The following is an 81,271-nucleotide window of genomic DNA, read 5'->3' as shown; positions in this document are numbered from 1 at the left end:
TCGTGTACGAACCACACGAGTCCGCCGGGGGCGTAGGGCGTATTGGGAGAGCGATGGGAGCGCCTCCTTCTACGGGGGGGGGGTGGGGGGGGGGAGGGGGGGGGCGGCACCCCCCCCCCCCCCCCCCCCCCCCGCGCCGGGGTGCCGCCTTGCCCACCCTGCCGCCCCCGGCGGCAGATCGCCCAAGGCGGCGGGGGTCAGACCCCGGCCCGCTCCGACTCCGGGGAGGAAGACGGAGAAGGTACCCCGAGCTTCTTCTCCCGCTTCGCCGCGCGCTTGACGCTCCGCCGCTCCTTGCGGAGCTCCAGCATCGCGTAGAGCGTCGGCACCAGCAGCAGCGTGAGCAGCGTCGACGTGATCAGACCGCCGATCACGACCACCGCGAGCGGCTGCGCGATGAAGCCGCCCTCGCCGGTGACGCCGAGCGCCATCGGGAGCAGGGCGAAGATCGTCGCCAGGGCCGTCATGAGGATCGGGCGCAGCCGGTGACGGCCGCCCTCGACCACGGCCTCGACCACGCCGAACCCTTGTGCGCGGTACTGGTTGATCAGGTCGATCAGGACGATCGCGTTCGTCACGACGATGCCGATGAGCATCAGCATGCCGATCATCGCCGGGACGCCCATCGCGGTGCCCGTCAGGACGAGCAGGCCGATCGCGCCGGTCGCCGCGAAGGGGATGGAGACCAGCAGGATCAGCGGCTGGGCCAGCGAGCGGAACGTCGCCACCAGGAGCATGAAGACGATCGCGATGGCCGCGAGCATCGCCAGGGCCAGGTTCTTGAACGCGTCGTCCTGGTCGGAGGTGACACCGCCGATGGTGGCCGTGGCGCCCTCCGGCAGATCCAGCTTGTCGATCTTCGACTGGAGGTCGGTGCTGACCGCCCCCGTGTTGTCACCGGTCGGCTTGGCCGTGATGGTGGCCGCGCGGGCGCCGTCGATCCGGGTCATCGAGACCGGGCCGTCGACCAGCCGCACCGTGGCGATGTCGCCGAGGGTCAGCCCGCGCGGGCCCATCGGCAGCTTCTTCAGCTCGTCCATGGTGGTGGCCGGCTTCGCCGATTTCACGACGACGTCGCGCTCGGTGTCGTCGAGGATCGCCTTGCCGCTGGTGGTGCCGCGCACCGCCTGGGCGACGGCGGCGCCGAGCGTCGTGTCGTTGAACCCGGCCGCCGCCGCCTTGTCGTTGGCGCGCACCGAGATCCGCGGCACCGACTGCGACAGGTCGCTGGTGACGTCCGTGACGTCGTCGAGCGAGGCGACCGCCTTCCGGACCTGTTCCGCGGCCCGGTCGAGGACGGAGCCGTCGGCGGCCTTCACGACCACGCTGAGGTCCTGGCTGCCGAAGCCGTCACCGGCCGAGATCGTCGTCGTACCGGTGCCGGACAGCGTGCCCAGCTCGCGTTCGATGCGGTCCTGGGTGTCCTTGTAGGACGCCTTGTCCTCCAGCGTCACCTGGTACGAGGCCTGGTTGGTGTCGGTGCCGCCGCCGAAGGCCGCCATGAAGCCGGAGCTGCCGATGGTGACCTGGTAGTCCTTGATCTCGTCGATGCCCTGGAGCACCTTCTCGACCTTCTTCGCCGAGGCGTCGGTCGCGGCGAGGCTGGTGCCGGGCTTCAACTCCTGCTTGATGGAGAGCACTTCCTGCTCGCCCTGGTCGAAGAAGTTGGTCTTGAGCAGCGGCGCCATGCCGAACGTGCCGACGAGGACGACCACCGCGATGGCCAGGCTCGTGAGGCGGCGGCGCGTCGCGAAGCGCAGGACGGGCACGTAGACCCGCTGCAGCCAGGAGCGGGCCTCCTTCTCCTCGGCCTTGCGGCGGGCCTCCTCCGGGTCGATGCCCTGGATCGACTTGGGCGCGCGCAGGAACCAGAAGGAGAGGACCGGCACGACCGTGAGCGACACGAGGAGGGAGGCGAGCAGCGCGGCCGTCACCGTGATCGAGAACGAGCCGAACAGCTCGCCCACCATGCCGCCGACCAGGCCGATGGGGAGGAACACCGCCACCGTGGTGAGGGTGGAGGAGGTGACCGCACCGGCGACCTCGCGGACCGCCTTGAGGATGGCCTCCTGGCGTTCCTCGCCGTAGCCGAGATGGCGCTTGATGTTCTCCAGGACGACGATCGAGTCGTCCACGACGCGGCCGATCGCGATGGTCAGCGCGCCGAGGGTGAGCATGTTGAGGGAGAGGTCCCGGGTCCACAGGACGATCAGCGCGAGGACCACGGACAGCGGGATCGAGACCGCGGTGACGAGGGTCGAGCGCAGCGACGCCAGGAAGACCAGGATGACGATGACCGCGAAGAGCAGGCCGAGCGCGCCCTCGGTGGTCAGGCCCGAGATGGACTTCGAGACGGCCGGGCCCTGGTCGCTGACGACGGTCAGCTTCGCGCCGGAGCCGAGGTCGGCCCGCAGGCCGGGCAGCTTGTCCTGGACCGCGTCGGAGATGGAGACCGCGGAGCCGTCGTGGTCCATGGTGACCATGACCGCGAGGCTGGGGCGGCCGTCGGTGCGGGTGATGGAGTCGGCCGTCGAAGGCCGCTGCTCCACCGCGGCGATGTCCCCGAGGCGTACGGGCTTCTTGACGCCCTGCCCGGTGACCATCAGGTCCTCGATCTGCTTCAGCGAGGTGAAGCCGCCGCCGACCTGGACCGTACGGTTCTTGCCGTTCTCGGCGAAGGAGCCCGCGGGCAGTGTGGCGCCGCCGGCCTGCAGGGACTGGCTCAGCGTCTGGACGCCGACGCCGGCCGCGGCCATCTTCCGGTCGTCCGGCGTGACGTCGACCTGGAGGTCGCGGACGCCGTCGACGCTGACCTGGCCGACGCCGTCGATGTCCTTGAGGGACGGCACGACGGTCTTGTCGAGCTGGTCGGCGAGTGCCTGCTGGTCCTTGTCGGACGTGACGGCGAGCACGACGGTGGGGATGTCGTCGGTGGAGCCCGCGACGACCTGCGGGTCGACGTCGTCGGGCAGCTGGGCGCGGGCCCGGTTGACGGCCTGCTGGACGTCGGCGACGAGCTGCTTGGAGTCGCTGCCGTTGCCGTAGTCGAACTGAGCCATCACCACCGCGTTGCCCTCGGAGGCCGTGGAGGTGACGCCGGTGATCCCGTCGACGGCGTCGATGGAGTTCTCCAGCGGCTCGACGACCTGTTTCTCCACCACGTCGGGGGACGCGCCCTGGTACGGGGCCAGGACGGAGACCATGGGCAGTTCGATGGTGGGCAGCAGCTGCTGCTTGAGCTGGGGGATCGCGAGGGCGCCGAAGGCGATCGCGATGACCGAAACCAGCCCGATCAGGGCGCGTTGAGCGAGGCTGAATCTCGACAGCCAGGACATGGGGCGGGGTACTCCAGAGGCGTGAGCGGGAAGTGACGGCCTCTGACGCGGACATGCGCAAGGGCCCGCTTACACCCTGAGCCACGAGAACGACCGGATTCGTCGCTCCCAGGTCCCGTTCTCACCCGGCGCCTACTGCGGCCGTAGTACGTGCGAGGCCGTGCTCACTCCACCCGTGGACGGACCAGGCCCGATTCGTAGGCTATTACGACGAGTTGGGCGCGGTCGCGGGCGCCGAGCTTGGCCATGGCACGGTTGACGTGGGTCTTCACGGTGAGCGGGCTGACTTCCAGGCGTTCGGCGATCTCGTCGTTCGAGTGGCCGCCCGCGACCTGGACCAGGACCTCGCGCTCGCGCCCGGTGAGCGCGGCGAGCCGCTCCGCGTGGCCGCCACCGGCGCGCGCGTCGTCCGAACCGTCGCCCTGCGCGAGGAACTTGGCGATCAGGCCCTTGGTCGCGACGGGCGAGAGCAGGGCGTCCCCGGCGGCGGCGATCCGCACGGCGCCGAGCAGCTCCTCGGGTTCGGCGCCCTTGCCGAGGAAGCCGGAGGCACCGGCCCGCAGCGACTGCACCACGTACTCGTCGACCTCGAACGTCGTGAGCATCACGACGCGTACGTGGGCGAGTTCGGGGTCGGTGCTGATCTCCCGGGTCGCGGCGAGGCCGTCGGTGCCGGGCATCCGGATGTCCATGAGGACGACGTCGGGCCGCTCGGCGCGGGCGAGGCGGACCGCCTCGGCGCCGTCGGACGCCTCCCCCACCACCAGCATGTCGGGCTCGGAGTCCACGAGCACGCGGAACGCGCTGCGCAGCAGGGCCTGGTCGTCGGCGAGCAAGACCCTGATGGTGCCGCTCGTGCCGCTGGTCATCGCGTGGCATCCCCTGAAGTGGTGGTACGGGCATCGACCGGAAGGATCGCATGGACGCGGAAGCCGCCGCCGTAGCGCGGCCCCGCGGTGAGGGTGCCGCCCAGCGCGGTGACGCGTTCGCGCATGCCGAGCAGGCCGTGTCCGCCGTTCTCGGCCGGGCGGTCGGGTGGTCCCGGGTCGGCGCCGGGCCCGTTGTCGAGGACGGAGACCTCCACGTCCCGCCCTACGCGCACGACGCTGACCTCGGCTCTCGCGTCGGGCCCCGCATGTTTCTGCACATTGGTGAGGGCCTCCTGCACGACGCGGAAGGCGGCCAGGTCGACGGCGGCGGGCAGCGCCGGGGCCGACTCGGTGCGGGCCACCTCGACGGGCAGGCCCGCGTGCCGGAACGTGGCGACGAGGTCGTCGAGCCGGTCGAGGCCCGGCGCCGGTTCGGTCGGTGCCTCCGGGTCGCCGCTCTGCCGCAACAGGCCGACGGTGGCGCGGAGTTCGTTGAGCGCGGAGCGGCTGGCCTCGCGGACGTGGCTGAGGGCTTCCTTCGCCTGGTCGGGCCGCTTGTCCATGACGTGGGCCGCGACGCCGGCCTGCACGTTGACGAGCGCGATGTGATGGGCGACCACGTCGTGCAGATCGCGGGCGATGCGCAGCCGCTCCTCGGCGACGCGCCGCCGGGCCTCCTCCTCCCGGGTGCGCTCGGCCCGCTCGGCGCGCTCCCGTATGGCGTCGACGAAGGCGCGCCGGGAGCGGACCGCGTCACCGGCCGCCGCGGCCATGCCGGTCCACGCGAAGATGCCGAGGTTCTCCTGGGCGTACCAGGGCAGCGGGCCGACGAACATGGCGATGCCCGTGAGCACGGCCATGGTGGCCAGGCCCACGCGCCAGGTGGTGGGGCGGTCGGTGGTGGCGGCGACCGTGTAGAGCGCGATGACGGCGGACATCACGACGGGGGTGCGGGGCTCCCCGGTGATCAGTTCGACGAGCGAGACCATGGACGTCGCCGCGAGGACGCACATGGGCGCCTTGCGCCGCAGGACCAGCGCGGCGGCGCCGAGCACCATGAGCAGGAAGCTGAGACCGCCGGGGGTACGGGCGCCCCAGATGTACGCGCCGTCGGGGCCGTGCGGGTCGACGAAGGAACCGGCGACCATGGCGACGAGGACACCGAGGGCGACGAGCGCGTCCAGGGCCAGGGGATGTGTCCTGGCCCACCGTACGAGGGGGGTCACCGGCGTCACGGTAGCCGCCCTCTGTGCCGTCGCCCGGGTCAGCCCGGGATCAGGCCGTCGTCGCCGAGCATGGAGCGGACCTCGTCCAGCGTCGCGTCGGGCCCGGGGAGGATCAGCTCCGAGGGCTCCAGCGCGTCGTCCGGGAGGGGCTCGCCGAGGCGGCGCACGGCTTCGAGGAGCGCGGCCAGCGTGCGCCGGAAACCCGCCTCGTCGCCGCTCCGCGTCTCCCGGAGCAGTTCATCGTCGAGCTTGTCGAGCTCGGCGAGGTGGCCGTCGGCCAGCCTCAGCTGGCCCTCCCCCATGATCCGTACGATCATGACGCCCTCCTGTGCGCTACTGCTTGTCGAAGCGGGGAGTGTCCTGGGGCTGCTGCGCCTGCTGCCCCTGTCCGGGGCCGCCCTCGATCGCCGACTGCGACGAGGAGGGGCCACCGGCCAGCTCGGCCTTCATGCGCTGGAGCTCCAGCTCAACATCCGTACCACCGGAGAGGCGGTCCAGCTCGCTCTGGATGTCGTCCTTGGCGAGCCCGGAGGAGTCGTCGAGGGCGCCGGAGGCGAGCAGCTCGTCGATGGCGCCGGCCCGCGCCTGGAGCTGGGCCGTCTTGTCCTCGGCGCGCTGGATCGCCATGCCGACGTCGCCCATCTCCTCGGAGATGCCGGAGAACGCCTCGCCGATCCGGGTCTGTGCCTGCGCGGCGGTGTAGGTGGCCTTGATGGTCTCCTTCTTGGTGCGGAAGGCGTCGACCTTGGCCTGCAGACGCTGCGCCGCGAGGGTGAGCTTCTCCTCCTCGCCCTGGAGCGTCTGGTGCTGCGTCTCCAGGTCCGTGACCTGCTGCTGGAGCGCGGCGCGGCGGGAGAGCGCCTCACGGGCCAGGTCCTCACGGCCGAGCGCGAGCGCCTTGCGGCCCTGGTCCTCCAGCTTGGAGGACTGGCCCTGGAGCTGGTTCAGCTGAAGTTCCAGGCGCTTGCGGCTGGTCGCCACGTCGGCGACGCCACGGCGCACCTTCTGCAACAGCTCCAGCTGCTTCTGGTACGAGTAATCGAGGGTCTCGCGCGGGTCCTCGGCCCGGTCAAGGGCCTTGTTCGCCTTCGCGCGGAAGATCATCCCCATACGCTTCATGACACCGCTCATGGGCTTCGCGCGCCCCCTTCTGAAGATCCGACCGGCCGTTCCAGCTCCAGCACTGCGACAGAATCCACAGTACGGGTCCTGCATCTATTACCGCACTGTTCAGGTGCGGATGCGCTCATCCCCAAGGACGACTGCGTGCTGTCACGCTCCGGCGTAGGGAGTAGGTGTGCCCCTATGTGCCTCTATGGACGCGCGGCGTTGCCGGATCGTTCCCCACGGGCCTGTGGTCCGCGCACGGCCACCGCGTACCCTTGGCTTTTGTGTTCCGTAGCCGATCCAAGGATGACAAGGCCCCCGCCGCCAAGGCCCCGGTGACCTCCTCGTCCACGCAGACCCGAGACCCGCAGGCGCCCAAGGGCCGCCCCACGCCCAAGCGCAGCGCGGCCCAGTCGCAGCGCCGCAGCGTGGCCAACACCAAGATGTCGCCGAAGGAGGCGCGCTCCCGTCAGCGCGACGAGCGGCGCACCGCGATGGAGCGTCAGCGCTCCGCACTGGCCAACGGTGACGAGCGCTATCTGCCGGCGCGCGACAAGGGGCCCGTGCGCAAGTACGCGCGCGACTTCGTCGACTCGCGGTTCTGCATCGCCGAGTACTTCCTGCCGATGGCGGTGATCATCCTCGTCCTGAGCATGGTCCGGGTCGGCTCGCTGCAGAACATCGCGCTGCTGCTCTGGCTCTTCGTGATCGTCGCGATCGTGATCGACTCGGCCGTCACGGGCCTGCGCCTGAAGAAGAAGCTGGCGGAGAAGTTCCCGGACGAGCGCCGCAAGGGGGCCGTCGCGTACGCCCTGATGCGCACGCTCCAGATGAAGCGCCTTCGCCTTCCCAAGCCGCAGGTCAAGCGCGGGGAGCGACCCTGAGCACGGAGGCTTTCGCCGGCGACGCGCCGGGCGCCTGGCTGACCGGCCTCGGCGGCCTGCGCAATGTCGTACGGCAGGAGTTGGTGGCCCGGCAGCTCGACGAGCAGATAGCCGGCCGGTTCCCCGTCGGGCAGCGGCTGCGGGTGCTCGACGTGGGGATGGGCCAGGGCACGCAGGCGCTGCGGCTGGCCCGGGCCGGGCACAAGGTGACCGGCGTCGAGCAGGACGCCGCGATGATCGCCGCCGCGCAGAAGGCGCTGGCCGCGGAGCCCGAGGGGGTCCGCGAGCGGGTGCGGGTCGTCGAGGGCGACGGCCGGGACACCGGGGTGCACTTCCTGCCCGGCAGCTTCGACGTCGTGCTCTGCCACGGCGTCCTGATGTACGTCGAGGACCCGGACCCGCTGCTCGCGGGCCTGGCGCGGATGCTGGCCCCCGGCGGCCTGCTCTCGCTGCTCGTACGGAACGCGGACGCGCTCGCCATGCGGCCGGGGCTCGCCGGTGACTGGGTCACCGCGCTCGGCGCCTTCGACTCGACGAGCTACCACAACCGCCTCGGGCTCGACGTCCGGGCGGACCGGCTCTCCACCCTGACGGCGACGCTCGCCGGGATCGGGGCCCCGCTGCACGCCTGGTACGGGGTGCGGGTCTTCACCGACCAGACGGCGGACGGGGCGCCGCCTCCGGAGCGCGAGGAGCTGCGGACGCTGCTCGCCGCGGAGGAGCGGGCCGGGCGCAGCGAGCCGTACCGGCGGGTGGCGGCGCTGCTGCATCTGTGCGGGGTCCGCGGCTGACGCCTGTTCGGCGGCGCAGAGCGGGCGGGGCCGTAGGGCGAACGTGACAATCCGGGCATGGATGTCTCCCGCGCGCGTGCTCGCCGTACCCCCCGTCTCCGCCGTGCCGCTCTGCCGCTGACCGCCGTCCTGTGCGTCGCGGCGCTCGGCTCCGGCTGCTCCGCCTCCGGTTCGTCCGGCCCGTCCGGGTCCACCACCCAGGCCGCGCCCGCCGCGGCCGACAGCCTCCAGGACGACTACCAGAAGGTGATCAAGGACGTCCTGCCCTCGGTCGTCCAGATCCAGGCGTCGTCCGATCTCGGCTCCGGTGTCGTCTACGACCGCCAGGGGCACATCGTGACCAACGCGCACGTGGTCGGCGACGAGAAGACGTTCAAGGTCACGACGTCCAACAGCACGGACGAACTCACCGCGCGGCTGGTCTACGCGTATCCGGACCAGGACCTCGCCGTCATCAAGCTGGAGAAGCTGCCGGACGGGCTGAGGGCCGCGCGGTTCGGGGACTCCGCGAAGGTGGCGGTCGGGCAGATCACGCTGGCGATGGGGTCACCGCTCGGGCTCTCCTCCAGCGTCACCCAGGGCATCGTCTCGGCGACCGGCCGGACGGTGAGCGAGGGCCGGTCGGGCGGTGGCACCGGGGCGACCATCGCCAACATGGTGCAGACGTCCGCCGCGATCAACCCGGGAAACAGCGGCGGCGCCCTGGTGAACCTGGACGGCGAGGTCATCGGCATCCCGACGCTCGCAGCGACCGACCCGGGCCTGGGCAACAGCTCGGCGCCGGGCATCGGCTTCGCGATCCCCGCGTCCATGGTCACGACCGTCGCCGACCAGGTCATCAAGAACGGCGAGGTGACCGACTCGGGGCGGGCGGCGCTCGGCATCACCGGGCGCACGGTGCTCGGCGACGGCTACCGGCCGGCCGGGGTCGCCGTGGTGACCGTGGCGGACGGCGGCGGCGCGGCGAAGGCCGGGATCGAGGCCGGGGACATCGTCACCCGGTTCGAGGGGACCGACGTGACGACGATGCAGTCGCTGTCGGAGGCGCTGGCCGGGAAGAGGCCCGGCGACAAGATCACGGTGGCGTACAGCCGGGACGGCTCGCAGAAGAAGGCGGACGTCACGCTCGGCGAGATCTGAGCCCGGCGGGGGCGGGGAGGCCCGTCCGGCCCCCTCGCCCCCGCCGCCGCCCGTCAGTTCTGCGCTGCCGCGTCCTCCGCGTGCAGGCTCATCGGGCCGTAGACGACCGTGCTGTCCTCGGAGAGCGTGACCTGGTCCGCCCCGCCTTCCACCAGCGCCTTCCACTGCTCGCCGATCCAGGACTCGGCGTCGCCCTGCGTCGTGAACTCCTCCGGCTGCACCGCAGGGGCCACCTCTGTCCCGTCGGACTTCTCGAACCGCCACGTCCATGCCGCCATGTCAGCCTCCCGGTACCGGATGTCCGTCGTGGATGTCCCTGGAAGCGTAGCCGGGCGCGCGGCCCGGGCGGGGGCGCGGGAGGATCTTCCCGTGGAACTGACTCTGCTCGGCACCGGCGCCCCCGAGGGGCTGCCCCGCCCCGACTGCCCCTGCGCCGCCTGCGCGACCGCGCTCGGCCCCGGCGCCCGCGCCGCGACGGCCCTGCTGGTCGACGGCACGCTGCTGCTCGATCTGACCCCGGGCGCCGCGTTCGCCGCGGCCCGCGCGGGGCACAGCCTCGGCGGCGTACGGCAGGTGCTGCTCTCGCATCCGCACGACGGGCCCGCGGTGGAGGTGCCGGCGGGGCTGCCGCAGCCGGGGCGGGTGCCGGACGGGCGGGAGCTGGCGCTGCTCACCGGGCACCGGGTGCGGGCGCTGGCCCTGGACGCGCCCGGCACCGGGTACGAGGTGGCGGGGCCCGAGGGCGGGCGGCTGCTGTATCTGCCGCCGGGCGCCGCCGCGGCGGGGCTGGAGGGGGCGCTGGCGCCGTACGAGATGGTGGTCCTGGACGTGGTTGGGCGGCCCGACGCGCTGGCGCGGCTGCGGTCCGTGGGCGCGGTCGGGCCGACCACCGATGTCATCGCCGTGCACCTGGACCATGACGTGCCGCCGGGCCCCGAGCTGGACCGGCGGCTCGCGGCGGCGGGCGCGCGGGCCGTGCCGGACGGGACGACCCTGGACGTGGGGTCGTACGAGAGCGTGCCCGACGTGCCGCGCAGGACGCTGGTGCTCGGCGGGGCGCGCTCCGGCAAGTCGCTGGAGGCGGAGCGGCGCCTCGCGGCCTTCCCCGACGTGCTGTACGTGGCGACCGGCGGGACGCGGGGCGGGGACTCGGAGTGGGCGCGGCGGGTCGCCGTGCACCGGGAGCGGCGGCCGGGGTCGTGGCGGACCGCCGAGACCTGTGACCTGCTGCCGCTGCTGACCGACGGGGCGGACGCGGCGCCGCTGCTCGTGGACTGTCTGTCCTTGTGGCTGACGTACGCGATGGACGAGGTGGGGGCCTGGGACGACGCCGAGTGGGCGGGCGGCGGCGAGAAGGCGCTGCGCGCGAGGGTGGCGGAGCTCGTCGACGGCGTCCGGCGGGCCCGGCGCACCGTCGTCGCCGTGTCGAACGAGGTCGGTTCCGGGATCGTGCCCGCGACCGCTTCCGGGCGCCGCTACCGCGACGAACTCGGCCGGCTGAACGCCGCGTTCGCCGGCGAGTGCGAGCAGGTGCTGCTGGTCGTCGCGGGTCAGGCGCTCGCGCTGCGCGGCTGACGGGGGCCGGCGGGCGGGTCAGAAGCTGCCCGGATTGCGGCGGGCGATGATCCGGTACGCGTTGGAGAAGCGGGTCCGGCTGACCAGCGGGGCCAGCAGCCGGTCGGCGGCGGAGCAGGCGACGAAGGCGGGGGCCGCCGCGTACGTCAGGGACTGCCGCAGCCCGCGCCGCAGGGCGCCGGGGGTCCTGGCGCGCCAGGGTTCGTCGGCGCGGGGCAGGCAGTGGCCGAGGAGGAGGGCGCAAGCGGCCGACAGGTCGAGCGGGACGTGGGGCTCGCGGCGGTCGGCGGCGACGACGGTGTAGCCGAGCGCCACCAGTTCGGTGCGCAGGTTGGCGAACGGGATGAAGTGCAGGTGCTGCGGCTGGAAGTACGGGACCCACCACTTGCGGAGCAGCTTGGCGTAGCGGCTCTCCGGGTCGGGGACCTCGATCATCAGGTGGCCGCCGGGGCGCAGGACGCGGTGGGCCGCCTTGAGTTCCTCGCGGGGGTCGAGGGCGTGCTCCAGGTAGTGGAACATGCTCATCGCGTCGTAGCGGCCCGCGAGCTCAGGGGCCAGGTCCGTCAGGAAGCCGCGGTGGGCCTCCTCGACGCGGCCCCGCCTGCGGGCCTCCTCGACTCCGGGTCCGATGTCGAGGCCGTCGAACGCCGTGTACGGCAGGACCCCCTTGGCGACGGCGGGGAAGTGGCCGCGCCCGGTGCCGACGTCCAGCCAGCTCTCCGGCTCGATGAACCGGGCCAGCGCGCGGGCGGCCCGCCGGTGCCGCTCGGTGGAGCTCTGCGCGCCGAAGATCTTCTCGGCCTGGCCGGCGTGGAGGCCGTCGTAGAAGTCGCGGTAGTAGAAGTCGAGGCCCTCGGGGGTGAGGCGCGGGTTCTGGAACGAGTGGGAGCAGGCCCGGCACTGGTCGACGACGAAGGTGCCGGGCTTGTGCTGGAGCAGGTCGGTGGTGCGCAGCCGGGTGCGCAGCCTCGTGGAGCCGCACCAGGGGCAGTCGTGGCGGGGCGGTTCGTGGAACCGCTCGGTGCCCCGGGCGAGTTCGATGAGGTAGGCGGGGCGGCGATCGGCCACGGCCTGGACTGTGCGGGACATATCTCCGTCAACTCCTGATGCCGCCGTGGTACGACAAATATGACAATAGGTACAAAGGTGAACGTAAACGATCACCAGCCACCGCGCAATGACGCTACGAAGCCGGTGCGTCGCACCACGTGACGAACCGTCAGGGGCCCGCCGGGACCGGCGCCCGCGGGGCCCTCGCGGCCGAGGGGACGGCAGGGGCCCGGCGCGGGCACGGCCGGTACTGTTCGGCGAATGAGCTCGCTGAATCTCGACGACTTCACCGACCTGATCGAGCGCCCCGACGGCGGGACCCGCCGCGACGCCGAGGAGCACAGGGCCCGGCTCGCCGTGCCGCCCGGCGCGCTCGGCCGCCTCGACGAACTGGGCGAGTGGCTCTCCGCCGCCCAGGGGTCCGTGCCCGTACGGCCCCTCGCCAGGCCGCGCGTGATCCTCTTCGCCGGCGACCACGGCGTCGCCGGGCTCGGGGTGTCGAAGCGGGCCGCGGGCACCGCCGCGTCGCTGGTCCGCGAGGCCGTCGAGGGCGCGAGCACCGGCGCGGTGCTCGCCCGGCGGCTCGGCGTCGGCGTGCGGATCGTCGACATGGCGCTCGACTGCGACCCCGGCGAGCTGCCCGCGGACATCGCGCGCCACCGGGTGCGGCGCGGCTCCGGGCGCATCGACATCGAGGACGCGCTCACCGCCGAGGAGGCGGAGGCGGCGTTCCGCGCGGGCATGGCGATCGCCGACGAGGAGGCCGACTCGGGTACGGACCTGATGGTGCTCGGCGACCTCAGCGTGGGCGGCACCACGGCGGCGGCCACGCTCGTCGCGGCGCTCTGCGGCACCGACGCCTCCGTCGTCACCGGCCGCGGCGGCGACCCCATCGACGATCTGGCGTGGATGCGCAAGTGCGCGGCGGTGCGGGACGCGCTGCGCCGGGCCCGGCCGGTCCTGGGCGACCAGTTGCAGCTCCTCGCCACGGTCGGCGGCGCCGATCTCGCGGCCGCCACCGGGTTCCTGCTCCAGTCGGCGGTGCGCCGGGTGCCGGTGATCCTGGACGGTGTCGTGTCGGCGGCCTGTGCGCTGGTCGGGCAGCGGGTCGCGTTCCGCGCGCCGGACTGGTGGCTGGCCGGGCACACCAGCGGCGAACCCGCCCAGGCCAAGGCGCTGGACCGGATGGCCATGGAGCCGCTGCTCGACCAGGACGTGCGGGTGGGCGGTGGCGCGGGCGGGCTGCTGGCGCTCCCGCTGGTGCAGGCGGCCGCCTCGCTGGCGGCGGAGCTCCCGGAGGCGGCACGGCCCGAGACCACCGAGGCACCCGAGGACGGCGAGACCACTGAGGGCGGCGAGGGCGAGGCGGCCGCGGTGGCCGAGGCGGGCGCGGTGGCCGAGGCGGGCGGCGTCGAGGCGGGCGGCGTCGAGGCGTAGCGGCCGCCGGACCGGGTCGGTGGCGCTCCGCACGGCGATGCCGACCCACTATCACCCTAAATCGCCCATATGCTCCCCTTTATGGGCGTCATGGGAGAGCCACCGACCAGCACACCGATGTCACGGCGCGCGGCGGGCTGCACGGTCTGGTACCTCCGGACCGTCACGTTCATCAATCTGCTGAGCGCCGTGTGGGTCTCCTTCGGTCAGGACCTGCGCCGCCACAACGCGGCGGACTACTTCACCCCGTACCTGCTCGCGGCGGGCTTCTCCGCCGCCGTCGTCACCTGGTTCCTGGCGGTCACGATGGGGCGCCGCAAACGCGCGGCCTGGCTCCTCAACCTCGTCCTGAGCGGCCTGTTCCTGCTGCTGTTCGCCTTCGTGATGTGCTTCCCGGAGGTGCGGCGGTACCCGCAGAACTGGCTCTCGCTCCTGCTGACCGCCGCGTTCGTGGCCGCCCTGCTCCTCGGCCGCCGCGAGTTCTACGCCAAGGGCGACCGCTCGAACCCCAGACTGGCGGCGGCGGTCGCGGCCGGCGGCCTGCTGGTCACCTCGCTCGTCGCGACGCTCCTGGTCACGCTCGTCAACCAGGCCCACGACGAGCACCGTTCGACCTTCCTCGACCGCTGGCGCTACGGCACCCTGCGCCTCGTCTCGGTCGCCACGGACACCACCCGCTCCCCGGGCATCACCACCCCGCACTGGGTCGACGTCGCCATCAACATCCTCTCCACGGCCCTGCTGATCGCCGTCGTGCACGCCGCGTTCCGCTCCCGCAGGGCCGTCGACCCGCTCGCCCCCGAGGACGAGTCGAGGCTGCGCGCCCTGCTCGACAAGGGGGGCGAACGCGACTCGCTCGGCTACTTCGCGCTGCGCCGCGAGAAGAGCGTCGTGTGGTCCCCGACGGGCAAGGCCGCGGTGACGTACCGGGTGCTCGGCGGGGTCTCGCTGGCCTCCGGCGACCCGATCGGCGACCCGGAGGCCTGGCCCGGCGCCATCGAACCCTGGCTCGCCGAGGCACGGGTGCACGGCTGGCTGCCCGCCGTGATGGGCGCGAGCGAGGAGGCGGGCACCATCTACGCCCGGCACGGCCTCGACGCCCTCGAACTCGGCGACGAGGCCATCGTGGAGACGGGCGAGTTCACCCTGGAGGGACGGGCCATGCGCACGGTCCGCCAGGCCTACAACCGCGTCCGGCGCGCCGGGTACACGGTCCGGGTCCGCCGCCACGAGTCCATCCCCGGGGACGAGATGGCGCACCTCCTCCAGCGGGCCGACGACTGGCGCGACGGGGCCACCGAGCGCGGCTTCTCGATGGCGCTCGGCCGCCTCGGCGACCCGGCCGACGGCAAGTGCGTGATGCTCGAATGCACCGACGGGGAAGGCCGGTTGAGAGCGGTGCTCTCCTTCGTTCCCTGGGGCCCGCGCGGCCTCTCCCTCGATCTGATGCGGCGCGACCGGAACGCCGAGAACGGGCTGATGGAGTTCCTGGTCATCGAACTCCTGCGGCACGCCCCCGAGATCGGCGTCACCCAGGTCTCGCTCAACTTCGCGATGTTCCGCTCCGTCTTCGAACGCGGGTCGCGGCTCGGCGCGGGCCCGGTGCTGCGCCTGTGGCGCTCCCTGCTCAGCTTCTTCTCCCGGTGGTGGCAGATCGAGTCCCTGTACCGGGCCAACGCGAAGTACCGGCCCGCCTGGGAGCCCCGCTTCCTGCTCTTCGAGAAGAGCGCCGACCTTCCGCGCATCGGCATCGCGTCGGCCCGCGCCGAGGGCTTCCTCGACGTACCGGGCCTGCCGAAGTGGCTGCGCCGCGGGCGCCTGGAACAGCGCTGATGAGCACCACGCGCGCGTGGGCGCCTTCCGGGTGGGCGCGCGCGGAGTGGGGGCCGCTGTACGCCGTCGCCGCCGGGCGGCTCCGCGCGCGCGGGTGGCGGGCGATCCCGATGACGCTGACCGCGGTGGGCCTGACGGCGGCCTTCCAGTACGCGCAGAACCAGCCCTGGGGCTACCGGTCCGTGCAGGGCATCGGCTCGGTCCGCGCCGACGACCCGCTGTGGGCCGCCTTGTCACGCACCCCGCTCTCCCTGTTCGTCCCGGCGCTCGACCTGCCCGTCTGGGGCGCGCTCGCCCAGCTCCTGCTGGTGTTCGGCGTGGCCGAGCTCTGCCTCGGCCGGCGGCGCACCCTCGTCATCGCCTACGCGGCCACGCTCGCGGGCACGCTGTACGCGCGGCTCGGCATCGCGCTCGGCCCCGAAGGACCCCTCGGCCTGCCCGCGTCGGACGCGCGGGTCGTCGACACCGGCCCCTCTGCGGCGGTCGTCGGGCTCGCGGTGTACGTGTGCTGGCGCCACCGGGCCCGGTTCACCGGCACGCTGGTCGTCGCCGCGATGGCCGCCGAGTGCGTGCTCGAACCGAACCTGGCGGGCAAGGAGCACCTGGCCGCGATCGGCGCGGCGCTCGCCCTGTGCGCACTGACCTCGGTGCGTCACCGCCCCCGCGTCCGCCCGCGCGCCGCGGGTTAACCTCCCCCGGTGTCCGCAACAAGCTCCCGCGCCGCCCTGGCCAACGGCATACGTTTCGCCTTCGGCACCCTCACCGTCCTGCCCGTCACCGTCACCCGCTGGGACCGCGACGCGGCCCGCGCCGGCATGCTGTGCGCCCCGCTGGCCGGCCTGGTCGTCGGGCTCGCCGCGGCCGTGCTCGGCGGGGCGCTGACCTTCCTCGGGGCGGGCGCCCTCCTCGCGGCGGTCGCCTCCGTCGCCGTGCCTGCCGTGCTCACCAGAGGGCTGCATCTGGACGGGCTCGCGGACGTCGCGGACGGTCTGGGCAGCGGCAAGCCCGCGGCGGACGCCCTGACGATCATGAAGCAGTCGGACATCGGCCCGTTCGGGGTCGTCACCCTGCTCCTCACCCTGCTCGCCCAGATCGCCGTCCTGGCCCAGCTGTACGCGGACTCCTGGGCGCACGGCGCCGTCGCGGCGGCCGTCTCCGCGGTGACGGCCCGCCTCGCCCTCACTCTCGCCTCCCGCGCCGGGGTGCCCGCCGCCCGCCCGGAGGGGCTCGGCGCGGCCGTCGCGGGAACGGTCCCGACACGGGCGGCGCTGCTCACGGGCGCGGTGACCGTGGCGGCCGCCGCAGCGCTCTCGCTACCGGGCGCGCTCGCCGTCGTACTGGGCTGCTGCGCGGCCGAGTTGCTGCTGCGGCACTGCGTGCGCAGGTTCGGCGGGGTGACGGGGGACGTGTTCGGAGCGCTGGCGGAAACGGCGGCGACAGCGGCACTGGTGACCCTCGCAGTCTTCTGAGTCGACTCGAGCTCCGCCCCGTCAAGCCCCTCCGGCGCTTGAGGAGCGAGGTCCGGGGCATAGCCCCGCGACAGCACCTCGACGGGCCCGACGACAACACACGGGCGTAGGCTCGCCCCGGGCCACCCAGACCCCGAATCACGAAAGAGGGACCTCACCACCGTGACTGCTCTGACTCTCAGCACCGCCGCGGCCAGCGGCCTGCGCGCCGACGCCATCGTCGTCGGTGTCGCCAAGGGCGACAAGGGCCTGGTCGTCGCGCCCGGCGCGGAGGCCGTGGACAAGGCGTACGACGGCAAGCTCGCCTCCGTCCTGGAGACCCTCGGCGCCGCGGGCGGCGAGGGCGAGGTGACCAAGCTCCCCGCGCCCTCCGGCTTCAAGGCGCCGGTCGTGCTGGCGGTCGGTCTCGGTGCGCTCCCCGACAAGGCCGCCGAGGGTGCGACGTTCGACGCCGAGTCGCTGCGCCGCGCCGCGGGCGTCGCCGCCCGTGCCCTCAACGGCGCGAAGAAGGCCGCGTTCGCGCTGCCGATCGAGGACGCCGAGGACGCCGGTGTGATCGCCGAGGGCGCGCTGCTCGGCGCGTACTCCTTCGACGCGTACAAGGAGTCCGCCAAGGACCCGAAGAACGCCAAGGCGCCCCTCGCCGAGGTGGCCCTGCTCGGCACCAAGCCGCGCGACAAGGCGTACAAGGCGGAGATCGACCGCGCGACCGCGCTGGGCGAGGAGCTCAACCGCGCCCGCGACCTGATCAACACCCCGCCGAACGACCTCAACCCCGAGGCCTTCGCCGCCGTCGCCCAGGCCGCCGGCAAGGAACACGGCATCAAGGTGCAGATCCTCGACGAGAAGGCTCTCGTCAAGGGCGGCTACGGCGGCATCCTCGGCGTCGGCGCCGGTTCCGCCTCGGCCCCGCGCCTGGTGAAGCTCTCGTACACGAGCTCCAAGGCCAAGAAGCACCTCGCCTTCGTCGGCAAGGGCATCACCTACGACTCGGGCGGCATCTCGCTGAAGCCCGCCGGTCACAACGAGACGATGAAGTGCGACATGGCCGGCGCCGCCGCCGTCTTCGCCGCCGTCGTCACCGCGGCCCGCCTCAAGCTCGACGTGAACGTCACCGGCTGGTTGGCGCTCGCCGAGAACATGCCGTCCGGTTCCGCCACCCGCCCCGGTGACGTGCTGCGCATGTACTCCGGCAAGACGGTCGAGGTGCTCAACACGGACGCCGAGGGCCGCCTGGTCCTGGCCGACGCCCTCGCCAGGGCCTCCGAGGAGAACCCGGACGCGATCGTCGACGTGGCGACCCTGACCGGCGCCATGGTGCTGGCGCTCGGCAGCCGCACGTACGGGATCATGGCCAACGACGACGCCTTCCGCACGTCGATCCACGAGATCGCCGAGGAGGTCGGCGAGCCGTCCTGGCCGATGCCGCTCCCGGCCGACCTGCGCAAGGGCATGGACTCGCCCACCGCGGACATCGCCAACATGGGTGAGCGGATGGGCGGCGGCCTGGTCGCCGGTCTGTTCCTCCAGGAGTTCGTCGGCGAGGGCATCACGTGGGCCCACCTCGACGTCGCCGGTCCGGCGTTCAACGAGGGCGGCCCGTTCGGCTACACGCCCAAGGGCGGCACCGGTTCGGCCGTCCGTACGCTGGTCCGCCTCGCGGAGCGCACGGCCGCGGGCGACCTCGGCTGACCCGGCTCGACCTGGACGAACGGCCCCGGTGCACGGCATCAGGGGCCGTTCGCTTTCGACTGAATCCCCGGGTTATGTCACCCCTGCCGCACCCGACCGTGGTGTAACGGCGGTCTCAGACCCCGGCCCGACGTCCCGCATGCCTTCGACAAGTGCGAGGATGGGGGGCGGCAGGACAGGGCCCCCACCACAGGGCCGAAGAACGAGCGGCCGAACACCAGCCGCCGCGCGGTCGCAGGAGACCGGCGTACGGCGCACATGCATGGAGGACGTGACGTGGCGAACGACGCCAGCACCGTTTTCGACCTAGTGATCCTCGGCGGTGGCAGCGGCGGTTACGCCGCGGCTCTGCGTGCCTCGCAGCTGGGACTCGACGTCGCCCTGATCGAGAAGGGCAAGGTCGGCGGCACCTGCCTGCACAACGGCTGCATCCCGACGAAGGCCCTGCTGCACGCGGGCGAGATCGCCGACCAGGCCCGCGAGAGCGAGCAGTTCGGCGTCAAGGCGACCTTCGAGGGCATCGACATCGAGGCCGTCCACAAGTACAAGGACGACGTCATCTCCGGCCTGTACAAGGGGCTTCAGGGGCTGATCGCCTCCCGCAAGGTGACGTACATCGAGGGTGAGGGCAAGCTCTCCTCCCCGACCTCCGTCGACGTGAACGGCCGCCGTGTCCAGGGCCGCCACGTCCTCCTCGCGACCGGCTCCGTGCCGAAGTCGCTGCCGGGCCTGGAGATCGACGGCAACCGCGTCATCTCCTCGGACCACGCGCTGAAGCTGGACCGCGTCCCGCAGTCCGCGATCATCCTGGGCGGCGGCGTCATCGGCGTCGAGTTCGCCTCCGCGTGGAAGTCCTTCGGCACCGACGTCACCGTCATCGAGGGCCTCAAGCACCTCGTGCCGGTCGAGGACGAGAACAGCTCCAAGCTTCTTGAGCGCGCGTTCCGCAAGCGCGGCATCAAGTTCAACCTCGGCACGTTCTTCGAGAAGGCCGAGTACACGCAGGACGGCGTCCGCGTCACCCTCGCCGACGGCAAGACCTTCGACGCCGAGGTGCTGCTCGTCGCCATCGGCCGCGGCCCGGTCTCCCAGGGCCTCGGCTACGAGGAGCAGGGCGTCGCGATGGACCGCGGCTACGTCCTGGTCGACGAGTACATGCGCACCAACGTGGAGACGATCTCGGCCGTCGGCGACCTCGTCCCGACGCTCCAGCTCGCGCACGTCGGCTTCGCCGAGGGCATCCTGGTGGCGGAGCGTCTGGCCGGTCTCAAGACCGTCCCGATCGACTACGACGGCGTGCCGAAGGTGACGTACTGCCACCCCGAGGTCGCCTCCGTGGGCATCACCGAGGCCAAGGCCAAGGAGATCTACGGTGCGGACAAGGTCGTCGCTCTGAAGTACAACCTCGCGGGCAACGGCAAGTCCAAGATCCTGAAGACCGCGGGTGAGATCAAGCTCGTCCAGGTCAAGGACGGTGCCGTGGTCGGCGTCCACATGGTCGGCGACCGTATGGGCGAGCAGGTCGGCGAAGCCCAGCTGATCTACAACTGGGAAGCGCTGCCCGCCGAGGTCGCTCAGCTCATCCACGCCCACCCGACGCAGAACGAGGCCATGGGCGAGGCCCACCTGGCCCTCGCGGGCAAGCCGCTGCACTCGCACGACTGAGCAGCGTCCCACCGCGCCACTGCGTCGCAACTGGGCGCGACGACCGTCCGACCACAGACTTCCGCAACTCGGTACCCCCTAGTTGCGCATCGTTAAGGAGCAACAGAAACCATGGCGGTTTCCGTATCCCTTCCGGCGCTCGGTGAGAGCGTCACCGAGGGCACTGTCACCCGCTGGCTGAAGGCCGAGGGCGAGCGCGTCGAGGTCGACGAGCCGCTGCTGGAGGTGTCGACCGACAAGGTCGACACCGAGATCCCCTCGCCCGCCGCCGGCGTCCTGGCCTCCATCAAGGTCGCCGAGGACGAGACCGTCGAGGTCGGCGCCGAGCTGGCCGTCATCGACGACGGTTCCGGCGCCCCGGCCCAGGAGCAGGCCCCGGCTCAGGAGCAGGCCCCGGCTCAGGAGCAGGCTCCGGCCGCCGAGCCGGCCCAGCCCGCCGAGGCCGCGCCGTCCACCGAGTCCGAGGCCCCCGCCCCGGCCCCCACCCCCGAGGCGGCCGCCGGTTCCGGCTCCGCCGAGGGCACCGACGTGGTGCTGCCCGCCCTGGGCGAGTCCGTCACCGAGGGCACCGTCACCCGTTGGCTGAAGGAGGTCGGCGAGGAGGTCGCGGAGGACGAGCCCCTGCTCGAGGTCTCCACCGACAAGGTCGACACCGAGATCCCCTCCCCCGTCGCCGGTGTGCTCCTGGAGATCACCGTCGCCGAGGACGAGACCGCCGAGGTCGGCGCCAAGCTCGCCGTCATCGGTGCCCCCGGTGCCGCTCCGGCCGCCGCGCCCGCGCAGCCCGCTGCCCCCGCTCAGGAGGCCCCGGCGCCGCAGCAGGCCGCCCCCGCCCAGCAGGCCCCGGCCCCGCAGCAGGCCGCCCCGGCCCAGGAGGCCCCGGCCGCTCCGGCGCCGCAGGCCCCCTCGGCCCCGGCCCCGCAGCAGCAGACCGCTCCGGCGCCCGACCCGGTCCCGTCGGAGCCCGCCCCGGCCCCGGCCCCGGCCCCCGCTCCCGCTCCGGCCAAGCAGGCCCCGGCCTCCTCCGCCGCGGACGACGGCGCCTACGTGACCCCGCTGGTGCGCAAGCTCGCGTCGGAGAACGGCGTGGACCTGTCCACCGTCAAGGGCTCCGGCGTCGGCGGCCGCATCCGCAAGCAGGACGTCACGGCCGCCGCCGAGGCCGCCAAGGCGCAGGCTCCGGCCGCCGCCCCGGCCGCCGCCGCCGCGCCGAAGACCCCGGCCCTGGAGGTCTCTCCCCTCCGCGGCCAGACGGTCAAGCTGCCGCGCATCCGCAAGGCGATCGCCGACAACATGACCAAGGCGCTGCACGAGCAGGCGCAGCTGTCCTCGGTCATCGAGGTCGACATCACCAAGCTGATGAAGCTGCGTGGCAAGGCCAAGGACGGCTTCGCCGCCCGCGAGGGCGTCAAGCTCTCCCCGATGCCGTTCTTCGTCAAGGCCGCCGTCCAGGCGCTGAAGGCCCACCCGGTCATCAACGCCCGCCTGAACTACGACGAGGGCACGATCACCTACTTCGACTCGGAGAACGTCGGCATCGCCGTCGACTCCGAGAAGGGCCTGATGACCCCGGTCATCAAGGGCGCGGGTGACCTGAACCTCGCGGGCATCGCGAAGAAGACCGCGGAGCTGGCCAACAAGGTCCGCACGAACAAGATCGCCCCGGACGACCTGTCGGGCGCCACCTTCACGATCTCCAACACGGGATCGCGCGGCGCGCTCTTCGACACGGTCATCGTCCCGCCGAACCAGGTCGCCATCCTGGGTATCGGTGCCACGGTGAAGCGCCCCGTCGTCATCAGCCACCCGGAGCTCGGCGAGACCATCGCCGTCCGCGACATGACGTACGTGACGCTCTCCTACGACCACCGCCTGGTGGACGGCGCGGACGCCGCCCGCTACCTGTCGACGGTCAAGCAGATCCTGGAAGCCGGCGAGTTCGAGGTCGAGCTGGGTCTGTAGTACTCACGGGTACGTCCGAGGACCTGGTTGTAACCAGCCTCACCTGTGGCGCCCCCGCCCGGAGCACTTCCGGGCGGGGGCGCCGCCGTATTGTCTAGACGTCAACTCCCTTGGCCCTCCGGAGGAGCCCACATGACCACGCCGGTCGTCCACTCGCTGCGCGAGCAGATCCGCGAGCACATCGTGGAGGGGATCGTCAGCGGCCGCTGGAAGCCGGGTGAGCGGATCGTGGAGCGGCGCATCGCCACGGAGCTGGAGGTCAGCCAGACGCCGGTCCGGGAGGCCCTGCGCGAGCTGGAGTCGCTGCGGCTGATCGAGTCGGCGCCCAACAAGGGCGTGCGGGTGCGCAACCTCTCGGCGGCGGACCTGGAGGAGAGCTACCCGGTCCGCGCGGGCCTGGAGGCCATCGCCGCGGAGCTGGCCGCGGTCCGCCTCGCCGAGGACTGCTCGGCGCTCGAACCGCACGTGGCCGCGTTGTACCGGGCCGACCGGGAGGCCGACGGGACCGCGCAGGTGCGGCACACGGTCGCCTTCCACCGGGAGCTGGTGCGCGCCGCGGGCAACTCGGTGCTGCTGCACACCTGGGAGGGGCTCGGCATCGAGGTCTTCACCGCGCTGTCGATCCGCTGGCTGGGGACCGTGCAGCAGTCGTACGCGGAGGAGCACGAGGAGCTGGTCGCGGCGTTCCGGCGGCGGGATCCCGCGATCGCGGAGCTGGTCAAGGCGCATGTGCTGGGCTGTGCGCCGCGTGCGGGCGAACGTGAGCTGCGTCTCACCACGGAGCTCCTTTGAGGGCACTGGGTGCCCTGAGACGCCCAGTTTCCGGGCACCCTGTGCCGACTTTCTCGATCTGAAGAGGTTTTGGGCTTCAACCCTTTGATCGATCATCGATCACGGAGTTACAGTCGCTGACGGGTCTCCACCGGGACCCCCGCCCTGTCCTGCCAAAGACCAAGGGCACCCCCACCCCACCCCCTTCGACTCAGGAAGGCGTGCGGCGACTATGACCGACCCCATGCGCATCCAGCCGAGCGAGCTCGACCAGCTCCCGGACCGCGACCCCGAGGAGACCGCCGAATGGCAGGCCTCCCTGGACGCCGTCACCCAGGCGGCCGGGCCGCACCGCGCCGCCTACCTGATGCGGCGCACCCTGGAGCGTGCCGAGGAGGGCGGCCTGGCGCTGCCGAAGCTGCTCGAGACGGACTACGTCAACTCCATCCCCACCTCGGCCGAGCCGGCCATCGACGGTGACGAGGAGCTGGAGCGCAAGATCACCGCGTGGAACCGCTGGAACGCGGCCGCGATGGTGACCCGTGGAAGCAAGCACGGCGTCGGTGGCCACATCGCCACCTTCGCCTCTGCCGCCTGGCTGTACGAGACCGGCTTCAACCACTTCTTCAAGGGCAAGGAGGGGGACGGTTCCGGTGACCAGCTGTACATCCAGGGCCACGCCTCCCCCGGCATCTACGCCCGCGCCTTCCTCGACGGCCGCCTGAACGAGGCGCAGCTCGACAACTTCCGGCAGGAGGCGGCCGGTGACGGCCTCCCCTCCTACCCGCACCCGCGCCGCCTCCCCTGGCTGTGGGAGTTCCCGACCGTCTCCATGGGTCTGGGCCCGCTCTCCGCGATCTACCAGGCGCGCTTCAACCGGTACCTCACCAACCGCGGCATCAAGGACGTCTCCGCCTCGCACGTGTGGGCGTTCCTCGGCGACGGCGAGATGGACGAGCCCGAGTCGACCGCGGCACTCGCACTTGCCTCGCGCGAGGGTCTGGACAACCTGACCTTCGTCATCAACTGCAACCTGCAGCGCCTCGACGGCCCGGTCCGCGCCAACTTCAAGATCGTGCAGGAGCTGGAGGCCCAGTTCCGCGGTGCCGGCTGGAACGTCGTGAAGTCGCTGTGGGGCAACGCCTGGGACGAGCTGTTCCAGCTCGACACCACCGGCGCCCTGGTCCGCCGCATCCGCGAGGTGCCGGACGCGCAGGTGCAGACGTACCAGACGCGTGACGCCGCGTACATCCGCGAGGACTTCTTCGGCAAGGACCCGGCGCTCGCCGAGATGGCGAAGCTGCTCTCCGACGACAAGATCCTCGAGTGTTTCCACCTCTCCCGTGGTGGTCACGAGCCGCGCAAGGTCTACGCCGCGTACCGGGCGGCGCTCGCCCACAAGGGCGCGCCGACGGTCATCCTGGCGCAGACGGTCAAGGGCTTCACCCTGGGTGAGGGCTTCGCGTCGAAGAACGCGAACCACCAGATGAAGAAGCTCACGACCGACGAGTTCAAGAACATGCGTGACCTTCTCGAGCTGCCGATCTCCGACAGCCAGTTCGTCGACGGCGTGGTCCCCTACGGCCACCCGGGCGCCGACTCCCCCGAGGTCCGCTACCTCCAGGAGCGCCGCGCGGCCCTGGGCGGCCCCGCCCCGGCCCGTCGCACGCAGCCGCTACCCGCGCTGCCGCAGGCCGCCGACAAGGCGTTCGCCTCCTTCGACAAGGGCTCCGGCTCGCAGTCGATCGCGACGACCATGGCGTTCGTACGCCTGGTCAAGGACCTCGTACGCGACAAGGAGACCGGCAAGCGCTGGGTGCCGATCGTCCCCGACGAGGCGCGCACCTTCGGCATGGAGTCGCTCTTCCCCTCGCTCGGCATCTACTCCCCCAAGGGGCAGACGTACGAGCCGGTCGACCGCGACCAGCTGATGTACTACAAGGAAGCCAAGAACGGCCAGATCCTCAACGAGGGCATCACCGAGGCCGGTTCGATGGCGGACTTCATCGCGGCCTCGTCGTCGTACGCGACGCACGGCGAAGCGATGATCCCGTTCTACATCTTCTACTCGATGTTCGGCTGGCAGCGCACGGCCGACCAGATGTGGCAGCTCGGCGACCAGCTCGGCCGCGGCTTCCTGGTGGGCGCCACCGCCGGCCGTACGACGCTGACCGGTGAAGGTCTCCAGCACGCCGACGGCCACTCGCCGGTGATCGCCGCGACGAACCCGGCCGCGCTCTCCTACGACCCGGCGTTCGCCTACGAGATCGCCGCGATCGTCAAGGAGGGTCTGCGCCGCATGTACGGCGAGGCCGCTCCGGGTGAGGACCAGAACGTCTTCTACTACCTCACCGTCTACAACGAGCCGATGCCGCAGCCCGCGAAGCCGGCCGGCATCGACGAGGGCATCGTCAAGGGCCTCTACCGCTTCAACACCGCCGAGTCGGCCGGTCTGGACGTGGCCGCCGCCAACGCGCCGCGCATCCAGCTGATCGGTTCCGGTACGGCGATCCACTGGACGCTCCAGGCGCAGAAGCTGCTCGCCGAGGAGTGGGGCGTGGCCGCCGACGTGTGGTCCGCGACGTCCTGGACCGAGCTGCGCCGGGACGCCCTGGAGGCGGACGCCGCCCTGCTGCGCGGCGAGGAGCGGATCCCGTTCGTGCGCCGCGCGCTGCAGGGCGCCGAGGGCCCGGTGCTCGCGGTGTCCGACTACATGCGCCAGGTCCCGGACCAGATCGCGCAGTGGGTCGAGCAGGACTGGTCCTCGCTGGGTGCGGACGGCTTCGGTCTGTCCGACACGCGTGAGGCGGCCCGCCGTCACTTCGGCGTCGACGCGCAGTCGATCGTCGTCGCGGCGCTCGCCCAGCTCGCCCGGCGCGGCGAGGTCAAGGCGACGGCCGTGAAGGAGGCGCGCGAGCGCTACGGCCTGTAGTACCTGCCGCAGGTGTGCCCCGTCCCGATTGCCGGGGCGGGGCACGCGTGCGTGAATGGACGGGTCGCCGAGGGGGGCGCCCCTGGGAGGCATACGCGTGCAGATCTCCAAGACCCCCTCCGCGCCCTGCTGGGCCGACCTGTCCACCCCGGACACGGACGCGGCCCGCGTCTTCTACGAGGCGCTGTTCGGCTGGCGCTCGCGGCTGGTGGACGACCCCTTCACCGACGGGTACAGCATGTTCGCCCTGGACGCCGAGGACGGCCACCTCGTCGCCGGGGTCGGCCCGGTGGCGGATCCGCGGCAGCCCGCGGCCTGGCTGCCGTACTTCCAGTCGAGCGGGATCGACGCGGTCACCGCGCGCGTGAACGGCAACCGCGGCCGGGTCCTCGCCGGTCCTGTCGCCGTGCACGAGCAGGGCAGGCTGGCGGTCTGCCAGGACGCCGGGGGCGCCGCGTTCGGCCTGTGGGACCCGCTGGCGCACGCCGGTTTCGAGGCGGTGAACGTGCCGAGCAGCTTCTGCTGGTTCGAGCTGCTCACCCGGGACACGGCGGGCGCGGTGGATTTCTACCAGTCGGTGCTCGGCTGGGGCACGCGGCAGCGGCCCTTTGGGGGCGAGGGGCGGCACGGCCGGTACATGGAGTGGACGGTCGCCGACGAGGCGTTCGGCGGAATGGTCGACATGTCGACGGGTGAGTTCCCGCCCGGGGTGCCCGCGCACTGGAATCTCTACGTCGCCGTGGACGCTCCGGACGCCACCGCCGCGCGCTGCGAGGAGCTGGGCGGCCGGGTCCTGGTGGCGCCGACGACGATCCCCACCGGGCGCTTCGCGACACTCGCGGACCCGCAGGGCGCGGCGTTCTCCGTCATGCACTTCACGACGGTCTGAGCGCCCGGGGCCGCGTGCGCTGTCGGTGGGGCGGGCCATGATGGCGGCATGCGTGCTGCCCGCCTGATCAAGATGGTGTTGCTGCTCCAGTCCAGGCCGTCGATGAGCGCGGCCGAGCTGGCGCGCGAGCTGGAGGTGTCCGAGCGGACGGTGACCCGGGACGCGCAGGCCCTGTCGGAGGCGGGTGTTCCGGTCTACGCGGACCGCGGCAGAGCGGGCGGCTACCGGCTGGTCGGCGGCTACCGGACGCGGCTGACGGGGCTGGCCCGCGGCGAGGCGGAGGCGCTGTTCCTGTCCGGCGTGCCGGGGGCGTTGCGCGAGATGGGCCTGGACGACGCGGCGTCGGCGGCCCGGCTGAAGGTGTCGGCGGCGCTGCTGCCGTCGGTGCGGGACGCGTCGCGGACGGCGGCGCAGCGGTTCCATCTGGACGCGCCGGGCTGGTTCCAGGAGCCGCGGACGCCCGAGCTGCTGCCCGCGGTCGCGGAGGCGGTGTGGGGCGACCGCGTGCTCGGGGTCGGCTACCGGCGCGGGGACGAGCGGGAGGCGCCGGTGGAGCGGGAGCTGGAGCCGTACGGGCTCGTGCTCAAGGCGGGCGTCTGGTACCTGGCGGCGGCCGTGCGCGGCGGGGACGGGCCGGACCGGCGGGTGTACCGGGTCGAGCGGTTCACGTCCGTGCGGGCCGGGGACGAGCGGTTCACGCGGGACGAGGGGTTCGACCTGCCCGCGTTCTGGGAGGAGCGGGCCGCACAGTTTGCGCGGGCGATCCTGCGGGCCGAGGTGGTCGTACGGCTGACGGCCGAGGGCGTACGCCTGCTGCCGTACGCCGTCGATCCGGCGGCCGCGCGGGAGGCGGTGGAGTCGGCGGGGGCGGCGGATGCCGACGGACGGGTGACGGTGACCTTGCCCGTCGAGTCGCAGGAGGTCGCGTACGCCCAGCTCATGACGGTCGGACCGGAGGCGGAGGTGGTGGCTCCGCAGGCGCTGCGGGACCGGTTCGCGCAGGCCGCGCGGCGGATGCGGGAGTCGTACGGGTGAGCGCCGGGCGCGTGCGCGTGCCGGTCGCGGGGTGCCCTGGGCATGTGCACGCATAACGAAGTGGCGCTGCTCCGGCGCTCGGCGTGCGCCCCCAGGACCCAGGGCCGATGCTTGTCCCGTGATGGATGAGACCGAGTTCTGGGAGATCGTGGACAGCACCCGCGAGGCCGCCGAGGGCGACCCCGAGGACCATGCCGAGCTGCTCGTCGACAGACTGCTGCGCTCCGACCCCGACTCGGTGCTCGACTTCGCGCGGCACTTCGAGGTCCGCTACAACCGGGCCTACCGCTGGGATCTGTGGGGCGCCGCGTGGGTGCTCCTCGGCGGGGCGAGCGACGACGCGTTCGACTACTTCCGGTGCTGGCTGATCGGGCAGGGCCGGGAGGTCTTCGAGGGGGCGCTGCACGATCCGGACTCGCTGGCGGAGTCGCTGCGCGACTTCGACGAGGAGGTGGACGGGGACGGGGAGGAGCTCGGGTACGCGGCGGACGAGGCGTACGAGGAGCTGACCGGGGCCGTCGCCGCCGACCTGGGCATCCCCCCGGCCCCGCCGGAGCCGGAGGGCACCCCGCTCGACTTCGAGGACGCGGCGGCGCTGGCCCGGCTGTACCCCCGGCTCACCGAGCGGTTCGGCTGACCTGCGGGGCGCGGCTCCGGACGCTCGGAGCCTGTCCTGAACCCCCGTCCGCTCTCAAGCGGCCTTGATCGCGTCGTCGAGGCCCGGGAACGCGAACTCGAACCCCGACTCGACCAACCGGGTCGGCACGGCCCGCGTCGAGCCCAGCACGTCCTCCGCCATCTCGCCGAGCACCAGGCGCAGCGCGGGCGCCGGGGCCGTGGCCAGGGTGGGCCGGCGCAGGACCCGGCCCATCGCCGCGGTGACCTCGCGGTTCGTCGCGGGGTGCGGCGCCGTCAGGTTGACGGGACCGGCCAGGGAGTCGGTGTCCAGGAGGTGGCGCAGCGCCGCGACGTGATCGTGCAGCGCGATGTACGACCAGTACTGGCGGCCGTCGCCCATACGCCCGCCGAGGCCCGCCTTGAACAGCGGGAACAGCTTGGCCCAGGCCCCGCCGGAGCGGGAGACGACCAGGCCGGTGCGGGCCATGACCGTACGGATCCCGGCCTGGTGGGCGGGGGCGGTGGCCGCCTCCCACTCCACGCACACCGAGGGCAGGAACCCGTCGCCCGGCGGGGCCGTCTCGTCGACGGCGCGGCTGCCGGTGGAGCCGTAGTAGCCGACGGCGCTGCCGTTGAGCAGGACGCGCGGCGGGGTGGGGAGGGCGGCGGCGGCCTCGGCGATGAGGGTGGTGCCGAGGACGCGGCTGTCGCGGATCTCCCGCTTGTAGGCGTCCGTCCACCGGTGGTCGCCGACGCCGGCGCCGGCGAGGTTGACGACGGCCTCGCAGCCGCTGAGCCGGCCGGTGTCGATCTGCCCCTTCTTCGGGTCCCAGCGGGCCTCGTCGGCGGCGCGCGGGGCCCGGCGCACCAGCCGCACCACCTCGTGTCCGTCGGCGGTCAGGGAACGGACGAGCGCCGAGCCGATGAGCCCGGAGGAGCCCGCCACCGCGATACGTGTCATGCCTCCATCTTGCCGGTCGTACAGTGACCCGCATGTCGCAGCAGCCACCCCTCATACGCTTCGCCGTGCCGGACGACGACGAGGCCCTGAGCCGCCTGGACCGGGACACCTGGTCGTATCTGCACGCGGTCAAGCCGCCGCCGCAGCCGCCCTACCCGCCGTTCTTCACCGAGCGGTTCGGCCCGCGCGACCATCTCGTCGCCGAGCTCGCCGGGCGGGTCGTGGGCTACATACGGCTCGGTCTGCCCACCGCGCTGGCCGCGAACGCGCACGTCAGGCAGGTTCAGGGGCTGGCCGTCGCCGCGGAGGCGCGCGGGCACGGCCTGGGCCGGGCCCTGCTGCGGGCCGCGGTCGAGCAGGCCCGGCGGCAGGGTGCGCGGCGGATCACGCTGCGGGTGCTCGGGCACAACGCGCCGGCCCGCAAGCTGTACGAGGACGAGGGCTTCGTCGTCGAGGGCGTGCTGCCCGGCGAGTTCCTGCTCGACGGGGAGTACGTGGACGACGTGCTGATGGGGCAGGAGCTGCACACCGGGCCCTGGCGGCATGCGGAGGCACGCGACTCGTAGGAGGGTTGAGGGCGTACGCCCGTCGCGAAGGGAGCCGGTTGGCATGAGCTGGCCCGTGGCGCGCCGCCGTGACGGGGAGGAGCGTGCCTGGCTGCGCGGGGCGCCGCCGCCGCGCTGGGTGCGCTGGCTGCCCATCGTGCTGTTCGTCGGGCTCTGCCTGCTCCAGGCGTGCACCGAGACCCACCTGGAGCTGGGTTTCCTGCTGGCCGCGCTGCCCCCGCTGGCCGCCCTGTCGTACGGGCCCGCCGCCACCGGGGTGCTGAGCGCTTTCATCGTCGTGGTCCTGGCCCTGCCCTCGGCCGGGTTCGGCCGCCCCGGCAACAGCGACGTGCTGACCGTGACGTTCGTGTCGGTGCTGAGTGTGCTGATCGCCTGGGTACGCAGCCGCCGCGACGAGCAGCTGGTCACGGTCCGTACGGTCGCGGAGGCCGCCCAGTTCGCCGTGTTGCCGCCGCTGCCCGACCGGGTGGGCTCGGTGCGCTGCGCCGGTCTGTACCGGGCGGCGCAGCGCGGGGCGCTGGTCGGCGGGGACTTCTTCGACGTGCGGCGCGGGCCGCACGGGGTGCGGGCGGTCGTGGGGGACGTACAGGGGCACGGTCTGTCGGCGGTCGGCACGGTGGCGGGGCTGCTCGGCGCGTTCCGGGAGGCGGTGCTCGACCAGCCGGACCTGGAGGGCGTCGCGGCGCGGCTCGACCGGCGACTCGTGGTGGACGCGGCGCAGGAGGAGCACGCGGAGCTGTTCGCGACGGCGGTGCTCCTGGAGTTCCCTGACGACTCCCCCGTGGTCCGCGTCCTCAGCTGCGGCCATCCGCATCCGCTGCTGCTGCGCGCCGGACAGGTGGCGGAGCTGCCCGTGGCCCCGGGGGCGCCGCTGGGCGTGGGGGTGGCGGGTCTCGAACCGCCCGAGCCGCTGACGGTGGACCTGCGCGCAGGGGACCGGCTGCTCGCGCTGACGGACGGGGTGACGGAGGCGCGGGACGCCGCCGGCCGTTTCTACCCGCTGACGGCCCGTCTGCCGGGCTTCGCGACCGAGGATCCCGCGGCGCTGACGGACGCGGTCTGGCGCGACGTGGTGCGGTTCGCGGAGACGGTGCGGGACGATCTGACGCTGCTCGTCTTCGCTCCGGACACCCCGGACGTGCCGCGCGAAGGGTGAAGTGTGAACGTTAGGCCCATGACATACCTGGGACTCCCGCGCCGCGCGGGACGCGGGCGCGGCACGACCGTCGCTTCCATCCTGCTGCTGCCGCTGACGCTGTCCTCGCTGGCCGCGTGTTCCGACGACGACGGCACGGCCACGCCGCCGGTGGCCTCCCCCGCCGCGACGGCGAGCGGCGCGCGGTGCGTGACGGACCCGCCCGCCCCGGACCGGGGCGCGGACGCGGCGCCCGCGACCCGCGGCACGTACACGCTGGAGAGCGGCGAGAGGACCGCACGGCGGGGCACGCCGTTCAAGGCGAAGAAGGCCGACCGGTCGGCGGTGCTCGTCTCCGGTGCGGGGACACTGTCGACGCGCGACTCCCGGGTCTCCAAGAAGGGCTCCACGTCGTCCGTCGAGGACTCCGCAGGGCACGGTCTGAACGCGGCGGCGCTCGCCCGCGACGGTGGCCGGATCTCCCTCTCCGGCGGCCGGATCACCACCAAGGGCAAGGGTGCGACGGCCGCGTTCGCCTCGGGGAAGGACGCGCGGGCACAGCTCGGCGCCAACATCATCAAGACCAAGGGCATCTCCGCGCACGGCGTCTCGGCGTCGTACGGGGGCGAGGTCGACCTGCGGTACGTGCAGATCGACACGGCCGGCGCGCAGGCCGCCCCGATCGCGACCGGTCCCGGCGGGGCGAAGGTGTCCGTGTCCGGCGGCACGATGACCTCGGCCGGGTGCGGTTCGCCCGGGGTGCAGAGCGCCGGTGACGTGTCGGTCTCCGGGACGCTGTTCGACCTGGCGAACTCGGAGGCGTTCACCGTGGAGTCCGGGGGCTCGCTCGCCCTGAAGAACGTACGGGCCACGGCCGCAGCGGGCGGCGTCGTCCTGCGGGGCGGCGACACGGCGGCGTTCTCGATGTCGGGCGGGTCGATCCAGGCGGCGGACGGCGACCTCTTCTCGGTGCGGCAGGCCGTGGCGGACATCAGCCTGTCCGGGGGCGCCGAGCTGAAGACGAAGGGCGGGGTGCTGCTGCGGGTCCGCGACAAGGGGATCGCGACCTTCGCGGCGGACGGCGAGAAGCTGAAGGGCGACGTGATCGTCTCCAGCGGCTCCGCCGTCCTCGACCTGCGCGGGTCGACGAAGCTGGACGGGGCGGTCGCGGGGGCGACGATGACGCTCGGCGCCCGCGCGCGCTGGTCGGTGGCCGGCGACTCATGGGTCAAGGGCCTGGAACTGGGCCCGGAGGCGAGCGTCTCCGACGTGATCGACGGGAACGGGCACTCGGTGACGTACGACCGGGCCGCCAGCCCCGGCCTCGGCGGAAAGACGTACCGGCTGAACGGCGGCGGAACCCTGCGGCCCGCCTAGTTACCGGCGGGACCCTGCGGCCCGCCTAGTTTCAGCCAGGGCGCTTCCGGGAGGCCCGGTCCCGGCCCTGGAAGTGGGCGGCGCGGGTGCGGATCGCGGGCAGTTCACTCATCAGGGCCTCGCCGGGGCAGGCGGTCTCGTAGCCGTCGCGGTGTCCGGAGATCGCGTGGAACTCGGCGGCGGTGCCCTTCTCGAACCGGCTCAGGCTGTTGCTGGAGACCAGGCGCACGGTGGAGCGCGGGTCGACCCGGGAGAGGCCGAGCTTCCACGCGGCGAGCGCGGCGATCGAGTCGGTCATCGCCCGCGGCACCGGCGTGCCCTTCGTGAACGTGCCGATCGCGGCGATGCCGACCGTGTTCCGGTTGAAGCCCTGGGTGTGGGCGCCGACGACGGGCCGGTCGACGCCGCCCGCACGCCCCTCGTAGACGGTGCCGCAGCGGTCGACGAGGAAGTTGTAGCCGATGTCGTCCCACTCCTTGCCGCCGGCCTGCCCCGCGTAGACGAAGCGGACGATGCGCGGGGCGTCGGCGCAGTCGTAGTCGTTCGGTGAGTCGGTGTGGTGGACGAAGACAGCGACGACGCGGTCCCCGTACCGGACGGGGGCCCGGTGGTAGGGGTCCATACCGGCCAGCCACTTCGCGCGGGGCACGATGTGCGGCGCCGGGGCGGGGTGGACCTCGGCGACACGCGCCGCCGTACCGGAGCTGTGCCTCGCCTCGGACCGCCCCGTGCGGTCGACCAGGACGGCGCCCACCATCAGGAGCCCGAGGACCAGGACCCCGGGCACGCAGCACCACACCCTCCGCAGGACACGCACGCCTCCACTCTCCGGCGCCCGCGCGCTGTGCGGTCGACCACATGTCCGCCAGTTGGCGGAACCAGTACGGGCTCCGCGGTCGTTTGTTACCGATATGGACCCGCGGATACACGTCCTCGACATCGCACTGATCGTGCTGGCTCTCGGCTACGCCGTCTCCGGCTACCGGCGCGGCCTGCTCACGGGCCTGGTCTCACTGGCCGGGTTCGTCGGCGGCGCCGTGGTCGGCGTATGGCTGCTGCCCTTCGTGATGGACGCGGTCACGACCGGCACGTCGACGGCCACGGTGGCCGCCGTGCTCACGGTGCTGCTCCCCGCGATCGCCGGGCAGACGCTGGCCGGGCGGCTCGCGGTGCGGGTGCGCGGCGGGATGGACCGGGCCCCGGGGCCGCTGCGGGTGGCCGACGGGGTCGGCGGCGCGGCGGCGGGCGCGCTGGCCGTGCTGGTCGTGGCGTGGGTGGCGGGCAGCGTCCTCGCGGCGTCGTCATCGGTGGCGCTGAACCAGGCGATCCGCGGTTCCACCGTGCTCGGCGCGGTCCACGACACGATGCCTTCGTCGACACCGGCCTGGTTCTCGCGGGCCACCGGGGCGCTCACCTCCGCGGGCTTCCCGCAGGTCTTCGACCCGTTCGCCAGCGAGCCGTCTGCTGAGGTCGCGAAGCCCTCGGGCGACAACGTGACGGCGGCGGCGACCCGGGCCGCGCAGCGCAGCACCGTCAAGGTGGAGGGCGCCTCGGGCACCCAGGGTCGTGAGGGCAGCGGTTTCGTCTACGCGTCCGAGCACGTCATGACCAACGCCCATGTGGTGGCGGGCATCGACGATCCTTCGGTCCGGGTCGGCGGGGTCGGCCGCGCGTACGCCGCGCAGGTGGTCCTGTTCGACCCCGACAAGGACGTGGCCGTGCTGTACGTGCCCGACCTGCGGGCCCCGGCCCTCTCCCTCGACGACAGCGCCTCGCGCGGCGACGCGGCGGTCGTCGCGGGCTACCCGCAGAACGGCGGCCTCGACCTCCAGGCCGCCACGGTCGCCGACACCATCCGGGCGGGCGGCCAGGACATCTACGGCACGGGGAACGTCACGCGCGAGATCTACTCGATCCGCTCCACCGTGCTGCCGGGCAACTCGGGCGGTCCCCTGCTGACGACGGACGGACGGGTGTACGGGGTGGTGTTCGCGCGGTCCACGTCGGACGCCGGGACGGGGTACGTGCTGACGGCCGACGAGGTCTCGCCGGAGGCAGAGCGGGCGGCTACGGCGACGACACCGGTCGACACGGGTTCGCTCGTCTCGTCCTAGGGCGTGCCGCCCGCCGCGGGGCAGGCGGGAGTTTCGACACACGTCCTGGTCCTGGCCTCGCGGCCCCGGGGGCGCATCCGCGGTCCTCGCGTGCCCCCGTGCCGCCCCGACGCGCGACCGCTCCCGGCCTGTCGCGGACCTAACCTCGTCCCGAACCCGGGTATCCCGCGGCCGTGCAGGGGGCATGACGCCTCCGGAAGAGGCCGCGGCCGGCCGCCGCGCAACTCTGGGAGGGGCACGTGCTTGAGCCCGCGATCGCAGATTCAGGGGCTGTCGTCGTCGTGGGGGCCGGGGTCGCGGGACTCGCGGCGGCCCGGCACCTGACGAGGGCCGGTGTGAGGGTCCTGGTCCTGGAGGCCGGGGGCGGGGTGGGGGGCCGGATGTCCACCGAGAAGGTCGACGGGTTCCGGCTGGACCGGATCGGACAGCTGCTCTCCACGTCCTACCCCGAGCTGCGTCAGGCGCCCGGTCTGGACGGGCTCGTGCTGCGCCCCTTCTCGCCCGGCGTGCTGGTGTCCAGCGAGGGCCGGCGCCACCGGGCGGGCGAACCGGCCGACCCCCGGCGCACAAGGGGCGCACTCAACGCGGCGCGCGCCCTTGCGAGCGCCCCCAGGCCGCCGCGCGGATCCCGGCCCCCGCTCGGCGGCCCCCTGGACCACGCGCGGCTCGGGGCGGCTCTCGCGCGGCTCGCCGCCACCGACCCCGCCCGGCTCCTCGCCCGCCCCGAACTCCCCATAGGCAGCGCCCTGTCGGCTCGCGGCCTGCCCGCCAGGACCCTGCACGGTTTCGTCCGTCCGCTGCTGTCGGCCCTGCTCTGCGACCCGGAGCTGACGACGTCCAGCCGGTGCGCCGACCTCGCGCTGCACGCCTACGCGTCGGGTCGTCTCGCCGTGCCCGAGGGCGGCGCCGACACGCTGCCCGAACTGCTCGCCGCCGGCCTGGAGCCCGGCACCGTGCACACCGGCGTCCGCGTCACCGCCGTCTCCGCGAACTCGGTGACCACCGCCGAGCACGGCCGCCTCCCCTGCCGCGCCGTGGTGCTGGCGACGGACGCGGTCGCCGCCGCCGAACTCCTGCCCGGCCTGCGCGTGCCCGCCTTCCACCCGGTGACCGTCGTGCACCACGCCGCGCCCGAGCCGCCGCTCGCCGAGCCCGCGCTGCTGCTCGACGCCGACCGGCTCGGGCCCGTCGCCCACACCTCCGTCATCAGCCAGGTCGACCCGGTCCGCGCCCCGGCCGGCCGGGCGCTCGTCTCGTCGACGGTGCTCGGGGCGCCGCCCTCCGAGCACGAGCTGCGGGTCCATCTCGCGGCCCTCTACGCCACGTCGACGCGGGACTGGGAGACGCTCACCGTGCACCACGACCCGCGCGCCGTACCCGCGATGCCCGCACCCCACGACCGCCGCCGCCCCGTCCGCCTCCTGGACGGCCTGTACGTGTGCGGGGACCACCGGGACACCAGCACGGTCCAGGGCGCCCTCCGCTCGGCCCGCCGCGCCGCTCACGCGGCCCTGACCGACCTTGGCGTACGGCGGCCCACGACGGCCGGCCCGTCGCGCGCCGCCTCCGTCGACGAGGCGGCCTGAGAACTGCCCCCGCAGTACTTACCGGCAGTACTTACCGGCCGGCCTCGGCGTGCAGCGGGCACGGCTCGGCGAGGCGACCCGGCAGGCCGCCCCGCGCCCGGCTCAGCCCAGCGCCGCGATCTTCTCCCGGTACCCCCGGACGGGCCCCGCGTCGCGGTAGGGCTCCAGGCGGCGCTCGAACTCCCGGACGTACTCGTGCGCCCGCACCGACCGCATGTCCGCGGCGGCGGCCGCCGCCTCAGCGCCGAGCGCACAGGCCGCGTCCAGCTCGCCGAGGCCGAGCCGCGCGGAGGCCAGCACGACCCGGCAGAACAGCCGGCTCCGCGCGAACCCCGGCGCCCGCAACCGCAGTGACCGCTCCGCGTGCTGCGCCGCGGTCCGGTACAGCTGGAGGTCCCGGTGGCAGTGCCCGAACTCGTCCGCCAGCTGCGCCTCGTCGAAGTACCGCGCCCAGGGCGGCACATCGTCCCCGGCCCGCGCGGCTTCGAGCGCCCGCTCGGCCCGCACCAGCGACGCCGTGCAGGACCGCACCTCGCCCAGGACGCCGTGCCCCCGCGCCTCCACGGCGTGCAGCAGCGCCTGGAGCGCGGCGGGCGCCGCGCTCCCGACCCCCTGCTGCGCGACCCGCGCCAGCTGCACCGCCTCCCGGCCGTGGCCGAGGTAGACGGCCTGGCGGCTCATGGTGAGCAGGACGTACGCGCCGTACAGCCGGTCGCCCGCGGCCTGCGAGAGCCGCAGCGCCTGGACGAAGTACCGCTGGGCGAGCCCGTGCGCCGCGATGTCGTACGAGGTCCAGCCCGCGAGCCGGGTGAGATCGGCGACGGCCCCGAAGAGCCGCCGCCCGGCCTGCTCCCCGTACGTGCCGCGCAGCATGGGCTCGGCCTCGTGCTCCAGGTAGCGCACCAGCGCCTGCCGCGCGTGCCCGCCGCCGTAGGCGTGGTCGAGCGCGCGGAACAGTTCGCTGACCGAGCGCAGCGCCGCGATGTCACCGCCGGTCACCCGGTGTCCGGGGCCCCGCTCGGTCTGGGTGCGCTGCCGGGGCACGGCGGGCCGCCCCTGGAGCGGGACGCGGGGCACGGCCTCGCCCCGGGTGACGCGGTCGTCGGCGCGGCCGATCAGCCAGTCGCGGCTGGGCACGACGAGTCCGGCCGGGGTGAACGCGATCTTGCGGAGCTCGGCGTGGCTGCCGGAGTCCTTGCGCCACAGGCCGCTGACGATGTCGACGGCCTCCTCCGGCGAGCCCGCGAACTCCAGGCCCGCGTAGACGGGCGCGCAGGCGTCGAGCCCGAGGTCCTGCGCGGAGAGGCGGCGGCCGAGGCGGCGGGTGAAGACTTCGGCGATCAGTGCCGGGGTCGTCCCGCGCGGCTGCTGCCCGCGCAGCCATCTGGTCACCGAGGTCTTGTCGTATCGCAGGTCGAGACCGTGTTCGAGCCCGAGCTGGTCCACGCGGCGCGCGAGGCCCGCGTTGGAGAAACCCGCCTCCGCGATGAGCGCGGCGAGCTGGCGGTTCGGTGTGCGCTGCGGAGGTCGTTCCGTCATCAGCTGTGCGGTCTCCTGCCTTCCGGGCCGGGGTGCAGCCCTCATGGAACGGCGCGAATGTAGCGGCGATACCGGCCCTCCACGGGGCCTTCGCGGCGCCTTCATCCGATCGTGTGACGAACTGCGCGAGGAGTGGACGGACCGGGCCCGGTGCGGGAGACGACGGGGCGGTCCGGAGGCCGCCTCCGCTCAGTCATACGATGCTTGTGCGTTACACCCAGAAGTACCCAGCAGTACCTGGAAGGTTTCTCCCCGTGCCTCATATCGTCATCGACTACTCCGACGGCCTCGCCGGCACGGTCGACGTACCCGCCCTCGTGGCGGAGCTCCACCCCTTCGTCGTCGAGCGCGTGCGCTCGGTCGGCGTCGGCAAGACGTTCGCCCGCCCGGGCGCCTCCTACGTGGACGGCGTCGCGGCCCCCTTCCTGCACGTGGAGGTCGGGCTGCTGCCGGGCCGCCCGCAGTCCGTACGGGCCGCGCTCTCCGAGGACGTACTGGCGCTGCTGGACAAACACACGTCCGGGGCGCCGGGGATCACGTGCTCGGTCGAGGTCAGGGAGCTCGACGCCTCCTACCGCCTGTTCCCCACCCACTGACCGCCGGTGCGAGCGCCGTACAGTGGTTCGGGGCGCGATATATGCACGGTGAAGGTTTTCGAGGGAGGCGCTTGCCGTGAGTGAGTTCCGGTTCGTCCGCATGGGGTTCGGTGCGGACATGGTCGAGTACCAGGTCGCCTGGGACGAGCAGCGTCGTGTGCACGCCGCCCGTTTCGCGGACGAGGTGCCCGACACGTGTCTGCTCCTGGAGCACCCGGCGGTCTACACCGCGGGCCGGCGCACCGCGCCCGAGGAGCGCCCGCTGGACGGCACCCCGGTGATCGACGTGGACCGCGGCGGCAAGATCACCTGGCACGGCCCCGGCCAGCTCGTCGGATACCCGATCCAGAAGCTGCCCCGCCCGGTGGACGTGGTCGCGCACCTGCGCCGCCTGGAGGACGCGATGATCGCCCTCTGCGCGGAGTTCGGCATCGAGACCTCCCGCGTCGAGGGCCGAGCCGGCGTCTGGGTCCTCGGCGACCCGGTGGCCGAGCGCCCGAAGCCTGGCGGCCTCATCCTCGACTTCGATCCGCGCGCGAGCGACCCGGAGTTCGACCCCCGGCTCGACGGGCCGGAGTACGCCCCCTCGAACGCGGGCCAGCGCCGCGAGGACCGCAAGATCTGCGCCATGGGCATCCGCGTCGCCAAGGGCGTCACCATGCACGGCTTCGCGCTGAACGTGAACCCGGACACCTCGAACTTCGACAAGATCATCCCGTGCGGCATCCGCGACGCGGGCGTCACCTCACTCTCGTACGAGCTGGGCCGCGAGGTCACGATCGACGAGGTGCTGCCGGTGGCCGAGAAACATCTGCGGGCCGTCCTGGAGGACGCGGAGCTGCGACCGCGCCCCGTCGAGAAGGCCCCGGCGTAGCGCCCCGGGGGTCTCGGGGCCCCTGGGGAATGCACCCCGAAGGCCAGAGGTTGGCCATCCGTGAGGGCCATGAACATCACGGGCGTACCCTGATGTACGCCGAGGAATCAAAGCTTTAGGGAGCCGGTCGTGTCCGCAGTCGCACCCGACGGACGCAAGATGCTGCGCCTGGAGGTCCGTAACGCTCAGACCCCCATCGAGCGCAAGCCCGAGTGGATCAAGACCCGGGCGAAAATGGGCCCCGAATACACGAAGATGCAGAACCTCGTGAAGTCCGAGGGCCTGCACACCGTCTGCCAGGAGGCGGGCTGTCCCAACATCTACGAGTGCTGGGAGGACCGCGAGGCCACGTTCCTCATCGGCGGTGACCAGTGCACGCGGCGCTGCGACTTCTGCCAGATCGACACCGGCAAGCCCGAGGCGCTCGACCGTGACGAGCCGCGCCGCGTCGGCGAGTCGGTCGTGACGATGGACCTGAACTACGCCACGATCACCGGCGTCGCCCGCGACGACCTGGAGGACGGCGGCGCCTGGCTGTACGCGGAGACGGTGCGCCAGATCCACGCGCAGACCGCCGACCGCGCCGAGGGCCGCACCAAGGTCGAGCTGCTCGCCCCGGACTTCAACGCGGTCCCGGAGCAGCTGGCCGAGGTCTTCTCCTCGCGCCCCGAGGTCTTCGCGCACAACGTCGAGACGGTGCCGCGGATCTTCAAGCGCATCCGCCCCGGCTTCCGCTACGACCGCTCGCTCAAGGTCATCACCGAGGCCCGCGAGTACGGCCTGGTCACCAAGTCGAACCTGATCCTCGGCATGGGCGAGGAGCGCGCCGAGGTCAGCGAGGCGCTGCGCCAACTGCACGACGCGGGTTGCGAGTTGATCACCATCACGCAGTACCTGCGGCCGTCCGTGCGGCACCACCCCGTGGAGCGCTGGGTCAAGCCGCACGAGTTCGTGGAGCTGAAGGAGGAGGCCGAGCAGATCGGTTTCTCCGGCGTCATGTCGGGCCCGCTGGTCCGCTCCTCGTACCGCGCCGGGCGGCTGTTCCAGATGGCCGTGGAGAAGCGCGGCGCGTACGTCGCCTCCCAGGCGGTCTGACCGCACGGCACCGCGGTTCGACCGCCCGGTACCGCGGTTCGACCGCCCGGTACCGCGGTTCGACCACGCGGCACCGCCGTCCGATCGCACAGCACCAGGTCCGGCCGCATGGCACTGCGCGTGTGAATTCACGCACAAGCGACTACCGCCCGGTATCGGCCGAGAAGGCGCGGTCCCGACCGTCCTCGCAGATGAGGGCGACCATCGGGGCCGCGTCACCGTTCCGGCGCGGCCGACAAGGCTTCATCGGCGTTTGACCGCCCGGTCACGTCCTGGTAACACCAATCAGTGACGCTGTAATCACGCCTCGTACACCTTTCACCAAAGCCGTGACCCACTTCGAGGGGGGACCTCACCCATGCAGGCCGCGCCCGTACGCGCCACCGCGATCCCGACCTTCACCCACGCTCTGCGTGCCGTCGAGTCGCTGCTGATGAGCAGCGGCCAGCGCACCGCACGCCGCAATGCCTGGACCTCCGTCCTGGAGGACCGTCGCCGCGCCAAGGACCGGGTCGAGGCCCAGCGCGTCCTCGAAGCCGTCAGCTCCCGGGGCTGAGCCGCGTCGAGGCCGGTGCTGCTGTTCATCGGCGGCCCCCGGCCACGTAGACTTCGAAGCATGGCGAGGAAGGAACCTGCAGCGGACGCTGCAAACACCGGGCGGCTCAAGCAGATCGCTCTGACCTACAAGATGACCCGCAAGGCCGATTCGAAGATCGGTCTTGTACTCGCGGCTGTGGGAATCGTCACCTTCGGTGTCTTCCTCGCGATCGGTTTCTTGATCGGTCACCCCATTTATCTCGGAATTCTCGGCTTCCTGCTCGCCTTCCTCGCGATGGCGATCATCTTCGGGCGCCGTGCCGAGCGAGCGGCCTTCGGGCAGATGGAGGGCCAGCCCGGCGCGGCGGCCGCGGTGCTCGACAACATCGGGCGCGGCTGGACGACGACGCCCGCGGTAGCGATGAACCGCAGTCAGGACGTCGTGCACCGGGCGGTCGGCAAGGCCGGCATCGTGCTGGTCGCCGAGGGCAACCCGAACCGGGTGAAGACCCTGCTCGCGGCCGAGAAGCGGAAGATGGCCCGCATCGTCTCCGACGTCCCGGTCCACGACCTGCTCGTCGGCAACGGCGAGGGCCAGGTGCCGCTGAAGAAGCTCCGCACCACCATGCTGAAGCTGCCCCGTGTGCTCCCCGGCCCCCAGGTGACCGCGACCAACGACCGGCTGCGGGCGATGGGCGACCTGATGGCGAACATGCCGCTGCCGAAGGGTCCGATGCCGAAGGGTATGCGGATGCCGAAGGGCGGCAAGATGCGGTGACGCTCCGCTGATGCCCTACGAAAAGGCGCCCCGAGCTTGTGCTCGGGGCGCCTTTCGTTCGTCTGGTGTCCGCGGGTTTCGTCGTGGCTGGTCGCGCAGTTCCCCGCGCCCCTGGAGCATGCGGCTCCGCCGCAGCCCCATCGGGGCGCGACGCCTCTGTGAGATGGCGCACGCAGTGCGCATCTCAGGGGGCGCGGGGAACTGCGCGACCAGCCACCACGCACCCGCGGCCGAAGACGCCGCGCTCAGATACGAACCTGTACGGCCTTCGCCAGACGGTCGTGCAGGCCGCGGCCGTCGCGGTCCCAGATCAGCGCGGGCACGGCCACGCACAGCAGCACCGTGCGGACGACGACCCGGCCGAGCCCCAGCCGCCCGCCCGCCTCGGAGACGACCCGCAGGCCGAAGAGGCGCTTTCCGGGCGTGCAGCCGATCGTGCCGACCGTGAGGATGCCGAGGAGGAGGAAGATGAGCAGCGCCCAGTTTCCCGTCGCCTGGCTGTAGCCGTGCGTGACCAGGCCGTATGCGATCAGCATGCACAGCGCCCAGTCCACGACGAGGGCCCCGACGCGTTGGCCGGGGCGGGCGACGGAGCCGGGACCGCGCTCGGGCAGACCGAGCTGCTCCCCGCGGTACCCGAAGTCCGCGCCCGACTGTTCCAGGGCCTCGCGGGGCCCCGACAGCCACGATCCCATTGCTTCCCTGTTGTCCACGCGTCCACGGTACTGCGCCCGGCCGCTCGGCCCGCCTGACCCCCCTCGTCCGGTTAACTTCGGCGAAACAAATGGGTCATGCTTGAGAAACCACGTCTGCCTATGGTCAGGTCCAGCGTGTGCCACCGCACTGGCCGCACGACCGAGCTACAAACCCCGCCCCTCCCCCGGGTGGGAGTAGGAGGAGTTGGATGTTCCAGAACGCCGATGACGCCAAGAAGTTCCTCGCGGACGAGGACGTCAAGTTCGTAGACGTCCGCTTCTGCGACCTGCCGGGTGTGATGCAGCACTTCACGGTGCCGGCTGCGGCGTTCGATCCGGACGAGGAGCTTGCCTTCGACGGCTCCTCGATCCGCGGCTTCCAGGCCATCCACGAGTCCGACATGGCGCTCCGCGCCGACCTGTCCACCGCGCGCGTCGACCCCTTCCGCCGCGACAAGACGGTCAACATCAACTTCTTCATCCACGACCCGATCACGGGCGAGCAGTACTCCCGCGACCCGCGCAACGTGGCGAAGAAGGCCGAGGCCTACCTCGCGTCGACCGGCATCGCCGACACCGCGTACTTCGGCCCCGAGGCCGAGTTCTACGTGTTCGACTCGGTCCGCTTCGAGACCTCCGCCAACCGCTCGCTCTACGAGATCGACTCCGAGGCGGGCGCCTGGAACACCGGCGCCGTCGAGAACAACCGCGGCTACAAGGTCCGTTACAAGGGCGGTTACTTCCCGGCCCCGCCGGTCGACCACTTCGCCGACCTGCGCGCGGAGATCTCCCTGGAGCTGGACAAGAACGGCCTGCAGGTCGAGCGCCAGCACCACGAGGTCGGCACGGCCGGCCAGGCGGAGATCAACTACAAGTTCAACACGCTGCTCGCCGCGGCCGACGACCTGATGCTCTTCAAGTACATCGTGAAGAACGTCGCTTGGCGCAACAACAAGACCGCGACCTTCATGCCGAAGCCGATCTTCGGTGACAACGGCTCGGGCATGCACGTCCACCAGTCCCTGTGGGCCGGCGGCGACCCGCTCTTCTACGACGAGCAGGGCTACGCGGGCCTCTCGGACATGGCGCGCTACTACATCGGCGGCATCCTCAAGCACGCCCCGTCGCTGCTGGCGTTCACCAACCCGACGGTGAACTCGTACCACCGCCTGGTCCCCGGCTTCGAGGCCCCGGTCAACATGGTCTACTCGCAGCGCAACCGCTCCGCGGCCATGCGTATCCCGATCACGGGCTCCAACCCGAAGGCCAAGCGCGTCGAGTTCCGCGCGCCGGACCCGTCCTCCAACCCGTACCTCGCCTTCTCGGCGCTGCTCATGGCGGGCCTGGACGGCGTGAAGAACAAGATCGAGCCGGCCGAGCCGATCGACAAGGACCTCTACGAGCTGGCTCCCGAGGAGCACGCGAACGTCCAGCAGGTCCCGACCTCGCTCCCCGCGGTCCTCGACGCCCTCGAGGCGGACAACGAGTACCTCCAGGCCGGCGGCGTCTTCACGTCCGACCTGATCGAGACGTGGGTCGACTACAAGCGCACGAACGAGATCGCCCCGATCCAGCTGCGCCCGCACCCGCACGAGTTCGAGCTGTACTTCGACATCTAAAGATCAGGTCTGGGTGACCTGGGCGGGATTCTTGAACGCAGGCGTTGACCTGCGGAAACACTGCTCAGCAGTGCTCGCTGTTTCCGCTTGGTTTCCGCCCTCTTGTGCACCGCGTGTGCACCGTCGGCCCGATCCTCTGACGTAGCGTCAGCAACAGTGAGGCCGCCACTCCCCATCGCCATCGGGGTGGCGGCCTCATTCGCTTATGGCACGGCTCCGCCCGAGACTTACGCATTACGAGCAGGACGGAATCCATGATCAAGGGTGCTCGTGCCGGATGGTGTTGTCCTCGCCAGGTCAGCACCATCCATCAGGAGGCTTGATCCGGCCCGCGCCGGCCGGTGCTTTGCTGGCCCGCTCACGCATAGTGCACGCAATACCGGTCGTCTGACCTTCTCAGACCGGCGTTGAGCGTCGCCACTGCAGCACGGGCGCTGCGGAGCACACACTTTGCGATACACCTCACCTCTGCTCAGGGCAGCGGTTCTGACCATCGCTCACTGCGTATGTCGAGACCTCTGCCGAGTTCACCGACATCACAGAGTCAGGGCCCCCACGCTCACGAGCCCGTGCTGGGTCCCACAGGTAGAGGACCGCGCCATCCGTGCTGAAAGCGAGCAGCGGACGATCGATGGAGAGCGGACCATTGTGCACGGAGAGCTTGGCCTTGAGTGGCTGTACACACATCCGCTCGCCCTGGATGCCGAAGTAGGAGTCCGGTGCGGTCGCGTTCACTACATCACGGGCGGCGTGGTGGGCTGCTGCAGCGGTCCGGCTCATGAAGGCAACTCCTCCAGCAACGACGAGCATGACGGCGGCACCCACGGACACGACGGTCACAATGCTCTTCTCCCAGGCCCAGTGAAAGTGGCGCGCCCAGCCGTAGAGGGCTAGAGGCGGCAGGAGCAGCCCAACACAACCGAGCGTAGGGAGCAGTGCGGATGCGCCGGTCCAATACACGGGAGCGGAGACCGAGTCGGAGGGGATTCCAAAAGCGTCCTCCACGTACAGGAACTGCAAGAACGAGCCGACGAACGGCAGGACCCACGGCAGGGGCAGGACAAGCACGGTAAGCAGGCCGACCGCATGCCTGCTAATCCAGGTCTGGCGAACGGCGAACCAGCAGCCTCGGGGGACATACCACAGCAGAGTCAGACAGGCGAACGTGAGCAGAACGCTCCTGATCTGCGCGGCGACGCCGTAGGGGTTCTGTTGGTGCCACACGTATCCGGGCATCGCGCTGCCAGCGAGGATCAAGGTCCCGGCCGCCCAGCGCAAGGGCCAGGGGCGACGCTGATTGCTCGTGTACCAGTTGCCGACGAACCACGCCGCGACGGCGAGTGGCGCGAACATGCCCAGTTGGCCGAGCAAGGAACGGTCGTACGCGAGCCAGCCGTAGAACATGAGCAGGGATGCCAGGGCAAGGCGGAGCGCTACCCCTCGACGGCCGCGCCACCATGGGTTTCCGTTCTCCTCCGTCTCATTGGCCTTGGGTCCCACGCTCTTGCGCACGCCGTGGCGCGACTCGTCAAACTCGAAGCCTCCGAGCCGCTGTCGCACGAGTAGCTCGCGGACCTCCGCTTCTTCGACAGATGGAGCAACGCCGATGGTGCGCTGCTCGTCAGCGAGCCCTGACTGGGTACGCAGCGAGGCCAACCAGCCGAGACCCCGCCTGCTCCGCCAGCTTGATTCCCGAAAGACGCGCCATGTCACCAACGGTTGAGGCGCCTGGGCACGGACGAGAGACCCTCCCACGATGGTCACGGACACGTGCTTGCCCACAACCTCCAGCAGGCGCTGGCGAGCGCCGGTTTCGGCGCCCCTGCGCGAGCCTGGAAGCCGCACTTCTACGACATATGCAACTTGGTCCTCCGGCCGTCCGGGATCCTCCTGCTCACCGGCCAGCCGGATAGCCCAACCTTGCTGCTCACACAGCCCCTTGGCGAGCAGCTGATCGCGCCCGCGCTTCGGAGCCCGAAAGACCAGATCCACCCGCTCGTCGAAACCCGCAGCTGGCAAAGGGACTTCAACTTCGTCGGCAGCTGCGTCATTTTGAGGCCCGCCGGACTGAGAATCGTCCATCGCCCTGCGTGGACCGGGAACCCCCAACCGTGTCTCCGTTCTCGCCCTCCGTTCACTATTCGACGACATGAGACGACGAATGTGCAGCGTGCCGAAGACCATTGCCTTGACATCCCCTTTGCTGTCAGCGCTACGCCGGTGGAGGGGACGGGCGCTCATGGAGTCGTGACCGTCCCATGACTCAAGTGCGATCACGGTCGCACGGAGCACTGACAATGCCGCCCGCCGTTTTCGCCGACGACCGGCGCCTGAATCCAGGTACTGGTGGAGCCCCTCCCGGAGGGCGTGCGCCCGAAGTCAGTCACGGAAGGGTGGACGGAAACGCACAATGGCCTCGGCAGGTGGGCTCCGAGACGGGAGACAGACTATGGCGAGGAAGGTGGCCGGGCAGGGCGGCGGGAGGCGAGCCATTCCAGCGCCTGTGCGCTTGGAGGTATGGGTGCGCAGCGGTGGCCGATGCGCGATCTGCAACAGATACCTGCTCGACGGAGGGATGGCTGGCCGCACCGTGCGACAGGGGGAGTTGGCGCACATCGTGGGCCAACAACGGACCGCAGGTTCCCCGCGCGGTGAACACGACCTGGTGGAGCGCCACACAGCCGACAACTTGATGCCGGTCTGCGCCGACGAGCACGACGAGATCGATGCTTCCGGCACCTTGGACGCACCTCTGGCAGCCCTGTCCTTGTCGACGCCCATCTGGTGAAGGCTGTCGACAAGGTTCGCCGTGCGGGTTGAGCGCGCGGCCTTGGGGCCGTTACTGCCCCCAGCCGTTCAAGGAGACCTCCGGGCCTCCGCCGAGGTAGAGGCGGAGGGCGCTGGCGGTGGTGTCCACGAACGCCTCGGGGATGGCCATGGCATCCACCCAGCGAACCTGGGCGTGCTTCCGCGGCTCACGGTTCTCGGGCTCGCCGGTCCACTCGTGGGCTGCGAAGACGACGGTCAGGAAGCCGTTGGGTGCTTCAACTCCCCATGCCCCGTGGATGATGTGGGCGACCTTGAGCGACTCCGACTTCACCGTCAGGCCGGTCTCCTCATAGAGCTCGCGCACCGCGGTATCTGTGATGGGTTCGCCTGGTTCGCTCTTGCCGACCGGCAGGTCCCACATGCCCTGGGCGAACTTGGCGTTCTCGCTGCGTTGGAGGAGGACGACACGGTTGGTGGCCTTGTCATGGACGATTACGGCGGCGACCAGCAGAGTCATGGACTCGAGGGCGGGCTTGAGGGCTTTGGGCTGGTCCTTGGTCTTCTGCTGAGCCACGGTGGTCCCTTCGTCGGCCGACTTGTTGGGCATGTTAGGCGAGTGCTTCCCGTGCGCGATGGGCGAGTTCGACGGCTCCTGGCACCTTGCGCCTTTGGTAGATCACGAGGGTCGACCGGAGCGAGGTGATCGCCTTGCGGGCGCGGTCCGAGGTCATGCCCTCCATCAGCACCACGGCCTGGCTCCAGGCGGCAACTGCCTCATCCGCGCGAGTCTGAGCAGCCAGGCTGTCGCCGAGATCGGCGTAGGTGAGGGCGTGGACACGCTTGTACTTCTCCGGGTCCCAGCGGGTGAGCGCATCGCGGTGCTGCTGCTCGGTCCCTACGTGGTCAGCGAGGTCGGTCAGGGTGCGGGCGGTGTGGCTGGCGACGGTGCCGGAGGCCGGGCCGCTGACGCGGGAGTAGCTGGGCTGCGGGCCGTCCTCGCGCAGCAGGGCGTCTTCCGCGGCGAGTAGGGCGCGGGCGGCGTGTGGTCGCTCGCCGGTGGCTGCGTAGGCCCGGGCGTGGGTGATGTGAAGAAGGGCCTCGGTCTTGCCGTCGATGTGGCCGATACCGCCAGCGAGCGCGGCTTCGGCGAGGTCGATGCAGTGGTGGGGTTGCTTGAGGCTGAGGGCCTGGTGGGCGAGGGCGCGCATCATCCAGGCGGCATGGCCGTGCGGGTCTGCCTCGCAGGCGAGTTGGTAGCCGACTTGGTAGTAGCGCTGGGCGGCGCCCTCCTGGCCGAGGTCGTGGTGCTTCCAGCCAGCCAGATAGGCGAGTTCGGCCACCGCGCCGAAGGCAGCTCGGCGTAAGGCTTCGGTTGGGAAGCGGGCGCGGAGCATCGGAGCGGCTGTGTCGGCGAGGTAGGCGGTCACGGTGGTCAGGCCGTGGCCTCCGCCCAGGCGTTCGTCGGCGGCGCTGAAGGCGGCGGTGATCTGGCGTACGACGTCCACGTCCTCCGTCCCCACCAGGGTCGTGCCGGTGCGGGCGCGGAGCATGCGAGTGGTGGCTTCCCGGTCGTAGGCGAGCGGCATGGCGACGCCGGCGGTGGTGAAGGCGGCGATGGCGAGGAAGCGGCGGCGTTCGACGTCGGCGCGGCCGAGGTCGGTTGCGGCAAGGACCGGGTCCGGTTCATCGGCGGTGGATTCCGGGGTGGCCAGGCCGATCTCGGCCTGAGTGATGGTTCTGTGCGAGCGGCGGGAGAGGGCTTCGGCGAGGTACTGGCCGGTCCTCCCGGTGGGCTGGCGGGCTCCGCTTACCCAGTGCGAGATGGCTGACTTGTTGGTCTGCAGCATCTCGCCGTTCTCCGCGGCAACGCGGCGGACGTCCTTGGCCAGGGCCTCGAAGGTGCAGCCGACGGACTCGATGGTCTCGCGCAGACGGGAGTTGGGTTCTCTCGGCGCTGCCACGACCGCCTCCGATCCCGGCGCTGTAAACCGCGTATACCGCTTGGCCTGCCCTTCACCGTACCCACTGAGCGTGACCGGCGGTTCACTAATCATCAGCCGCCCGGAACGGTTCCAGATCCGACCGTGAATCCAGGCTCCCCACTTGGCCGGGCGGCACCCAAGTTCCGTACGCCCGTTCCGGGTTCGGGCATTCCTGCGCCCGAACCCGGCCGATCAAAGACGGAGTCCCCGGTGACCAACATCGACACGGCAACCGCTACGGCCATCACGGTCGAGATGCCCACCCCCTTCGATGAGCGCTGGAGCCGCCTGCCCGGCATCCAGATCGAAGGGCGGCGCATCACCATCGACCCGGCCGAGTACTTCTTCCGCTTCGAGTCCCACACCTGGCTCGTCGCCGACTGGGAGCTGGTCAAGTCCCAGCTCCTGGACGTGGAGGAGACAACGCAGAGCGCGGTCGAGCAGCTCGCCCTCGACTTCGTGAAGGCCAACGCCTGGGCCACGTCGGACGCGGCCCAGGTCCTGGCCACCGCGTACGAGGTGTACACGTACCTCTTCCGCGACGAACACCTAGCCAGTCTCGGGCTGCCGCAGATCACCGCCGCCCACCTGCGCATGCTCCGTGAGGCGGCCACGCTGATGGCGCTGAACAAGGTCGAGCTGGACGGGCACATCTCGAACGTCGGCCCGTGCTGGTTCTTCCCCGCCGCCACCTCCGTCGTCTTCGACCTGGATGACGAGATGGGCGGGATGCTCGACGAGGTCTACCACGGCGGCTGGTTCAACGAGCACCGTCGCATCGAGTCCATCAAGGCCCACGCCGCCCTCGGCGGAAGGCTCGTGCACGGCTGCCAGTCCGTGCCGGACCAGTCCGGCGGTGTCGTCGCGCCCTACGGTGCCTCGATGGCCAACTTCCGTAACGACCTTGCCGAGTTCAAGGCCGGATGGATCGAGCAGGTCTACGCCCATCGCGTGACCGACCCCGCGTAGCACCCGACCAGGCTCCGGGGCGGGCCGGCCACCTCGCCCGCCCCGGACGCCATCAATCCACGGAGCCCACTCATGGACGAGAAGCTGATCGCCGAACTCCTGACCCACCTGTGCGCAGTCAAGGGAGTGCCCCTGCCTGAACGCGCCGAGGTGCGGGTGTGGTCGATGTCCGGCGTCGAACGCGTCACCTTCCCCGACCGGACCACCGCCATCTTCAAGTACGCCAAGCAGCCCTTCGACAGCGAGGCGCAGGCCCTGCGCCTGGCCCGCACCCTCGGCGTCCCCGTACCCGAGCTACACGCGACGGCGATCCTGGACGGCTGCCTCGGCATGCTCCTCGAAGACCTCGGCACTCCTTCCCGTGAGGCGGACGACTTCGACGGTGTCGCGGCGGCCGTGGTCCTCCACGGCACCCGCACCGCGCCGGCCCTGCCGCTCCTCGATGAGGAGCGCCTGAGCGGCCTGCCCGTGCGTGCAGCCCTGCACCTCGATGAGCTCCACGCGGCCGACCGCTGGTCGGATACCGACGACATCGCAGGTGCCCTCGATCAGATCACGAAGGCCGCCGGTCCCAAGGCCACCGGCACCACGCTCGCCCCGTTCGGCTGGGTGCACTCCGAGTTCCACCCCACCAGCCTGCACATCGGGGATCACGGCTGGCGTCTGCTCGACTTCGCCCGTGCTTTCACCGGACCCGGCCTGCTCGACCTCGCCAGCTGGCACGGCACCCTCGAGACCCCCGACCCGGTACGTATGCGGGCCTTCCTCGACCAGTACGTCGCCGCCGGCGGGACCCCTGACACGCTCGCCGAGCGCGGCGGCCTGCCTGCAGAGCAGTGGGCGCTCGGATGGCACCGCATGTGGGCGGTCGAGTGGTTCATGGAGCAGTCGATCCGCTGGGTCAATGACCCGGCCACCGACCCCGCGTACATCAAGGTCGTACGCCGCCACCTCACCGACATCCTCCAACTGCTGGAGGTCTAGGTGCTCACCGCTCAGGCATCCCCCTGGCATGCCCACGCCCTCCAGCGCACCGCGACCGGTCCTGCCGAGCCACTGGGCGTACCGGCGCGGATGGGGTGGACGACGAGACCCGGACGCGGACCAGGCGCTGAGATCCTCGGCCACGACTTGAGCGGCAAGCGGGTGTTGGAGCTCGGCTGCGGTCCCGGCCACAACACCGCCCACCTCGCCACACGCCATGGCGCCCGTGTCACCGGCGTCGACCTGGTCGGTCTCCAGGTCCGCCGTGCCCGCTCCCACTACGGAAGGTTGAGCAACCTCACCTTCGTCGCCGGTCACGCACTGCACTATCTGCAGGGCTGCGACGAGCAGTTCGGTGCCATCTACTCCGTGTTCGGCGCCGTCGGCCTCGTAGCCCCTGAACTGCTGCTGCCTGCCATCGCTCAGCAGCTCAAGCCCGGACGCACCCTCGCCTTTTCCACCCCGCACCCTCAGCGAGGAGGACGCCGCGCGGCCACGGGCGACCACCCCCGCCGGGACTTCGTCGTTCTGCCCGACCGCAACCGACTGCTCGTCGCCCGCTGGGACTTCAGCGCCGAGCAGTGGCAGCGGCATCTTGCCGACGCCGGTCTATGGCTCACCGCCGCCCATGAGTTCCACGATGCCCGGCTCGGCCACTGGCCCACGACCCTGCTGATAACGGCCCGCAAGCTCTGACGCTGCCGACCGCCACACCACATGGAGGCACCCATGAACGTGCCCTACCTACTGCTGGACATCGACGGTGTCCTCATACCTTTCCCCCAAGGCGACGGCAGCATCCCGGCCACGCACGTTCGCCACGAGGTCGTACCGGACGGCCGGACTCCAGAGGATCCAGTCACCGTCTGGCTCAACCCGGCGCACGGGCCAATGCTCACCACCATGTTCCGGAGTGTTCCGCTCGCCCCGGTCTGGTGCACGAGCTGGCGCCGCGACGCCACCACGCTGGTCGGCCCGCTCCTCGGCCTCCCGGCCCTCACGTATGTCGATCTCCCGCGCCCCCAGATCACGACGTCCCATCCCAACGGCTACCTCTGGAAGCGCGACTACGTCGACACGTGGCTCGGCGACGAACCCGCGGTCTGGATCGATGACGACTTCACCGCGCTCGACCACGAGTGGGCCGTGCAGCGCAACGCTGCGGGCTTCCCCACTCTGCTCGTACAGCCGGACGCCCATCTGGGGCTGCAACCCGAGCACCTCACTCAGGTCACAGCGTGGGCGAGAAGGTTGAGCGGAGATATCGCATTGCCCATGCCGGTGGCCTCGCCTGGACGCGAAGTCCCGTAGGCATGGCGCGGAACCTGCCGGGGCCTCGCGACTCGCAGGCACCATGGCGCTTGCAGCTACCGGTGCCGACGACGTTCGTCGTGCGTCGGGCTCATCGTCGGAGCCGAAGGCTGGACAGCGGGAGCGCCGCTGCCGGGCTCAAGAAGGTGCTGGGCTGTCGCGCTGCCCGCGCTCGCCTGTTGGGTTGTGCGGTGATGCGCCAATTGAGGACCTCGGCTGGGCGTTCGGCTGTGTCGAGTTCCCGGCTGGTGGCCACTTCGGCGAGGAGAACGCGGGGTGTATGGCTGGCGGGTTCGGCGCGGGCAAGGGTGGTGGCCAGGGCGGGCCAGGCGGCGCCGGTGAGGATGCGGCCGGCGTGGCCAGGCATGGCCACGCTTCGACATCCAGAAAGTCCGCAGCTCAGAGCCGCCGCAAGGCGCTCTGCGCCGCGCACAGGCCGTGGGCCGTGTCCTTCCCCGTCGAGGAGGAGGGCACGGCCCACGGTCGTTCGGTGTAGCGGGGGGGGGGAGCAGACGGCTAGGAGTCGAGCGGGACCGGGCGTCCCTCCACGATGTCCTGGGCCACGATCGCGACCTTGCGTTGGTGGGAGCGGGCGTAGCGGCGCAGGCGGGTGAAGGCCTCGTCGAGGGGGATGCTGTGCTGGGCGGCGAGGATGCCCTTGGCCTGTTCCACGACGACCCGGCTGGACAGGGCGTGCTCCAACTGGCCTGCCAGGACCCGGCTTTCGGTCACCTCGCGCTGGAGCGAGAGCGTGTGCGCGGCGGCGTCGGCGAAGGAGCGGGCGAGCGTCAGGGCCCTCTCGTCGAGGCGGTGGCCGGGGGCGCTCAGCAGGACGAGGGCGCCGGCCGGGCCGTCCTTGGCGGGCAGCGGCAGCGCGGTGACTCTGGCGTGGCCGAGGGACGCGGCGCGGGCGGCCCAGCGTGGCCAGCGGGCGCGGGTGGGCCCGGTGCTGACGTCCACCTCGATGAGGGCGCAGCCCGTCGTACTGACATCGTGGCCGGGGCCTTCCCCCCAGGCGGCGGCGTCGGCGGCGAGGGCGCGCATGGCCGGGTCGGTGCCGTCGGTCTGGACGGCCGCGCCGCTGGGCGCGTACTGCACTATCGCCCCCGGCGCGTCGAAGAGCCGTCGACCGCCCTCCACCAGTGTGGCGAGCAAGGTCTGCGTGTCGAGCGGGTCCCGGGCTGCCGCCCCCGCCAGCTCGGCGAAGACCGCGGCGAGTTCCTGCTCGTGCATCGTCACGGTGGAAGCCTCTCAGCCGAGTTTCAGTTGTCCGTGGACGATATCCCGGGCGATGTCCCCGATGGGACGGCCGTCGGCGAACGACCGGGCCTTCACCAGTTCCAGCGCATCGGCGACCCGGCAGCCCGCCTGGATGGCGACCATCCCCGCCGCCTGGTGGACCACAGCCCGGTAGTCGATGCCACCGAACAGGCCGGGTACCGCGTCCTGGCCGATCAACACACTCCGTGTCAACGCATCCGCGATCTGGGCGAACAATCTCGTGGACGCCGTGTCGGAGGGCGGGTCGAAGACCGCGAGAGCGCCGATGCACTCACCGGGCACCTCGAGCGGTACCGCCACCACCTGGCCGATGCCGAGGGCTCTGACGGCCGGGCCGTAACCCGGCCAGCGGGAGACCAGGGTGGCGCCCGACACCTCGACCGGGCCACGATCGCGCACCGCGTCCCGCGCCGGGCCCTCACCGAGCATGAACTCCAGGTCCTGTGCGGTGCACGAGGACAGGTCGGACGAGGCGGTGGCGACCTGGTTGCGCTCGACGTCGACGAGGGTGACGGCGACACTCCTCGTGCCGCACGCCTCGGCGACGCCCGTCATGAAGAGGGGCGGCGGCCCGCCGTCCCGCACCCACTGGCCGGCCCGGCGGGCGTGGGACTCCAGCAGCTCGGCGGCGACCCGGTGGCGGGAGGCGGTGGTGTGGTGGAGTTGAGCGAGGCGCAGGTACAGTCCGTCGACCGCACCCTCCGCCAGCGACTCGTAGCGCCGCGCGAGCACCAGGGCACGGTCGGCGCGCTCGCGTGCCTGGGCCGCGCGCTGCCAGGCAAGCGCGGCCTGCGTCGGCGTACCGGCCCTGGGCTCCATGGCTCCACCCTACGCCCGCCGGGTCAGACCGTACCGGCGCTTCGGTCTTCTTCCATCAGCAGGACGACACCGCCGCGGTGGCCGTCGAACGGGCTGCACTGCACGGCGCAGCCGAAGCCGCGGCCCAGCCGGTTGACCGCGCCGATCTCCACGGGCGCGGCACGCTTGCCGGACTTGACGCACTCCTCGACGACCACGCGCAGCCGCCGGGTGGGCAGGCCGAAATCCAGGCCGAAGAAGGGCTCGTCGAGCACTTCGTCCTGGCGCAGGCCCCACAGGTCGATCGCGCCCCGGTTCCAGCTCTTGACGTTGAGGTTCTTGTCGAGGACGACGACGGCGGCCGCGATCGAGGTGAGGACGCCCTCCAGGAAGGCGCGGGTCTCGTCCAGCTCCTCGGTGCGGACGCGCATCTCCTCGTTCATGGTCTCCAGTTCCTCGCTGCCGGACTGGAGTTCCTCGTTCGTGGTCTCCAACTCCTCGTTCGTGGACTGGAGCTCCTCGTTCGTCGTCTCCAACTCCTCGATGGAGGACTGGAGCTCCTCGTTCGTCGTCTCCAACTCTTCGTTGGTGGACTGGAGTTCCTCGTACGCCGTCTCCAGGTCCTCGCGTACGCGCTTGACCTCGGCCTTGAGCTGGGTGGCGACGGTGACGTCGGTGAACGTGATGCTGGTCGCGGTCGGCTGGCCGCCCGTGCCGGCCAGCGGCTGGACCGTGATGTCGAAGACCTGGACGTCCTCGCCGACCCTGCGCTCCGCGCCGTTGACCCGCAGGGGGCGGCGTTCGTGGCTGGCCTGGTCGATCAGGGAGCGCAGTTCGACCGGGCGGTAGGAGATCTCCAGGTCCTGGAAGGGACGGCCGATGTCGTTGTTGCTCAGGCCGAACTGGGTACGGGCGTGGTGGTTGATGAGGACGAGGACGCCGTCGGTGTCCACGGCGAGGGCGGCGCCGGGGGCCGCGTCGAGGACCAGATCGCGCAGTTGACGGCTACGGGCCACACTCTGCATATCCCCTCCGAAACCGGGGCGCAGCTTGGGCGGGGCCGGCTGATGGGGCATCGTCGCGCCGCCGGGGCGGCGGCGGAAGATGCGCTGGCGCACATTGACGACGTCGAACCGGTCGGCGTCGTTGAGCAGCATTTCGGCCTTGCCGAGGAAGAGGAAGCCGTCCTCGCGCAGCGCGAAGTGGAACCGGTCGACGATCTGGGTCTGCGCCTCGACGTTGAAGTACATCAGCGCGTTGCGGCAGACCAGCAGGTCGAGGTGGGAGATGGGGGCGTCGCGGGTGATGTCGTGCCGGCCGAAGATGACGCGGCGGCGCAGGTCGGAGCGGAAGCAGAACTGGGAGCCACTCGGCTCGAAGTACTTGTCGCGCAGCTCGGCCGCGAGCGGCTCCAGGGTCCTGGCCGGGTAGAGGCCCGAGCGGGCCTCGCGCAGCGCCTCCTCGTCGACGTCGGTACCGTAGATCTTGACCCGGGTGAGGGCTTCCTCCAGGCCGAGCGCCTCCGCGAACATGATGGCCAGCGAGTACGCCTCCTCGCCGCTGGAGCAGCCGGCGCTCCACACCCGGATCTCGTCCTTGGGGCCGAGCCGGTCGAGGAGTTCGGGGACCACCTCGCGTTGCAGGAACGTCCAGGCGTCGGCGTCGCGGAAGAGGGAGGTGACGTTGATGAGGATGGTGTTGAAGAGGGCGCTGAACTCTTCGGAGTTCGCCTCCAGCTGGTCGCGGTAGTCGGCGTACGAGTCGGTGCCGACGTCGGCCATCCGCTTGCGGATGCGGCGGCCGAGCGAGGAGCGCTTGTATCCGGTGAAGTCGAACCCGCGGGCGTCTCTCAGGAAGCCGAGAAGGTCCTCCAGCTCCTCGTCCGTGTCGGTCTCGCGGGGCGCCTCGCTCATTTCCTGCGTACCTACTGCCTCTTGAACTCGACGAGTCCGCGGATCGCCGCGGGGATTTCCTCCAGAGGTAGCACGAAGTCCACTGCTCCCGTACCCAGTGCCGCCTCCGGCATGCCTCGGAACTCCGCGCTCTGCGGATCCTGTGCGATCACGGTACCGCCCCGGGCCTGTACCGCCTCGACGCCCAGGGCGCCGTCGCTGCCCGTGCCGGTGAGGACGACGGCGACGGCGCGCGGCCCGTACACCTCCGCGACGGACTCGAAGAGCAGGTCGGCGGCGGGCCGCAGGAAGTGGACGCGGTCGTCGAGGGAGAGGGTCAGGGTGCCGTCGGGGCCGACGAGGAGGTGCCGGTCGGGGGGCGCGAGGTAGACGGTGCCGGCCCGGGCCGTCTCGTCCTGCTCGGCGAGTTTCACGGTGAGGCCGGTACGGCGGCCCAGGATGTCGGCGAGGACGGTGTGGTGGTGGGGGTCCAGGTGCTGCACGACGAGGAGCGGCACGGGCAGCCCGGCGTCGAGCCCGGCGACCAGGGTGACCAGCCCGCGGATGCCGCCGGCGGACGCGGCGACGGCGACCACGTCGACACGGTCTCCGACGGCGTACGGGGCGGCTTCGGGCTGCTGAATCGGCACATCTTCGAGGGTAGTCCCTGGAAGCCGTCCCACGGGGGGCGCCGACGATACGGGCCACCGGCCGGGGGCGCCCGGGTCAGTGGCGCAGCGCTCGCAGGACGTCCGCGCCGATGTCGCCGTCGAGCGAGCGGTGGCTGCGGGCCGTCGCCTTCTTCGAGGAGCCCGCCCCGACGTCGTCGACATTGAGCGCGACCGTGTCGAGGCGGTTGCCACCGCTGTCCTTGAAGGCGACCAGGACGAGGTACGACTTGGTGGACGAGCCCTTGTTGGTGACGGTGACCGGCACGGTGGTCCGGTCGCCGTCCTCGGCCGCGGCGCCGAGTTTCACGTCGCCCTTGGCCTCGGTCCCCTTCTTGAACTCGTCGACCTTCTTCTGCGCCTCGGCCGTCGCGGACGACAGCACTCCGGCCGCCTTGGACGCGGCGTCGGACGGACCGTCGTCGCTGTCGGAGCAGCCCGCCGCGCCGGCCGCCAGGGCCACCACCAGCAGGGCCGCGCCCGTACCCCGGAGAACCGGTACGCGCCGTGCGCCCCGGCCACCCCGTACGCCTCGTACGCCTCGTACGTCCGCCATCACGGGCTCCTTCGTTCGACCGCTGTCGCGCCGGTCGCCCCAGTCAACGGTGCCCCCGCGAGGAGCCGCATGCCAAGCACGGCAAACAGGTGACCAAGCGCCTGTCTTCGAATTCCCTCCCCCCGCCTCCGCGGAGGCGGCCCGGCTTTCGTCCTGGCTCGCCCCGACGCGGGGCACGCCGCGGTTCCGTACGCCGCCGGAGAAGGAACGCGCGGGCTGAACCGGAGGGAGCGGGGTCGTGGGGCTCCGGCCGCCCCGTGACCCCGCTCATCGAGCGCCGGAAGGGTTCGCTCCGGTCAGCGGCAGTACCGCATCAGCGTCCGCACCATGTGACACGTCGTGTCCGACGGCGGGTGGATGCCGATGAGTTCGGCCATCGAGCGGATCCTCTTGTTGTGGGCCTGGTTCGGCAGGTAGACGCCCGAGTCGAGCAGGGCTATCGCCAGGCGCATGGCCTTGAGTCGTCGGTTGTGGGTGATGTACCACTCGCGGGGTCGCCCCGCGGGGAGCGGCCTCTTGGCGAGTGGTGCGTACGGCAGATCCATCAGCATCGGTGCGGCAGCCGGCACAGGCATCCTCCTGTCGCGAATCGAAAGCCCCCGAAGCTCTCGAACACTGCTTCTATTCTACTGCGGCCCACTGACAAAAGCCGCTGGCCAGGCCCTACTTGAGGGGTGCCACGGGAGTCGCCTCGCGTACCGTTGGCACCATGGAGATCTGGATCAACCCGGCCTGTTCGAAGTGCCGCGGCGCGCTCACCCTGCTCGACGCGGAGGGCGCCGCGTACACGGTGCGCCGCTACCTGGAGGACGTGCCGTCCCCGGACGAGATCCGCGCCGTGCTCGGCCGGCTCGGCCTGGAGCCGTGGGACATCACCCGCACCCAGGAGGCCGACGCGAAGGAGCTCGGCGTCGCGTCCTGGGCGCGCGACGCGCAGGGCCGGGAGCGGTGGATCGAGGCGCTGGCCGCGCACCCGAGGCTGATCCAGCGCCCGATCATCACCGCCGACGACGGCACGGCCGTGGTGGGCCGCAGCGAGGAGGCGGTACGGGACGCGCTGGGTCGCGGCTAGCCTCGGCCGGCCTGCCGCATCGCATACGGGTTCACCGGCCCCGTCCGGCGCTGCGCGTCGGCGGTAACACGGGGTTCACAGCCGGGCAACGGGCGGGACATCCCCCGTTGACATGCTGCCCGGCAGATAGAGACCCGTGACTGAGGATGTGGCCCGTGACGTTCAAGGCTGAGTACATCTGGATCGACGGCACCGAGCCGACGGCCAAGCTCCGTTCGAAGACGAAGATAATCGCGGGCTCTCCCGCTTCGTCGGGGGCCCTGGACACGCTGCCGATCTGGGGCTTCGACGGGTCGTCCACGAACCAGGCCGAGGGCCACGCCTCGGACCGCGTGCTCAAGCCGGTCGCCGTGTACCCGGACCCGATCCGCGGCGGTGACGACGTGCTCGTCATGTGCGAGGTCCTGAACATCGACATGACGCCCCACGAGTCGAACACGCGGGCCGCGCTCGTCGAGGTCGAGGAGCGGTTCGGCGCGCAGGAGCCGATCTTCGGCATCGAGCAGGAGTACACCTTCTTCGAGGGCGACCGCCCGCTCGGCTTCCCGGTCGGCGGCTTCCCCGCCGCGCAGGGCGGCTACTACTGCGGTGTCGGCACGGACGAGATCCACGGCCGTGACGTCGTCGAGGCGCACCTGGACAACTGCCTCAAGGCGGGCCTCGGCATCTCCGGCATCAACGCCGAGGTCATGCCGGGCCAGTGGGAGTTCCAGGTCGGCCCGCTCGCCCCGCTGGAGGTCTCCGACCAGCTGTGGGTGGCGCGCTGGCTGCTGTACCGCACCGCCGAGGACTTCAAGATCTCCGCGACCCTCGATCCGAAGCCGGTCAAGGGCGACTGGAACGGCGCCGGAGCGCACACGAACTTCTCGACGAAGACGATGCGCGAAGGCCCCGAGGGCTACGCCGCCATCATCACCGCCGCCGAGTCGCTCGGCGAGGGCTCCAAGCCGATGGACCACGTCAAGCACTACGGCGCCGGCATCGACGACCGGCTGACGGGCCTGCACGAGACGGCCCCGTGGAACGAGTACTCGTACGGCGTCTCGGACCGCGGCGCCTCCGTGCGGATCCCGTGGCAGGTCGAGAAGGACGGCAAGGGGTACATCGAGGACCGCCGCCCGAACGCCAACGTCGACCCGTACGTCGTCACGCGGCTCCTCGTCGACACCTGCTGCTCCGCCCTGGAGAAGGCCGGCCAGGTCTGATTCCGGCCATGTCGGACCTCCGGGCGCCCGCGTCTTGTGCGGGCGCCCTCTCCTTCGCCTTCCGCATCTGCTTCAATATGGGCATGGCCAGCTTCCAGAACACCACCGCGCGGGGTCGTCGTCATGACCTCGAGCCGTTCTGGCCCTCCCGCCAGCACCACGACTTCGACCGGGTGTGTTGCCGCGCGACGCATGCGCAGGCCCTCTAACGCCGGTACTCGAAGATCGAGTTGCGGCCTTCGGTCCGCGCGCACGACGTACGTCCTTCCTCAGACGGCTCTCGCGCGAAAGTTGACCTCCCATGGCTGACGTCCGCCCCCTTTCCACTCTTCGCACCGCCCCCTCCCCCGCCCGCACCCGGCTGCGCGCCGTCGACCGGGACGAGGTGGCCCCCACCGCCTCCCTCGTCCCCGGCGGCCCCCTCCTCGACGTGGCGGACTTCCTGCCGCCCGGCGCCACCCTGCTGCCCGCGCCGCCGCACACCCTGCCCACGCTGCCGGGCCGCCCGCCGATGATCGGCTACCTGGTGCTCGTCCCGGCCGACCAGCAGCCGCTGCTGCCCGCCGCGCCCGGCCCCGCCGAGGCTGCCGGGCCCGCCGGGCGCACGGCCGGGCCGGAGGTGGCCGACGCGCTCATCCGGATCGACGACGCACAGCGCACCGCGCGCGTGCAGGGGCGCCAACTCGACCTCACCTACCTGGAGTTCGAGCTGCTCGCCCATCTCGTCGCGCATCCGCACCGGGTGCACACCCGCGACCAGCTCGTCACCACGGTGTGGGGGTACGGGCACGTCGGCGACGGCCGCACTGTCGACGTCCACATCGCCCGGCTGCGCCGCAAGCTCGGCGCCGAGCACCGCCGGACGATCCAGACGGTGCGCCGCGTCGGCTACAAGTACGCGCCGCCCGCCGCCCGCTGAACCCCGCCCCCGCCGGGGGTGTACCCAGTGCCACCCCGGCCCGGGTGCCCGTCCCACTGACCCGGCCACCGCCGGCGGCCACACTGTGAGGTGTACGGCTGACGGGACGGACGGAGCAGACGATGGGTGCGAGGGCGCGGAGTGCCGTGTCGGCGGGGCTGCGCGGGCTCTGGGTGGCCACGGCCGGGTTCGCCGGGTCCCTCACCCTGTTCCTGCTGTCGGTGTTGTCGATCGTGTTCGTGGTGGCCGGGATCGGCGCCGTGACCACGCCCTGGGTCCTCGGGCTCGTACGGCACTGGGCGAACTGGCGGCGGGCCGTCGCCGCGGAGTGGTGCGCCGTGCGCATCCCGGCCACGTACCGGCCGCTCCCGGACGATCCGCGCGGCGGGGTCGTCGGGCAGGTCGAGCGGTGCCGGCTGCTCCTCTCGGACCCGGCGACCTGGCGGGACCTGCGGTGGCTGCTCGTCGACATGACGGCCGGGTTCGTCACCGCCCTGCTGCCGGCGGCGCTGATTTTCTACCCGGTCGAGGGGTACGCCCTCGCGGCCGGGCTGTGGCGGGTCTTCACGGACGGCACGTACGTCGGCTGGTGGTACGGGTTCGTGCCGGTCGGCGGCCAGGGGACGGCCCTGCTCGCCGCGCTCCTCGGCACGGCGCTGCTCGTCACCGGCCTGTTCGTCGCGCCCGCGCTGCTGCGGGTCCACTTCCTGCTGACCCGGTACGTGCTCGCGCCCGCCGCCGGTGAACTGGAGCAGCGCGTACGGGTGTTGACCGAGACGCGGCGGGACGCCGTGGACACCTCGGCGGCCGAGCTGCGGCGCATCGAGCGCGATCTGCACGACGGGGCGCAGGCCCGGCTGGTCGCGGTCGGCATGGACCTCGGCACGGTCGAGGCGCTGATGGAGAAGAACCCGGCGAAGGCCAGGGAGCTGCTCGCGCAGGCCCGGCAGTCGTCCGCGGAGGCGCTGACCGAGCTGCGGGACCTGGTGCGCGGGATCCATCCGCCGGTGCTCGCCGAGCGCGGACTCGGTGACGCGGTACGGGCGTTGGCGCTGCGGCTGCCGGTGCGGGCGGAGGTGGAGGTGGAGACGGCAGGGCGGGCCGACGCCCCGGTCGAGTCGGCCGCGTACTTCGCCGTCAGCGAGGCCCTCACCAACGCCGTGAAGCACGCGGGAGCGGACCGGATCTGGGTCGACATCGCGCACACCGACGGTTACCTGCGGATCGCCGTCACCGACAACGGCGGGGGCGGCGCGGTGCTCGCGGCCGGCGGCGGGCTGAGCGGGATCGAGCGCAGGCTCGGTACATTCGACGGTGTCCTCGCCGTCAGCTCCCCCGTCGGCGGTCCGACCATGGTCACCATGGAGATCCCTTGCGTGTTGTCCTAGCCGAAGACCTGTTCCTGCTGCGGGACGGTCTGGTGCGGATGCTCGAGGCGTACGACTTCGAGATCGCCGCCGCCGTCGAGAGCGGCCCCGAACTCACCAAGGCGCTCGCGGAGTTGAACCCGGACGTCGCCGTGGTCGACGTACGGCTGCCGCCGTCGCACACCGACGAGGGGTTGCAGTGCGCGCTGGCGGCGCGGCGGGAGCGGCCCGGGCTTCCGGTGCTCGTGCTCTCCCAGCACGTGGAGCAGTTGTACGCGCGTGAGCTGCTCGCCGACGGCACCGGCGGGGTCGGATATCTGCTGAAGGACCGGGTGTTCGACGCGGACCAGTTCATCGACGCGGTGCGGCGGGTGGCCGGGGGCGGGACCGCGATGGATCCGCAGGTGATTCAGCAGCTGCTGTCGCGGCGGGCCGCGGACGCGCCGCTCGGCGGGCTCACCCCGCGGGAACTGGACGTGCTGGAGCTGATGGCGCAGGGCCGGTCGAACGCGGCGATCGCGGGGCAGTTGGTCGTCACCGAACGGGCCATCGCCAAACACACGTCCAATATCTTCGCCAAACTGGGACTGCCTGTTTCCGACGACGACAATCGGCGGGTGCTGGCGGTACTCGCCTATCTGGACCAGGGACCGGATCAAGGCCGCCGATAAATCTGGGCAGTCGACTGAACACGGCCGCCTCCCGTTGCGTACGTAGTCCCATGGGACGCACCTCACGGAAACGGCGCTCTTCGCTGGCGACGCGGATGACCGTCGCGTCGGCCGCACTGCTCCTGGGCGGAGGTGGGCTGGTCGCGGTCAACGTGTACGCGTCGGCCCATGAGGACCCGGGGCAGGCAGCGGGCAGCGGGACGCGGCAGCAAGGACAACAGCAACAGCAACAAGTGGCCACCATCGACTGTCCGGACGTCGGCAACGCGCTGCCCGACGTCCCCGACGGCGCGCGCGGCCGGGTCGACGGCGAACTGGCCGCGCTGGACAGCCAGATCACGGCGGCCTATCAGCGGCTCGCCTCGACCCGGGACGCCGCGGCCCAGGACCCGGACTTCGTGCAGAACAGCATCCTGGGCCCGCTGAAGGACAAGCGCGGCGCGGTGCTCGGCCGCATCGGGCAGGACATCCGGCGCTCCGGCGGCACCCCGCCGGGGCAGCTCGACCAGATGGCGGCCTGCACCGGGCGCTCGCCGGAGCAGCCCCGGCAGCCGGCGCCGCAACCGTCGCGGCAGCCCGGCGGCCCGGCCTCCCCGGGCGGGAGCCCGGCCCCGTCGCAGCCGTCCGGGAGCACCGGCGGAGGCAACGGCCCCGACGCGAGCGACTTCGTCGACATCACCTCGGTCCAGCCCAACGTCGTGGCGGCCCGCAACCGGCGCGCGGCCTCGCGCGGCACCTTCACGACGGCCTGCGGACGCAACGAGAACGGCAAATTCAATCCGGACAATGTCATCGTCGCGCCCGGTGTGAGCAATGGCGCTCACCATATGCACGACTACGTGGGGAATCAGGCGACGGACGCTTTCTCCAGCGACGACGATCTCGCGAACGGACGGACCAGCTGCCGCAATCAGGGGGACAGGTCGACCTATTACTGGCCGGTCCTCAGGCTGCAGAACGGAAAGGCCGGGGCGGACGCGGGCGCGGACGGCGGTGGAAAGGACCAGAACGTCGGCGAGATCCAGACGCCTTCCTCCGTGACCTTGACATTCGACGGGAATCCGACCAGCAAGGTCGTGGCGATGCCGCGCTTCCTGCGGATCATCACGGGCGACGCGAAGGCCTTCACCAACGGTGACGCGAACGCCAACGCCTCGTGGAGCTGCACCGGGTTCGAGAACCGGCAGCTGAAGGAGAAGTACCCGATCTGCCCGCGCGGTTCGAAGGTCGTGCGCACCTTCCGCTTCCAGAGCTGCTGGGACGGGGTGAACGCCGACAGCGCCAACCACCGTACGCACGTCGCCTTCGAGGACCCGCGCACCGGCGCCTGCCCGGGCGGTTTCAAGGCGATCCCGCAGCTGGTGCAGCGCATCGTCTACAGCGTGCCGCCGGGGCCGGGATTCGCGGTCGACTCCTTCCCCGAGCAGCTGCACAAGCCGGGCACCGACCACGGTGACTTCATCAACGTCTTCGACGACAGGCTGATGCGGCGCGTGGCGAGCTGCGTCAACCGGGGCGACCGCTGCACCTGACCGGCCGCCCCCTCGGAGCCGCTGCGTGGCCTGCTCAATGGTGACCGTCGTGCCCGGAGCGGGCACTCTCCCCGCCCCCACCACCACTACTCCCCGAGTGGTGCGAGGAGGCCCGCTCCACGGTCCCGCCGAGCCGGCCGCGCAGCTGTGTCACGACGCGCTCCGCGCCGACCACGACCCATTTGCGGCCGACGAGGTAGGTGCCGCCGTAGTCGTCGGCCGCGTCCAGCCACTCGGCCTGGCCGCGGTCGGTGGCGAAGGTGGCGAGGATGTAACGCCGCTCGCCCTCGCCGCAGTGGGCCTGGCGCAGTTCGGCCGCGTCGGTCCTGATGTCGGGCCGGCAGCCCGCCGTGCGCGCCAGCTGCTCCAGCGAGCCGCGCGCCGTCCGGGGGGTCTTCGGCCCCTCGTCGTGCCCGCCGCACCCGGTCACGGCCGCGACCACCAGGGCACCTGCCACCAGCAACTTCCTCATCCCGCACTCCTGTCCCACAAGACTCCGGTACGCCGACACGTTCCCGCCAGCTCCGTACGCACCGTTGAGCGTGGACCTGCGCCCCGGTTACCGTGCGCCGCACCATCCGCGACGCTGGGGGTTACAGACATGTCCGCGCCAACGCGACGCACGGTTCTGGGCACAGCAGGCGCCATCGGGCTCGGCACGGCCCTGGGGGTGGGCGTGCCGGCCGCTCAGGCGGCGCCGCACGCACTTGATACGGCTCCGGCCCTCGCCGCGCTCAAAAGGCAACTGCCGCACCACGCGGACCAGTTCAGACTCAGACTGGTGCCCGCGCAGGGCGGCGCGGACCGATTCCGGGTGTCCGGGACACGAGGCCGCGTCGAGGTGTACGGAACGACCCCGGCGGTGCTGCTCGCCGGGGTCCACTGGTATCTGAAGTACGTCTGCCGGGCGCACATCGCCTGGAACGGCAGCCAGCTGGACCTGCCGCGCACCCTCCCGGCGCCCGGCCGCCCCCTGGAGCGGTCGACGGCCCTGCCGCACCGGTTCGCGCTGAACGACACCAACGACGGCTACACCGCGCCGTTCGCCGGCTGGGCGTACTGGGAGCGCATGATCGACGTGCTCGCGCTGCACGGCTGCAACGAGGTGCTCGTCATCGCGGGCATGGAAGCCGTGTACCACCGGCTCCTCAAGGACTTCGGGTACAGCGACGAGGAGTCGCGGGCCTGGCTCCCGGCCCCCTCGCACCAGCCGTGGTGGCTGCTCCAGAACCTCTCCGGGTACGGCGGCCCGCTCTCCCCCGAACTCATCGCCGAGCGCGCCGAGTTGGGCCGGAAGATCACCGACCGGCTGCGGGAGCTCGGGATGCGGCCCGTCATGCCCGGCTACTACGGCCATGTGCCCAAGGGGTTCGTCGGGCGCAACGGCGGCGACGCGCACGTCGTGCCGCAGGGCGTCTGGCACGGCTTCGAGCGCCCCGACTGGCTCGACCCGCGCACGACGTCGTTCGCGAAGGTCGCCGAGGCGTTCTACGGGCACCAGAAGGACCTCTTCGGCGAGATCGACGCCTTCAAGATGGACCTGCTGCACGAGGGCGGCACCGCCGGTGACGTGCCCGTCCCGGACGCGGCCCGCGGCGTGGAGAGCGCGTTGCAGAAGAACCGGCCGGGAGCCACCTGGGTCATCCTCGGCTGGGAGGCGAACCCGCTGCCCGAGCTGCTCGACGCCATCGACAAGAAGAAGATGCTGATCGTCGACGGGGTCTCCGACCGGTTCACCTCCGTCACCGACCGCGAGAAGGACTGGGGCGGCACCCCGTACGCGTTCGGCACGATCCCCAACTTCGGCGGGCGCACGACGATCGGGGCCCGCGCCCACATCTGGAACGAGAAGTTCTTCGCCTGGCGCGACAAGCCGGGCAGCGCGCTCACCGGCACCGCCTACATGCCGGAGGGCACCGACCGCGACCCGGCCGCCTTCGAGCTGTGGTCCGAACTCGCCTGGACCGACCGCAGACCGGACCGGGCCGCGTGGTTCGCCGGGTACGCCGATCTCCGGTACGGCCGCCGCGACAGGGACGCCCGCAGCGCCTGGCGGGCCCTGCACGAGACGGCGTACCAGCAGCACGCCGTGGAGCGCTCCGACCCGCACGACTCGCTCTTTGCCGCCCGCCCGGACCTCGCGGCCGACCGCGCCGCCTACTACGCGCCGCGCGCCCTCACCTACGACCCGGGCCGCTTCGACGCGGCGTTCTCCGGGCTCCTGGGCGTGGCCAAGGACCTGCGGGGCAGCCAGGCCTACAAGTACGACCTCGTCGACGTGGCCCGGCAGGCGCTCGCGCACCGCAGCCGCCAGTTGCTGCCCCAGCTCAAGGCCGCGTACGCCGACAAGGACCAGGCCCGCTTCAAGGACCTCGCCACGCTGTGGCTGAAGCTGATGCGCCTGTCGGACGACGTCACGGGCACGCACGGCGCGTTCCTGCTCGGCCCGTGGATCCAGGACGCCAGGACGATGGCGACCAGCGAGGCCGAGCGCGCCGAGTTCGAGCGCTGCGCCAAGGTCCTCATCACCGTGTGGGGCGACCGGGCCACCTCCGACCCGGGCAACCTGCACGAGTACGGCAACCGTGAGTGGCACGGCCTGATGGCCGACTTCTACCTCCCGCGCTGGCAGAAGTGGCTCGACGAACTCCAGGACGCGCTCGCGGCCGGACGGACGCCCGTGCCGGTCGACTGGTTCGCGTTCGAGGAGCCGTGGACGCGGGAGCGCAAGGACTACCCGCTGCGGCCGTACGGGGACGCGTACCGGACGGCCGCGCGGGTGCGGGACGTGCTCGCGCGCGCCCCCTACCAGGGCGCCGTGACGGTCACGGCGGAGCCGCCCGCGTTCCCGCCGGGCGGCCACGCGCGCGTGGCCGCCACCTTCCACAACGTCAACGGCCTGCGGGCGACCGGCCGCGTCGACTTCACCCTGAAGGGCATCGACGCCACGCCCGAGCACGGCACGTCGCTGCCCCGGGTGGCCCCAGCAGGCGAGGGCACGGTGTCCTGGCTGGCGAGCGCGCCGGAGACCCCGCTCGACACGCCACTGCGCCCGCTGCCGTACACGGTCGAGGTCCGGTACGGGCCGCAGGGCGAGCCGCGGGTCACGTACGAGCACAAGGGCACGCTGTTCGAGGCGGGGCCGCTGGACGCGGGCTGGAAGACATACAGCAACAACGCGGCGGTCTTCGGACAGCTGGGCGACCGGTTCGCCGTCGACGGTGGCGGCGCCGACCTGTGGAAGGGGACGACGGAGTTCGGCACGGCGTACCGCGAGGGCGCCTTCACGGACGGCTCGTCGGCGGTGCTGCGGGTGGACACGCAGGCGGTGACGGGCGCCTGGGCGCGGGCGGGCATCATCGTCCGCAACTCCCTGGCCACACCCGGCTCGCCGGGCTTCCTCAACCTGTCCGTGACGCCGTCCAACGGTGTCGTGCTCTCCTACGACACGAACGGCGACGGCACGCTCGACACCTACCAGCGGATCACCGGCGTCAAGGCGCCGGTGCTGCTGCGGCTGACCCGCGCGGGCGGTTCGTACACCGGCGCCTGCTCCACGGACGGCGGGACCACCTGGCGGACCGTCGCGACCGTGCCCGTGCCGGGGGCGGCGGCCACCCAGGACGTGGGCCTCTTCATGACCGCGACGAACGGCGGGAACGGGGCGCGCGGCACCGTCGAATTCAGTGGCTGGCAGCTCACGCCGGCGCCGGGGGCGTAGGAGACTGGGCGGGACCCATCGCGTCGAACGGAACAACGGGAGTCCCGCCCATGGCCGAACCCATCGCAGCCGCCACCGTCGCCAACCTCCGCGACCTGGGTGGCACCCCGCTGGCCGGCGGCCGCCGGGTGCGCCCGGGGCTCGTCCTGCGCTCCGGGCAGCTGGACCGGCTCGACCCGACGGCGGACCCGAGGTTCGCGGCGCTCGGCATCCGCACGATCCTGGATCTGCGCACCGACGCCGAGCGTGCCGAGCACCCGGACAAGGCCCCGGACGGGGTGCGCCTGCTGACGGCCGACGCGCTCGCCGACAAGCTGGCGCAGGCCGGGGTCGCCCCGGCGGCGGCCCAGCTGAAGGAGATCCTCACCGATCCGGAGCGCGCGGAGCGGGAGCTGGGCGGCGGCAAGGCGCAGGCCCGGTTCGCGGACACCTACCGGGCGCTGGTCTCCACCGGCTCGGCGCAGGCCGCCTACCGCACGCTGCTGCTCGAACTGGCGGCGCCGGACGCGGGCCCGCTGCTGTTCCACTGCACCGCGGGCAAGGACCGCACGGGCTGGGGCGCGACCGTGCTCCTCTCGCTGCTCGGCGCGGACGACGCCACGATCGAGGCCGAGTACCTGTCGGTGAACGCGGCGGTGCGCGCGGCGTTCGCCCCGCTCGTCCAGGGCTTCACGGCGCAGGGCGGCGACCCGGACGTGGCGCTCGCGGTGATCGGCGTCACGCCCGCGTACCTGCGGGCGGCCCAGGACGAGGTGGCGGCCAGGTACGGAGACATGGAGACGTACGTCCGTGAGGGGCTGTCGGTGCCGGACGAGACGGTGTCGGCGCTCAGAAAGCGGTTGACGTCCACCGGCTGATCTTCGAGTGTGGCCCGATGAGCACTGAGAGCGACGCGTGGGAAGAGCGGATCGCCGCCGCGTGGGCCACGATCGACGACTATGACGAAGAGAGGTCCGGGGAGTTCCGGGCCCTCATCGACGAGCTGGCCGCGGAGTTGCCCGCCGACAGCCCCGTGGGCGCCTTCGAGCGGGCCGGTGCCTTCGACTCCACCGGCCACTCGGACAAGGCGGTACCGCTCTACCAGGAGGCGCTGCGGCTCGGCCTCTCCGGGTACCGCGGACGCCGCGCGAGGATCCAACTGGCCAGTTCCCTGCGGAACGTGGGGCGGCCCGAGGAGGGCGTGGCGCTTCTGGAGCCCGAATTGACGGCGCCGAGCGACGAGTTGGACGACGCCGTGCGGGCCTGCCTCGCGCTGTGCCTGTCGTCCCTCGGCCGTGACCGGGAGGGCCTGTCCCTGGTCCTGGAGGCGCTGGCCCCGCATCTGCCGCGGTACCAGCGGTCGATGGCCCGCTACGCGCGGGCCCTGGTGCAGCCCGGCTGAGAGCCTGTCTTCGAACCCCCGTCGCGGGCGGGCACCGCGGTGACCATCGCACGATTCGCTCGTTCTGCTGAACGTGCAGTCAAAGGTGCAGCAACCCAGTCCCCCGCCCGCCGGCGGCGCCGACGTCATCGACGTGGAGCAGGCCGAGGCAGCCCTGGTCGAGCACTATCCCCGCCTCGTCCGCCTCGCCTACCTGGTCCTGCCGCCCGGCCTGGGGCGCAACCGCCGCGTGCTGAGCGCCCACTCCCTCGCCCAGCGGGCGCTCCCGCGCGGCCGGACGGCGACCGCGCCGCCGAGCCTCCCCGCCCAGCGCGGCACCGCACCGCGCACCGGTGACCCGGGCTACGCCTATGTACGCCTGCGGGTGTTGCGCAGCGCCCTCGACGCGGGGCTCCCGCTGCGCCGCGCGGCCTGGCCCAGGCGGGCCCAGCTGCCGCCGCTGCTGCCGCAGGTGTGGGGCCTGCGCCTGTTCCCCAAGTCCGGCGGCGCCGACGAACTCGCCCTGGACCAGCGGCTGTCGGCGCTCAGCGGACCGGCCCGCGCCGCGTACGTGCTGCGCGGCCTGGAGCACCTCGACGGCGCCGCCGTCCGCACCGTGCTGACCGCGGCGGGCTGCACCGCCGAGGACGCGGCCACCGCGCTGAGCCAGGCGGACGCGGTCGAGGGCGGGTTCGCCCTGCTGGAGTCCCCCGAGTTCGACCCGTGCTCCCTGCACGCGCGGCCCACCGATCTGATGCGCCGCCGCCAGCACGCCAAGGCGGCGCTCGCGGCCCTCGCGGCGCTCCTGGTCTGCGGCGCGCTGCTCGGTCTGCCCGGTGAGGGGTGGAGCCCGGACGGCGCGGCGGCGCCCCCGTACGCCAGGAACCCCGCGGGCCAAGCAGCTCTGGATCCGGCCAGGTTGACGCGGGTGGCGCCCGGGGCGTGGCAGACGTCGGCCCGCACCGACTTCTCCGTGTGGCCCGCGCGCGGCGCCCTCGCCGGTGACTCGGCACTGCTGCGCCGCGCCCTCGCCGTGTGGGCGCGGCCCGGCGAGAGCGTCCAGGTCTCGGCGACCCCCGGCACCCCGGCCGGCGCCCCGCCGGGACCCGCGCAGCTGCTCTACGCGGGCGAGGTCGACCGGGCCCGCGTCGTGCTGTTCTACGACGGCCTGCGCATCGTCCGCTATGCCGAGCCGGAGCGGGGCACGAACGGCGCCGCCCTCGACTTCGCCCGGGTCGACGGGGCGGACGCCCCGCAGGCGGCCGCCGTCGTCGTCGACCGCACCGACGGCAACGTCCGCTATCTGACGGCTCCCTGGGTGACCGGCGCCGCGGTCCGTGATCTGCTGGAGCGAGGCGGCGAGGCCCAGCGCCTGCCGCGTACGAAGGACGGTGTGACCTCCCCCTTCCCCAGCCCGGCCGTCACCCCCACCGACCGGCCCTGCACCGGGTGGAACGCGCTGGCCCTCACCGACGCGGCGGGCACCCGGTACGCCACCGACCTCGGCGAACTCGTGCCCGCGCACCTCACGTCCGGCTCTCCGGACGCGCCGCACGAGGCCGGGCCCGCGGACTGGGCGGCGACAGCCTGCTCCCTCGCCGCGGCCCGCTCGCACGGGGTGCGCTCCGTCAACTCCTGGGCGTACGCCCGGCAGTCGCTGCCCGAGGGGAACGGGACGGCCGAATGGGTGTGCACCCGCGCCGAGACCTGGCGGGGCGGCGGCCCCCGTACGCTGGCGCTGTTCCGGGCGCCGGGCGCGGGCGCGGCGGTCCTCGCGGCCAAGTCGGAGGGCTCCGCGGCGTGCGGCGGGCGGGCCCCCGTGGTCCTGGCCGGGGTGCGCTGGAAGTCCCGTGCGGGGAACTGGTACCTGATCGCCGGCGGCAGCAAACAGGTCGGCTCCGTCACCGCGGCCGGCTCCACCGCCACGGGGAACATGCTGGCCGCGCGGGTCGCACGGGGCGCGCAGGTGACGCTGACCGGCGCCACCACGGGCGGCGCCAAGGTGTCGCCTCTGCGGTAGGCAGCACCCACGAAGACTTGTACGACAAAAGTCCGGCCCGAGGGGTGTACCGCTCGGGCTACCCGTCAGTACATTGACGCCATGTCTAATACGCGCGTCCCGCTGAAGGCACGCCAGGTGTCCTTCGCCTGGGACCGGACCCCCCTGCACTGGATACCGGCCGATCCCTTCGCCACGCACACCATCAACGTGCTGCATCTGCTGCTGCCCGCGGGCGAGCGCTGGTTCGTGCACGTCTACAAGCAGGTCCTGCCTCTCATCAAGGACGACCGGCTGCGCGCGGACGTCATCGGGTTCATCGGCCAGGAGGCCATGCACGCCCAGGCGCACGACGAGGTGCTGCCGCACCTGAAGGAGCTCGGGCTCGATCCGACGCCGTACACGGCACAGGTGGACTGGTTCTTCGAGAAGCTGCTCGGGGACCGGACGCTGCCGCCGGGCAGGGCGCGCCGGTGGTGGCTGATGGAGCGGGTCGCGCTGATCGCCGCGATCGAGCACTACACCGCGTTCCTCGGCAACTGGGTGCTGAACGCGGAGGAGCTGGACCGGCGCGGCGCCGACCCGACCATGCTCGATCTGCTGCGCTGGCACGGCGCCGAGGAGGTCGAGCACCGGTCCGTCGCCTTCGAGCTGTTCGAGCACCTCGACGGCGGCTACCGGCGCCGGGTGCGCACCTGGGCGACCGCGTTCACGGCGCTGGTCTTCCTGTGGCAGCGCGGCTCGCGCTTCTTCATGGCGAACGATCCGACGCTGCCCGACGGCAAGGCCACGTTCAAGGACTTCCACCGGGGCGGCAAGCAGGGCGTGCTGCCGTCGACCGGCGCCATGATGCGGTCCATACCCCGCTATCTGAGCCGGAGTTACCACCCCGAGCAGGAGGGGGACACCGCGCAGGCCGTCGCCTATCTCGCCGCCTCGCCCGCCGCGACCGCCGCCGAGGCCCGCTCCGCGGGAGCCGCGCGATGAGCCCGCGCACCCTCCGCACGGCCGTCGTCGTCGCCGGTGGAGCGCTCGTCGTGCGCGGCGCGCTGCGCCGCCGCATCCGCAGGTCTCCGCTGTGGCCGCTGCCCGCCCTTGAGGAGCCGGTCTCGGGGCGCCCGCGGGCCCGCGCGCTGCGCCTGCTCGTCACCGGGCGCGAGGAGGTGGCCGACGGCGTCGTCCGGCTCCGCCTCGAAGGGCACGGGCTGCCCGCCTGGGAGCCGGGCGCGCACCTCGATCTCCTCCTGCCCTCCGGCCTCGTACGGCAGTACTCGCTGTGCGGCGACCCGCAGGACACCTCCTCGTACACCGTCGCCACCCGGCTGATCCCGGCGGACCAGGGCGGGCGTGGCGGGTCGCGCGAGGTGCACGAGCGGTTGCGGGAGGGTGCGGAGGTGGAGGTGCGCGGGCCGCGCAACCGGTTCCCGCTCACCGTGGACGCACCCGCCCATCTCTTCGTCGTGGGCGGCATCGGCATCACCCCGGTGCTGCCGATGCTGCGGGCCCTGGAGGCGCGCGGCGCGCAGTGGAGACTGCTGTACGGGGGCCGCACGCGGGCCTCGATGCCGTTCCTGGAGGAGATCGAGAAGCTCGGCGGCCGGGCGGGCCGGGTGACCGTCGTCGCCGAGGACACCGACGGGCTGCCGGACCTCGCCGCCGCGCTCGGGGCGACCGCGCCGGGCACGGCCGTGTACTGCTGCGGCCCCGAGGGGCTGATGGCGGCGGTGGAGACGGCGCTGCCCGCCCACTGCTCCCTGCATCTGGAGCGGTTCGCGCCGCACGGCTCGGGCGAGGGGAACGGGCCCTTCGAGGTCGAACTGCGGCGCAGCGGCAAGGTGGTCGACGTATCCGCCGGCAGCACGGTCCTGGCGGCGGTCCGCGCCGAGCTGCCGCACGTCTCGTACTCCTGCGAGCAGGGCTTCTGCGGGACGTGCCGACAGCGGGTCCTGGCGGGCGAGATCGAGCACCGCGACGAGTTCCTCACCGACGCCGAACGCGACGACTCGATGCTGATCTGTGTCTCGCGGGCGCGCGGCGAGCGCCTCGTCCTGGACCTGTAGGAGGGTGCGCGGGCCGGCCCGCGGCGGCTGCCCGGCGGGCCGTGGCCGCTCGGTAGAGTGTTCGGTATGACAACCGGGGTGCGGCGCAGGATGGGTGTCGAGGAGCGGCGGCGGCAGTTGATCGGGGTCGCCCTCGAACTGTTCAGCCACCGCTCCCCCGACGAGGTCTCCATCGACGAGATAGCGGCCGCCGCGGGCATCTCACGGCCGCTGGTCTACCACTACTTCCCGGGCAAACTCAGCCTGTACGAGGCCGCGTTGAAGCGGGCGGCCGAGGATCTGGCGGGCCGGTTCGAGGAACCGCAGGACGGGCCGCTCGGGGTCCGGCTGCTGCGGGTGATGGGCCGGTTCTTCGACTTCGTGGACGAGCACGGGCCGGGTTTCTCTGCGCTGATGCGCGGGGGTCCGGCGGTCGGCTCCTCGGCGACGAACGCGCTCATCGACTCGGTCCGCCAGGCGGCGTACGTGCAGATCCTCGCGCATCTGGACGTGGTGGCGCCGTCCCCGCGGCTGGAGCTCGTGGTCCGCTCGTGGATCTCGCTGGCCGAGTCGACGGCGCTGATCTGGCTGGACGGGCGGCGCATCCCGCGCGAGGAGCTCCAGCTCCAGCTGGTCCACGACTTCGCGGCGCTCGCCGCGGTCAGCGCCGCCTACGACCCGGAGATGGGGGCGCTGGTGCGCGACATCTTCCGCGACGAGCCGGCCGACGGCCCGTTCGCGGACCTGCTCACCCGCCTCACCACGCTCGCCCCCTGAGAGCCTGTCTCCTCAGAGGCCGGCAGAAACGCTTCAGCCGCGCGCCGACCGGTAGGCGGGCTCCAAGTCCCGTACCTCCACGGACAGATGGACCCCTGCGGCCTCCTTGATGTGCCCGGGCAGCAGCGCGAGGACGGACTCGACGAGGGCCGCCTTGGCCTCCTCGGTGCGCCCGGCGAGCAGGGCGATCTCGACGTGCACCAGGGACGCCTCCTCGGCCCCGTCGCCGACGATCGTCTCCTCCGCGCGCCGGAACCGCGTCTTGCAGGCCGGGATCCGCGCGGCGACCGTGTCGACGCAGGCCGTGTGCACGGCGCCGGCGAGACCTGGCCGGTCGAGGCGGCCGTCGAGGTCCGCGGAGTGGTCGACGGTGATCTGAGGCATGGGTGCTCCGTGAGTGAGGCGTCCTGCGGTGCTGTCACCGATCACCTTCGCGGTGATCGTGCGGGCGCACAACTCTCGTCCCGCGAAGCGGACACCCGCGGCCCCGGGACACTCGCCGCGGCTGTACGGCTGTACGGCTGTACGGCTGTACGGCTACGCGGTTGAAACTCCGGCTACGTCTACGTCTACGTCTACGTCTACGTCTACGGGGAGACCTCCGGGCTGAGCCGCAGGGCCAAGAGGGCGATGTCGTCGGCGCGGTCGGCGCCGAAGCAGGAGAGGAGGGTGTCGCAGAGCGCGTCCGGGGCGGCGGGGGCGGCGCTCGCGGCGGCGCCGAGCTGTCTCATCGAGACGGCGAGGTCCGTGCCGCGGGTCTCGATGAGGCCGTCGGTGACCATGAGGAGCCGCTCACCGGGCGCGAACTCCACCTCGGTGGGCTCGGGGTGGGGCAGGCCGAGGCCGAGCAGCGGGCCCGCCGCGTCGATGTAGTGGGCGGGGCCCTGGTGGGGCACGCGCAGCGGCGGGATGTGGCCCGCGTTCGCGACGGTGGCGCGGCCGGTCACCGGGTCGACGAGGGCCAGGCAGAGGGTGGCCGAGCTCTCGGGGTGGTAGTGCTGGAACATCTGGTCGAGCCGGGTGACGAGCCGGCCCGGGTGCGGGTCCTCGATGCTGTACGCGCGCAGCGCGTGCCGGATCTCGACCATGACCGTGGCCGCGTCGAGCGAGTGTCCGACGACGTCTCCGATGCCGACGAGGATCCCGGCGGGGGTGGGCAGCGCCGCGTAGAAGTCGCCCCCTATCTCGGTCTGCTGGGAGGCGGGCACGTAGCGGAAGGCGACGTCGACGCCGGGCAGCCGGGGCAGTTGGGCGGGGAGGAAGCTGCGTTGCAGGGTGAGGGCGACGTGGCGCTCCCGCTCGTACATGAGGAGGGGTTCGGCGGCGAGGGCGGTGGCGCGGGCGAGCTGTGCGACGAGCGGGCCGGTCTGTCCGGCCGGGTCGGGGGCGACGGGGGTGGCCAGGCAGACCGGGAGGTGGCGGGCGCGGGTGCGCGCGAGGACCAGCCGGACGTCGCCGGGCCCGAAGTACGCGGCAGGCCACATCGAGCCGGGCACGATCGTGCTCCGCACCCCGCCGGGCGCGCACACCACGCTCCGGGCGATCGCGGCCACCTGCTCGCGCGCGACGGCGTCGGGCGCGGTGGCCCGCGCGCTGTGCCGGGAGAGACCGGCGTGCACGTCACCGTCGTCGCCGAGGACGAAGACGGCGGCGCTCTGCCGGGTGAGCCGGGCCGTCGCCTCGGCCGCGGTGGTGGCCAGTTCGAGGAGGCAGCGCGCGCCCTGCACGTCCACGACCGTCTCGGAGAGCAGCGCGAGCCGGTCGAACTGGCCCTGCGCGTCGGTGAGTTCGCGGGCGCCGCGGAGCGCTGCCCGGACCACGGCGCGGATCTCCTCCGGCTCGGCCGGCACCGTCAGATACGCCTCGCCGCCCGCGTCGAGCGCGCGGCAGCGGTCGCCGGGCCCGGACGGCCGTGCGGAGAAGTGGACGACGGGGATCCCGGCGAGCAGGGGCAGCGCCTTGACCCGGCGGCACAGCTCGAACCCGCTGAGGTCGGGCAGGCCCACGTCGACGAGGGCCACGTCCGGCAGGGACCCGGCCCGCAGGCGGGCGTCGAGCTCGATCAGGGCCTCGCTCGCGGAGGCGACGGGGATGACGACGTGCCCGGCCCTGCTCAGTACGGCGCCCATGGCATAGCGGTTGGCGGGGGTGTCGTCGACCACCAGGACCGTACTGCGCTGGTCGGTTCTTGGCTGCTGGGCTGTGGTGTTCACGAGGCGGCCCCCTCGGGGCAGAGCGGGGCGGGCCCCTTGGCCCACTTGGTCCAAGTTACCGCCGAGCGCGGGCCTGCGGGACTCCTGTCGGCGCAGCTTCACCGTTCCGGGTGGCTCCCGCCCGACGTCGTGGACCCGCAGGGCACTTCCCGCTCCGCGCCCAGTCGGTGTGCAATACGGCATGTGACCGGTAAGGTCCCGTCCCGTGACCGCACGTCTTGCCGACATAGCAGCTCAAGCGGGGGTCAGCGAAGCGACCGTCAGCCGCGTGCTCAACGGCAAGCCCGGCGTCGCCGCGGCCACCCGTCAGTCCGTGCTCGCCGCGCTCGACGTGCTCGGCTACGAGCGGCCGGTGCGGTTGCGCCGGCACAGCGCGGGCCTGGTCGGCCTGATCACGCCCGAGTTGGAGAACCCGATCTTCCCGGCGCTCGCCCAGGTCGTCGTCCAGGCGCTGACCCGGCAGGGGTACACACCGGTCCTCGCCACCCAGACGCCCGGCGGCTCCACCGAGGACGAGCTGACGGAGATGCTGGTCGACCGCGGGGTCAGCGGCATCATCTATGTGTCGGGGCTGCACGCCGACACCACGGCGGACACCCGGCGCTACGAGCGGCTGCACGGCCAGGGCGTCCCATTCGTCCTCGTCGACGGCTTCTCGCCGACGGTGGCGGCCCCCTTCATCTCCCCCGACGACCGGGCCGCGGCCCGGCTCGCGGTGACGCATCTGGTCTCGCTCGGCCACACCCGCGTCGGCCTGGCGCTCGGCCCCCGCCGCTTCGTGCCCGTGCAGCGGAAGATCGAGGGCTTCGTCCGCACGATGAAGGAGCTGCTGGCCCTGGACCCGGACGAGGTCGAGCGGGAGCTGGTCCAGCACTCCCTCTACACGCTGGAGGGCGGTCAGGCCGCGGCGGCGGCGCTCCTGGACCGCGGCTGCACGGCGGTGATCTGCGCGAGCGACATGATGGCACTGGGTGCCATCCGGGCGGTGCGGGAGCGGGGCCTGGACGTGCCGGCGGACGTCTCGGTGGTGGGCTTCGACGATTCGCCGCTGATCGCGTTCACCGATCCGCCGCTGACCACGATCCGTAAGCCCGTGCACGCGATGGGTCAGGCGGCCGTCAACGCGCTGCTGGAGGAAGTCGGGGGCACACCCGCCCCACAGAGCGAGTTCGTGTTCATGCCGGAGCTGGTGGTCCGGGGGTCGACCGCCTCGTCCCCCGGGGTCCGCCCTCGTCCGTAGGGCGTAGAGGATGCGCCGGGAACCCGACCGAGGGATGATCGGACGCAGGGCCGATATCTGGCAGACTCTGTGCCTATGGGTGAAACGACCGTGACGACACTGGAAGGCCGAGAGGGGCCCACCACGTCACCCATCGCGGACGATCGCGACGGGCGGGCGGAGCACGGCGTGTCAGGGTTCGTGCACCGCCTGCGCACCCCACGGCGTCCCCGCCTCTGGTTCGAGATCCTTCTCATCGCGGTGAGTTACTGGACCTACTCCCTGATCCGCAACGCGGTCCCGGAGCAGCGGGCCGAGGCGCTGCGCAACGCGGACTGGATCTGGCGCGTGGAGCAGCACCTCGGGATCGCCGTCGAGCAGAGCGTCAACTCGGCGGTGAACTCGGTGAGTTGGCTCATCGTGGGGATGAACTACTACTACGCGACACTGCACTTCGTCATCACGATCGGTGTGCTGGTGTGGCTGTTCCGCTGCCATCCGGGCCGGTACGCGGCGGCGCGTCTGGTGCTGTTCGCCACCACCGCCGTGGCGCTGGTCGGTTATTACTTCTATCCGCTGGCGCCGCCGCGGCTGATGACCGGCGGCCACTTCATCGACACCGTCGCCGTCCACCAGACGTGGGGCTCGATGGCCTCCGGCAACCTGAAGAGCATGTCGAACCAGTACGCGGCGATGCCGTCGATGCACATCGGCTGGTCGCTCTGGTGCGGCCTGACGATCTTCGCGCTCGCGTCGGTGCCGTGGGTGCGGGTGCTCGGTCTCCTGTACCCGGCACTGACCCTCGTCGTCATCGTCTCCACGGCCAACCACTTCTGGCTCGACGCGGTGGGCGGCATGCTCTGCCTGGCGTTCGGCTTCCTGGTGGTGCGGTTCTGGTACGGGGCGCTGCCCCACTCCCTGCCACGCTCGGTGGCCGGGCGGGCGGCGCCCCGCGTCTACGCCCCGTAGAAGCGCTCCTCCATCACGGCCCGGGCCCGCCGGGTGGTCCGGCGGTAGTCGTCCAGCATGTCCCCGACGTGCCCCGGGTCGTACCCCAGGTACCGGCCCACGGCGGTGAGCTCGCGCCCGTCGGAGGGGAATGTGTCGCCGGCCCGGCCGCGCACCAGCATCACCGCGTTGCGCACCCGGGTGGCCAGGACCCACGCCTCGTCGAGGATGGCCGCGTCCTCCGTCGGCAGCAGCTCCGCGGCGCAGGCGGCGGCCAGCGCCTCGCGGGTCCGGGTGGTGCGCAGCCCTGGCTCCGCCCAGCCGTGCTGGAGCTGGAGCAGCTGGACCGTCCACTCGACGTCGGAGAGGCCGCCGCGGCCCAGCTTGGTGTGCAGGGTGGGGTCGGCGCCGCGGGGCAGCCGCTCCGTCTCCATGCGGGCCTTGAGCCGGCGGATCTCGCGCACGGCGTCGTCGCCGAGCCCCTCGGCCGGGTATCGCAGCGGATCGATGAGTTCGATGAAGGCGTCGCCCAACTCGGCCTCTCCCGCGACGGGTTGGGCGCGCAGCAGGGCCTGCGACTCCCAGACGAGGGACCAGCGGCGGTAGTACGCCTCGTAGGACTTGAGCGTCCGCACGAGCGGGCCCGACTTGCCCTCGGGGCGCAGGTCCGCGTCGATGAGCAGCGGCGGGTCGGCGCTGGGCAGGGCGAGCAGGCGGCGCATCTCGGCGACGACCTTGTTCGCCGCGCGAGCCGCCTCGTGGTCGTCGGCCCCGTCGCGCGGCTCGTACACGAACAGCACGTCGGCGTCGGAGCCGTAGCTCAGTTCGTGGCCGCCGAAGCGCCCCATGCCGATCACCGCGAACCGGGCGGGGAGCGTCTCGCCCCAGCCGTCCCTGACGACCGCGCGCAGGGTCCCGGAGAGCGTCGCCGCCGTCAGGTCGGAGACCGCCGAGCCGACCCGGTCGACGAGGGCGCCCTGGTCGCCGACGGCGGGGGTCTCCTCGGTCCCGTAGGAGGCGATGATGTCGGCCGCGGTGGTGCGGAAGAGTTCGCGCCGGCGGACCCCGCGGGCCGCGGCCACCGCCTGCTCGGCGCCGTCGGCCCGGCCGACCGCGGCCAGCACCTCCTGCTCCAGCTGGGCGCGCGGGCGCGGTTGCAGACCGGTGGGGCCTCCCCAGCTCGCGGTGGTGCGAGAGCCCGGGGACGGGTCGCCGAGCAGCGCGACGGCCTCCGGCGCGCGCATCAGCAGGTCGGGGGCGAGCCGGCCGGCGGACAGGACGCGGGCCAGGTTCTCCGCGGCGGCGCCCTCGTCGCGCAGCAGGCGCAGGTACCAGGGCGTCTTGCCCAGGGCGTCGGAGACCTTGCGGAAGCCGAGGAGGCCCGCGTCGGGGTCGGCCGAGTCGGCGAACCAGCCGAGCAGCACCGGGAGCAGGGTCCGCTGGATCGCCGATTTGCGGGAGACGCCCGAGGAGAGGGCCTCCAGGTGGCGCAGGGCCGCGCTGGGATCGGCGTACCCGAGTGCGACGAGCCGCTCCCGGGCCGCTTCGGTGCTCAACCGGGCCTCGCCCGGGGCGAGTTGGGCGACGGCGTCGAGGAGGGGGCGGTAGAACAGCTTCTCGTGCAGCCTGCGCACGACGGACGTGTGCCGCTTCCAGGCGCGGGCGAGGTCGGTCAGCGGTTCGGTGCGCATGCCCATCGAGCGGCCGATGCGGCGCAGGTCGGCGTCGTCCTCGGGGACGAGGTGGGTGCGGCGCAGTTTGTAGAGCTGGATGCGGTGTTCGAGCGTGCGCAGGAAGCGGTAGGCGTCGTCGAGCTGTGCGGCGTCGACCCGGCCCACGTAGCCGCGGTCGGCGAGCGCGGCCAGGGCGTCGAGGGTCGTACCGCTGCGCAGTGACGCGTCGGCCCGGCCGTGCACCAACTGGAGGAGCTGGACGGCGAATTCGACATCGCGCAGGCCGCCGGGCCCGAGCTTCAGCTCGCGCTCGACCTCGCCCGCGGGGATGCCCGCGACCACGCGCTTGCGCATCTTCTGCACGTCGGGCACGAAGTTCTCGCGCTCGGCGGCCTGCCACACCATCGGGGAGACGGCCTCCACGTAGGCCGCGCCGAGTTCGGCGTCGCCGGCGACGGGCCGGGCCTTGAGCAGCGCCTGGAACTCCCAGGTCTTGGCCCAGCGCTGGTAGTAGGCGAGGTGGGAGGAGAGGGTGCGCACCAGCGGGCCGTTGCGTCCCTCGGGGCGCAGGTTCGCGTCGACCGGCCAGATCGTGCCCTCGACGGTGGTCTCGGAGCAGATCCGCATCATGTGGGAGGCGAGCCGGGTCGCGGCCTGGATCGCCTTGCCCTCGTCGGCGCCTTCGGTGTGGGACGCGCTCTCCGCGGCCTCTGCGACGAAGATGACGTCGACGTCGGAGACGTAGTTCAGCTCGTGGCCGCCGCATTTGCCCATCGCGATCACGGCGAGCCGGCACAGCGCCGCGTCGGCGGGCGCCGCCTCGCTCGCGATGGCGAGGGCGGCGCGCAGGGTCGCGGTCGCCAGATCGGCCAGTTCGGCGGCGGTCTGCACGAGGTCGGTGGTGCCGCACACGTCGCGGGCGGCGATGGAGAGCAGGCAGCGCCGGTAGGCGACGCGCAGCGCGTCGGGGTCGGTGGCGTCCGCCAGCCCCCGCTCGAACTCCTCCACGCCGGGGTGCAGATCGCTGTGCTCGTACGTGACGAGTGCCTGCCAGTCGGCCGGGTGGCGGGCCAGGTGGTCGGCGAGGGCCTCGGAGGCGCCGAGGACGGCGAGGAGGCGGTCGCGCAGCGGCTTGGCCGTGATGAGCGTGTCGAGGAGCTCCCGGCGGGCCGCGTCGCCGCCCGCCCGCTCCTGCGCCTCGACCAGCCTGACCAGGCCGAGCAGCGCCAGATCGGGGTCGGCGGTGGCGCCGAGCGCGTCGAGGAGCAGCGGGTCGGAGCGGACCGCGGACAGGGCGGGGGTGTCCAGCAGCCGCTCGGCCCCGGACGGGTCGGTGAACCCGTGCCGCAGCAGCCGCGTGAAAGTACTGCTCCTGCGCCCCTGCGGCACCGACATCCCGTCCTCCTGTTCGATCACACGCTGGCCATGAGCGTACTGCCGTCTCCGCGCCATCGATGAGCGACGACCCCGTGCGCCTGCGCACCGGGGGCGGGAGGATGCGGTACCGGCCCCGGCACTACCGGAAGGACAGCTCATGGAGTGGACCCTCGAAGTGATCGTCGTCCCCGTCTCCGACGTGGACCGCGCCAAGGAG

Annotated in this window: 72 protein-coding genes and 1 pseudogene (1 of these 73 only partly in view); 48 read left to right on the top strand and 25 right to left on the bottom strand. The window is 72.2% G+C overall.

Annotated features, from left to right (window positions below; genetic code table 11):
• Positions 1-197: 197 nt before the first annotated feature.
• From ACZ45E_RS32980 to ACZ45E_RS32960, 5 genes are all read right to left on the bottom strand, one after another.
• Positions 198-3,335 (bottom strand): efflux RND transporter permease subunit, encoded by a 3,138-nt coding sequence (locus ACZ45E_RS32980; RefSeq protein ID WP_468227972.1) that lies wholly within the window; start codon positions 3,333-3,335, stop codon positions 198-200.
• Between the two features lie 164 nt (positions 3,336-3,499).
• Positions 3,500-4,204: a response regulator gene (locus ACZ45E_RS32975; RefSeq protein WP_468227969.1), complete on the bottom strand. Its 705-nt coding sequence runs from the start codon at positions 4,202-4,204 to the stop codon at positions 3,500-3,502.
• A complete protein-coding gene (locus ACZ45E_RS32970; RefSeq protein ID WP_468227966.1) occupies positions 4,201-5,430 on the bottom strand; it encodes a sensor histidine kinase in 1,230 nt (409 codons plus the stop codon). The genes ACZ45E_RS32975 and ACZ45E_RS32970 overlap by 4 nt, the downstream gene beginning before the upstream one ends.
• A gap of 38 nt (positions 5,431-5,468) precedes the next feature.
• Complete coding sequence (pspAA, locus tag ACZ45E_RS32965; RefSeq protein ID WP_468227963.1) at positions 5,469-5,747, bottom strand: PspA-associated protein PspAA; 279 nt, start codon at positions 5,745-5,747, stop codon at positions 5,469-5,471.
• 16 nt (positions 5,748-5,763) lie between these two features.
• Positions 5,764-6,561, bottom strand: a complete 798-nt coding sequence (locus ACZ45E_RS32960) for a PspA/IM30 family protein (RefSeq protein ID WP_468227961.1) — start codon at positions 6,559-6,561, stop codon at positions 5,764-5,766.
• A gap of 260 nt (positions 6,562-6,821) precedes the next feature.
• Here ACZ45E_RS32960 and ACZ45E_RS32955 point away from each other — a divergent pair, with 260 nt between their 5' ends.
• The 3 genes from ACZ45E_RS32955 to ACZ45E_RS32945 all read left to right on the top strand — a co-directional run bounded on the left by ACZ45E_RS32955 (position 6,822) and on the right by ACZ45E_RS32945 (position 9,352).
• Positions 6,822-7,421: a DUF3043 domain-containing protein gene (locus ACZ45E_RS32955; protein ID WP_468227959.1), complete on the top strand. Its 600-nt coding sequence runs from the start codon at positions 6,822-6,824 to the stop codon at positions 7,419-7,421.
• Between the two features lie 83 nt (positions 7,422-7,504).
• Positions 7,505-8,212 (top strand): class I SAM-dependent methyltransferase, encoded by a 708-nt coding sequence (locus tag ACZ45E_RS32950; protein WP_468227956.1) that lies wholly within the window; start codon positions 7,505-7,507, stop codon positions 8,210-8,212.
• Between the two features lie 57 nt (positions 8,213-8,269).
• Positions 8,270-9,352, top strand: coding sequence for a S1C family serine protease (locus tag ACZ45E_RS32945; RefSeq protein WP_468227953.1), 1,083 nt, complete (start codon positions 8,270-8,272; stop codon positions 9,350-9,352).
• Between the two features lie 53 nt (positions 9,353-9,405).
• On the opposite strand, the gene ACZ45E_RS32940 is transcribed toward ACZ45E_RS32945, so the two are convergent.
• Positions 9,406-9,630 carry a hypothetical protein gene (locus ACZ45E_RS32940; RefSeq protein ID WP_468227950.1) on the bottom strand — a complete coding sequence of 75 codons (225 nt, stop codon included), beginning with the start codon at positions 9,628-9,630 and terminating at the stop codon, positions 9,406-9,408.
• Positions 9,631-9,721: 91 nt separating this feature from the next.
• Between ACZ45E_RS32940 and ACZ45E_RS32935 the strand changes: the two genes are divergently transcribed.
• On the top strand, positions 9,722-10,927 hold the full coding sequence (locus ACZ45E_RS32935) for a bifunctional adenosylcobinamide kinase/adenosylcobinamide-phosphate guanylyltransferase (protein WP_468227948.1): 1,206 nt from the start codon (positions 9,722-9,724) through the stop codon (positions 10,925-10,927).
• Positions 10,928-10,945: 18 nt separating this feature from the next.
• Here ACZ45E_RS32935 and ACZ45E_RS32930 read toward each other — a convergent pair whose 3' ends face one another.
• Positions 10,946-12,016, bottom strand: a complete 1,071-nt coding sequence (locus tag ACZ45E_RS32930; RefSeq protein ID WP_468227945.1) for a class I SAM-dependent methyltransferase — start codon at positions 12,014-12,016, stop codon at positions 10,946-10,948.
• Positions 12,017-12,238: 222 nt separating this feature from the next.
• Here ACZ45E_RS32930 and cobT point away from each other — a divergent pair, with 222 nt between their 5' ends.
• The 12 genes from cobT to ACZ45E_RS32870 all read left to right on the top strand — a co-directional run bounded on the left by cobT (position 12,239) and on the right by ACZ45E_RS32870 (position 28,299).
• A complete protein-coding gene (gene cobT / locus ACZ45E_RS32925) occupies positions 12,239-13,414 on the top strand; it encodes a nicotinate-nucleotide--dimethylbenzimidazole phosphoribosyltransferase (RefSeq protein ID WP_468227942.1) in 1,176 nt (391 codons plus the stop codon).
• Positions 13,415-13,504: 90 nt separating this feature from the next.
• Complete coding sequence (locus ACZ45E_RS32920; protein ID WP_468227998.1) at positions 13,505-15,247, top strand: phosphatidylglycerol lysyltransferase domain-containing protein; 1,743 nt, start codon at positions 13,505-13,507, stop codon at positions 15,245-15,247.
• Positions 15,247-15,936, top strand: a complete 690-nt coding sequence (locus ACZ45E_RS32915) for a hypothetical protein (protein ID WP_468227939.1) — start codon at positions 15,247-15,249, stop codon at positions 15,934-15,936. Before ACZ45E_RS32920 ends, ACZ45E_RS32915 begins: the two co-directional genes overlap by 1 nt.
• A 9-nt stretch (positions 15,937-15,945) precedes the next feature.
• A complete protein-coding gene (cobS, locus tag ACZ45E_RS32910) occupies positions 15,946-16,716 on the top strand; it encodes an adenosylcobinamide-GDP ribazoletransferase (protein ID WP_468227936.1) in 771 nt (256 codons plus the stop codon).
• 162 nt (positions 16,717-16,878) lie between these two features.
• On the top strand, positions 16,879-18,408 hold the full coding sequence (locus tag ACZ45E_RS32905) for a leucyl aminopeptidase (RefSeq protein ID WP_468227933.1): 1,530 nt from the start codon (positions 16,879-16,881) through the stop codon (positions 18,406-18,408).
• A 276-nt stretch (positions 18,409-18,684) separates the two neighbouring features.
• Positions 18,685-20,073, top strand: a complete 1,389-nt coding sequence (lpdA, locus tag ACZ45E_RS32900; protein ID WP_468227930.1) for a dihydrolipoyl dehydrogenase — start codon at positions 18,685-18,687, stop codon at positions 20,071-20,073.
• A gap of 111 nt (positions 20,074-20,184) precedes the next feature.
• The gene (sucB, locus tag ACZ45E_RS32895; protein WP_468227928.1) at positions 20,185-22,035 is read left to right on the top strand and encodes a 2-oxoglutarate dehydrogenase, E2 component, dihydrolipoamide succinyltransferase; all 1,851 of its coding nucleotides are present in this window, start codon (positions 20,185-20,187) and stop codon (positions 22,033-22,035) included.
• Positions 22,036-22,167: 132 nt separating this feature from the next.
• Complete coding sequence (locus ACZ45E_RS32890; RefSeq protein ID WP_468227925.1) at positions 22,168-22,827, top strand: GntR family transcriptional regulator; 660 nt, start codon at positions 22,168-22,170, stop codon at positions 22,825-22,827.
• Between the two features lie 211 nt (positions 22,828-23,038).
• Complete coding sequence (gene aceE / locus ACZ45E_RS32885; RefSeq protein ID WP_468227923.1) at positions 23,039-25,738, top strand: pyruvate dehydrogenase (acetyl-transferring), homodimeric type; 2,700 nt, start codon at positions 23,039-23,041, stop codon at positions 25,736-25,738.
• A gap of 97 nt (positions 25,739-25,835) precedes the next feature.
• Entirely contained in the window at positions 25,836-26,627 is a 792-nt protein-coding gene (locus tag ACZ45E_RS32880; protein ID WP_468227920.1) for a VOC family protein, read from the top strand.
• 48 nt (positions 26,628-26,675) lie between these two features.
• Positions 26,676-27,662, top strand: coding sequence for a helix-turn-helix transcriptional regulator (locus ACZ45E_RS32875; protein WP_468227917.1), 987 nt, complete (start codon positions 26,676-26,678; stop codon positions 27,660-27,662).
• A 121-nt stretch (positions 27,663-27,783) separates the two neighbouring features.
• Positions 27,784-28,299: a DUF4240 domain-containing protein gene (locus tag ACZ45E_RS32870; protein ID WP_468227995.1), complete on the top strand. Its 516-nt coding sequence runs from the start codon at positions 27,784-27,786 to the stop codon at positions 28,297-28,299.
• A 54-nt stretch (positions 28,300-28,353) separates the two neighbouring features.
• Here ACZ45E_RS32870 and ACZ45E_RS32865 read toward each other — a convergent pair whose 3' ends face one another.
• Positions 28,354-29,241, bottom strand: coding sequence for a TIGR01777 family oxidoreductase (locus ACZ45E_RS32865; protein ID WP_468227915.1), 888 nt, complete (start codon positions 29,239-29,241; stop codon positions 28,354-28,356).
• Positions 29,242-29,273: 32 nt separating this feature from the next.
• On the opposite strand from ACZ45E_RS32865, the gene ACZ45E_RS32860 reads away from it, so the two are divergent.
• Genes ACZ45E_RS32860 through ACZ45E_RS32850 form a run of 3 tightly spaced genes read left to right on the top strand, consistent with a single transcriptional unit; the run spans position 29,274 to position 32,319 of the window.
• On the top strand, positions 29,274-29,807 hold the full coding sequence (locus tag ACZ45E_RS32860) for a GNAT family N-acetyltransferase (protein ID WP_468227912.1): 534 nt from the start codon (positions 29,274-29,276) through the stop codon (positions 29,805-29,807).
• A gap of 43 nt (positions 29,808-29,850) precedes the next feature.
• A complete protein-coding gene (locus tag ACZ45E_RS32855; protein WP_468227908.1) occupies positions 29,851-30,963 on the top strand; it encodes a PP2C family protein-serine/threonine phosphatase in 1,113 nt (370 codons plus the stop codon).
• Between the two features lie 18 nt (positions 30,964-30,981).
• Positions 30,982-32,319 carry a hypothetical protein gene (locus ACZ45E_RS32850; RefSeq protein WP_468227906.1) on the top strand — a complete coding sequence of 446 codons (1,338 nt, stop codon included), beginning with the start codon at positions 30,982-30,984 and terminating at the stop codon, positions 32,317-32,319.
• 31 nt (positions 32,320-32,350) lie between these two features.
• On the opposite strand, the gene ACZ45E_RS32845 is transcribed toward ACZ45E_RS32850, so the two are convergent.
• The gene (locus ACZ45E_RS32845) at positions 32,351-33,076 is read right to left on the bottom strand and encodes a peptidoglycan recognition protein family protein (RefSeq protein ID WP_468227993.1); all 726 of its coding nucleotides are present in this window, start codon (positions 33,074-33,076) and stop codon (positions 32,351-32,353) included.
• Between the two features lie 154 nt (positions 33,077-33,230).
• Between ACZ45E_RS32845 and ACZ45E_RS32840 the strand changes: the two genes are divergently transcribed.
• Both ACZ45E_RS32840 and ACZ45E_RS32835 read left to right on the top strand, forming a co-directional pair.
• Positions 33,231-34,433, top strand: coding sequence for a MarP family serine protease (locus ACZ45E_RS32840; RefSeq protein WP_468227904.1), 1,203 nt, complete (start codon positions 33,231-33,233; stop codon positions 34,431-34,433).
• 239 nt (positions 34,434-34,672) lie between these two features.
• Positions 34,673-36,019, top strand: coding sequence for an NAD(P)/FAD-dependent oxidoreductase (locus ACZ45E_RS32835; RefSeq protein ID WP_468227901.1), 1,347 nt, complete (start codon positions 34,673-34,675; stop codon positions 36,017-36,019).
• Between the two features lie 102 nt (positions 36,020-36,121).
• Here ACZ45E_RS32835 and ACZ45E_RS32830 read toward each other — a convergent pair whose 3' ends face one another.
• Complete coding sequence (locus ACZ45E_RS32830; protein ID WP_468227898.1) at positions 36,122-37,558, bottom strand: regulator; 1,437 nt, start codon at positions 37,556-37,558, stop codon at positions 36,122-36,124.
• Positions 37,559-37,812: 254 nt separating this feature from the next.
• Here ACZ45E_RS32830 and ACZ45E_RS32825 point away from each other — a divergent pair, with 254 nt between their 5' ends.
• The 5 genes from ACZ45E_RS32825 to ACZ45E_RS32805 all read left to right on the top strand — a co-directional run bounded on the left by ACZ45E_RS32825 (position 37,813) and on the right by ACZ45E_RS32805 (position 41,438).
• Complete coding sequence (locus ACZ45E_RS32825; protein ID WP_468227895.1) at positions 37,813-38,154, top strand: 5-carboxymethyl-2-hydroxymuconate Delta-isomerase; 342 nt, start codon at positions 37,813-37,815, stop codon at positions 38,152-38,154.
• 76 nt (positions 38,155-38,230) lie between these two features.
• Complete coding sequence (gene lipB, locus ACZ45E_RS32820; protein ID WP_468227891.1) at positions 38,231-39,028, top strand: lipoyl(octanoyl) transferase LipB; 798 nt, start codon at positions 38,231-38,233, stop codon at positions 39,026-39,028.
• A 129-nt stretch (positions 39,029-39,157) separates the two neighbouring features.
• Positions 39,158-40,123 (top strand): lipoyl synthase, encoded by a 966-nt coding sequence (gene lipA / locus ACZ45E_RS32815; protein ID WP_324766485.1) that lies wholly within the window; start codon positions 39,158-39,160, stop codon positions 40,121-40,123.
• 358 nt (positions 40,124-40,481) lie between these two features.
• The gene (locus ACZ45E_RS32810; RefSeq protein ID WP_468227889.1) at positions 40,482-40,679 is read left to right on the top strand and encodes an SCO2195 family GlnR-regulated protein; all 198 of its coding nucleotides are present in this window, start codon (positions 40,482-40,484) and stop codon (positions 40,677-40,679) included.
• A 60-nt stretch (positions 40,680-40,739) separates the two neighbouring features.
• Positions 40,740-41,438, top strand: coding sequence for a DUF4191 domain-containing protein (locus ACZ45E_RS32805; RefSeq protein ID WP_468227990.1), 699 nt, complete (start codon positions 40,740-40,742; stop codon positions 41,436-41,438).
• Between the two features lie 245 nt (positions 41,439-41,683).
• On the opposite strand, the gene ACZ45E_RS32800 is transcribed toward ACZ45E_RS32805, so the two are convergent.
• Complete coding sequence (locus ACZ45E_RS32800) at positions 41,684-42,151, bottom strand: RDD family protein (RefSeq protein ID WP_468227887.1); 468 nt, start codon at positions 42,149-42,151, stop codon at positions 41,684-41,686.
• Between the two features lie 191 nt (positions 42,152-42,342).
• Here ACZ45E_RS32800 and glnA point away from each other — a divergent pair, with 191 nt between their 5' ends.
• Positions 42,343-43,752 carry a type I glutamate--ammonia ligase gene (gene glnA, locus ACZ45E_RS32795; protein WP_468227884.1) on the top strand — a complete coding sequence of 470 codons (1,410 nt, stop codon included), beginning with the start codon at positions 42,343-42,345 and terminating at the stop codon, positions 43,750-43,752.
• Positions 43,753-44,214: 462 nt separating this feature from the next.
• Here the strand turns inward: glnA and ACZ45E_RS32790 are convergent, their stop codons facing one another.
• A complete protein-coding gene (locus ACZ45E_RS32790) occupies positions 44,215-45,834 on the bottom strand; it encodes a hypothetical protein (protein WP_468227882.1) in 1,620 nt (539 codons plus the stop codon).
• A gap of 493 nt (positions 45,835-46,327) precedes the next feature.
• Here ACZ45E_RS32790 and ACZ45E_RS32785 point away from each other — a divergent pair, with 493 nt between their 5' ends.
• Positions 46,328-46,540: a hypothetical protein gene (locus ACZ45E_RS32785; RefSeq protein ID WP_468227880.1), complete on the top strand. Its 213-nt coding sequence runs from the start codon at positions 46,328-46,330 to the stop codon at positions 46,538-46,540.
• 51 nt (positions 46,541-46,591) lie between these two features.
• On the opposite strand, the gene ACZ45E_RS32780 is transcribed toward ACZ45E_RS32785, so the two are convergent.
• Both ACZ45E_RS32780 and ACZ45E_RS32775 read right to left on the bottom strand, forming a co-directional pair.
• Positions 46,592-47,128: an NUDIX domain-containing protein gene (locus tag ACZ45E_RS32780; protein ID WP_468227877.1), complete on the bottom strand. Its 537-nt coding sequence runs from the start codon at positions 47,126-47,128 to the stop codon at positions 46,592-46,594.
• Position 47,129: 1 nt separating this feature from the next.
• Positions 47,130-48,482 carry a tetratricopeptide repeat protein gene (locus ACZ45E_RS32775; RefSeq protein WP_468227874.1) on the bottom strand — a complete coding sequence of 451 codons (1,353 nt, stop codon included), beginning with the start codon at positions 48,480-48,482 and terminating at the stop codon, positions 47,130-47,132.
• Positions 48,483-48,713: 231 nt separating this feature from the next.
• Between ACZ45E_RS32775 and ACZ45E_RS32770 the strand changes: the two genes are divergently transcribed.
• From ACZ45E_RS32770 to ACZ45E_RS32755, 4 genes are all read left to right on the top strand, one after another.
• Entirely contained in the window at positions 48,714-49,472 is a 759-nt protein-coding gene (locus tag ACZ45E_RS32770) for a hypothetical protein (RefSeq protein WP_468227873.1), read from the top strand.
• Positions 49,473-49,544: 72 nt separating this feature from the next.
• Positions 49,545-50,456 carry a phosphotransferase family protein gene (locus ACZ45E_RS32765; RefSeq protein WP_468227870.1) on the top strand — a complete coding sequence of 304 codons (912 nt, stop codon included), beginning with the start codon at positions 49,545-49,547 and terminating at the stop codon, positions 50,454-50,456.
• Positions 50,457-51,152 carry a class I SAM-dependent methyltransferase gene (locus ACZ45E_RS32760; protein ID WP_468227867.1) on the top strand — a complete coding sequence of 232 codons (696 nt, stop codon included), beginning with the start codon at positions 50,457-50,459 and terminating at the stop codon, positions 51,150-51,152.
• A gap of 33 nt (positions 51,153-51,185) precedes the next feature.
• Positions 51,186-51,767, top strand: coding sequence for an HAD domain-containing protein (locus ACZ45E_RS32755; RefSeq protein ID WP_468227864.1), 582 nt, complete (start codon positions 51,186-51,188; stop codon positions 51,765-51,767).
• A gap of 56 nt (positions 51,768-51,823) precedes the next feature.
• Here the strand turns inward: ACZ45E_RS32755 and ACZ45E_RS32750 are convergent.
• The 7 genes and pseudogenes from ACZ45E_RS32750 to ACZ45E_RS32720 form a co-directional block, all read right to left on the bottom strand.
• Positions 51,824-52,137 (bottom strand): annotated as a pseudogene (locus ACZ45E_RS32750) (relaxase/mobilization nuclease domain-containing protein); the annotation flags it as partial.
• Positions 52,138-52,283: 146 nt separating this feature from the next.
• Positions 52,284-53,000 (bottom strand): GAF and ANTAR domain-containing protein, encoded by a 717-nt coding sequence (locus ACZ45E_RS32745; protein ID WP_468227987.1) that lies wholly within the window; start codon positions 52,998-53,000, stop codon positions 52,284-52,286.
• A gap of 18 nt (positions 53,001-53,018) precedes the next feature.
• A complete protein-coding gene (locus ACZ45E_RS32740; protein ID WP_468227862.1) occupies positions 53,019-53,867 on the bottom strand; it encodes a GAF and ANTAR domain-containing protein in 849 nt (282 codons plus the stop codon).
• A gap of 23 nt (positions 53,868-53,890) precedes the next feature.
• On the bottom strand, positions 53,891-55,759 hold the full coding sequence (locus tag ACZ45E_RS32735) for a CheR family methyltransferase (RefSeq protein WP_468227859.1): 1,869 nt from the start codon (positions 55,757-55,759) through the stop codon (positions 53,891-53,893).
• An 11-nt stretch (positions 55,760-55,770) separates the two neighbouring features.
• A complete protein-coding gene (locus tag ACZ45E_RS32730) occupies positions 55,771-56,388 on the bottom strand; it encodes a chemotaxis protein CheB (RefSeq protein WP_468227856.1) in 618 nt (205 codons plus the stop codon).
• 76 nt (positions 56,389-56,464) lie between these two features.
• A complete protein-coding gene (locus ACZ45E_RS32725) occupies positions 56,465-56,962 on the bottom strand; it encodes a hypothetical protein (protein WP_468227853.1) in 498 nt (165 codons plus the stop codon).
• A gap of 296 nt (positions 56,963-57,258) precedes the next feature.
• Positions 57,259-57,537: a hypothetical protein gene (locus ACZ45E_RS32720; RefSeq protein WP_468227849.1), complete on the bottom strand. Its 279-nt coding sequence runs from the start codon at positions 57,535-57,537 to the stop codon at positions 57,259-57,261.
• A gap of 134 nt (positions 57,538-57,671) precedes the next feature.
• Here ACZ45E_RS32720 and ACZ45E_RS32715 point away from each other — a divergent pair, with 134 nt between their 5' ends.
• The 6 genes from ACZ45E_RS32715 to ACZ45E_RS32690 all read left to right on the top strand — a co-directional run bounded on the left by ACZ45E_RS32715 (position 57,672) and on the right by ACZ45E_RS32690 (position 63,728).
• Positions 57,672-58,034, top strand: coding sequence for an arsenate reductase family protein (locus tag ACZ45E_RS32715; RefSeq protein WP_468227847.1), 363 nt, complete (start codon positions 57,672-57,674; stop codon positions 58,032-58,034).
• A 155-nt stretch (positions 58,035-58,189) separates the two neighbouring features.
• Positions 58,190-59,239 carry a glutamine synthetase gene (glnII, locus tag ACZ45E_RS32710; protein WP_468227844.1) on the top strand — a complete coding sequence of 350 codons (1,050 nt, stop codon included), beginning with the start codon at positions 58,190-58,192 and terminating at the stop codon, positions 59,237-59,239.
• Between the two features lie 301 nt (positions 59,240-59,540).
• Positions 59,541-60,158 carry a winged helix-turn-helix domain-containing protein gene (locus ACZ45E_RS32705; protein ID WP_468227842.1) on the top strand — a complete coding sequence of 206 codons (618 nt, stop codon included), beginning with the start codon at positions 59,541-59,543 and terminating at the stop codon, positions 60,156-60,158.
• Between the two features lie 122 nt (positions 60,159-60,280).
• A complete protein-coding gene (locus tag ACZ45E_RS32700; protein WP_468227839.1) occupies positions 60,281-61,546 on the top strand; it encodes a sensor histidine kinase in 1,266 nt (421 codons plus the stop codon).
• Positions 61,531-62,196, top strand: coding sequence for a response regulator transcription factor (locus tag ACZ45E_RS32695; RefSeq protein ID WP_468227836.1), 666 nt, complete (start codon positions 61,531-61,533; stop codon positions 62,194-62,196). The genes ACZ45E_RS32700 and ACZ45E_RS32695 overlap by 16 nt, the downstream gene beginning before the upstream one ends.
• Positions 62,197-62,246: 50 nt before the next feature.
• Positions 62,247-63,728 carry a DUF1996 domain-containing protein gene (locus ACZ45E_RS32690; protein ID WP_468227835.1) on the top strand — a complete coding sequence of 494 codons (1,482 nt, stop codon included), beginning with the start codon at positions 62,247-62,249 and terminating at the stop codon, positions 63,726-63,728.
• Positions 63,729-63,762: 34 nt separating this feature from the next.
• On the opposite strand, the gene ACZ45E_RS32685 is transcribed toward ACZ45E_RS32690, so the two are convergent.
• On the bottom strand, positions 63,763-64,200 hold the full coding sequence (locus tag ACZ45E_RS32685) for a hypothetical protein (protein ID WP_468227833.1): 438 nt from the start codon (positions 64,198-64,200) through the stop codon (positions 63,763-63,765).
• A gap of 129 nt (positions 64,201-64,329) precedes the next feature.
• Here ACZ45E_RS32685 and ACZ45E_RS32680 point away from each other — a divergent pair, with 129 nt between their 5' ends.
• From ACZ45E_RS32680 to ACZ45E_RS32650, 7 genes are all read left to right on the top strand, one after another.
• Positions 64,330-67,449, top strand: coding sequence for an alpha-N-acetylglucosaminidase (locus ACZ45E_RS32680; RefSeq protein ID WP_468227830.1), 3,120 nt, complete (start codon positions 64,330-64,332; stop codon positions 67,447-67,449).
• A gap of 50 nt (positions 67,450-67,499) precedes the next feature.
• Positions 67,500-68,306 (top strand): tyrosine-protein phosphatase, encoded by an 807-nt coding sequence (locus tag ACZ45E_RS32675; RefSeq protein ID WP_468227827.1) that lies wholly within the window; start codon positions 67,500-67,502, stop codon positions 68,304-68,306.
• A 17-nt stretch (positions 68,307-68,323) separates the two neighbouring features.
• The gene (locus tag ACZ45E_RS32670; RefSeq protein WP_468227825.1) at positions 68,324-68,830 is read left to right on the top strand and encodes a tetratricopeptide repeat protein; all 507 of its coding nucleotides are present in this window, start codon (positions 68,324-68,326) and stop codon (positions 68,828-68,830) included.
• A 73-nt stretch (positions 68,831-68,903) separates the two neighbouring features.
• Positions 68,904-70,829: a hypothetical protein gene (locus ACZ45E_RS32665; RefSeq protein WP_468227822.1), complete on the top strand. Its 1,926-nt coding sequence runs from the start codon at positions 68,904-68,906 to the stop codon at positions 70,827-70,829.
• Between the two features lie 81 nt (positions 70,830-70,910).
• Positions 70,911-71,795, top strand: coding sequence for a metal-dependent hydrolase (locus ACZ45E_RS32660; protein ID WP_468227820.1), 885 nt, complete (start codon positions 70,911-70,913; stop codon positions 71,793-71,795).
• A complete protein-coding gene (locus ACZ45E_RS32655; protein WP_468227817.1) occupies positions 71,792-72,868 on the top strand; it encodes a PDR/VanB family oxidoreductase in 1,077 nt (358 codons plus the stop codon). The genes ACZ45E_RS32660 and ACZ45E_RS32655 overlap by 4 nt, the downstream gene beginning before the upstream one ends.
• A 66-nt stretch (positions 72,869-72,934) precedes the next feature.
• Entirely contained in the window at positions 72,935-73,624 is a 690-nt protein-coding gene (locus tag ACZ45E_RS32650; protein WP_468227815.1) for a TetR/AcrR family transcriptional regulator, read from the top strand.
• Positions 73,625-73,657: 33 nt separating this feature from the next.
• Here the strand turns inward: ACZ45E_RS32650 and ACZ45E_RS32645 are convergent, their stop codons facing one another.
• Positions 73,658-74,008: a 5-carboxymethyl-2-hydroxymuconate Delta-isomerase gene (locus ACZ45E_RS32645; RefSeq protein WP_468227812.1), complete on the bottom strand. Its 351-nt coding sequence runs from the start codon at positions 74,006-74,008 to the stop codon at positions 73,658-73,660.
• A 203-nt stretch (positions 74,009-74,211) separates the two neighbouring features.
• The gene (locus tag ACZ45E_RS32640) at positions 74,212-75,837 is read right to left on the bottom strand and encodes a SpoIIE family protein phosphatase (protein WP_468227810.1); all 1,626 of its coding nucleotides are present in this window, start codon (positions 75,835-75,837) and stop codon (positions 74,212-74,214) included.
• 205 nt (positions 75,838-76,042) lie between these two features.
• Here ACZ45E_RS32640 and ACZ45E_RS32635 point away from each other — a divergent pair, with 205 nt between their 5' ends.
• Positions 76,043-77,077, top strand: coding sequence for a LacI family DNA-binding transcriptional regulator (locus ACZ45E_RS32635; protein ID WP_468227807.1), 1,035 nt, complete (start codon positions 76,043-76,045; stop codon positions 77,075-77,077).
• 75 nt (positions 77,078-77,152) lie between these two features.
• Positions 77,153-78,025, top strand: a complete 873-nt coding sequence (locus tag ACZ45E_RS32630) for a phosphatase PAP2 family protein (RefSeq protein ID WP_468227804.1) — start codon at positions 77,153-77,155, stop codon at positions 78,023-78,025.
• Here ACZ45E_RS32630 and ACZ45E_RS32625 read toward each other — a convergent pair.
• Positions 78,013-81,072, bottom strand: a complete 3,060-nt coding sequence (locus tag ACZ45E_RS32625; RefSeq protein WP_468227802.1) for a bifunctional [glutamine synthetase] adenylyltransferase/[glutamine synthetase]-adenylyl-L-tyrosine phosphorylase — start codon at positions 81,070-81,072, stop codon at positions 78,013-78,015. The genes ACZ45E_RS32630 and ACZ45E_RS32625 overlap by 13 nt on opposite strands.
• A 139-nt stretch (positions 81,073-81,211) precedes the next feature.
• On the opposite strand from ACZ45E_RS32625, the gene ACZ45E_RS32620 reads away from it, so the two are divergent.
• On the top strand, positions 81,212-81,271 hold the 5' portion of the coding sequence (locus tag ACZ45E_RS32620; RefSeq protein ID WP_468227799.1) for a VOC family protein. 375 nt of this gene lie beyond the right edge of the window; 60 of the gene's 435 nt are visible here — the first part of the coding sequence; its start codon is at positions 81,212-81,214; its stop codon lies off the right edge, out of view.

This window comes from Streptomyces sp. NPDC030991, assembly GCF_055571235.1.
The sequence above is the reverse complement of the archived record's forward strand: the minus strand, read 5'-3'. Positions and strand labels throughout refer to the sequence as shown.

Bases quoted from the DNA above. Each gene is read 5' to 3' on its own strand.
- ACZ45E_RS32740 (WP_468227862.1), bottom strand. From the start codon at position 53,867: ATGGAGCCCAGGGCCGGTACGCCGACGCAGGCCGCGCTTGCCTGGCAG.
- ACZ45E_RS32855 (WP_468227908.1), top strand. From the start codon at position 29,851: ATGAGCTGGCCCGTGGCGCGCCGCCGTGACGGGGAGGAGCGTGCCTGG.
- ACZ45E_RS32975 (WP_468227969.1), bottom strand. From the start codon at position 4,204: ATGACCAGCGGCACGAGCGGCACCATCAGGGTCTTGCTCGCCGACGAC.
- ACZ45E_RS32915 (WP_468227939.1), top strand. From the start codon at position 15,247: ATGAGCACCACGCGCGCGTGGGCGCCTTCCGGGTGGGCGCGCGCGGAG.
- ACZ45E_RS32660 (WP_468227820.1), top strand. From the start codon at position 70,911: ATGTCTAATACGCGCGTCCCGCTGAAGGCACGCCAGGTGTCCTTCGCC.
- ACZ45E_RS32810 (WP_468227889.1), top strand. From the start codon at position 40,482: ATGCAGGCCGCGCCCGTACGCGCCACCGCGATCCCGACCTTCACCCAC.
- ACZ45E_RS32945 (WP_468227953.1), top strand. From the start codon at position 8,270: ATGGATGTCTCCCGCGCGCGTGCTCGCCGTACCCCCCGTCTCCGCCGT.
- ACZ45E_RS32805 (WP_468227990.1), top strand. From the start codon at position 40,740: ATGGCGAGGAAGGAACCTGCAGCGGACGCTGCAAACACCGGGCGGCTC.
- ACZ45E_RS32745 (WP_468227987.1), bottom strand. From the start codon at position 53,000: ATGCACGAGCAGGAACTCGCCGCGGTCTTCGCCGAGCTGGCGGGGGCG.
- ACZ45E_RS32845 (WP_468227993.1), bottom strand. From the start codon at position 33,076: ATGGTGGGCGCCGTCCTGGTCGACCGCACGGGGCGGTCCGAGGCGAGG.
- ACZ45E_RS32725 (WP_468227853.1), bottom strand. From the start codon at position 56,962: ATGGCGGACGTACGAGGCGTACGAGGCGTACGGGGTGGCCGGGGCGCA.
- ACZ45E_RS32655 (WP_468227817.1), top strand. From the start codon at position 71,792: ATGAGCCCGCGCACCCTCCGCACGGCCGTCGTCGTCGCCGGTGGAGCG.
- ACZ45E_RS32755 (WP_468227864.1), top strand. From the start codon at position 51,186: ATGAACGTGCCCTACCTACTGCTGGACATCGACGGTGTCCTCATACCT.
- ACZ45E_RS32860 (WP_468227912.1), top strand. From the start codon at position 29,274: ATGTCGCAGCAGCCACCCCTCATACGCTTCGCCGTGCCGGACGACGAC.
- ACZ45E_RS32790 (WP_468227882.1), bottom strand. From the start codon at position 45,834: ATGGACGATTCTCAGTCCGGCGGGCCTCAAAATGACGCAGCTGCCGAC.
- ACZ45E_RS32765 (WP_468227870.1), top strand. From the start codon at position 49,545: ATGGACGAGAAGCTGATCGCCGAACTCCTGACCCACCTGTGCGCAGTC.
- ACZ45E_RS32645 (WP_468227812.1), bottom strand. From the start codon at position 74,008: ATGCCTCAGATCACCGTCGACCACTCCGCGGACCTCGACGGCCGCCTC.
- ACZ45E_RS32980 (WP_468227972.1), bottom strand. From the start codon at position 3,335: ATGTCCTGGCTGTCGAGATTCAGCCTCGCTCAACGCGCCCTGATCGGG.
- ACZ45E_RS32890 (WP_468227925.1), top strand. From the start codon at position 22,168: ATGACCACGCCGGTCGTCCACTCGCTGCGCGAGCAGATCCGCGAGCAC.
- ACZ45E_RS32685 (WP_468227833.1), bottom strand. From the start codon at position 64,200: ATGAGGAAGTTGCTGGTGGCAGGTGCCCTGGTGGTCGCGGCCGTGACC.
- ACZ45E_RS32850 (WP_468227906.1), top strand. From the start codon at position 30,982: ATGACATACCTGGGACTCCCGCGCCGCGCGGGACGCGGGCGCGGCACG.
- ACZ45E_RS32735 (WP_468227859.1), bottom strand. From the start codon at position 55,759: ATGAGCGAGGCGCCCCGCGAGACCGACACGGACGAGGAGCTGGAGGAC.
- glnA (WP_468227884.1), top strand. From the start codon at position 42,343: ATGTTCCAGAACGCCGATGACGCCAAGAAGTTCCTCGCGGACGAGGAC.
- ACZ45E_RS32875 (WP_468227917.1), top strand. From the start codon at position 26,676: ATGCGTGCTGCCCGCCTGATCAAGATGGTGTTGCTGCTCCAGTCCAGG.
- ACZ45E_RS32700 (WP_468227839.1), top strand. From the start codon at position 60,281: ATGGGTGCGAGGGCGCGGAGTGCCGTGTCGGCGGGGCTGCGCGGGCTC.
- sucB (WP_468227928.1), top strand. From the start codon at position 20,185: ATGGCGGTTTCCGTATCCCTTCCGGCGCTCGGTGAGAGCGTCACCGAG.
- ACZ45E_RS32785 (WP_468227880.1), top strand. From the start codon at position 46,328: ATGGCTGGCCGCACCGTGCGACAGGGGGAGTTGGCGCACATCGTGGGC.
- ACZ45E_RS32650 (WP_468227815.1), top strand. From the start codon at position 72,935: ATGACAACCGGGGTGCGGCGCAGGATGGGTGTCGAGGAGCGGCGGCGG.
- ACZ45E_RS32830 (WP_468227898.1), bottom strand. From the start codon at position 37,558: ATGACGGAACGACCTCCGCAGCGCACACCGAACCGCCAGCTCGCCGCG.
- ACZ45E_RS32705 (WP_468227842.1), top strand. From the start codon at position 59,541: ATGGCTGACGTCCGCCCCCTTTCCACTCTTCGCACCGCCCCCTCCCCC.
- ACZ45E_RS32680 (WP_468227830.1), top strand. From the start codon at position 64,330: ATGTCCGCGCCAACGCGACGCACGGTTCTGGGCACAGCAGGCGCCATC.
- ACZ45E_RS32920 (WP_468227998.1), top strand. From the start codon at position 13,505: ATGGGAGAGCCACCGACCAGCACACCGATGTCACGGCGCGCGGCGGGC.
- ACZ45E_RS32625 (WP_468227802.1), bottom strand. From the start codon at position 81,072: ATGTCGGTGCCGCAGGGGCGCAGGAGCAGTACTTTCACGCGGCTGCTG.
- ACZ45E_RS32940 (WP_468227950.1), bottom strand. From the start codon at position 9,630: ATGGCGGCATGGACGTGGCGGTTCGAGAAGTCCGACGGGACAGAGGTG.
- ACZ45E_RS32630 (WP_468227804.1), top strand. From the start codon at position 77,153: ATGGGTGAAACGACCGTGACGACACTGGAAGGCCGAGAGGGGCCCACC.
- ACZ45E_RS32930 (WP_468227945.1), bottom strand. From the start codon at position 12,016: ATGTCCCGCACAGTCCAGGCCGTGGCCGATCGCCGCCCCGCCTACCTC.
- ACZ45E_RS32960 (WP_468227961.1), bottom strand. From the start codon at position 6,561: ATGAGCGGTGTCATGAAGCGTATGGGGATGATCTTCCGCGCGAAGGCG.
- ACZ45E_RS32675 (WP_468227827.1), top strand. From the start codon at position 67,500: ATGGCCGAACCCATCGCAGCCGCCACCGTCGCCAACCTCCGCGACCTG.
- ACZ45E_RS32720 (WP_468227849.1), bottom strand. From the start codon at position 57,537: ATGCCTGTGCCGGCTGCCGCACCGATGCTGATGGATCTGCCGTACGCA.
- ACZ45E_RS32670 (WP_468227825.1), top strand. From the start codon at position 68,324: ATGAGCACTGAGAGCGACGCGTGGGAAGAGCGGATCGCCGCCGCGTGG.
- pspAA (WP_468227963.1), bottom strand. From the start codon at position 5,747: ATGATCGTACGGATCATGGGGGAGGGCCAGCTGAGGCTGGCCGACGGC.
- ACZ45E_RS32690 (WP_468227835.1), top strand. From the start codon at position 62,247: ATGGGACGCACCTCACGGAAACGGCGCTCTTCGCTGGCGACGCGGATG.
- ACZ45E_RS32780 (WP_468227877.1), bottom strand. From the start codon at position 47,128: ATGCCCAACAAGTCGGCCGACGAAGGGACCACCGTGGCTCAGCAGAAG.
- ACZ45E_RS32715 (WP_468227847.1), top strand. From the start codon at position 57,672: ATGGAGATCTGGATCAACCCGGCCTGTTCGAAGTGCCGCGGCGCGCTC.
- cobT (WP_468227942.1), top strand. From the start codon at position 12,239: ATGAGCTCGCTGAATCTCGACGACTTCACCGACCTGATCGAGCGCCCC.
- ACZ45E_RS32840 (WP_468227904.1), top strand. From the start codon at position 33,231: ATGGACCCGCGGATACACGTCCTCGACATCGCACTGATCGTGCTGGCT.
- ACZ45E_RS32865 (WP_468227915.1), bottom strand. From the start codon at position 29,241: ATGACACGTATCGCGGTGGCGGGCTCCTCCGGGCTCATCGGCTCGGCG.
- ACZ45E_RS32870 (WP_468227995.1), top strand. From the start codon at position 27,784: ATGGATGAGACCGAGTTCTGGGAGATCGTGGACAGCACCCGCGAGGCC.
- aceE (WP_468227923.1), top strand. From the start codon at position 23,039: ATGACCGACCCCATGCGCATCCAGCCGAGCGAGCTCGACCAGCTCCCG.